Genomic DNA, 106,653 nt, shown 5'->3' with positions numbered 1-106,653 from the left:
GACCAGCCGCTCGCTGTTGGCGACGCTCGTCACGCTGCCACTTCTCACCTTCAAGGTCGTCGCGGCCATCCATTGGGAAGCGATCCGGCTTTGGCTGAAAAATGTTCCTTACGTTCCCCGTCCGAACCAACGCTGAATGTGAAGCCATGGACCTCGCAGCCACTCACCAGACTGCTCGCTTCGATGACGTTCCCTTGCTCGCGCGGCTCGCGCTGCGGCTTGCCTCGCGGCTCAAGCTCGGCACCGTGGATGTTCGCCTTCCCGACGGCAGAACGGTGGTGTTGCGGGGAACGCATCCGGGTCCGTCCGCGACCATCGAGCTCAACAGTTACGCCTTCGCGCGAAGCCTGGTCCTGGGCGGCGATATCGGCATGGCCGAGGCTTACGTTCGAGGCGATTGGAGCACACCGGATCTCTCCCAGCTGCTTTACGTGTTCTGTCTCAACGACGACCTGGTCGATAGCGCCTTCGCCGGCAATGCATTGGTCCGGCTTTGCCGGCGCGCGCTGCATCGGCTGCGCCGAAACACGCGACTGGGATCGCGGCTGAATATCCACGCCCATTATGATCTCGGCAACGAGTTCTTTGCGGCCTGGCTCGATCCGAGCATGACCTACTCGTCGGCATTGTTCTCGCCCGAGGCGACCGACCTGCTCGCGGCTCAACGGCACAAATATGCCCAGCTCGCGAAAGCTATCGAGCTCCGGCCCGGCCACACCCTGCTCGAGATCGGCTGCGGCTGGGGCGGCTTCGCCGAATATGCCGCCAAAACTTGCGGCGCCAAGGTCTTGGCGCTCACCATCAGCAAGGAGCAACACGCATTCGCCAGCCGGCGAATCCACGAAGCCGGGCTCAGCGAGAACGTCGAGGTCCGGTTGCAGGATTATCGCGATCAGGACGGGCAGTTCGACCGCATTGCCTCGATCGAGATGATCGAGGCTGTCGGCGAACCGTTCTGGCCGACATACTTCAATCAACTGCATCAACTGCTCAAGCCGGGCGGTCTTGCCGGCATCCAGGCGATCACCGTCCGTGACGAGCTCTTTGAAAGCTACCGGCGGCGCGTGGACTTCATCCAGAGATACATTTTTCCGGGCGGGATGCTGCCTTCGCCGAACGTCCTGCGCTCGCTCGGCGAACGCGTGCAGATGCCTCTGGTCCGCGAGCGGGTTTTTGGACAGGATTACGCCAAGACGATCGCGGTCTGGCGAACGAGCTTCGGCCATGCCTGGACGGACCTGACCTCGCTTGGGTTCGACGAGCCGTTCCGGCGGCTGTGGGAATATTATTTGTGCTATTGCGAGGCAGGTTTCAGGGCCGAAAAGATCGACGTCCGTCAGCTGGTATTCGCGCGGCGGAGCTGACGTCGCTGGCGTTTCCGGTGTGAACGAATCCTCAAGCCGCTTCCGACGTTGATCGCGCACGCTGCTCGAGCACGCCGATCGTCGAGACCAAATTGTCGCGTCGCGCGCGAAGATTAAGCGCAACCAGCGGGTATGTCGGCTGCAGCACGTCAAACACCCCTGCTCTCGCCTCTTCCTCGAGAATGTCTGTGTTCATGAGCCGAACGCGCCACCACAAATCGGCGACCAACGCATCGAGCCGGAGTTCGCCAGCAGCACCAGAACGGGACACTTCCTGCATCACTTGCCTCAACCTGAAACGGCCTCGCTACCAAGGCCAGACTTTGGTCCTGGCTGAGCAAGCAGAGTGCCAGCTATGGGCGGGCGCGATCTGGTTCCGGAACGGATTGCTGCGCGAGCCGGCTGGTCAAGGCTCGGCGCTCAAGGCTTGGCGCTGGGGAAGTGTTGCCCGTGGAGGGCGAAAATGGTGCCCAGGAGGGAATCATACGCACCCTCGACAGGACAAATTGCTGTTTGCCCTCAATATGGCGGTGTGAGTCCCCCGGCGCGGTGGCAGAGATTCGCTCCATCGCCAAATCCGCTACCGAGTTAATCCCGCGCTTGATTTGGATCAGAGGCTTGCTCTTTCATAAGCCGATACAAATGCCCGCGACTGATGCCGAGCAGCCCTGCTGCTTGGCGCTTGTTACCGCCGGATCTCTCCAACGCGGCCCGAATTTCCGCTGCGGTTTGGGACCGGATGCGTTCCTTCAACAATCCGGACACATTCTCCGCTTCCGGCTTTGGCAGAGCATGTGCGGTGAGCACCGGCAATTGACCGGTCACGATGAAGCGAGTGAGCACGTTTTCCAGCTCCCGCACATTTCCAGGCCACCCATGCGCGCCTAGGGACGCTAACTGTTTTCGCGATAGGTCCCTGGTCTCGCTGCCCAACCGCTCTCCAATCCGGGTGAGCAATTGTCGGGCGAGAAATTCGATATCGTCCCGGTCACGGAGCGACGGCACGTTGATCGGCAACACGCTCAGGCGGTAATAGAGATCCTGCCGAAAGCGGCCGACCTGGGCCAGTTCCGGAAGTGATTGATTGGTTGCGCAAACAATTCGGACATTGACCCCAACCGGAGTTGTGCCGCCTACCCGCACCATCTCATTCGTCTGAAGCACCCGCAGCAAACTGCCCTGCAGATGCAGCGGCATATCTCCGATTTCGTCCAACAACAGGGTGCCCCCGGAGGCAAGCTCGAACTTCCCCGGCTTTCCCCGGCTTCGGGCGCCCGTGAACGCGCCCCCTTCATAACCAAACAATTCAGCTTCAATCAGTTCGCCCGGGATTGAAGCACAATTAATCCAGACAAAGGGGCCCTCGGATCGGCTCGAATTCGTGTGAATCGCGTGGGCGGCCAGCTCCTTGCCGGAACCGGTCTCTCCCGAGATCAACACGGGAAGGTCGTGGCCGGCGACGACCTCGAGCGAGTGCCGGTACGCGTCCATGAGCCCGCCTTGGCCAACGATGTCGCGCATGCTGAAGCGGGAGCGCCATTGCTTGTTCGCCTGCGGCAGTGCCAGTTCGGCTTGCGCGACCCGGCGAAACGTCCTCTTCAAAGCACCGAGATTCGAGAACAGGGCCAGACCGACCGCGCCAATAATGCGGCCATCCTGAAGCACTGGGACCTGTCGCGTAATGAGTTGGTGTCCACGCACTTTCAGGGGATAACCGATATGGCTGCCTTCGCCGCGCGCCACGAGATGGAGCTTGGTTTGTGGACCAACGACATCGGTAATATGTCGCCCAATGAAGTCGTCCGCCTGGCCTTCTAGCAATCTGCAATACGGCTGGTTGATCAATACGATTGTGCCTGACGTATCAACCGCGACCAAGCAGTCCGAGACATGATCGAGGACAAGCTTCAGGAAGCTCGCTTCCTCGGACGACCCGGCGATCCACTGGGACAGAACCATTTACGGAAACCTCAGATCAGCAAACGTTACGGTTGCGCGACATACTGTCTCGCAAACGCGACACTAGCGTCACGTTCGGAAAGCGTCAAACCGTAAGGGCCGCTCCCCGCCGCACGCGTTTTGGCAACGAGAACAATTCATTAGCTGCCCCCGTGCAGCGGGGCGCGGACATGGCACGGCGCTTGCGATCTTACTGTGATGGAATCGACCTCGGGAGGGAGCGAAATGACGACCACAAGAACCATCGCAGTCGGCGATACCGTCGTGCAGGTGTCCGGAGCAGGAATGCCGATGGTGTTCGTGCACGGCTTTACGACAACAGCGGAATTCTGGCGTGAGCAGGTCGAGCCGTTCTCGACCGGTTACCAGATGATTCGCATCAACCTGCCCGGTCACGGTCGCTCACCACGCCCCGTAGATCGAAAATATACGATCGCCGCCTTTGTCGAGGACGTGCTCGGAGTGTACCGCGCATTGTCCATCGAGTCGGCCATTCTCGTCGGCCTTTCGATGGGCGGAACTGTGGCCCAGAGCCTCACGCTTGCCCACCCGAAGTACGTGCGGGCGTTGGTGCTGGTGGGAGCCACGCCTCATGGATTGGGCGCAGATGTCAATGTCGACAACGTACGCAAAGCCATTGACGAACTGGGTGCGGCGACGGCGAGCCAGAAGGTGATCGAACGATCCTTCGGCTCCGCCGCGAGCACCGAGCTCATCGACTTTGCCAGGAACGAGGTCACGCAGACGCCGGCCTTTGTCGCGCGCCAGGCGATTGCCTCGCTCAACGCCTCGGATAGCCGCGCGAAGCTTGGCGAGATCTGCGTGCCAACGCTGGTCCTCGTCGGCGAGGAGGACGTCATCACCCCACCGAGAGAATCGCAAACCTTGGCGGACGGCATTCCGAATAGTCGCCTTCACATCATACCATCGGCGGGCCATTTCCCGATGCTTGAGCAACCAGATACTTTCAATCGCTTGCTGAACGAATTTCTAGCGCAGCAGGACGTGCCGCCACGCCCGACCGAAGACGCGTCGTCTTACACACACCAAGCCGTTTGATGCTGGAGGATCGAATGTCCATTCAAGCTATCGAATCAGAAACCATCCTCGCGTCCAACGGCCTCGATCGCGATACCAAGCGCATTGTCTTCGCGGCCGCCCTGGGCACCGTTTTCGAGTGGTACGATTTTTTTGTCTACGGCTCGTTGGCAGCGTTTTTCAGCACGCTGTTTTTTCCGAAGGGAAATGACACCGCGGCATTGCTCGCAGCATTGGCGACCTTCGGCGCGGGCTTCGTTCTACGCCCACTCGGCGCCATCGTGTTCGGACGCCTCGGCGATCTCGTAGGCCGCAAAAAGACATTCCTCGTAACCATGCTGGTGATGGGCCTCGCTACCGCGGCGGTCGGCCTGCTGCCCTCATTCGAGACTTTCGGCTGGTGGGCGCCGACCATCTTGGTCGGATTGCGCCTGCTGCAAGGGCTCGCCGTTGGCGGCGAATTCGGGGGTGCGGTGACCTACGTTGCCGAGCACTCCGATCCGGACAAGCGAGGCTTCACGACAAGCTGGATCCAGATCACGGCGACGCTTGGGCTGTTTCTCTCGCTGGCAGTGATCATTCTTTGCCGTTCTTCGATGTCGGCGGAGAGCTTCTCGAGCTGGGGCTGGCGAATTCCATTCATCGGATCGATCGCGCTTCTGATCCTCTCTTTGTACATTCGGCTGAAGCTGCACGAGTCGCCGGTGTTCCAGCAGATGAAGGCCGAGGGCAAAGGCTCGAAAAATCCTATCGCTGACACATTTGGTGACAGGCGCAATCTGCGTTTGGTGCTCGTGGCCATCTTTGGAGTCGTAGCGGGGCAGGCGGTGATTTGGTACACGGGGCATTTCTACAGCCTCTATTTCATGACCACCGCACTGAAGATGAGCCAGGATCAGGCCAATTTCTACCTTCTGGTCGCGCTCATTCTCGGCACACCGTTCTTCCTGTTCTTCGGCTGGCTCTCCGACAAGGTGGGGCGCAAGTGGATCGTCGTCACGGGATGCGCGCTATCAGCCCTGCTGATCATGCCGTTATTCCAGAGTCTGGCAACTTACGGCAATCCTGCGCTTGCAGAATTCCGCGCCAAGACTTCGGTGGTCGTGCACGGCGACGATTGCAGCGAGGATCAGTCATGGATTGGCCAGCTATTCCGCCCGCAAGCGACGAAGGAATGTACGCGCGTGAAGGCATTCCTGACTGCGAATGCCGTTCCATACGTCGTGAAGGCCGATACTGCTTCCCTTAGCGTCCAGATCAACGACGATCCGGCGACCGCCTTCGATGGAGCCAAGCTTCTAAAGGAGCTGACCGAACGAGGCCTCCCATCGGCGAAGGCGCCGGCTCAACCCAACGGTCCGATGGTGATCGCCATCTTGTTCGCTTTGGTCTTCCTGGCGACCATGGTTTACGGGCCGCTTGGCGCTCTTCTGGTCGAGCTCTTTCCTGTCCATATCCGCTACAGCGGCGTGTCCGTCGCACTGCAGCTCGGTAACGGCTGGATCGGCGGTTTTGCTCCATTCGTCGCAACGACAGTCGTCATCGCGAGCGGCGACATCTTCGGCGGGCTTTGGTACACCATCGCGTTTGCCGGTTTGACCGCGATCATCGGAGCACTCTTTCTGCCGGAAACCCGTGGTCGCGATATCCGCGGGCAATAGCGCGATCGCATACCTGCGGCGTCGAGTTTCGCCGTCGCAGGTCTTCGTTGGGATGCGCCACTCGAGCGGCGCATCCCACTGCATCAGACATGCGACAGGCGTTGGAACAATCTGGCGGCAACAATGGCAACATCACAAAAAATTCCGGTCACCATCCTCACGGGCTTCCTCGGATCCGGCAAGACGACGCTGCTGAATCAATTGCTCGAAAGCGACTTGATGGCCGAGTCAGCGGTCATCGTGAATGAGTTCGGAGCCATCAGCATCGACGCCGAGCTGGTCGTCGGCGTTGACGAGGAGATTCTCCAGATCAACAACGGCTGCATCTGCTGTACGGTCCGCTCGGATCTTGTTTCGACGATCACCAATCTTCTCTCAGGAACAAGGCCCATCCGCCGCATCCTCATCGAGACCACAGGGTTGGCCGATCCAGCCCCCATTATTCAAAGCTTTATTGTCGACGAGGTGCTTTCTGAAGTCACGGCGCTCGATGCAGTCGTGACCGTGGTCGACGCCATCAATATAGACCGGTGGCTCGCCGATCAGGGCTCCGGCGAAAACGTCGCGGCCGAGCAGATCGCCTTCGCCGACGTCCTGGTGATAAGCAAGCTGGATCTTGTCGACCAAGACGCACGCGCCAGATGCGAGGCGACTATTCGGACCATAAATCCCATGGCTCCGATCGTCGGAGCGATCGACAGTCGGATAGACGTCGCCTCAATCGTCGACGTCAAGGCCTTCGATCTGAAAAACTGCTTGTCCATTGAACCGCTGCTGCTCTCTGAGCTCGAGCACGAGCATGATCCCTCAGTGGTCAGCGTCGAAGTACGCGCAGAACGCGCCCTCGACGGGCCTCGATTCTTCCGGTGGCTCAATGTGTTCGTCCTGGAGAATGGTGAGACCCTTCTACGCTGCAAGGGTGTCCTGTCGCTGGCGGGCGAGGCCCGGCGTTGGGTTTTCCATGGAGTCCATATGACGCTCGAAGGTCGACCAGGCAGGGCCTGGGCCTCGAATGAGCACCGCGCCAGCGCGATCGTCTTCATCGGAAGAGGGCTCGACGCAACGCGAATTCGAAATGAAATTTCGGATCTGACCTCGTCGGATACCAGCCTGGTCACGTGATCAAAGCCAGAAGAGGGGCGCTGTAACAATGAAGTTGCAACACTATCTAGGAGGCCTCGAAGGTCTCGATCCGATCTCGCTTGAAACGCGGGTGTTCGTGGAAGCTTGGGAGGAGAGGATCTTCGGCATCCACACGGCGATGATGGCACTGAGTTCGCAACTCGATCTCGAAGCAACACCGAGTACATTCAACACCGAATGGACCTGGGCCGACCTGCGCAAGGGCGCAGAGTCGATGAATCCGTTCGATTACTTCAAATTCCGCTACTATGAGAAGTGGCTGGGCGGAATCTCTGCGTATTTGGTCGCGAAGGGTTACATCACTCAGACGGAACTCGACGCGCGAACCGAAACCTTCTTGACGTCAGCCCCAGTCATGCCGAAAGGCGGAGACGCCGCTGTGGACGCTCGCGTGCGGAAATATCTGCTGATCGGCGACGATCCGAAACGGGAGCGCTCGACCCAACCACGCTTCGCGCCCGGCGAGGCGGTTTGCGTCGCCGATCCGAAATCGGTCGATCACACTCGCTTGCCAGGGCATCTTCGGAACAAGGCGGGCATTATCGATAGCGTGTATCCTGACGCTTACACCTATCTTTGCGAGATCGGGCCGGACGGGATCGGCAAAGCAATGCCCGTCTACTGCGTCAAATTCGATCCCGAAACTCTGTGGCCAGGAAATACCGAGCAGAATTTTACCTTTTACGCAGACCTGTTCGAGGCCTATCTCGAACCGGCCATCGCATCCTGAGGAGCCACATGATGCAACGTTTCGAGTATTCCACGGATCGAGAAACGGTGAACGCGGCGCGCGTCCGCGCGCTGGAGGCTCTGCTTATCGAGAAGGGAGTCATCACGCGCGAGACTGTCGACAAGATCATGGCAATCTTCGCGACTGAAATGGGCCCGTTCAATGGCGCCAAGCTTGTTGCGAAAGCGTGGGTCGATCCGGCATTCAAGAAGGTTCTGGCCGAAGACACCATGGCTGCTGTCGAACAGATGAAGTTTGTGACCGGGGGAGCCGGCGCCGAAGGCGAGCATATGCGAGCGGCGATCAACACGCCGGAGGTGCACAATCTCATCATCTGCACCCTCTGTTCCTGCTATCCTTGGCCGATTCTGGGCCTGCCGCCCTATTGGTACAAGGATCCTTCGTTCCGCGCGCGAGCTGCACGCGAGCCCCGCAAAGTGCTGAGCGAATTTGGACTGAACATTGGGCCGGAAAAGGAAATCAGGACCTGGGACAGCAGCGCCCAGATCCGCTGGTTCGTTGTCCCGGAACGACCGGCGGGCACCGACACCTTCAGCGAAGAGCAGTTGACAGCTCTTGTCACACCTGAGTCGATGATGGGCGTCGCGATCGTCAAGCCGCCGAGCACCTGAAGCGATGCAAACAAACTTCGAGCATTTCGCCCTGGGAAGCATGTTGGGGAAGACCGACATGCCACCCAAGGATAACGGAAGCCTTTGCTTCGGCGCGCCCTGGGAGCGTCAGGCATTCGGCCTGGCGCTTGCTCTCTCCAAACAAGGCTTGTTCGAATGGGAGGATTTCCGCTCGGAAATGATATCAAGCATCGCCGCTTGGGAGGCCACCCACGACAAGACCGACCCAACCTGGGACTACTACGAGATCTGGCTCACCGTAGTTGAGCAGATGGTGCAACGATCCGGCTTGATCGAGCAATCGGCCCGGTCGTCTTTCTAGGCGCCTCGATGTCGGGTCGATGCAGCGGGGCCCCAGAGCGCGGCGGGCTGGACTTGATCGTACGTACACTTAGCGAGCGCTAGGGAGATAGATCTGCGGGGACCTTCGCGCCGATCATCTGGTGAACGTAGCCGTACGAATCGTGCCCCAGCGCACAAAATCGTGGATTTGGTGCCCAGGGGCGGCGCCGTATTGCGGCGATATCACCTTGAAAGATAAAACGATTTTCAAAAATCGCCTGACGCCATACCAACGACCCTACCAACACCTTCGCGGAGGCTCGCGGAGTTTTGCCGGGGAAAACGGGAGAATTCCCGGCCCAAAGCCCTTCGGTCAATTGCGTCGCGCCCAGCAGTTGCAGCATGATCCAAACAAGTCTGGGGGATTGCAATCATGGCTGGCGCAGATTGGACAACGAGGCGCGTGAGCGTCGCGAGCCTTCATCTTGATCCGAAGAACCCCCGTTTGGGACGGGAGACGCTAGCGCAGGCGCCGCGTGAGATTATCCAGTACCTTTTTGAGCACGATAAAGCCCTAGAAGTTGCGGAAAGCATTGCGACCAGAGGCTTTTTTCCGAACGAGCCTCTCTTGGCTGTCAATGAGAACGACCGCCTTGTAGTCGTCGAAGGTAACCGTCGGCTGGCCGCGCTCAAGGCCTTGCGAGAACCCGGACTTCTCGATGGGGCACAGCAGCGTCAGATCGAAAAGCTCACCCGGAAAATCAGAGACCCGCAATCGCTGGCATCCGTACCCGTAACGATCGCGCCTAATCGCCGTGACACAGATCGGCAGATCGCTGGCCGGCACATCGGGACGCCGGTGCTCGCTTGGCAAGCTGAAAACAGAGCAAGCTTCATCCTCGAAAAGTTGGCCGAGGGCTACGACAACGACGAACTGCGCGATGAACTTGGGTTTTCGCTCGCCGATATCCAGAGCGCACGACAGACCAGAGCGATTGCCGACATGGCAAGATCGCTGCCGCTGCCGGAGGAAATTAAGGCCAAGCTCGACAGCCCGCGGGCGAAAATCTTTACAACGCTCGGCCGAGTGATCGACAGCTCCGTAGGCCGTCAGCATTTGCATGTGGAGAAGGACGCCGATCACGGCATTCGGATCACAACAGCGAAGCCGGAATTCGTCAAAGCCTTTAGCAAGCTTGTTTCGGATGTCGCGCTAGGCACGCAATCGTCCCGCACCCTGAACACAAGTGACGATATCGAAAACTACTTTAAGAGTTGGAAGCCAAGCGAAAGGCCGGCAAAGAAGAAGGCCACGTTCGTTCCCGCCGACATTATCGAAGGGAAGTCGGTCGCCTCGCCGGCCAAGGCGGCCCCGGCGCCCGCTGCAAGGAAAGCGAAATCGGTCACGACGACCATGTTGCCTCGCGACTTCAAGGTTCGGCATGGGTCAGAGCGTCTTGTGGACATACGATCCGAACTTGTACGCTTGAAGCGCAGCGAATTCCCCAACGCCGGCGCCGTGCTGATGCGCGTCTTCTTTGAGCTTGCCGTAACCAGCTTTCTCGAAAGAACGGGGCAGATGAAGCCGCTGATCGAAAAGCTCGGCGGCAAGGGCAAGCTGCCCTACGGCGTGCCGCAGATGAAGCAAATGGTTCCGGCGATCACCAAGATCGCGAAGGAAAAGCTGGACGCGTCGGACGCAAATAAGGTGGAGAAGGCCCTGCGCTACGACGCCGCCGCGCCGTTCTCCTTGAGCGAACTTCATGCGTTCATTCATCAGTCGGGGGACTTGCCTAGCGAACGCGACATCTGGCAATTCTGGCTGCGAACCGAACCACTTTTCCGGTTGATGTTAGAAGCCGATGACGAAGAAGACCTAGATAAATGAACCAAGCGAGCCCACTTCGATACCCCGGCGGCAAGGCGGCCATGGCCGGCCTTCTCGGCCAAATCCGCAAACTCAACGGTCTTGGTTCGTACTCAGTTGCAGAGCCTTTCGCCGGAGGTGCTGGCGCGTCTCTCTCGCTTCTTTTCCGAGAGGAAGCGTCCGAAATACACATCAATGACGCTGATGTGGCCATCCACGACTTTTGGTGGTCGCTGACGCACAGACCTGAACAGTTCTCGAAGCTGCTGAAGAAGACCCGCGTGAGCATGGCCGAATGGAGGCGCCAGCGCGATACCTATCGATCGAACGACGGTCGATTATCACGACTTACCCGCGGGTTTTCCGCCTTTTACCTAAATCGCTGCAACCGATCTGGCATCATCATGAACGGCGGCCCGATCGGCGGAGTAAACCAAACGGGCGACTGGTTGATCGACGCCCGGTTCAACAAGGAAGAACTTCACCGCCGCTGTCAAAAGATTGCAGAGTATCGCGACCGAATACACGTCACCGACAAAGACGGCATCGATTTCGTGAGGGACCAGGACGCTTCCAGCACATTTTATTTCATCGACCCACCCTATTTCGACAAGGGTAAGACGCTCTATCTCAACGCCCTGGACAAAGAATATCATAAGGGACTTGCGGAACAGCTTCGTTCAATGGCCAATGACGCCTGGGTTTTAACCTACGACGACTGTGGAGAGATCAGGCAACTTTATCGAGATTGGGCAACGATCAGACCCTTTGGTTTGCGTTATGCGGCCTCAGTGCGACGAAGCGGTCGCGAGATCATGATCACGCCTCGATGGATGCATCTGCCAAAAACTCAACACTCCGATGCCATCGCTTGGTAAAAGGAAGAGCCTCGATGGACCTCCAGAAAATTCTCGATCAGAAAATCAAAGACCTGCCTGTAGGGCCACATATAATCGGCCTAAAGGCGGTGATGGCGCATATTGATGCCGCCATCAAGCACTACAAGCGGGGACAAGCCGAGCCTGACCAAACACTATTCACCGACGTTGTCTTTCGCTGCAATCAAGCTTTTGAGGGTAGTATTAAGGAAGCTTACCGAGTGCTCGCTGGCAAGGACCCATCGCGTATCGCACCTCACAAAATCGAAGAGTTCCTCGGTGAGGCTGATCTACTTCGAAAGAAAGTGTTGGATCAATTCACGCGTTACCGGACCGAATGGCGCAACCCTTCCACGCACGACTACACTCTCGATTTCGACGAGGACGAAGGCCTGATGGCAATCGTATCTGTCACCGTCTTCGCGATCGTTCTTTGCGATCAGATCGACGGGAAACTTGCTTTTGACACTGCGGCGGACCCAAGAACCCTTGCCGCCACCCCAACGACCCGGCAGGGAACACCGCTGCTTGACTTAGTTACGAACGCCCTTCTCAGATTTGCTCAAGGACACACTGAAGACCCTCTGATTTCTCTCGATCACTTGAGGCAGCATTATCTTCGTACGATAGGCACTATCGCGGGCTATCTCGTTAGTGCGCTGCGCGGCGTGCCAGGTGTTAGCGTCAAACAGAGCCAAGTGTTCTCTGATAGAGAGGCTGATATTGTCGTCGAGCGATCAACGGGGGTAAGCTCTACGGAGAAGGTGATCGTTGAGTTGAAGATTTCCTCCTCAGGGAAACCGAAGTCCCTTCCGAGGCGCTTCCTTCAACGTAGTGCTGTCGAAAAAGCCTCTTTCTTCTTGCACCTGCCCGACGTGACTGGAGCCGTCGTATTTCTATATTCCGGCAGCGACAAAACCTATTCGATTGCCGATACGACGGAGGCGCCGATAGAGAAGATGCGAATAGTCGGCCCGGTTTCCGATACAAGGCTAGAGCGCCTAAGAGATTAGAAGTGCACCGTCTGTTTGGCATGGGCCTCGGGCTTCTCGTTGGCAAAAATGCGGCACTCTTCACGGCTATCCTTTTCTTGGAATGTCGGCTCGCGGCGGCGACGGCGGGCGAACGATCCGCCGAGACGCCGGAATGCAAGGAAATAACGGCACGCATCATCGAAAAAACAAACACGCATTTCGATCACTTCTCGCCATCTCGCGGCAGTGTCTTCTTCAAACGGCCAGACATGGTCTTGATCTGCGATCCGAAGTTCGTGACCTATGTTTCGCTGAACTGGGATGCGAGCGGCTTCCCTTCGAACGATTGGTTCGCGTTGGCCGCAACGGCTGGCAACGCCGTCACGGGTGTCGATGTGAAGAAATTAGAAGCGGCAGCGCACCGATGCCATCGGGCTGCACTCAAGGTCACAGATGAACAAGCTACCGTAGCTCTTCCTGGCGCGACGGTCGGCTGTCAGGCGTTTACGAGAGATGGTGGTGGCGTTGTAGTGAGTATTGCCAAGCCATCACCCAATTCGACCGATCTCTATTGAGAAGCACCGATCGCGATACTTTCGAGCTGACGAATGCGGCGCCAAATCGCGGCTATTTCCAATGAAAGGTCTTCGTCTAACTTTCTCGCCGCGGTTATCCAGCTTTCCTGATCCACATCCATCTGACTTCGCTTCGTCGGGTGTTCATCGTCCGGAATATCTTGTTCACCTTCCTCGTAGGCAAGCCCAGTCGTCTCCTGCCGCATGATGGTGACCAAATCGCTCAACCCACCTCGCAACTTCGCGAGAGACGCAATGGCCGCTAGACGAGAATATTGAGTGGGCGATGGATCGGGGTTACGTTCACTGAAGCGCCGCAACGAGCGCAGCGCCGCGTCGCAAGCCTTCATGAATTCAAAGGCCTCTTCCGGCCATGACGCGTAGATTTGATGCCAAGAGATAGCATCATATTCATACAAGAGCCGATCGACGCGCAGGTCATCGATAGCCTTTCTAATAATGTCTCGCTCCGCTTCCAAAGAAACTGCCGCTTTCACAATCATCGAAACGGCAGCCGCCGCCGATTGGCGGCGCTGCTCTGCAAGCTGGCGGTACACTGGCCGAGCAGCAAGGTACGCTGCGGCCAAGGCTAATAGAGCGGCGATGAGGGTCTGCCAGTTCTCCAACCCCTTCCACAAGTCGTCAGAAAAGATTGGACCTGCAACTCCGGTCCACCCGATTAGAGCACAGCTGAAGAGCAGTAATGAAAAGGCGATTAAGTCGGGCTGTGGTTTGCGCAAGCGGAGGCCCATAGGAAAATCTCGCCGCCGCTTGCACTTCTGCTACAGCGGACAGCCGACGGTATGGAAGGTCGAAAATGGTTAGGATCGGTTAAAGATGGGTTGTGTTGCTCACTAGTTCGGCGCCGAGGACATTTCCACACCCACGAGCGGCGAGGTCGGTGCACTCGCGCTCCCCTACACATCTGCACAATTTGCCAACGTGCAGAGCGCTCGGATTTAACGACAGAATGCCCCCGCCGCACACATCATCCATCCTTCTTGTGCCAGGCTGCCACCGCAAAACTATGGGAGCGACCTGAACAATCGCCGCCTTGTTGTCTGGGAAAGGTCCAGAGCCTGCCCGAATTGGTTAACGAGTTGTTAATCCACGTTCGGCAGGCTTGCGGTAAGCGCTGCCGATTAGCCCCCCAGCCACGGTAGCGCGAAGCGATGGCCGGCGGCAGCGATGCCCGCCGGCCATTTCGTTGGTGACCGCCGCTCGCAAACGCCGGGGCAGAGCCCTAAAGGCGAGGCGTGTGGACGCGCGGTCAGGAGGCCAACGCTTACTGCCCACGACCGCCACAATCCGTTCTGTCAAGCCGGAACGTCTGGAAAAGTCTTTCCAAAGAAGGGCAAGTCCTTTCCAACAAACAGGAACGGACTGCGGACGAAAGACGAACCTAAGTGATCAATCCAGTCCACCCTTCTGCCCGCGATCCTGAACGCTGGCGTTGCGCATGCTTGGATCAAAGATCGCGGCGTCGAATTCCGCCGGGTTTGATCAAGCTGTCCAATTTAGCGCTTGTCGAATGCCTTCGCACGCTGGAACAGAACGGTTTGAAGTCCGGTGATGATCAACTTGTTCAGTGTCTGGCAATCGCTGGGCGACAGATAAGGAAGCTGGCGCGAACTCTTCCACTGCTCAATGGCGGCAGTGACCGCGGCGCATAATTCGTCATCAGTCGGGCTGGTCATTTGTCGACCTCAATGCGATCGGATCGGCGCTACCTAATCCGCTGCGGATGTGACCTTGCCACCTTATAGTCGACAGCCGCCGCTCGATCACTCTAGTAACTGAGCAAAGATTTTCCCATTCTTCCTACTCGCTCGCCCGCGCTGTCTTTGAAAGCGCTGCAAGCGAGCGTAAACCGCTTGGCGGGTGCGCCCTAGCCGGCGGCCGACCTCCTGAGCTGTGGCGCCTTCGCCAAAGAGCGAAAGCAATTCCGCCTCTTCGTCCGGCAGCCACGGACGCGTCCTTGTGCGATTGTTCGTCATGCGCGACGCCCCCAACCCCTAAATACGCGGCGGCGCCGGGCGCCGCGCTGGGTCGGGAAACCGAGTTGGCAGCTCTGAGCGCGGCGGCGCTGGCAGGCGGCTGGGCTCTGGCATGCGATTACCGCGCGTCATCCACGCTGCCAAACGAGCGTAGCTTCGCCTGAGAGCCGGAACGAACCAAGCAGATGCGCCCTCGTGATCCATGCCGCAGAACAATATCCATGAACCATTTAGAAAAGATTGCCGATTGTTCCCGATCCGTAACTGATCGTAAACCATGCGATGGCAACAAACGGCCATGGAAGCCGAACACCCGCTTGAAGCGATAGGTCAAGACATCGGTCAGGAGCAAAGGCGCAGGCCCCTTTTCAATCAGCATCACCGGCAAATGCTCGATCCGCTTCGTGACCGCGATTGGGTGTCTTCTTCGAAGCTTACCGATCACCCCGGAACAAAGCTCGCCCTTCTACGAAACGGATGGATGGAGCGACGCTCAACCGGCAAGGGTGTCGAATATCGTTTGACGGAAGCCGGCCTGACAGAACTTAGCCGCCCGCGATAGGCGCCAACCGGTGGGAAACGACGATCGTGTCAGAGGCCATGGAATTGATCGTCGCTGGCTACGTCAAGGTGCGGGACCGTCGCGCGCTGACGGACTTGCTGGCGCATCGGCGCAAGGTGCTGGCTGAATTGCAGACTGTATCGGGCATCAACCCCGAAAACGCGGTCAGGGCGATCCAGGACGAACTGGCTGTGATCGAAGCCGGCCTCGAAGAACTCAAACCGCCGCCCGGCTCGCTGCCCGAAAACGAGTGGAGCTAGCGCGTGCGCGTTAACAAGATCAATTGGAACAAGATCGGCCGCATGACGGAGCCCGGCCGTTACAGATGCTTTTTCGGCTATCTAACCGTCACGGCGGACGACATCGAAGTGTGGACGAGATATCCCAACGCGACGTTCACCTTGATCACGCAAATGGCCGACGAGCAATCGGTGGGCGAAGAATATCGTCTAGGCGCATTCGACATCGGCGATCCTCAACAGTAGGACGAAGCTACCGAAGGTAACATCACTCATCATCTACCGCGGCCCGGTTTGTGATCTGGAATAGCCTCGGGGCCAATACGGATTGTCCAAGCACATGGCGGGAAGTCCCGCCGCTGCTGCCCGGCACTGATCCCAAGATGTAAACTTGCACTCGAAGTATGTGCTGCCACCCCAGACCCACCTTTGCAGGCAAACCGGGTATCTGGGATCGTAGGTCTGCGCCGTGGCGGACGCGACTGCGGACACTGTCGCACCGCCGAGCAATAGCCAACGTAGGGTCTTGCGCATGGGCCGCCTCATTTTTGTCGAACGATAAACGCACCGACCGGCAAGTGGGTCAAGTCGGCGAGCATTCCGCAGGGCCACGACCGGCGTCCGATCTTTTGAACCTTTGCGCCCCCAGACTTCCTAGACCGGATGCACGGGCATTGTTGGACGTTCTCAACGCACTGCGGTAGCGGTTCCAGAATTAACTCGCCGCGGCGACATCAAGCTTAACCCGCGGTTTCGATTGCGCCGGAGCTGCTGAGCGTTAGCCTCTCTGCATCGGACATTGCTCCCGTCCGGGCTCACCATGGCGACGCCGTCGCGCCATTATATTCGGCGCGGCGGCTTCGTTTATCGGCCACAACGGTATGAGCTTCATTTGGCGAATAGGCCCAACGATGACCGGTCCGATCTCGTTGAGATACGACGACAGATCACGAACTTGCGCTCGCAACACTCTGACAATCGTCTCGTCACATCGCGATTGAACCGCTTCCTCGTGAAGATTGCTTTTCTCTCAGAGCCAAAAGATGCGGCGCACGCCCGGCATCTTCGGTCTGAATTCGGTCGGGTGCTGCGAACTGTTGACGAAATCGTCTCACGAGGCCGATCCACGAAGCCGCGGCGCAAGTAACACTAACACACGAACGTTCTTGCACCGATCCGGCCCAGCCCAGATGCTGGATGCAGTCGCGAAGTCGTCATCGTTTCGCGTATCGGCGCATTCGCGGCGAGGGGTCGCCGTCCCCCCGGTCGGCGACCCCGCCCATGGGCGACCTAGTAAGCACGCCGCACTACTCGGGGCAGAGATGGCAGTCTCAGAGAAAACCGGTGGGCAAGCGCGAGCACCGCGGCTTCGTCGGTTTCGAGCGCGATCTTCTGGGCGAGCATCACATCGCCAGCTGCCAGCGCACGCTCGGGAACGAAACACCAGCCGGTCGCCGGCTGCCCTGATGCGTCGAGCTCTACAACATTGCTCAGGGTACCATATTGAACTCGATATCGTCTGCCGGTGTGAGAACCGGTGACTTCGAAATAGTTGTTGGCATCCAATTGCGCGCGCTGCTCTGGAGATAGCCAATCCCGTAGCAGACGCCGCGAACGCGCTTCCGGGCCATTTTGCTCGGTGAAGCTCCGATAAAGCTCACGGAGGGCACGTAAGCGTGTTCTGTTAGCGTCGCTGCGTCTGAACGGAAACATTGTCGCATCGCGATAGCTTAGCCGCCGACGAGACGCGGATAGAATAGTGTCTCATCCGCGGTGGGATCAAACGACCGTGTGACCTTCAGTTCACTGCCCGCCTTTCGCGTCGCGGCAGTAAATCCCTGATCAGTGAGCCGCTTAAATCGCCGTTCAGCCTCGCCGAGCCCCTTCGGATCAGTATGCTCAAAGAAATGTCTGCTGTCGCCTGTGTGGTCCATCACAATCTGGGTAGCCATGGAAGAGAACTCCGCAATGCTAGGCCTCTGATGAGGAAAGAAACCTCGCGGCACCAAAAAGTGTTCCTAAGTTCGGCATGACTGGCAGTTCTTCTGGCGACGCGCTCGAACTCGACAAATACCTGATCCGGCGCCCCCTAACGCCGGCCCGCGCCGGTGCGGTCGATCCGCCGCGACCCGACCCGCGCCAAGGCTTAAGGCGCCGATCCGGATCGCGTCCCTGCGTGAAGGCATCGAACTAGATACTTAGCGTTTCTTCCAAGATGCTCCCAAGTTTGCTGGCTGATGCGGCTTCGATATTTGGGTCTCGCCGTGTATACGGTATTCGCGGTCGAAAAACGCGCGCACGGCATGCGTGTACCGCCCTCCCATCAGGCCGTCGATTTTGGGGAAGCCGCGGCCTTCCAGCAGAGTAACGACAGCGCGCCAATGAGTGTACTGTCCATGTCCTAAGACGGCCTCGCTCAAGGATCGTTCGTCGGCGAACAATGGCAGTTGTTCAAGGCTGATAATCGGTCTGTGCGTTTCGCGCCTCGCTCGCCGCTGTTTCGGTTGCCCGCTTGCGGCCTGATCACGCATATCATCGTCAGGCTCAGGCTCGCTCACGACAGTCGGCGCTTTCGCCTAATCGGTTCCGAGGGGCCATAAACCATCTGAGCGATCGTCCGACGGACGCTGCCAGTTTCGGGATCATTTTTATCCAGCGAGGCAAGCCAAGCGTCCAGCCGGACGCGAAGGAAGCGATGCCCGCGCGTAGATTGCGTGAACTCGATGGCCTTCACCGGGCAGACGTCTTTGAACGTATCGACGGACAGTCCGCAGTAACTCGCGGCTTGATCCAGCCGCAGCGCTGCCGGCCAGTATGCAATATCGGCCTTCATGTCGTCGCTTCGACGCGCCCCGCCAAAGCGGACGTGCGATCATACCGAAGAAGCAACTCTTCCCAGGCGCCCGGTTTATACGACGTGCGCAGGACCTTCTCACTGGTCCATTCAACGTGCAGGACCATCTTACCGAGAAACCGGACGTCCAGCGTGGACGTCCGGTTTTGGTCCTCGCATCGCGAATACGTCAGTCGGAATTCGTTGTGACGGACTTCTGAGAGCCGGTGGCGGATGCCGGCGCGATCGATATTGTAACGCTCGCCGCACCGGCGGAGAATGCCCAGCGCGAGGTTGCTCAGGGTCTTCATCCGGTCGGTGCGGGCGGAGTTTGACATCTCAGTTTCTTCAGTCTGATTGCTAGCGTCGAGCTAAGTTCGCCACTTCCTGAACGAACCGCATCAGGTCTTCTGGCCGATAGTGAAGAAGGCCTTCGGCACCGCGGGCCAATAGAACCTGAGCTTGGATCGCGACGTCCGTCTCCGATGCTACGGGCGCGGCTAGGATCGCATCGGCAACGGCCTCCAAAGCGTCATACGCCGCGTCACAGGCAGCTTCGGCTGCGTCATGGTCGGTGTCGTCAGTTCGATCCGCCATAGCATAGATGCGCTGTTTTTCGGCGGCTGTTGCCTGAAACTGTTTCCAAAGCAGTTCGATCGCTGTCGGTTTCCTTAGGGAGTGCGCCCAAGGTCCGAGGATGATATTCGTCTGTCTAGCTTGCTGCATGATGTATCCGATCGTGCTGTGAGTTAGGACCGTCGGCAGCTCCAACTGCCGGCGGTCCGCTTAGGGCTAGCAGAGAACGTGACCGGGATGGAAGAGGGGAAGATTTGCAGCGCCAGCGCGGGAATATACCCGGTCAGTCACCGGTTCGCGTCCATTCTGATCAGCGATCTTCGTCAGCGATTTTACGCATCAACTGCCAACGGGACGGGCCGCGATGGCTGCTGCCCGCCCACATCCCTGAGGGAGCGAACGGCCGCGGTTTGGCCGCACTTCGGTTTGACAGATGATGGCTTCCTACAGGAGGCGTTCATGAAGATCATTTCTCAGGTGGCCGTCGCCGTCACACTGCTCATTCACACCGATGCGCTTGTCATGGTTCGCGATGCCTCAATCAATCATGATCTTGGTGGTGTAAGGGAGCAGTTCAAAGCAATGCTTCGATCGCACGAGGGGCAGGCCACAGATCGCGCGAATGCAGTTGCGGCCGTCCGCGACGCAGAGGTGCCTCGTTAAGCGCGTTGCCGCCTGCAGGAGGCTTGGCTGACCGCCGGGCGGCAGACTTGAAGGGAGTGAACGGGGCACCAGAGACCGTTGCTAGCTAGGTAACGCGGCCCTAAACTCCGGGCAGATGCATAGCATTTGGGATAATCGCCATGCGAGCAATCTCGATCGTCGCTGTCGCGCTGATTATACCGGCGTCCGTTCTTGCCCAGGAAAAGGAGAAACCGTCCGAACCGCCGCCATGCTCATACTCATTGATGACAGGTCAGTATGTTGAGGTGCCAGTTGGCTCAACTGTTTGCCGCCGCGCCCCAGCACCGTACCAAGATTTGTACGGGCTGCTGCAATGCATTCCTCCATTGAACGAGGTCGAACAAGTAAAGCGCGGCGATCCACGCTGTGAAAAATACGATGATCGGCCATAGCGGGAGCCTCGCGGTGATACTCGCAATTTTGGACTGGCGGGCTGCGACAGGTTACGCCATTCCATTTCCCGCCGCAGGCGGCAACGCCTAGGGCTCCGCCCATTGAAGCGCGTGGACGTATCACCCGAGGAGAGCGAACCAACGTCCCTGAGGGAGCAGACGACCCCATGCCCATCGGCATTCTGCCAAAAGGAAGAAACGCCAATCCGTGTTCCTCGCGCGGAACAGGAAAAAATGGCAAAAAATTATCGTACGTTATTTCCCACAGGCGCGATCCGGCGAAGCATCAGCTCCCTTCCAGTGGCGTTCTGGGGAGCTTCACATGTCAATCAAGAGCACGACTATTGCTGCGCGCGTCGAACTCCTCAGCGACCGGATCCGGCGCCTGGCCGTCAGATCGCACATTGAGGACCAATACGAGGAAGTCCTCCTTCTGAGAGAGACACTTCGGCTAGCCAACGCCAATGCGAGGAAGCTCCGGCCGGTGCGCGCGAAGGACGCGGCCGGTAGCCTTGCGTTACCTTAATCCCAGCTCGCACGTGCAGGTCGCCTGAGCACGGCAGCAGTATCGCGGCTCTTCCCAGTACCCCCGGAGCTGGGGCTCTTTTGTTCGGCTAGGACGACTTCCCGATTGTCACGTTTTCCCGTGCCCCTCCCCAAGGGGGCGGCTGCTTCGCCAGAGCAGCTCAACAGCCCCAGCTTCACCGCCCTGAAGCTGGGGTCCTTTTTTGCTGTCTGGATAACTGCAGACATCAGGAGAGGCGTTGACGCAAGGTAACGCTCGATCCTTCTTACCCAACGGTCATGGACCGCGCTGAAGCAGCGAGCAGCGCTTCAACACGCGGCTCGCCGGATGAGCGGCATCGCAGCCCACCTCGAGGCTTTGACGCGCGCAATCTCGAGGAGTCCAGCGGAGTACATTGAGTACTCCCCTCCCTTCCTGAGGGAGTGGACGGACCATGCGGGCTTGGTTCAAATGCTCTAGCCATGGAAGACGACTATTATTTTGTTTGGGTACTCGACCGATCGGGTAATGCCTGCCCCCAACTTTGGGCGGGAGATCAATTGATCGCCCGGACTGGCAACTCAGCCAAGTCATAAGCAAGCGCCTCCTGAACGCAGCCGAACGAGCGATGCCGCTGGACCGCTTAGCCTCGTTGTACCCCTTTGCCTGAAGGCAGCGAGCCGACATCCCTGAGGGAGCGCCGGGAAGTTGACAGCCGGAACAATAGCGTGACCATGCCTTCCTTATTGTGTTCACTTTTGAACATTAGCCGGGACAAACTCGCCCCTTGGTTTGTAGGTTCGGGCGGTTCAGCGACATTGGGGCGAAAATGGCAGAGCAACCACCACTTATTTTGGTCGTCGAGGACGAATACGCATTGCAGGCTGTAGTCGAGGAAGCGCTCATTGAGGGTGGTTTCGCGACTGACATTCTGTCCTCTGCCGAGGAAGCTCTGACACTCTTCAAGAGCGGAGTGAAAGCATATCGGGCGCTCGTTGCGGACGTGAACCTCATGGGCTCCCTGAGCGGCTGGGACTTGGCCCGACGTATCAGGGAAGGAGAGCCGACGTTTCCCGTGATTTACATGACCGGGGCGGCGTCGGACGAGTGGGCGTCGCAGGGCGTCCCAAACAGCATTCTGTTGCAGAAGCCATTTGCGCCGGCCCAGCTCGTTACCGCTGTCTCGCAACTCCTCAACCAGAACAGTGCCGCCTCATGATGAGACCCGCTTTTTGATGAGCCAAGAGAGCGCGAGGATCAACAGCGGAAACGCTCCATCGACGAGCCCCTGAGGAGTGGAGAAGTGCAACAACCGAGCCCGGCACTTACGGTGGCACTTCGCGATCGAGCCTATTAACATAGTTTAATTGATTTAATTGTATTTAAGGTATTTAATCTCTCCGCCAGCCCCTGGAGAGACCCCCCATGCCTAGTGAAGACGATGACCGCCGTGAATTTCTGAAAACCTGCGGAAAGTTCGCCGCCGTGACACCTCCAGCGATCACGCTACTGCTCTCAACCTCCCTCACGTCCAACGCAATTGCCAAGTCCGGCGCCGGAGCGGTTAACGGCAACAATGGCTGGGGCAATGGCGGCGGAGATGGCAGCCCCAACGGCAAGGACGACAGAGGCCGCTAACAGTCGAACCGGAACGGCAGCGGGAACGGCTCGCCGGTTACCAAGTTTTCCTAATGCCCATCCCCAACTGGGCAGTCGAGCCCCAGCTCTTCCCCATTGCCCCCCGGAGCTGGGGCTCATTTTGTGCATTTATGTTTCCTAGCCGTGATAGTCGCGCGACGAAGGATGGGGCCGGAGCGAAACCAACTGCTAGTCCTCGCTGTCGCGAGTGCTGGCTTAGTTTGCAGGCCCGCACGTGTGCGCCGATACCTGACCAGCGGCGTTGAACCTCAAAACCGCGCTGATCACGCCTTCCCGCACAACATAAGAGATAAGTGCTCCGTCGCCTGACTGCTGAAGGTTGTCGAGCCGCGACGCGGGATGTTTGATCAACCGATCGACCCAGTAAGCGCGACGACCTTCCCGCCCTGTGATGGTCTTCGTGCCGCCGCAGCCGCAGACGATGACGGCATCTTCAGCGTACATTCCTAATATCGCTTCGATATCGCCAGCGCGGTAGGCATCCAACCAATCGACCGCTGCGGCCATCGGGTCAAAGGACATAATAGCACCTCCATGCCAGAGTTGGAGATTTGGCCGGGGTACCAACTACATGTCGCCGCCAATCGATTTTGAATTCTTTACTGTTCTCGCTCGCCCAAGGGCCATATGCCAAAGGTCATAGGTCCGATACGTGTCCGCTGGCCTGAGGGGAGCGAGCCAACAGGCCTGAGGCAGTGCTTAGGCGCCGGGGGCCGATGCGTAAGTCATAATCCTGTCGGTTACCGCGGCGGCTTGCGCTGCCGTGAGGCTTCCACAGAGTTTGCGATGAGGTTGAGGTGAGAATTCATCGATTGCGGCGTGTAAAGATCATCGATCTGATCGCCGCTTCAGCGCCCAGCGATCTTCGCGCGAACCCGCGCTTCAATGCTGTCGGCCAGCCGTTGAAGATATTCTTCCGCAGCAAGTCGATGATGGTGACTGTGCGCCGGCAGGTTCACGCCTACTCTGATGCATCCAATGACTTCCGCGGCTAATCCGGGCTCAACGGCTTCCAGCAACGGAGCCATAATCTGCACCGCAACGGCCTCGACCGCGGCCAACCTAGCGGCTACACGGCCGATCTCTTCGACGATGTCTTCCGTTGCCGTGCTCACATCGGACCCCCGCCACTTGGTCCAAGATCGCGCCGCGGCGAGGGCGCCGAAGCATCCGGCGAGGAAAGACCCAGCGACCCCGGACCGCTCGAATTGATCGTCCCCGCAAGCTGGATCGCGGCTTCTGCACGTCGCGCAACGTCGATCAGGGATGAGCCCGCGTTGATTTCGAGAGTGAGTTTGCCGTCGCCGGAAACTTGCCCGGATACTTCGACGTGTCCTTTGTCGCCGCCGACGCCGGTTCCGTAAGTCATGGTCGGGGAGATTTCCGGGGCGATTGAGTTGTCCCCATAGCCCCATTCCCGGCGGTACAGGTCGCGCATCGATCCCCGGCGTTGCAGGGCTAGACGCTGGCCGCTGGTCAAGCCGCTGTAACCGGCATCTTCAACCGACTTATGCATGGCAAACAGCCCGCCGCCCACGGCAGCGGCGCCGGCGACCCACGGCGCGGCAGCGGCGCCCGCGGTCCAGATCGCGCTTCCAGCGCCCGCCGTGGCCGCTGTGGCGGCCGTGCCCTTGGCAGCGGCGCCAACGCCCGCGGCGGCGGATAGCTCCGCAGCGGCCGCGGTGAGCGCTGCGGCGGACCCGTCCAGCGCGACAGCAGATGTAGAAAGACCGAACCCGCCGAAAAGCGTCTGTGCGAACTTGATCCCGCCGTACAAGCCGCCGCCTGCCGCGGCGGCAGCGCCGGCACCGACCATCCAGGGCGGGCGCTCTGCCATCCATTGCGTGCCACGCCCGGCAAGATCGGCGGCCCAAGTTGCAGGCCCACCCTTGCCATCGCTGTCGAAGGCACGGCCGATCGACGTTTCGAGGTTCTTCATCGCGCCTTCAAGGCGCGACACCGCACCGTCGAAGCCGGCCATCCGTTCGCCGGCGATCTTCTCCGAGAAGCCTTCAGAGTGTTGTTCGATTTCGCCGATTATATGTTTCATCGTGTCGCTGTCGCCCAGAGCGGTCGCAATGCGGCTGCCCTGCTTCGATCCGAACAGCGCGTTCGCCAACGGCAGGTTGTTCGCCAGCTTCGGCATCAAGTCCTTTATCAAAGCGTTCGTGTCGACGTCGTTGACGGACTTGTCACGGTAGCGACCGGCGGCGCCGGCGATCGACTTCAGCGACTTCGCGTCGCTGCCCTGCAATTCATCCCGCAATAGCGCCGTAACCGCGGGGTTGAACTTGGCAGGGTCGGAAATCATTTCCTTGTCGGAAAACAGCTTGCCCAGACCGGCGCGCGTTTTGCCATTCAGCTTCACGCCGTAGCGCGCGGCGACGTCGTCCGCGAACGGATCGACCGCCAGACTAGCGGGCACATGCTGGTAGTTCTTATAGTTCAGGCCGTTTGCGAGAAGCGCAGTCTTCGCGCCCGCGGTCGGGGACTGTGCCGTCGCCATCAGCGCGCGGAAGGCGACGCCAGCTTCGTCGCCGCCGATGTTCGCCTTCTTTAACACGCCGCCGAAGCCGAGAAGCGACGCTTCGCTGATCTTACCCATCCGCGCCGGCGTCGCGCCGAATTTGTAAAGCTGGCGGATATCCTCCGGCGTCATGCCGGAAACCTTCGCCGCCTTGACCTGATAGTCGGCCGTCTGCTTCGCCGCAGCCTTGGCCGCTTCAAGCGTCGACGTGTCCTTCTTAAAACCGAAGATCGCGCCTTCCATCTGCTTCGCCGCGTCGGGCAGCGACAGGTCCATGGACATGCCCAGCTGCGCGGCCGGCTCCATCATGCCCATGACCTGATTTTTGTTCAGGCCGCGGGCAGCAAGTTCGCGCTGCGCTTCCAGAACCTGAATGTCGTTATATTTCGTCTTGGCGCCCATGTGGATCGCCTGCGACACAAGCGGCGCCTGTTCATCGTCCGACAGGCCCATGACGGCCTTGCCGTAGCGGCGTTCCTTGTCGAATTCCCGGTAAGTGCGGATCACTTCCCCGGCGCCGTGCTTGACCTGATGGGCGAGGATGCCTCCGGCAACGCCCGCCGCCATACCGACGGCTTCCCGCCGGCGCGCCGACCGCTCCGATCGCGCCGCCTGACGATCGAGCGCCGTATTGGTTCGTTCTACGGCAGCGCGCAGCTTATCTTGCGCGGCGACCGCCCGGTTAATCGGGATGCCAAATTCTTCAAGCCCGCGCTTCGCGTTCACGAAGGAATTGCGCTGTTTATCCAGCGCGGCCGACGTCCGACTGGCGGCTTGCTGCGCCTTCTCGTAGGAGCGGGCAAGCGCGGCGGCGTCGCCCTCGCCGCGCTTCATTGCCTTCGCGGCCGCTTCGACGCCGATCTGAGCGTCCCGGAATTTGTTCCGGGCGTCAGAGAAGCCGCCTTTAGCGGTCGCGAAGCGATCGATCGCGGCCATCTGTGATTGCGCGCGGGACAGCGACTTCGTCAGCGCGTCGACTTCCTTTGACGACTTCGCGGATTTGGCGATGCCTTCGATCTTTTTGGCGATCTTGTCGAAGACGGCGCCGGTTTTATCCTCCGCCGTGATGACAGCACGCGCCTCGATGATTTTAGCGATTTTAGCCTCCTGAGGATTTCGGCCGCGGGTGGAATTGTCCCATCACCCGCGGCCGTCGCGACACTCCGGCCGCCAAGACCGACGGAACGGCGGGAGCGACCTGAAAAATTTACGCGACGGTGTTCCGATCGGCTTGGTCGACGACAGCAGCCGGCGGCCATGGATCGATCGGGATCAGCTCAATCTGCGTCGGCCGTGGTTGCTTTCTCCGCGTCGCGATCGCAGCGGCGACGTCCAGATCGGCCACCGTTTCCAGTATCATCCGAGAGCCATCGAACAGGAAGCCGGGGCCGTCGAGACAGGGAAGGCGGATCAGCGAGAATAAGTGGCCGGGCCAGTCCACGGACGAACTCGGATGAAACTCAACTTCGCGGAAGCGGCGCTTCAAGCATTTCCAGCGCATCGAGCCACCGAAGACATGAACTTGACCGCGGACGCCATCTTCGGACACCACCGCGTCCTGATCGCCGATGACTTCGCCCGTCGTAGCAGCAACCCACAAGTCCTTCTCGCGCGAACGAAGATCCTTGCGAGGTTCGGCCCCGAAGTCGCGTGCGAGAATATCAGCGGCGGGGATCGGCGTTTCGCCCTCGGGAAGGGCCTCGTTCAGGACTTTTGCCGCTAGGGACTGGCGTGCGCAGTCCCGCGTCAGCTGCAAAAGCTCGGTCGTGATGCGCGCGCCATCCGTGCGGATGCGGTCGGCGAGGTCTGCGGCTACCTTTCGGGCTACTGCGATTTCATGGCGAGCGGCTGCATCGGCCTCAGCCCGGCGCGCCCGTTCCGCTTCGGTTTCGTGGACCTCAATCAGGCCTGAACGCCGGTCTACTTCAAGTGCAGCCGCGCTCCGGTCAGTGCTCCACTTAGCAAACGCGGCGCTGTCGGTTTGCGCGGCGGTTTTGCCGGCGTCGATCGCGGCCAGCCGGGCGCGGGCGGCGTCGAGGTCAGCGCGCAAGGCCGCGGTGTGCTTGTCGGCTTCGGACATTTTTTTGAACGGGTTTCGCATCTTGCCTCCTTACTTGATCCGCAAGCCGCGGGATTTGAGGGAAGCGCCCCAATCCGGGAGGCCCGCCGGATTTGGCGTATGGTGCGGCGAACTATTCGGGGCTGTTGCTTGCACCTTCATGCCGCGGGAAGTCAGGGCAGCGTCCCACATGTCGGTCACGTTCTGACGGGTCTGCTGTTGCTTGCCCTGATCGACCGACAGGCCGATGTCGGTGTCGCCGGCGCGCTCGCCAGCAACGGCGGCTGGGGCGGCGGCCAGCGCAACCTTGACCTGATCGGTCGACATGTCGGTCGTCGTCGCCAGCGTCACGGCGAGGCCCTCGCGACCCTTGGCCTCCGGAAGCGCGAGGATCGCGGCGAAGCGGTCGCGTTCGGCTTTGATAGTGCCAGCCATGGCAGGCACGTTGGCGGCGGCAGCCGGAGGCGCAGCGGCCAGCGATGCCCTCGCTTCATCCACTGACCTGCCGGTCGTCGTGGCGATGTCCAGCGCCAGCGCTTCCCGGCCGGCAGCTTCTGGCGTGCCCATGATCCTCGCGAGCCGTCGCCGTTCGTCAGCCACTGCTCGCGCGACCGCGGCCTGAATTGTGGACCGTTCTTCGTTCATTAATTGCCCTCCGTGACGCTGTCTCGATCGTCGTTATCGGGCGGCTAGGAAGCCGCCCGATAACGCCGGGTTTACGCCACGATCGTTTCGGGAGACCCGAGGACCTGAGCGGGCGTTTGCGTCACGGCGATGGTCGCGCCGCTCCCGCCTTCGTTGGCGACGCCGATCAGCGTCAGTCGGGAGCCAGTGCCCGATGACGCGGGTTCAACCTTCGCGATCTGAGCAAGTTGGACATAAATCGTCGCGCCGTCCGAGCGCGTCAGGGTTTTCCACGAAGCCATTGAGGCTCTCCAAGTTGTAGGCTGTACAACTCGGATGATCACTGCTTCGGCTCCCGTCGACAATCAAGGCGCCGCGCGTCTGCGCGCGTTTTAGTCTCTCAATCGCGCATCCGCGCGCGATTGAGCATATTGACACGGTGAAGCGCGCCGACGGGTAGGGTAACAATGAAGGGAGCGATCACCACCCACCAGCGCGCGCCGATTTTTCGGCCGTACCCGCCCGTATGGATGCCAAACACGTTCTGCTCGCATCGACGACGCATCTGTGCCTCGCTGATCGCGGCGATGTAAGCGGCGTCTTTCACCGGCATGCAACGCGTTACGCCCGGCGGCACGTCCGCCAGACGATCCGCGATTGTCCGCAGCGCTAACACAGTCGCTTCGACTTCCGCGGCATCCATCACCGGGAATGCTCCCGCCGATTGACCGTGTAGAGCAGCCGCCGTCCGCGCCGGCCGGCGATCTTCACCGCGCCATCGCGCTTCAGCCGGGCGATTGCCCGGCGGGTCGCCGATTTCTGGGAAGCATTCGCCCACCATCGTGCGCCCATCCGATGATTTCGCGGTGTCCGCTGCCAGTAGGCCCAATTCGCCAGTTCGATCGACGTCATGGGCCCGTGCCTCCGTAGCACGCGCGGGATCGCCGCGCGCAAGCCTAGCCTCGCTGCAACTTCGATCGCACCGATTGGAAGCCGGAAGCGGCTATTTGCAGGCATCTGCTGAACTCACCTCGACAAGGAAACCGGAAATCTCAAAACCCGGGACATGCTCAATAATCGGGGCGCTTCGTGCCGCACCATGCGCAGGCCACCCGTACGATCCTTTTTCATTTTTTCTGGAGGGGGTGTGCCCTCGACGGAAGGGCCGCGGCGGTGCGTTGGCTGACCGTTGCCCGCGTCCGAGTGCGGGCGCTGTGAGCACTCATCAGCAAGCCTGCCAACTGCCCTGCCGCGCTACTCCGGTTGTTCATCGTTCTGACCCTGATCAGTCGCGACGCTGTCGTTCGTCTTCTCCGACCTTGCCGTCGTCGGCCGCGGCTTGCCACGGAACGACGGCGCAATGGGCTTGATCTGCTCGAACTCCCCGGTGTGCCAATCGTCCTGATCAGTCTTCGTCATCTGCTTCTCTTTCAAGGGTCAGAAGGTCTTCAGGCAGGTCATCGTCCATATCGCCCGTATGACACGACCAGTCTTCGAGAGCCGGGCGCGCTTGGGCGCGCGCCGGCGTCGTGTCGGTATTCCGGTTATTTGCCCGGGATGGGTCCACGGCAATGACGCGCCAGACGTCACGCTTCACCGGATCGCGAACGACGGTGATGCCGGCATCACCAAGGGTGCCAACGAAGTAGGCGTCGCCGTCAGGTGTTTTTCGTTGATACAGTCGGAACAGCTCAACACCGTCACTCACGGGCGCCCCGGCTATCGGCAGATCGTCCGTCGCCGGCGCGCGCCATGCGCGCCCGGCGCTCACAGGCAATTCCGAAACTCAATCTCCGAGGCGGTGCACGCAGCTCAATAGTCGGCGGCAGCGCTATTGAATAGTAAGAATAGGTGCCGACGCGCTTTTGGTATCGATACTGTTTCGGCGTCCGCAGCCCGAAATCCGGGCTGCCGACACAAAAAAAGTATCGTGAAAGTATCGATACTTTTTCCTGTCCGCAGCCCGAAAACTGTTTCGATCGGGTCATCGGGCGTTCACGATCTTCGTGATCGTCGCGACCGGAATTCGGCCGGCGCGATCGACGACTTTCAAAAAGAAGCCGTGTTCGATCCCGTAGTCGATCGCCTTGTGAACGGCCGTCGTCAGCGCCTTGCCTTCCAAGTGCGCGAACGGGATTTGCCGGGTTCGTTTAAGTTCCTCGCAGATCGCGCTAACGGCGCAGCGCTCGCCGATACGCAGGATGGCGGCGATGGCATGCGCCCTGATTGCCGGCTTCGGCAGGTCTTCGTTTGGGTGAAGGGTTTCCATCCGTCGCTTCTCTTGCTTGGCCAGCTTGCCTTTCAACCGACGCCGGTCAGCCATGTCCGCGTCGGTAGCGCCGGCCGGACGAATGGTTGTGATCCGGCAGGCGTCGCGTTCTTCCCATGTCAGACCCAGCAAGTTGCCAAGTTCGGACTTGTCCCAGAATTTCCGCCGCTGGATTGCCTGTCGGATGACGGCTGGACGTTCGTCCGCGACGGTCCAAGGGCAGCACTCGGCAAGGAACGTCGTCGCTTGCTGAGAAGCGTCCACGGCGCCGGACTGGACGATATGGTCCAGAACGACGTCGCGAGCGCGCAACCCGACATCGTCAAATGGATAGGTTCTGCCATGGCGGCGTCGAAAGAGGCGCCGCAGTTCGGCGGGGCGAAGGCGGGCGACGTCATGCGTATCCCTCTTGGCGCCGAACGTGACATTCGACGGCGCGGTCCGGCGGGCGGTTGCAGCTGTCATGGCTGACCGTCCGGGGTCAGTATCTGCCGCCATAGTTCGGCCCGGACCCGCGCTTCAATCGACCGAACCTCGCGATCGGCCACGACCGGGTCGACGCCCATTTCGTCGAGGGTCCGACGGATCGCATTCAGGTTTCGCCTGACATGCTGTTCACCGCGTTCGGCGTCCATCGCCACGACGTAGGACACATGGCGCTGCACGTACGCGGCGTCGCGGAAGCGGCCGGGCAAAAGCATGACCTTAGCTTTTGGTTCGGCGATCCGGACATGAAGCCGGGTTTCTTCCAGACTAGCAGAAGCGTCCGGCGCCACTTCGTGTCGGGTGTCTCGCACCGCTCGAACCACTGTTGCTTTCTCCGTCATGCAACACTCCACGCCGGCCGATCTTGCAGAACGATCCGCCATGCGCAGCGGGCAAAGTCGCGGCAATGACGATCGATTTCGTCGTCGCCGATGCCGAGAGCCGACAAACGGGACGCTTCGATCCAAAGATGTTCAACCAGCTCTCGTTCGGCAGCATCCAGCGTCGATCGCTTGCGCATCTGCTCGACGATATGCGCCACGATTTTTCGATGTCTTGCCGGCGGGACGACGTAGACCTGTGCGACCGGCGCGCCTTTACTCCGGCGGCCGCGCCGCGGGGCGCGGCATCGATCAGGCTGGAATTTCAGAAGATCGCCCATGCTGAACCTCGTGTCGGGGAATGGCGGCGCGCTGCGCGAAAGGTCACAGCGCGCCGCCGGTGCGCCGCCGGTACGTCCGACGGTCGGCGCAAACGCCGGCGGGGTCGCGGTCCCGCGGGCGTAAACGGATGGATCAGGCAGCAGCCTGCTCGCCCCGAAGCAGTTGAAACAAATCTTCGACGGGAACGGTCGTGAGGCGACCGTTCTTGCGCAGGCGGATCGCGCCTTCCTTTGCAAGTTCGTAAAACCGGGTATGGCCGATGCCCGCCACTTCGCAAAAGCGGTTCACGGAAACGTTCGGCGGCAAGCTGTAGATTTTGATCATGTCGTGAAGCGTCATGTCGCCGGTCATCGAAAGTGATCTCCTAAATTTCGGATCGTCCATGACCGCAAGGGTTCGCCATGCCCCGCCCGTTCGTCAACGGGACAAGACGGGGACAAATTGGCGTAATGTCGCTGTCAATTTTTAATGGCGTCGCTGAAGCGGACGCTAATGCATTTAATCTACAACGGAATTCGCACCGCTCAGAAATGCTGATCATTGTTAAAAAAAATATGCATGTCCCGGCATGTCCCCCTGTTTGTCCCCCCATTTGTCCCTGATTTTCCGGGCGCTTTCCCGGAATTTGAACTCACTCGACAGAAATGATTGTGAGCAAGAACAGTCGCGCCGGCTTCGGCCGCGCGCGACTGAGGTATCCAGCATCTTCGGAAGGACGGAATTAGGAGGCGGAGGCGGCCCTAGATCGCCGGGCTTTGACGATCGACACGACGGCGCCGGACTTGCGCAGGTCGTCCAAATAGTCCGCGTACCATTGCAACATGCGAACGCGTTCGTCCCAATACTCCGCCGAATTGTAGGCCGCGCGAACTTCGTCGGCCTCCATGTGTGCCAACTGACGTTCGATCGCGTCGTGATGCCAGAGGCGGCTTTCGTTCAGCAGCGTCGAAGCTGTCGACCGGAAGCCGTGTGCCGTCATCTGGGTCTTGTCGTAACCAAGCCGGCGAAGGGCGGCGTTCAACGTGCCGTCTGAAATTGGACGGTGCCATGACCTGATTTGCGGAAACAAGTAAGACGACGTGCCGGTGACTTCGCGAAGGTCTTCGATGATCGCAATCGCCTGCCGCGACAACGGGACCATGTGCGGCCTCGGCATCTTCATTTTTTCCTTCGGGATGCTCCAGACAGCGCCTCGCAGATCGAACTCCTTCCATTCCGCGTGCCGAAGCTCACCGGGCCGAACGAAGGTAAGCGCGATCAGCTGCAACGCCGCGCGCGTCGTGATCTGACCGTCGATATCGTCGACGGCGCGCAGAAGCGCGCCGACGCGCTTCGGTTCGGTGATTGATGCGCGGTGCTGAACCTTCGGTGAAATCAGGGCGCCCGCAAGATCGCCGGACGGGTCACGTTCGGCGCGTCCCGTCGCGATCGCGTACCGGAAGACACGGCCGGCGAGGCTGCGCGCCCGCCGCGCGCTTTCGTAGCGGCCGCGGCGTTCAACCTTTCGAAGCGCGTCCAGCAATTCCGGCGCGGCTATTTCAGCGATCGGACGATCGCCTATGTCGCCGCTCAGGAGGCCGATCAGCCATTTCTTCTTTTCGATGGTGGCCGGGTCGTCGCCTTCGGCTTCGAACTTGGCGATCAGTTCGTCGGCGACGATCCGGAAGGTGTTGGTCCGGGCGATGCGGGCGGCACCGCGGTCCAGCTTCCGCTGTGCTGACGGATCGACGCCTTTCGCAAGAAGGGCCTTGTTCGTGTCCCGCGCAATCCGGGCTTCGGCGAGGCTGACAACTGGATAGGCGCCTAGCGCGATCAGCCGCTGTTTCCCGTCGAACCGGTATGCCTGACGCCAGAGCCGTGACCCGCTCGTCTCCACAAGCAGGTACAGACCCCCGGCGTCGCTCAATTTAAAGGGCTTCTCCGCGGATTTGGCGGAACGGCAGGCGGCATCTGAAAGCGGCATCGAAATGGTTCCCCTGCGGCGATCTACCAACACGCTTTTGGCGCGATACCAACGGCCCTACCACCAAAGTCACCGGATGGAGACGGAGGAGGCCGAATGTCAACGGACTAGAAAGCACTTGTTTTCAAGCACTTCTATCACGTTAGCGGATGCTGGCGGAAGTGGGCGAATGGGGAAATGGTGCCCAGGGGCGGAATCGAACCACCGACACTGCGATTTTCAGTCGCATGCTCTACCAACTGAGCTACCTGGGCGTGCTCCAAAGAGGGGCCAAAGCCCATCGAGCGGGCGGTTTATAGTGGGCTGAAGGCTGCCTGTCCACCCGGCTTCGCCAAGTGGCTTCGCTGGGCGCGGCCCGGCTGTGAACAAAACTGCCGCGGGAGCGCAAGTCGGGCAATTTCTTCAATTAACAAATTGATAAACCGCAATTATTCCTCTCCATCTGCCTCGTCATCCCGGCCGGGGATGACGTAGGAGCCTTTCAGCCAGCGGTTCAGATCGACGTCGCGGCAGCGCGGGGAGCAGAACGGGCGGGTGGCCTCGGACTGCGGCTTGCCGCAGATCGGGCAGGTTTTGAGGGGGCTTGCGGGCTTTTTCACCTGGTTGTCCATGAGGTGCTCAGCTTACACGAGGTGAGAGAGTTCAAGAGCCTGTCGCCAAAGGGGTTCCTCCGGCGGAAGCGCAGGTGTCCCGGCCAGGCCACGCGGAGCGGTTCTACTGTGCATGGGGTTGTTTTCGCGATTTTTGCAGGAGCGGCTTTTCGGCTCACACGGCGGTGGCGTTGAGCCAGCCGAAGCGGATCGGGAAACCTTCGCCGCCGAGCAGCGTCGTGGTCTCATAGAGCGGCAGGCCGACCACGTTGGTGTAGGACCCCACCATCTTGACCACGAACGACCCGGCGATGCCCTGCACGGCGTAGCCGCCGGCTTTGCCGCGCCATTCGCCGGAGCCGATATAGGCTTGGATGTCGTCCTCCGAGAGGCGCTTGAAGCGGACGCGGGTCTCGACCAGGCGCTGGCGGAAGGCCTCCCGCGGCGTCACCAGAGTGATCGCGGTGTAGACGCGGTGGTTACGGCCCGACAGCAGCCGCAGGCACTGCGCGGCCTCGTCGACGAGGTTGGCCTTGGGCAGAATGCGGCGGCCGACCGCCACCACCGTGTCGGCGGAAAGGATGAAGGCGCCGCGCAGCTCGTCGTCGAGCTGCACCGATTTGAGCGCCGCATCTGCCTTGGCCCGCGCGAGCCGGTTGGCGCAGGCGCGCGGCAGCTCGCCCCGCTTCGGCGTCTCGTCGACGTCGGCGGGCCGGAGCGCGTCCGGCTCGATGCCGGCCTGGTTGAGCAGCGACAGGCGCCGCGGCGAACCGGAGGCGAGAACGAATTTGGGGCGGCCGAGCATCAGGTGATTTGGGGAATGAAGCAGGGGGTGAATTGCGCGCGGAACCTATCGGACGGGGGCTGATTTCACAACCCGGGAACCCGGACTTTACTGATTCGACGGGTACAGGATGCGTGTGCCCGCAGTCTGTGACGCGGGTGTTACGGGCGCCGAATGCTACCCGTTCGCCGCGCCCACCTTCGAAAATCGTCGGCGGATGCGCAGCAGGAGCTGGTCGCAGACGTCGCGGTAAGCCGCTAACTTCTGATCGCGGCTGCCTTCCATGGTGGTGGGATCAAGCGTCGGCCAATACTCGACGTCGGCGGCGAGCGTGCGGGTGAGCTCCAGCGCTTTGTGGTGCGCCTCCGGCGAGAGCGTGATGATCAGGTCGAAGTTCAGCCCTTCCCAATCCTCCAGCTCTTCGAAGGTCTGCGGCTTGTGGGTGGAGATGTCCTGGCCGAGTTCGGCCATCACAGACACCGCGAACGGATCGAGCTCGCCGCGCCTGGCGCCGGCCGACTTCACGTAGAGGCCTTGCGGAAACATGTGCCGCAGCAGGCTCTCGGCCATCGGCGAGCGCACGCTGTTCATCGCGCAGGCGAACAGCACCGATTGCGGATCGCGTGCGCGTGGGGGCGCAGCCATCCGCGTTTAACCCTTCCAATGCAGGACAGTAATGAGCGTGAACAGCCGGCGCGAGGTCTCGAAATCGACCCGCACCTTGCCCTTCAGCCGCTCCTGCAGCGTGCGCGAGCCCTCGTCATGGATGCCGCGGCGGCCCATGTCGATGGCCTCGATCTTGTCCGGCGTCGCCGTGCGGATCGCCTGGTAATAGCTGTCGCAGATCATGAAATAGTCCTTCACGATCCGCCGGAACGGCGTCAAGGACAACAGATGCGCGACCACCGGCGTACCGTCCTCGCGGCGGATGTCGAACATCAGGCGGCTGCCGGTGATGCCGATATGCAGCGTGAACGGGCCCTTCCCGTCGGCGCCCTCCGGCGCGAACAGATTCTGCTCGATCAAATCGTAGATCGCGATCGCGCGCTCATGCTCGATGTCGGGCCCGGAACGGCCGATCGAGTCCTCGTCGAGCGTGACGCCGACGATGCGATTCTGGGAGTCGTCCTGTTCGGGCGGCTGGGTCATGACAAATTGAGGCGCAATCCAATCGAGCGCGAATGGGCATCTAGCCCCTCCGCCTTGCCGAGAATCATCGCGGCCGGACCCAGCGCACGCAGCTGGTCCGGGCCGCATTTCAGGATCGAGGTGCGCTTGAGGAAATCGTGCACCGAGAGGCCCGAAGAGAATCGTGCCGAGCGCGCCGTCGGCAGCACGTGGTTGGAGCCGCCGACATAGTCGCCGATCGCCTCCGGCGTGTGCGGCCCGAGGAACACGGCGCCGGCGTTGCGGATCCTTGCGGCCAGCGCGTCGGGATCTTGCGTCATGATCTCGAGATGCTCGGCGGCAATCGCATCCGCGAGCGGAATGGCGTCGTCGAGGTTCTTCACCATGATGACGGCGCCGAAATCGGCCCACGAGGCACTGGCGATCGCCGCGCGCGGCAGCGTCTTCAACTGTGCCTCGACCGCCTTTTCGACGTCGGCGGCAAGGCGCGCGGAATCGGTAATCAGGATCGACTGCGCGCTGGAATCGTGCTCGGCCTGGGCCAGCAGGTCGGCGGCAATCCAGTCGGCATTGCCGGTGTCATCGGCGATGACGAGCACCTCCGAGGGGCCGGCGATCATGTCGATACCGACCTTGCCGAACACCAGCCGCTTTGCCGCGGCGACATACGCGTTGCCGGGTCCCACGATCTTGGCGACCGGCGCGATCGTCGCGGTGCCATGTGCGAGCGCGGCAACCGCCTGCGCACCGCCGACGCGATAGATCTCGGTGACACCGCCAAGCTTTGCCGCCGCCAGCACCAGCGGGTTGAGCTTGCCGTCGGGCGAGGGCACCACCATGACGAGACGCGTCACGCCGGCGACCTTTGCCGGCACCGCATTCATCAGCACGGAGGACGGATAGGCCGCGGTGCCGCCGGGCACGTAGAGGCCGGCGGATTCGATCGCGGTGTAGCGCCAGCCAAGCTCGACGCCCAGGGAATCGGTGAAGCGCTCGTCCTTCGGCAGTTGGCGGCTGTGATAGGTCTCGATGCGATCGCGCGCGAGCTTGAGCGCATCCAGCGTCGCTGCATCGCAGGCTTTCACCGCGGCCTCGATCTCGGCGGCAGTGACGCGCAGGCCGGAGGCATCCAGCGTCAACCGGTCGAACTTTGCCGTGGCCTCGAGCAGGGCGGCATCGCCCCGCTTCGCCACGTCGTCGACGATGACACGCGCGGCCGCCTCGACGTCGGCCGAGGCCTCGCGCTTGGCGGCGAGGAAGGCCCCGAATCGCTGGTCAAAATCGGCGCTGCTGCGGTCGAGACGAACGGGCATCTTGGCTTCTAACTGGGTTTTGGGGGCGCGGCTTGGCTCACCAGGCCCCCTGCTCAATGGCGCGGCGGGGAAGCTGCGTCAACCCTTGGGCCGGGCCATTCCCCTCCGGCGTCGTCCTGGCGAAAGCGGAATGCGTGGCCTTGGCATGCCACCTCACCCCTCCCCTTCAGCCTCCAACCCCGTCCCCAGCTGATCCGCCCCCAGATCAGTCAGCTCGCATTCCAGGCATTCGACGTCGAGGCGTATGGCGCCGCCTTGAGCAAACAGGAGCAGCGCGCTCCCGCCGGGGGCGTCCTGGCCGTGGAATTCGATGCCGACGAGGTCCAGGACAGTGTCCGGGGCGTCGAGGTCGATGTCGCGCGACTTGCACGCGAGCACGCGGTCGAAACGGAGGGCGGCCACCAGCCTGCGCGGCTCGGCCTCGCCGTCCAGCGTCTGCTCCCAGTCCAACCGGCTCATGCCGACCACCAGCCGCTTTTCGCTTTGTAGCCAGATGATGTCCGAGGGCTGCACGCGGGCGTCCTGGACGTGGGCCGAGATCACGGAGAGGTCGTCGGCGTCGAGTGCGATCAGTTTGAGCTGGGGAGACATCGACGGCGCTTTCTGCTTCGGGCGGACGGGGCTCAACGCGCGCCGGCGGCGAAATTTCCCTAGAACTAACGCCCCACTGGACTAGAGGCCATTGATATCCTCCATCTCCAGCACCTTTCGCGGATAGCCCTCTCGCGCGACCCGGATCATGGCGCGGCCGATCTGCTCGGTCGAGGTGACGAGCTGCGGCGAGAGCCGGCGCAGCACCGGCCACAGTGGCCGGGTTGCTGCATACACGGCCTGCACCCACGCGGTCTTGGAGCGGGCACCATGGAGCGGCTGGATCGCTCCAGGCCGGAACATGTAGGCCGCCTTGAACGGCAACTTGAGCAGATCGTTCTCGGTCTTGCCCTTGATCCGCGCCCACATCCGCGAACCCTGCTCGGTGGAATCGGTGCCGGCACCTGTGACATAGACGAATGTCATCTGTGGATTGAGCCGTGCCAGCGCGGTCGCCGCTGCGAGCGTGAGGTCATAGGTGAGGTGACGGTAGCGCTCCTCGCTCATGCCGATCGAGGAGATGCCAAGGCAGAAGAAGCAGGCGTCGAAGCCGGTGAGCTGCGCTTCGATGGCCGAGTAGTCCGTGAAATCGCCGTGCGTGATCTCCGTGAGCTTGGCGTGGCGGACGCCGGTCGGGCTGCGGCCGACCACGAGCACGCGGCCGATGCCGGCATCGACCAGGCATTCGCGCAAGACGCCCTGCCCGACCATGCCGGTCGCGCCGAAGATGATGATCTGCATCGGGAGCTCCCCGACAGGCTCGCGGCTCATGCGGCGGCCGCGATCTCGTCGAAGGATATACCGGTCAAAGTCGCCGAGACATCCCACAGCATGGCTGCCGAGGCTAAATCCTTTGCCTGCGGCATGATCTTCGCAGACCGCGGCGGCCCTTTCAATTCGTAGAACCCGTTCGGACCGTAATAGCCGCCGGGCTGCGCCGCCGGCGAGGTCGCCGCCAACAAGGTCGGCAGCGCGCCTTCCGCGGCAGACTGGCTGATGAAAGGCTGCAGCCACCGGCTCACGCGCGACTGGAACGTGTTCGCGCCCGGCCCGTTCGCAATAAGGTCGGTCCGCGCGTAGCCGGGATGTGCGGCAAGGCTGGTCAGACCCCAGCCTGCGGCGAGGCTGCGGCGCTGCAATTCCAGCGAAAACATCAGCATCGCCAGCTTGGACTGGCAATAGGCCCGCCACGGACGATAGGAATGCTTAGCCTGCAAATCGTCGAAATTGATCGCCCCGGAACGGTGCGCAAGGCTCGAGACGTTGACGACTCGAGCCGCCTTCGCCCGGCGAAGCTGCGGCAACAGCTGCGCTGTGAGCGCGTAATGACCGAGATAATTGGTGCCGAGCTGCATCTCGAAACCATCCGCCGTCTGCTGCCGCTTCGGCAGCGCCATTACGCCGGCATTGTTGACGAGCAGGTCGAGCTGCTCGTTGCCGGCGGCAAAGCGCCTGGTAAAATCGGCAACGGAGGCGAGGCTAGCGAGGTCGAGATGCTCGTAGGCGATCAGCGCATTGGGAAAGCGCTCGCAAATGCCCTCGATCGCGCGCAGACCCTTTGCGTCGTTGCGCCCCGTGAGTATGACGATGGCACCGGCGCCTGCCAGCGCCATGGCTGTCTCGTAGCCGAGGCCGCCGGTCGCTCCGGTCACGACGGCAGTCTTGCCGCTGAGGGAGGGGATGTCTGCCGTGGTCCAGTCCGTCATGCCATAGCTCCGTCGGGGCTGGGAAAAGTCCCGCGACGGTTCTAAATGTGCACTGGGTGCAACTTTGCAAGTGGTGAAATGATTTGAAGCTTTCCAAGGTCGCCGGGAAATCAATCAACAAGCGCACCAAGCCATTGCCGGCAGGAGCAAAATCCGCCGATGGCCCCGGCCTGCGCCAGCGTAAATTGCAAGAGACCCGCGAGCGGTTGACCCGCGGGGCGATGGCACTATTCCTGGAGCGCGGCTTCGAGGCCACGACCATCGACGATATCGCGGCCGCGGCGGACGTGTCGCGACGCAGCTTCTTCCATTACTTCGCCTCGAAGGAGGACGTGGTCGCGGCCTGGCAGGAAGGCGCCGCCGCCGCGCTGGTCGCGGAGGTCGTGGCGCGGCCGGCGGGCGAAACCATGCTGACCGCGGCGGAGAACGCGATCGCGGCGGCGCTCAAGCGGATCGATCCGGCTGAGGCTGCGGCAATGTCGCGGCTCAAGCGCGACAATCCCGCGCTTCGGGCCCGCGATCAGCTCAAATACGAGAAGCTCGAGCGGGCGCTGGCCGAAGGGCTCGCCCAGCGCGCCAGAAACAAATCGGAGCAGTTGAAGGCGCGGCTCGTCGCCATGATCGCCACCGGCGCGATGCGCGTCGGCGGCGAGAGCTGGATCGGCGGAGGGGCGCGGGAGAAGCCAGAAGTTTTCGTCAAGCGCACCTTCGACGCGATCAGGGCGATATTGGCGTGATGCCGCTCACTCCTTGAAAAACGCCAGCAGGTCCGCGTTGATGGTCTCGGCGTGCGTCGTCGGCATGCCGTGCGGAAAACCCTTGTAGGTCTTCAGCGTGCCGTTCTTCAAAAGCTTGGCCGACAGTGGCGCGGAATCGGCGTAAGGCACGATCTGGTCGTCGTCGCCATGCATCACCAGCACCGGCACCGTGATCTTCTTCAAATCCTCGGTGAAGTCGGTTTGCGAGAACGCGACGATGCCGTCGTAATGGGCCTTCGCGCCGCCCATCATGCCCTGGCGCCACCAGTTCTGGATCACCGCTTCCGACGGCTTCGCGCCGGGGCGGTTGTAGCCATAGAAGGGGCCGGCCGCGATGTCGCGGTAGAAGCTGGCGCGGCCGGCAGCGAGCTGCACCTGGAAATCGTCGAACACGCTCTTCGGCAGGCCGCCGGGATTGGCCGCAGTCTGCAGCATCAGCGGCGGCACCGCGGAGAGGATCGCGGCCTTCGCCACCCGGCTCTCGCCATGGCGCGCGATGTAGTGCACCACTTCGCCGCCGCCGGTGGAGTGGCCGACATGGATCGCATTCTTGAGGTCGAGATGGGCCGTCACGGCCGCGAGATCATCGGCATAATGATCCATGTCGTGGCCGTCGGCGACCTGGCACGAACGGCCATGGCCGCGGCGGTCATGGGCGATGACGCGATAGCCGTGCGTGACGAAGAACATCATCTGCGCGTCCCAGTCGTCCGCCGACAGCGGCCAGCCATGGCTAAACACGATCGGCTGGCCACTTCCCCAATCCTTGTAGAAGATCTCGACGCCGTCCTTGGTGGTGATGATAGGCATTGTCAGGCTCCTTGAATGATCAGGCGAACGCCATCGGCTTGAAGCGGCGCCAGGCGCCGATGGTGAGCACCACGAAGAACACCAGCACGAGGCCCTGCACTACGGCGAACACGGGGCCTCCGGGCGGCGCCGGCGCCACGGCGGGTGCGAGCGCGGCGAGCGCCGGCACCTTCAGGAACGACTGGATCACCAGCACGAAGACGTTGAAATACAGCGAGATCATCGCGGTCACGATGTACACCGGGCGCCAAACACCAGCGAGCTTCATGCCGTAGAGCGCGAGGCAGGCGATCGCGAGCAGGACCAGCGAGATGATGGCGATGATATGCGAGGGCAGCAGCTCCTTGAACGGAAACAGGAAGCCGGTGGCGCTGGTGAGGATCGTGAACAGCAGGAAAATCGCGGTGAGGCCCGGCATCGACTTCGAGCCGAGCAGGCCGAACATCACGACGAGGCCGGCCGCGATGCCGATCAGGCTAATGATGACATGGACCAGCGTGAAGGCGGGCAAGCTCAACCCAAGAACCATGGCATCTCTCCTAATCTCCGCATTGAGATCGGGATTGATATTACGGTCCTCATCGGATTGCCACATGCGCTGGCGTCACACATGCGTGCGCAGCCATGCGTCGTCGTGCGAATCGACAAACGCATGGCTGAATTATTTGCACCGCTGTCACAAACGACGGCAATTTGTGGTGCGTAGCCCGGATGGAGCGATAGCGTAATCCGGGATTCTCGCATGCAAATGCAGCGGCCCCGGATTACGCTACGCTCCATCCGGGCTACACGGCATACGTCGAATCGCGGCTCACACTTCCTTGGTGTCGAAGATCAAGAGGTCGGCGCCGCCGCTGGCGAATTTCGGCACGTCAGCGCCGGTCGCCTTACCTTCCGGGCTAGCGAATGCCGCCTGGATGTCGGCCGTGCTGTCGAAGGTGAGAATGGCAACGAGATGGATTCCGGAAGGTCCAGCGGGGGAGCCGACCGGCCCCTTGCTGATGGCGTACTTCTTCAGGCCTGGAAGTTTCTTCGCGAGCGGAATGTGGGTCTCGGCATAATATTTGTCGAAGGCCGCAGCATCCGTGGGCGTTTTATACAGCACGACGATTTCAGCCATTTAGTCCTCCCGTTAAGCGTTTTCTTTGTCGATCCTCATGGTGAGGAGGCGCGCGAGCGCCCCTGCGGACGATGCTTGCGCATCGCCGCGCGAACCATGCAGGCCCGGCTGTTGCATCCGGGCCTTCATCCTTCGAGACGCGCGCAGTGCGCGCTCCTCAGGATGAGGAGATAGTCACGCATCACCCGGCAAGATGGCAAGCCTCATTCGACTTGCCATTTACTTGCCTTGTCCTTGACTAAAGCGCCGGTTTTGCGGCGTCGCCGAGATAGCCGTGCAGGGAGGCCACGACCTGCGCGCCTTCGCCGATGGCGCCGCCGACGCGCTTGACCGAGCCGGAGCGGACGTCGCCGACGGCGTAGACGCCGGGCACCGAGGTCTCCAGCGGCGCGACCAGCCGGCCCTGGTTCTGCTCGGACTGCGCGCCCGTGACGACGAAGCCGCCGCGATCGAGCGTCACGCCGCAGCCGTCGAGCCAGTTGGTGGCGGGATCCGCGCCAACGAACAGGAAGAGATTGCGGATGTCGGCAAAATCCTCGTCGCTCGAGAGCCGGCTCTTCCAGCGGATGCGCCGCAGCAGCGAGGCCTCGTCGCCTTCGAGCGCCGTGATCTCGGTGTTGAACATCAGTTCGATGTTCGGCGTGGCTTCGATGCGCTCGATGAGATAGCGCGACATGCTGGCGCCGAGGCCGCCGCCGCGGATGATCATCAGCACTTTCTTGGCGTGCCCCGAGAGGAAAACAGCGGCCTGCCCCGCGGAGTTGCCGGCGCCGACCAGCGCGACCTCCTCGCCGGCGCACAGCTTCGCCTCGACCGGCGAGGCCCAATACCAGACGCCGCGGCCTTCGAATTTATCGAGGTTCTCGATCTCGGGCCGGCGATAGCGCGCGCCGCTGGCGACCACCACCGCGCGCGAATGCAGCGGGTCGCAGCCGTCAAGCGCCACCGAAAACGCGCCATCCTTGCGCGTGCAGTCGAGCGACTTCACCGTGACCGGGATCATGATTTCCGCGCCGAACTTTTGCGCCTGGTTGAAGGCGCGCGCGGTCAGGGCCTGGCCGGAAATTCCGGTCGGAAAGCCCAGATAGTTTTCGATGCGCGCGCTGGCGCCGGCCTGGCCGCCGAAGGCGCGGGTGTCGAGCACGGCGACCGAGAGGCCTTCGGATGCGGCATACACGGCGGTGGCGAGCCCGGCCGGCCCGGAGCCGACGATCGCGACGTCGTAGATACGGTCGTTGCGCGGGCCGCCGATCATGCCGATCGCGCGTGCAAGCTCGGTTTCGCCGGGATTGCGCAGCACCGCACCATCGGGGGTGACGACCAGCGGCCAGTCGTCCGGCTTGGGCGAATAACGCGCGATGACGTCGGCTGCGTCGCGATCGCGCGCGGGGTCCAGCAGATGATGCGGCTGGCCGTTGCGGGTGAGGAAGCCCTGCAGCCGCACCACACCTGCCGAATGCGACGGGCCGATCAGCACCACGCCGCCGACGCCGCCCTGGAGCAGATTGACCCGGCGCAGGATCAGCGCGCGCATGATGCGCTCGCCGAGCTCGGCCTCGGCGACCAGCAGCGCGCGCAGCCGCTCCGGCGGCAACAGCAGCGTCTCGACTTCGCCTTCGGCGCGGCCGTCGACCAGCGCCGGCCGTCCCGAGAGCTGGCTGAGCTCGGCCAAAAATTGCCCCGGCCCCTGGTCGATCAATGGGGTGACATGGCCAAGGCCGTCGCGCTGGGTGATGGCGACGTGGCCCTTCAGCACGACGAACATGCCGGGCCCCGGCTTGCCGGTCTCGAACAGGAATTCCCCATCGGCATAGTTGCGGACCTCGCCGAAATGTCTCATCCGCTCGATCTCGGCCGATGTCAGCGTCGGAAAGGTCTGTTCAGGGCGGGTGAACCGCGACATCTGCGCGTCACCGTCGGGTCGTTGCGATTCGTCCTGCCCCATTGCCACGTCCATGCACTCCAAAAAATTCTAGTCGCCGGTCTTGCCGGCCATCTCGCCGGCGGTCCCCTCATTTAGGGAATCACCTTCGTTCTGCGAGGGGCCGCCACTTGCGGCCCGTTCGCGCGCCTGCATCTTTCGCCGTTTCAGGTTTTCGCGCAGCGCCGATTTGAGCCGGTCGTCGCGGGACGCCCTCGCCTGTCTCGACTCCTGTCGGTCGCCCTTGTCGTTCTCGTCTGCCATCGGGGTCCATTACAGCGATCGGCGATAACATGCCCGAGGAATAAGGCAGCTCAAGAGGCCCGCGCGATCCGATCGTGCGAAAATCGAAATGGATCGAATCCGGCGCATCCGGCAACTGGCCAGTTGGGTGGGGATATCGGAACCGAATCCGGGGAAAGTCGGCCGTTTCGAGCCAAAACAGGCATTTTGGCCTCGATATCGGCCCGATTTTATCGGTTTGGCGGAGCTAGCAAGCTTGCACAGGAGGGGGGCTTGTGGCAGATATCGGCCCGCTTGGTAGGCCCCTCGTGGCGGCCGATTCTTACCCCAGCACATGCTGCCGTAGCTCAGTGGTAGAGCACTCCATTGGTAATGGAGAGGTCGACAGTTCAATCCTGTCTGGCAGCACCATTCCCTCGCTCAAATCACGCATGAAGCAGCCCTCTCGCGGCATGGGATGCCCGAGTTTTGCTTTTCCGTAGCCCTCTTCTGTGAAGAGAGCGCAGGGAAGACCGGGTGCCGGCTGGCACCCGCGGTCCGCTGCGCGAAAGTGTAGCGCAAAGAGACCGCACAGCAGCATACACGTGACGCCGAACACTCGGCCTTCCCTGCGCAGTGGGTTGACGGCTTATGCCGCGCTCTCCCCGGCGACGAGTTCCTTTTTGTCACCGTCGCCTTGCGAATTGACGATGCATTGAGACCCGGTAGAGCCCCGATGCATCTCCGCAAGGCTTGACCGTAGCAACGACGGCCAGGACCACACGATTTTGCCGTACGCAGCGATCCGGCTTCGCCAAGAGGCTTCGCCGGACACGTCCTGCTTCGCCCAAAAGGGCTTCGCAGGGCGTTGGCGCCGGTCGTCCGCTCGCTAGACAAGACCTCACGAGGTTCATCTCGCCCTGGTCCCGCCTTCGCGTGCCCGACGCTGCCGCGTCCACCGCTCTCCGATCCACGTTCGTTACGACGGACGATCGCCCCTCTCCCTGGACCGGGATGGCGGATTGATACTGCGATTCCGAATTTCGGTATAGTGGAATATTTTTGTGAGGGAGGGTTGACGAGGATCTGTGGGAGGCGGGTGTGTTGCCCGACGGGTTAAAATCAGGTTTTAAATTCCCGCGTCAGACAGTTAACCCCACTTCCCGCCAGTCAGCTTCATTCCAAACATGGAGAGGGCTTCATCTACAAAAGCCTCAAGGGTTGCCGCCGTGCTAGCGACGCACGGCGGCTGGCCACTGACAGGAAGAATGAAGCCCCGCTGCCCCACAAGGAACGCGCGGGTCCACATCCGGCAGATCGCCGCGCCTGTCGAACGTTGGCAGACTCGATGACGAATAGTTCCTTCCTCACGCCATTCTTCAGGACAAGAAAATCAGCGTCAGTGATGCTTCTAGAAGCGAGCCATTCGGTGGGATCGAGCGTGGGATCAACAGATAGGGCAAATTTCAAAGCGGCGACCGCAGAATAAGCGACATCAAAATTGCCCGCAAATCCGATCGCAAGTTCGCCCGTCAGCATTTGTATTTTTAAGCTGTGAAATTCGCCGTTGACTGGGCCAAGATCGCCTTTGAGTGCAAAGTGCTCGTGGCTGAGGAGCGTATCTCCCACCATAAAGCAAATATCGGCTCCAGCATACGCAACCACCAGCGTCATTGTCGTTCCTCCCAATTAAGCGCTCGTCCGACAAGCGATCCCATCGAGACCTTGTTCGACGACGCAGCATGATAGGTTTCGCAAGGGCTCTGCCCATCCTACGCGAGCTGACCGGATCTACCGCCGACCACGGCGCCACGAGGCTCCGATCAGCCAAAACACGAACCTGACAAACAGGATCGCGGCCGTGATCTGGATCCAAAGGAAACCACCGAGTTCACGCAAGACAATTTCGGCCTGAGCGCCCCAATAGCCAGGAAGCGCATCGCCGACAGCTTCAATACCGTGCGTTCCGGTCCGCAGGGCCCATCGGACCCACTCAGGCTTGTAAAAGAGCGTCGCGCCGAGCAAAATCCAAGTCAGCAAAGCAGTGCTAAGTCTGAAGGAGTGCACCTTGGCGTGGTGCTTGAACGTCGCCAGTCTTCCATTTTCTCCGGCTTGAGCCATGTTATTTTCCTATTCGAAGCCTACGGTGCCGGGAAGTTCGTAGGATGGGTACGGCGAAGCGAAAACCCATGGAAGGCTTGCTCGATGACGAATGGTGACGGGTTTCGCAAGTGCTCTGCCCGTCCTACGCGAGCTTAAGACCAAGAAAAGGGGAGAGGCATGCTTGGGAACGCGAAGGTGGCAACCCGGCTTCCAGCCAAAGACCTGGATCGGGCGCGAGCGTTCTATTCGGAAAAACTCGGGCTCGAGCCGGTCGAACAGCGCGAGGGTGGACTCCGTTACGTCTGTGCGAATGGCGAGTTTGCGATATTCATCTCGGCCGGACTGCCATTCGGCACGCACACACAGATGGGCTGGGAAGTCGAGGATATCGAGGCAACGGTGCGCGAGCTTCGCGTGCGGGGCGTCGAGTTCGAGGAATATGACCTACCCGGCTTGAAGACCGTTGATGGAATTGCCGCGATTACCGGGAATTACCCCAGCAAGGGGATCGGTGAGCGGGGCGCGTGGTTCCGCGACAGCGAAGGTAACTTGCTGGGAATCGGGCAGCCGATTCGATCTTGACGAGCAGCTACGTCGCTCGTGTCGTCGACATGCGGACGGCCGCCGCCAATGGCCGTCACGCTCAGGCACGGTCATTTCAGCGCGACGGAGGACCACAAGCGCCCAAAAATGGGTAAAGCGAAGCGAAACCATCAAGGCCATGCACGGTGACGAAACATGATCGGGTTCGCAAGTGCTCTACCCATCCTTACGCATTATCACTTGATCACTTATCGTCACCCATCTTATGCCCCGCAAAGCGATCGTCCGAACGGCGAAGCCGTCGGCAAAGCTCGCGATTGATGTTCTGCAGGACGATCACATAGGCGTGGATATCGGCCTTGTAGCAGGCGTAGAGCTTTTGGGCGGTCAGCTCGTAGAGGACGGTCGGACTCTCCGCGACCACCGTGGCAGAACGATTCTGCATTTCGATCAGCGTCATCTCGCCGAAGAAATCGCCGGGCTCCAGAACGGAAATCGGGATGACGCTTCCCGAATTCGCCCGTTTGCTCACCGCCAGCCGACCGGATTTGACGATGAACAGCGAACGTCCGGGCTCGCCCTCCGTCACGACGGTTGCTCCGGTATCAAATCGGCACTCGACCAGCATCGACATCAGGAGGTCGAGACTTTGATCCGGGATACCGCCGAAGAACGGTGTGGCGAGCAGGAACGCTTTCAGGTCGGGGACACTGACGGCCATCCCGCGAGGATAATCTTCACCGCCATCCGCGGCAAGCAGACCGGACATCGGCGCTGACGATGCTCAACGCGTGTGAAAGGCGGCGTAGCCCGGATGGAGCGCAAGCGTAATCCGGGGCCGGTGGCTATGGATGCGGTCGTCCCGGATTTCGCTTTGCTCCATCGGGCTACGAACCCTAATCTGGCCATGTCACTGCCGCGCAGCAGTCTCGCCGCGCAACGTCCGCCTTCGCCAGAGGTCAGCCATCACCTTGACGGTCGCTGCAAGCACAGCTGCGCACAGCGCCGCCTTCGAGATCGTCTCCATCGTCCCCTCGATCAGCAGGCAATGGGCGACGCTGCCGGCGACGATGATGATCGCGAGGGGAATATGGACGATGCGCCAGGTGCGCAGCCGCAGTCCCAATCGCCGGCGGAGTGGCGCCAGAAGCGCGACGGTGAAGATGGCCCACATCGCGGTTACGCCGAAGGGGGAGAACGGCGTCGGTGAGGTATAGGTCAGGGCGTCGATCATATCGGGCGGGCTGGTGATCCAGAGGCCGGCGACGTGGATCACCACCGCCAGGGCAAGCGCGCCGCCGATCCAGTGATGGGCGCGCCGACCACGATAGGCCGACAGGCCCGGCAGATATCCGCCGATCAGCAGGGGCTGAACCAGCACGAGTCCGAGCGCGATGATCCCGGCAAAGCCGGCGAGGATGTAGACCGCGCCGCGCCATGCGAGCTGCTCGCTTCCGGCAGCGAGCGCGATCGGCACGCCGATGGCCAGGACAAGGGCGACCCAGATCAGCGGCGCCCGGGCCGATCTCCGCCCCTGCATCTCCAATGCGATCAGGCCGGCTGAAGGACGAAGTGCGCCTCCAGGCTGGTTTCCTTTGCGCTCCGCATCACCGGCCGCAGAAAGACCGTCTTGAACTCACCGCTGTCATAGGCGAGGTGGCCATGCGGCTGGCCGAAGATGGGAATGATCTGCGGCATCTCGAGCCGGAACTTGCCGTCCTTGTCGGTGAGCGTGGCGCCGTGACTCTGCGGCTCGTGCTCTTGGCCTTCGGTGGTGTGCGCCCAGATCTGGATGCGCTGCCCAGCCAGTGGAGCTCCGTCGCCGGCGCGGCGCACGGTGCCGCTCATCCAGAAGCCGCCCTTGCCGATCCGCTCCACGATCGCCGCGCCCTTGCGATAGTTATTCGCCCCGCCCGACATCGTTTCGGTCGGTGCAAGGCCGTCCGCGCGGGCAGGCAAAAGCAGGCCTGAGGTTCCGGCTGCCAGGATGGAACCGCCGGCGACGAGGAGGTTGCGGCGGCTGAGTACGACCGAGGTCATGTCAATTCCTCCTTGTGACCGTGCGATTTGGCGACCATGCGATTTGCTGCGGCAAGGATACAACAACCAGCGCGAGGCGCCCAGTGGAGGCAAGGCGCATGATCGGTCGCAATGACGGTGTTGTGAACGGGGTGCAGGCCGCCCGCACATGCATCAGTGATCGTCGTCTTCCTTGACCAGCGTCAACAAGCGAAGCGTCAGGAACGTGAATACCGCGACCGTCACCGCGACATCGTAAGCGCCGAGCCCGACGGAGACGCCGACGGCGCCGGTCGCCCAGAGGCTCGCGGCCGTCGCGGTGCCCTGCACCGAATTCCCCTGCTTGAGAATAGCGCCACCGCCGATGAAGCCGATGCCGGTGATGAGGCCCTCGATCACCTTTGCCATCCCGTCCGGCGAATGCACGAGCAGGCTTTCGCTGGCCTGCACGAAGCCGCAGCTTGCCATTGCGACCAGCGGAAAGGTGCGCAAGCCCGCGCTTCGCGCCCGCTTCTCGCGGTCCCACCCGATCGGAACGGCGAGCGCGAAGGCCGCAGCCAGCGCAACGACGTGAACGCCGATGTTGAATCTGTCCAAAGAAAGCCCCCGAAATGAAAATCGTCGCCATTGATCAAACAGGCCGGCAACGCCGCAATGCGGCCCGCGGTTTCAGTGCAGGCGGATTTGCCGCATGCATCAGCAGCAAGGACTTCGCCTCCGCGTAAGGGAGGCGGCGCAGCACAATGATCGTTTCGGCTGGTATTCCTGCGGCCGGCCCCTACATGTCGAGTCCACGTTCCCATCGCACGCTCCATCCGGACCCGCCCATGATCCCCTTCTCCGTGCTCGACCTCGCGCCGATCCGCCAAGGCGGCGATGCGTCGCAAGCGTTCCGCAATTCGCTCGATCTGGCGCAGCATGCGGAAGGCTGGGGCTACAAGCGGTTCTGGCTGGCCGAGCATCACAACATGACGGGCATTGCGAGCGCGGCGACGTCGGTTGTGATCGGGCATGTCGCGGGCGGGACAAAAACCATCCGCGTCGGGTCCGGCGGGATCATGCTGCCGAACCATTCGCCGCTGGTCATTGCCGAGCAGTTCGGCACGCTGGCCTCGCTCTATCCCGGGCGGATCGATCTCGGGCTCGGGCGGGCGCCGGGCACCGACCAGTTCACCGCGCGCGCGCTGCGGCGCGATCTCGCCACCAGTTCCGAGAATTTTCCGCAGGACGTGCTGGAGTTGCAGGCGCTGCTCGGCGACGTGCAGCCGAACCAGGCCATCCGCGCCGTGCCGGGCATGGGGACGAAGGTGCCGCTGTGGATCCTGGGATCCAGCACCTTTGGCGCGCAGCTCGCAGGCATGCTCGGCCTGCCGTTCGCGTTTGCCTCGCATTTCGCGCCGCAGATGATGATGCCGGCGCTGCGGGAGTATCGCGCGCGGTTCGAGCCGTCGGCGCAGCTCGACAAGCCCCATGCGATGGTCGGCGTCAACGTGTTCGCCGCCGACAGCGACGCGGACGCGCAGCGGATGTTCTCATCGCTCCAGCAGCAGTTCATCAATCTGCGCCGGGGCACGCCCGGCCCGCTGCCGCCGCCGGTCGACGACATGGACGCGCTGTGGTCGCCGGCCGAGAAGGCGATGGTCGGCCAGTCGCTGTCCTGCTCGGCGGTCGGCTCGCCTGCCGTGGTCGAGCAGAAGCTGAAAGCGCTGATCGCGGAGACCGGCGCGGACGAATTGATGACCACGGGCCAGATCTACGACCACGCCGCGCGCCTGCGCTCGTTCGAGATTGCGGCTGGGGTGCGCGACAGGCTGGCTTCACAGCCGGCCGCGTGAGCGCAGTGGGTGCAGTTCACGAGGTCGTCATGCCCGGGCTTGTCCCGGGCATCCACGTTCTTAGTGCCGCGTCGCGACGCGTGGATGGCCGGGACTAGCCCGGCCATGACGTTGTGGAAGCCTTGGTGCCCGCTCTCCCCTCAATCCGGAAAGCCGAACAGCTTTGCCGGATTGTGCACCAAGATCTTCTCCAGCTCCGCCTGGTCGGGCGCGTAGCGGTACATCAGCTCCAGCAGATCGGCGTCGTTGGGCGGCTGCTTGACCGAGACCGGATGCGGCCAGTCGCTGGCCCAGACGCAGCGGTCGACCGCCGCCTCGATATAGGCGCGCGCGATCGGGATGACGTCGTCGTAGGGTGGCCCGAGCTTCGAGGTCTTCTCACCGAGCGACAGCATCACCCAGAAATTGCCCTTGGCGAGCAGCTCCAGCATCTTGCGCAGGTTCGGATCGTTGCTGCCGGCTTGCGGATCGGGCCGCGCCATGTGGTCGATCAGCACGGGCACGTCGAGATTCTCGTATTTGGCGACGCTGGAGACGATGCCGTCCTTCTCGGGCTGGATCTTGACGTACCAGCCGAGCTCGCGGATGCGCGCAATGGCGCGGGCGAAATCGGCATCCGACAGCACGGCGCCGAGCTCCTGGCGGAAGCTGAAGCGCGCGCCACGGACGCCGGCGTCATGCAGTTTTGCGAGATAAGCGTCGTTCGCCTCGGCGAACACCAGCGCGTTGGCGCAGCCGCGATAGTTCGGGCCCATCGCGGCGAGGCCGTCGAGCACGACGGCGTGATCGGCGCCATAGGTGGTGGTCTGCACGATGATGCCGCGCTCAATGCCGAGCGTCTTGTGCACGCGCAGCGCCGCTTCCCAGGTCGCGGTCGGCATCCGATAGGCCGCACCCGGACGTTCCGGATATTTGTCCACGGGACCCAGCACGTGAAACTGGCTGTCGACGGTTTTGGGCGGCGGCGCCTTGACCGGGCGGCGCGGGTTCGGGTCGAACGGCAGATAGGTCGGCATGCGCGAAACTCCCTCAGTCGATTACGGCGGTGAAGTCGCACTGCACCAGCGCGCCGCCGTCCATGTTGTCCATCGGCAGCGCGTGGCGCGCCGGGCGCGCATGCTCGTCCGGAAACATTTTGAGCCATTCGACATTCACAGGTCCGCGCTGCGTACGGTCCTTCAGCCACACCGTCATCTTGATGATGTCGTCCGTCGAGCCGCCGGCGGCCTCCACCGTCGCCTTCATATGCGCGAACATGTTGGCGCATTGCGCGTCCAGGCTCTCGGGCATTGTGCCGGCCGCATCGCGGCCGAGGATGACGCCCGACATCACGAGATTGCCGATGCAGCAGGCGTTCGGAATCGGATTGGCGTGCTTGAAGCCGCCGATATGGATGCTCTTGCGCCGCGTGTGACCGGTCATGATGCGCTCCCTCTTGCTTACTGGTTCAGACGAACTGGCACGACACCGAGCCGAACGCGCCGTAGTCGGCATGAAAAGTGTCGCCGCGGCGGATGTCGACCGGACGCGTGAACGATCCGGCCAGCACGACCTCGCCGGCGGCCAGATGTTCGTCATGCGGCGCAAGGCGGTTGGCGAGCCAGGCGATGCCGTTGGCGGGATGATTGAGCACGCCGGCGGCAAGCCCGGTCTCCTCGACCTCGCCGTTGCGGAACAGCAGCGCGCCGATCCAGCGCATGTCCGCGTCCATCGGACGGAACGGCCGGCCGCCGAGCACCAGCGCGGCGTTCGCTGCGTTGTCCGAGATCGTGTCCATGACCTTTCGCGCCTTGCCCGTCTGGGGGTCGACGCGGTGCATGCGCGTCTCCAGAATCTCCAGCGCCGGGGTCACGTAGTCGGTGGCGTTGAGCACGTCGAAGATGGTGCAATCGGGCCCGCGCAGCGGCGCCTTGAGCACGAAGGCGAGCTCGACCTCGATTCGCGGCGCGTGGAAGCGGTCGAACGGAATCGGCGTGGCATCGGCATAGAACATGTCGGCGAACAGCACGCCGTAGTCGGGCTCGGAAATCCCGACCACGCTCTGCATCGCCTTCGAGGTCAGGCCGATCTTGTGGCCCTTGATGACCCGGCCGCGACCGAGCTGGAGCTTGGTCCAGGCGCGCTGAACGGCATAGGCATCCTCAATACTGAAATCGGGATAATCTTTCGTGAACATCGTGATCAGCGTCTTGGTGCGCTCGGCCTCGTCGAGGCGCGCGGCAAGGCGTTCGATCGTGGGAGTATCCAGCATGGCTTAACTCTCCGCGGCCACGGTATTGCGCAGCACGCCGATGCGGCTGGATTCGACCTCGACGACATCGCCGACCTTGAGCCAGCGCGGCGGGTCGAAGCGGGCGCCCGCCCCGGTCGGCGTGCCCGTCACGATCATGTCGCCGGGCTTGAGGGTTGCGAAGGTGGAGAGATAGGAGATCAGAAAATCGAACGGGAACATCAGCCGCTCGGTGGTGTCCTGCTGCCGCACCTCGCCGTTGACGCGCGTGACGATGTCGTGAGGCCCGCGCGGGTCGAGTTCGTCCGATGTGACGATCCAGGGACCGATGCTACCGGAGCGGTCGAAATTCTTGCCTTGCGTGACATTGAACTTGCCGTGGCGCAGCCAGTCGCGGATCGTGCCCTCGTTGCACAGCGTCATGCCGAAGATGTGCGCCCAGGCCTTTTCGCGCGGGATGTGGCGGCCGCCCTGGCCGATCACGATGACGAGCTCGCCTTCGTAGTCGAGCTGATCGGATACCTCAGGCTTCTCCAGCGGCTGACCGGAGCCTGTCATCGAGGACATGCTGCGCACGAACAGGCTGGGATATTTGGGCAGGTCGGAGCTGTCTTTATACTCCGCATTGCGCTCAGCATAATTGACGCCGATGCACCAGAGCTTTTCCGGAGTCAGCACCGGCGGAAGCAGCACGAGATCGTCGAGTGCGTAGTCCGGCTTTTGTCCGGCGACGGCTTCCTGCGCGTCGGCCAGCGCATTGGCCGCGATCAGCGCCCTCAAATCGGAGAAGTCGCGGCCGATCCGCCGGGTCAGGTCGACGACGCCGCCGTCGATGGCGGCACCGTAGCGCGGCTCTCCGTCTACCAGATAACTCAGGAGTCGCATGGTCGTTCTCCAATGGTCTTGGGGCGCTCGCAGGGGCAGCGCGCTCAGTCTTTCGATTTGGGAGTCTGGAACACGCCGCGCAGCGTCACGATCTCGCCGAGCCGGGCGTAACGCGGGCCGCCGATGCGCGCGATCGGATCGAGCGCCGCGGTCTCGACCTTGCCGTCGTTCACGAGGCCGTCGCGGAGGTGGAACATCACGACTTCGCCAACGATCAGCCGGCTGCGGGCGTCGCCGAATTCGAGGCACTGTCGGAAGCGGCATTCCATCGCAACGGGCGCAATGCTGAGCCGCGGCACCTTGATGCGCTCGCTCGCGATCGTCTCCAGCCCAAGTTCCGCGACCTCGCTGATCTCGGGCGGATGCTCGACCGATGAGTCGTGCACGGCCTGCATCAGCGGGGTGTCGGCGATGTGGATGACGTATTCCTCGGTGTCCAGAATATTATGCGCGGTGTCCTTGTAGTCCGCGCCCTTGCGGCCGACGCTGATGGCCAGCATCGGCGGCTTCTGCGAGACGAAGGTGAAGGCGCTGAACGGCGCGAGGTTGAGCACGCCTGCGCGCGACAGGCTCGTCACCCAGGCGATCGGACGCGGCACCACGATGCCGGTCATCAGCCGGTAGATGCGTTCGGCGCCGAGCTCGGTGGGGTCGATCCGCATCGATCAATCCGCCTTGATGTTAGCCTTGCGCACGATCGGAATCCATTTGGCGTCCTCGCGTTCGAGATAGGCCTTGAATTCGTCGGGGGTCATCGCGACGGCTTCGCCGCCGAGCTTCTCGAACTTGTCGACCACGGCCGGGTCCTTCAAAATCGCGGTCAGCGCCTCGTGCAGCTTGTCGACCACGGGCGCCGGCGTGCCTGCCGGTGCGAACAGGCCGGTGAAGGTCTGGCCGTCAAAGTCCTTGTAGCCGAGCTCGGCGAAGGTCGGCACGTCGGGCAGCGACTTCAGGCGATGCGGACTGGTGACGGCCAGCGCCCGGAACAGGCCGGCCTTGATGTGCTGCAGGCTGACCGTGAGCTGGTCGAACGCGAACTGCACCTGCCCACCCAGGAGGTCGTTGACCGCTGGCGCATTGCCGCGATAGTGCGCGGTGACCCATTGCAGATCGAGGCTGGACTGCATCAGCTCGCTGAGCAGATGGTTGGTGGTGCCGGGACCGGGCGAGGCCATCGTCAGCTTGCCGGGCTCGCGCTTGGCGAGGTCGATGAATTCCTTGAAATTCGTCGCCTGCACGGAAGGATGAACCTCGAGCACCAGCGGCGTCATCGAGATCGTCGTGATCGGCAGGAAATCCTTCTTCCAGCTATAGACGTCGCGCTTATTGATTTCGGTCGCGAACAGCACCGGGCCGTTCGCGCCGACGAACAGCGTGTAGCCGTCGGGCGCGGACTTCGCGAAGGTCTCGCCCGCGATCATGCCGCCGGCACCCGCCTTGTTCTCGATGATGAAGGGCTGGCCGAGCTTTTCCTGGAGCTTGTCGGCGATAATGCGCGCGGCGCTGTCGACATTGCCGCCGGCCGGATAGGGCACGATCAGCTTGACGTTGCGCGACGGCCATTGCTGGCCCCACGCCGGTCCCGTCAACATCGCCGCTGCGGCAGCTATGGCAATCCAGATTAATCTCATGTTAACCTCCCGGCGGCGCTTCCAATTTTACGTCGATTTGCCTGAATTCGTACACGGCATCTCGATTCGGGGCGCAATCTCCAGATGCGCGCTTTACCTGTCGAGCGAATTGTGGCGTTCTTGTCCATATTATGGACAAGACCACTTCCGCGAAATCCGCCCGCCGCATGACGGAGCCGCGACAGGGGGCGCAGGCGATCCGGCGCGCGCTCGCGGTGCTGCGCATTCTTGCCGCGGGCCGCGAAGACGGCGTGCCGCTGGTCGAGGTGGTGCAGGCGACCGGCCTCATCCGCCCGACCGTGCACCGCATCGTGCACGTGCTGATCGAGGAAGGCATCGTCGAACGGCACGACAAAACCGGGCGCTACGCGATCGGCAACCAGGTGCCGGAGCTCGCGCTCGCCCGGGCCCGGCCGTCGCGGCTGCTGATCGCCGCAAATCCGTCGCTGCAACGCGCCTCCACCGAGATCGGCGACACGCTGTTCCTGACGGTGCGGACCGGCAACGACACGCTGTGCGTCGATCGCAGGATCGGCGTCTATCCGATCCAGGTGCTGTCGATCGAAGTCGGCGCGCGCCGGCCGCTCGGCGTCTCCAGCGCAGGCGTCGCCATTCTCGCCGCGATGCCGGCTCAGGACGCGCGCAAAATCGTCGCAGCCAATGAGAAGCGATTCGAGGCCTACCGGACCGACGCTGCGATGGTGCTGGGCCAGGTCACAGCCGCGAGGCGGCTGGGGTACGGTATGAGGGAAATTGGTCTCGTGCAGGGCACGAAGTCGATCTCCACCTGGATCAAGACCCCGGACGGCCGCCCCGCTGCCGCGATGACCGTCTCCGCCGTTCGCACGAGGCTCGGCCCACGCCGCGAACAAGAGGTCGCGGAGATCCTGCTGCGAGAGGCGCGGATCATCGAGCAGGCGATCCGGGGTTAGACAACGCTGTCAATGGGCTGACTTCGCGCGCCGTTTTGTGGCACAAGAGCCGCCTCCGCCGACCGAGCAACGAGGCCCCGCATGCCCGCGCCAAAACCGCCCGCCTTCGAGACCCTGAGCCTGCATGCGGGCCAGCATCCGGATCCCGCGACCGGCGCCCGCGCCGTGCCGATCTACCAGACCACGTCCTACGTGTTCCAGGATTCCGATCACGCCGCCGCGCTGTTCAACCTCGAGCGCGCCGGCCACATCTATACGCGCATCTCCAATCCGACCACGGGCGTGCTCGAGGAACGGCTGGCGGCGCTGGAGGGCGGCGTCGGCGCGATCTGCACCGCGAGCGGCATGGCCGCGCTGCATCTGGCCATCGCGACGCTTCTGAACGCCGGCGACCATATCGTCGCGTCGAGCTCGCTCTATGGCGGCACCATCAACCTGCTGGCGCACACGCTGCCGCGCTTCGGCATCACCACCAGCTTCGTCAAGCCGCGCGATCTCGACGCGTTTCGCGCGGCGATCAGGCCGAACACGAAGCTGGTGATCGGCGAGACCATCGGCAATCCCGGGCTCGAGGTGCTTGATATTCCAAAGGTCGCGGCGATCGCGCATGATGCGAAAATTCCGCTGCTGATCGACAACACGTTTGCCACCCCCTATCTCAGCCGCCCGATCGAGCTCGGCGCCGACATCGTCATGCACTCGGCGACCAAATGGATCGGCGGCCACGGCATCGCGATCGGCGGCGCCATCGTCGACGGCGGCCGGTTTGATTGGCGTTCATCCGGAAAATTCGGCGTACTGACCGAGCCCTATGGCGGCTATCACGGCATAGTCTTCGACGAACAGTTCGGCACCGCGGCCTTCATCATGCGCGCGCGGACCGAAGGCCTGCGCGATTTCGGCGCTTGTCTATCGCCGACCAATGCGTTCCAGTTGTTGCAGGGCGTGGAGACGCTCGGCGTGCGCATGGACCGCCACATCCAGAACACGCACCTCGTGCTGGAAGCGCTGAAAGCCAACAAGGCCGTGGATTGGGTGCTGCATCCCTCGCTCGAGGACCACGCGGACTACCAGCTGGCAAAGACACTGCTGCCGCGCGGCGCCGGCTCGATCGTCTCCTTCGGCATCAAGGGTGGCCGGCCTGCTGGCCGCAAGTTCATCGAATCGCTGCGCATGATCAGCCATCTCGCCAATGTCGGCGACGCCAAGACGCTGGTGATCCACCCGGCGTCAACCACGCACCAGCAGATGGACGCCGAGCAGCTCAAGGCCTCCGGCATCGGCGAGGAGCTGGTGCGGCTGTCGGTCGGCATCGAGACCGCAAGCGACATCATCGACGATCTCGCGCAGGCGCTGCGCATCTCGCAAAAGGTCTGACACCATGAAGCTCTCCGTCAACGGCGCCGAGGTGCTGGTCGCAACCGGCGGCCGCGACTTCGACAGATCCCTGCCGGCGGTCGTCTTCCTCCATGGCGCCGGCTTCGATCATTCGACCTGGGCGCTGCACACCCGCTGGTTCGCACATCACGGCTTTGGCGTGCTGGCGCCTGATCTGCCCGGCCACGGCCGTTCGCCCGGACCTTCGCTCGGCAGCATCGCCGAGATGGCCGACTGGACGGCGGCCCTGCTCGATGCGGCCGGAGCGACGAAGGCGCATCTGATCGGCCATTCCATGGGCTCGCTAATCTCGCTGGAGACGGCCGCACGTCACCCCGACAAGGTGTCCGCGCTCAGCCTGATCGGCACGGCCGCGACCATGACGGTCGGCCCGGATCTGCTGAAGGCGGCCGAAGCCAATTCGCAGGATGCAAACGACATGGTCTCGATCTGGGGCCTCGGCTTCAACGCCGAGCTCGGCGGCAGCCTCGCACCGGGCCTGTGGATGCATGGCGGAGCGCAGGCTGTGTTGAAACACTGCGAGCCGGGCGTGCTGTTCAGGGATTTGTCGGCCTGCAATGCTTACGCGAATGCGCTTCAAGCAGCCGCGAGCGTGAAGGTGCCTACGACGCTGATCCTCGGCGAGCGGGACATGATGACGCCGGTGAAGGCCGGCAAGGCACTCGCGGCGGCGATCCCGCATGCGAAGACCGTCGTGGTACCCGGCGCCGGTCACATGATCATGGCCGAGCGCCCGGATGAACTGCTGGTGGCGCTCAGGAACTGAAAGGATCAATCGTCCATCTTGCGCGTTGCGGTCAGATATCCCTGTGAAGATCCAGAGGGAACAGGACCCATGCCAAGACAGGAAGTCATTCGCAAAGCCAGGCAAGACAAGCGTGCCGGTAAATCGGCAACCACGCAGGCCGGCGAATTCGTCAAGGACCAGATCGACAAGATCCGCAAGGGCAAGCATGGCGCGCGCTCGACGAAACAGGCCATCGCCATCGGTCTGTCCGAAGCGCGCCGCGCCGGCGTCGATCTCCCGCCGCCGCGAAAAGGGCGCGTCAAGAAGGCGACGCGACGCAGCGCCAAATATGCCTATGAGGTCGGTCAGGGCAAGCGCACGCCGAAACGCCGGCCGCGCGTGTCGCGAGCCGTCGAAAAGGTTTTGAAGAAGGAGCCGCGCTCGACCGCGTCGCGCAGTGCACTATCGAAACAGGGCAAGCGTGCTGCGAGCCAGCGATCCGCCGCCTCGCGTTCGGCCACCGCGCGCAAGGCAAGCCGTACCAAAGGCGCCAAGGCCCGCTCCACCGCCGCGAAGAAGGCGGCACGCACCAGGGCGCGCCGCCGGAGCTGATCAGTTCGCGCGCCGGCTCGTTCGGAGAGCACGTTCTCCCTTCTCCCCTTGCGGGAGAAGGTGGCGCGAAGCGCCGGATGAGGGGTTTTGTCCAAGCATAACGTTTTCCGTGAGGACAGAGACCCCTCACCCGTCTCGCTGCTACGCGGCGAGCCACCCTCTCCCGCAGGGAGAGAGGGGAAGAACGAACTCACCACATCGTCGCGGCCGCACGCTCGGGCCAGATGCGATCGTACTCCGCGCCGCCGACCCTGTTCTCGCTCATCTCGGCGAGGATCTGGCCGGGCGTCGGCAGCGTCTTGGGGTCGATGCGCTTGTCGGGATTCCAGAGGTCGGAACGGACGATGGCGCGGGCGCACTGGAAGTAGATTTCGTCGACCGTCATCACCATGACGCTGCGCGGCGCCTTGCCGCCAACCTTGAAAGAGGCGAGCAGCTCGGGATCGATGGAGAGATGCGCCCGACCATTGGCGCGGACCGCATTGCCGGAGCCGGGGATCAGGAACATCAGCGACACCCGTGGGTCGCGCACGATGTTGCGCAAGGAATCGACCCGGTTGTTGCCGCGGCGATCCGGCAGCATCAGCGTCTTCGGATCGTGAATGCGGACGAAGCCGGAGAGATCGCCGCGCGGCGAGCAGTCGATCCCCTCGGGTCCGATGGTGGCGAGTGCGGCGAACGGCGCCTTTTCGATGAAGACGCGATAGAGCGGGGTGACGTGGTCGGCGACTTTCACGGTCGAGGCGTCGTTGGTGACGCCGTAGATGGCCTCCAGCTGCTCGACCGTTTCGATCACCGACATTCCAGTCTCCTTGCTGTGCCGGCTATTCGAGCCAGCCTTGATTCCTGATCACGCGCAGAAGCTGACGGCCATGATACTCCGCGCTGCCCGCGTTGAGTATGGTGACATCGGCCTGCGCCGATGCGTCGTCGACGCTGCGCGTCAGCCGTTCCGCGATATTGCCGTCACTGTGCCGGGCGCGGGCGGCAAGCCGCTGCGCCAGCACATCCGGCGGCGCAGTGACCGCGACTACCACGACGCTTGCATAGGTCTGGCGCAGCGCGCCGATCACCGTGCGCGAAACATTGGCGACGACGGCGCGTCCGGCACGAATGTCGTCGTTGAGGTCGAGCGGCAGCGCGTAGCAATGCCCATGCGCCTCCCAATGCACGGCGAATTCGCCATGCTCGTGCGCGCGACGGAATTCGTCAGGGCTCACCGCAATATTGTCTTCGTCGGCCGAGGATTCGCGCGTCACGAGACGGCGCGGGAAGACGATGTCGTGATCCTCGATGCACGCCGCCCGCGCCAGCCGCAGCAGCGTATCCTTGCCGGCACCGCTCGGACCGACCACGAGCACGAGCCGCCCGGGCCCGATCGCACCCGTCGTCTTTCCCGCCACGGTGACGGTATCGCTCATGCGACGCGGCTCCCTTCGCGCCAGACACTGCGGACCGCGGGGACGTGGCCTGCGACGTGCACGCGAATCAGATCGGCACGCTTGCCGACGGAAATCTCACCGCGGTCGGACAGGCCGACCGCCTCGGCGGGCGCCTTCGTCACGGTGCGGATCGCCGCCGCAAGGCTGATCGCGGGCACGTGCTCGGGCAAATGCAGCGCAGCCATCAGAAGGCTCGAGGGAATGTAGTCCGACGACAGGATGTCGAGCAGGCCCTCGCGGGCGAGATCGACCGCGGCGATGTTGCCGGAATGCGAGCCGCCGCGCACGACGTTCGGCGCACCCATCAGGATGTCGATCCCGGCCTCGTGCAGGCCGCGCGCGGCCTCCAACGTGGTCGGGAATTCCGCCACCGAAACGCCATCGCGCACGGCGTCGACGACGTTCTCCTCGGTGGTATCGTCATGGCTCGCCAGCGGGATCTTGTACTTATGTGCCAGCGCCACGATCTCGCGCATGTTGGTCGCGGCATAGGCCTTCTGATACTCGAAACGCTTCGCGAACAGTTCGTCGAGCTGGGCGTCGGTCTTGCCGCCGCCCTTGCCGCGGTAATAGTCGCGCAGCTTGCCTTCGTCGCGGAACTGGCGCTGGCCGGGGGTGTGGTCCATTAGCGACATCAGCCGCACGTCGGGACGATCGATCAGCTTCCTGGCCTCCTCGACCACGCTCGGCATCGGGATTTCGCAGCGCAGATGCAGGAAGTGATCGGCGCGCAGCAGGTCGGCATCGCGCGCGGTCGTGATCGCCGCGGCAAGCACGCCGGCGCGCCCGTCGACTTCCTCGGCGCCGTCCTCGCGCCAGACCCGGAGCGAGTCGAACACCGTGGTAATGCCGGAGGTCGCGAGCTGGCCGTCATAGGAGACGACGGCAGCGATCGGATTCCAGAACACTTTTGGCCGCGGCACGTAATGCGCTTCGAGATGGTCGGTGTGGAGCTCGATCAATCCCGGCATGATCAAATCGCCGCCGGCATCCTCTGAGCCCGCAGGCGCCCTGCCCTCACCGATCTCGGCGATGCGTCCATCGGCGAGGGCAAGCCAGCCCTGTTCGATCACGCGTTCCGCCAGCACGATCCTGGCGTTGGCGATCACGATGTCCTTCTTGGCGTTCATATCCATTTCCTTCAGGCCGCGGCGGCGAAGCTGGTGACGTCGACGATGCGGTCGGCAATCTGATGACGGATTTCGTCGTCATGGACAATGGCGACCATGGCGACGCCCTGGCGCTTCTTCTCGGCGACCAGTCCGACCACGACAGCGCGGTTGGCGGCGTCGAGCGAGGCGGTGGGCTCGTCGAGCAGCAGGATCGGCAGATCCGAGATGAAGCCGCGCGCGATGTTGACGCGCTGCTGCTCGCCGCCGGAGAAGGTCGCGGGCGGAAGCTGCCAGAGCCGCTCGGGGATATTGAGCCGATGCAGCAATTCGCCAGCACGGGCTTGCGCCTCAGCGCGCGCCAGACCGTTGACGATCAGGGGCTCGGCGACCACGTCGATGGTGGCAACCCGCGGCACCGCGCGCAGGAACTGGCTGACATAGCCGATGGTGGCGCGGCGGATGTTGAGGACCTCCCGCGGCTCGGCGGTGGCGAGATCGATCACCTCGCCGCGATGGCGAATGCCGATGCGGCCGGAGTCGCAGCGATAATTGCCGAAGATCATCTTCAGGATCGATGATTTTCCGGCGCCTGATGGCCCCGACAGCACGACGCATTCGCCCGGGTTGACGTGGAAGGTCACGCCGCTGACAACAGGCAGTTCGATGCCGCCCTGCAGGTGCATCGTAAAGCTCTTGTTGGCATCAGTGATGTCGATCATGGCGGTCATTGGAAAACTCTTCCTGGAAGGCTCATGGCGGCAGAATCGAGGAGACGAGGAGTTGGGTGTAGGGCTCGCGGGGATCGTCGAGCACCTGATCGGTGAGGCCCGTCTCGATGACGCGGCCGCCCTTCATCACCATCACGCGGTGCGACAGCAGGCGCGCGACCGCGAGATCATGGGTGACGATGATGACCGCGAGATGCAGCTCGGCGACCAGGCTGCGCACGAGGTCGAGCAGGCGGGCCTGCACGGAAACATCGAGGCCGCCGGTCGGCTCGTCCATGAACACCAGCCGCGGCTCGGTGACCAAGTTGCGGGCGATCTGGAGACGCTGGCGCATGCCGCCGGAATAGGTCCGCGGCGCATCGTCGATGCGTGCGATGTCGATCTCGACGCGGGTCAGCCAGTCCGACGCGGTATCGCGGATGCGACCGTAGTGATTCCAGCCCACCGCCATCAGCCGCTCGCCGACATTGGCGCCGGCCGAGACCGCCATGCGCAGCCCCTGCGCGGGGTCCTGGTGGACGAAGCCCCAATCGGTGCGGAACAGGAAGCGTCGTTCGGCCTCGCCCAGCGTGGCGAGATCGCGGGCGACGCCGTCGCGCATCCGATAGGACACCTGGCCGCCGCTGGCCGCGAGCTGGCCCGACAGGAGCTGCAGCAGGGTCGATTTGCCCGAGCCGGATTCGCCGACGATTGCCAGCACTTCGCCGGGATAGAGCGAGAACGAGACATCGCGGCACGCGGCGATGCGGCCATAAGATTTGCTGAGCGACTCGGCAACGAGCAGTGGCTCGTCATTCTCGAGCATGTCTTGATTAGCCATTCGATGCCTCCTGCGCCTTGTCCTTGTACGGCGCGGCGCTGAGGCTGCCGTGATGGCCGGCGGCCTGGCGGCCCTCGCAATAATCGGTGTCGGAGCAGACGAACATGCGCCCGCCCTTGTTGTCGGTGACGATCTCGTCGAGATAGGAATTTTCCGCGGCGCACAGCGCGCAGGGCGCATTGAAGCGATAGGGCTCGAAGGGATGGTCCTCGAAGTCGAGCGACACGACTTGCGTATAGGGCGGGATCGCATAGATCCGCTTCTCGCGGCCGGCGCCGAACAGTTGCAGCGCCGGGCAATTGTCCATCTTGGGATTGTCGAATTTCGGCGTCGGCGACGGGTCCATGACATAGCGCGCATTGACCTTCACCGGATAGGCGTAAGCCGTCGCGATGTGGCCGAAGCGGGCGATGTCCTCGTAGAGCTTCACATGCATCAGGCCGTATTCGGCGAGCGCATGCATGCGCCGCGTCTCGGTCTCGCGCGGCTCGAGGAAACGTAAGGGCTCCGGGATCGGCACCTGATAGACCAGTACCTGATTCTCGTGCAGCGACGTCTCCGGAATGCGGTGGCGGGTCTGGATCACGGTCGCATCTTCTGTGGCCGTCGTCGTGGCGACGCCGGCGGTCTTGGCAAAGAACTTTCGGATCGAGATCGCGTTGGTGGTGTCGTCGGAGCCCTGGTCGATCACCTTCAGCACGTCCTGCGGCCCGAGGATCGCAGCGGTGACCTGGACGCCGCCGGTGCCCCAGCCATAGGGCATCGGCATCTCGCGGCTGGCGAACGGCACCTGATAGCCGGGGATCGCGATCGCCTTGAGGATCGCACGACGGATCATCCGCTTGGTCTGTTCGTCGAGATAGGCGAAATTGTAGGCGGGCGCGTTCATTCCGCGGCCTCCTTCATGGCGTCGGGCGCATTGGCATCAGTGAATTCCTTGCGCAGCTTGCGCAACAGGCCGAGCTCGGACTGGAAGTCGACATAATGTGGCAGCTTCAGATGCTCGACGAAGCCGGTCGCCTGGACGTTGTCCGAATGCGACATCACGAATTCCTCGTCTTGCGCCGGTGCGAGCGCCTCCTCGCCGAGCTCGCGGGCACGCAGCGCGCGATCGACCAGCGCCATCGACATCGTCTTGCGCTCGCTCTGGCCGAAGGCAAGGCCATAACCGCGCGTGAAGCACGGCGCTTCGGTCGCGGAGCCCTTGAACTGGTTGACCATCTGACACTCGGTGAGCTCGATCGAGCCGAGCGGCACGGCGAAACCGACGTCTTCCGCCGAAAATTCCACCTCGACCTCACCGAAGCGAATCTCGCCGGCGAAGGGATGGTTGCGGCCGTAGCCGCGCTGGGTGGAATAGCCCATCGCCAGCAAGAACCCTTCGTCGCCACGCGCGAGATTTTGCAGGCGCAGGTCACGATCCGCCGGAAAGTTCAGCGGCTCGCGGGTGAGGTCGCCGACGCTGGCGCCCTCTTCCGCTTGCGGCGAGGATTCGATCAGCCCGTCGCGGCCGAGAATGTCAGTCACGCGCGGCGTCGGCGCCGTGGATGCTTCGGCCGTCGCCGGCGCTTCCGGCACAAAGCCGTCGGCGAGCGAGGGATCGAGCAGGCGGTGGGTATAATCGAAAGTCGGGCCGAGGATCTGGCCCCCGGGAATGTCCTTGAAGGTCGATGACACCCGCCGCCGCACCCGCATCGCGCCGGTCTCGACCGGCTCGCTGGCGCCGAAGCGCGGCAGGGTGGCGCGGAAGGCGCGGACCAGAAAGATCGCCTCGATCAGATCGCCGCGCGCCTGCTTGATGGCGAGCGCCGCAAGCTCGCGGTCGTAGAGCGAGCCTTCGCTCATGACGCGGTCCACGGCGAGGCCGAGCTGCTCCGAAATCTGGTCGAGGGAGATTTCCGGCACGCTTTGATCGCCGCGCCGCGCACTGGCGAGCAGGCGATGGGCGTTCTCGATGGCGCGCTCGCCGCCTTTGACTGCGACATACATGCTTAGCTTCCCTTGCTCACGACGCGCGTGGTGCGCGGGATCGCAACCACGGCGCTATCGGCGACCAGCACCACATCAACGCCGCGCGGAAACAGCGCTTCGTTGACGCGCAGGCGCTCGAACAGGTCGAACGGCTTGATCGACGCCTGAAGCGTCGCGACACCGTCGATGCCGGGGCCGCGCAGCGCGAAGCCGCGCCCCGAATCCAGGCTCTCGACCTGAAGAATCAGCGTGGTCGACCGATCCGGATATTCGCTGGTGCCCAGCGCGAAGCGCTCGAGCGAAGGCAGCGCCCCGCCGTCGCTGATCAGCGCGAAGCTTGCGATCGAGGAATCCTGCACCACCGGCGCGCCGGTATGGAATTTCAGCCATTTAACGAGGTCGGTGCTTTCCGACATGCGCGCATCGAGCCAGAGCGGCGTGTCGTGATCGAACAGCGTCAGCGCGATCGCGGCCGTGCCGCGCATCATCGTCTGAGGCGCTCCTGATGTCGGCACGATGCGCTGCACCGAGCCCGGCCGCGCCATCGCGTCCATGACCGAACGAAAGGTCGATTGCGCCGACAGCACCTTGTCGACGAACCCTGGCGGCAGTTCCGCAATCGTGGTCATGATCTCACCCTTCACCGCGCACCATGGTGTAGAAATCAACCTTCGTCGCGGCGGTCTCGGCCGCCACCTGCTTGCGCCTGATCATCAGCTGCTCACGCAACGGCGCGATGATCTCCCGCTCCACCGCGCCGCCGAAATCGCTGGACTGCACCAGCGCATCGCACAGCGCGATCAGCCGCGCCTTCTCACCGTCGCGACCGAGCGTGTAACCGAAGCCGACCTCGCCGCTCGCAAGCCGCACCGCGGCGCGCGACACCGTCGCTTCGCCGAGATTGAACGGCGCACCGTCGCCACCGACGCGGCCGCGCAGCATGACGAGGCCGTTTTCCGGCGCGCGCAGATCCTGATGCGCCGGCAGGGCGAAGGCGCGGAGGCGAGCGGCGATCTCGCCCGCCTCCGCGTGCGCCAGCACGGCCATTGCGGCCTGGCGCTGGGCTTGCTGATTGTTGTGCTGGGTCACCAGATCCACCGAACTTTTCTGCAAAACTTGCCGAATCCAAGTTGTCTATGATACTAGACAACTTGATACCGGAGCGCCATGACTGTTTCGTGACAAAGGCGTGATTTCTGGAGTAGCTTGCCGGCCACATGAGCATGCAGGACACAGCTTCCTCCGGCGTCGCGTTGTGGCGCCTCGTTGCCGACGGCATCGAGCGCGGCATCGCCGACGGCCGCTTTGCGGCCGGCGACAAGCTGCCGGGCGAGGTGGAGATCGCCGAAACCTATCGCGTGAACCGCCACACCGTGCGGCGCGCGCTGGCAGCGCTTGCCGAGCGCGGCATCGTGCGGGCCGAACGCGGCAGCGGAACCTATGTCGAGGCGCAGAAGCTCGCCTATCCACTGCGCTCGCGGACCCGTTTCTCCGAGATCGTCGGCGCCGACGGCCGCGAACCGCATGGCCGGTTGATCGAGGCGTCGGATGATGTCGCGACCCGCGAACTCGCGCGCGAACTTGGATTGAAGGCCGGCGCACCGTTGGTGCGGATCGAGGCGATGCGCCTCGCCGACCGCACGCCGATCTGCGTCTCCACGACGTGGCTGTCGGCGCAGCTGTTCCCGGGTGCGGGCGAGATCTTTGCCGCGACCCGCTCCATGACGAAATTGCTCGAGCATTACGGCGTCCGCGACTATCGCCGCGGCGCGACCCGGATCACCGCCGGCATTGTCGATGCAACCGACGCCGCACGGCTCGATCTGGCGCTGGGACGGCCGATCCTGGTGGTCGACGCCACCGACCAAGATCTCGACGGTAAGCCGCTGGTGACCAAGCATTCGCGCTTTGCCGCGGAGCGGGTGGAGTTTCTGGTGGAGAACGGGTGAGAATGGTAGGGTGGGCAAAGGCGCGCTTGCGCCGTGCCCACCATCTATCCAACGCTGCGATTAAAGTGGTGGGCACGCTTCGCTTTGCCCACCCTACGAGATCGATGATCAGGCCACCGCCCTTCGGCCGATGATCGCAAAGCGGAGTTTGCCCGAGACGAAATCGATCGCGGCGACCGCGACCAGGATCATCAGGATCAGAAACGACACCTTCTGCCATTCCAGCACGCGAATCTGCTCGGCGAGCTGGAGGCCGATGCCGCCGGCGCCGACGATGCCGATGATGGTGGCCGAGCGCGTGTTGGATTCGATGAAATAGAGCACCTGCCCGGCGATCACAGGCAGGACCTGCGGCAGCAGGCCGAAGCGAATCTCGTGCAGCGCGCTGCCGCCGGAGGCGCGGATGCCCTCGACCTGCTTCTGGTCGGCGCCCTCGATCGCCTCCGAAAACAGCTTTCCGAAGGCACCGAAATCGGACACGGCGATGGCGAGCACGCCGGCAAACGGGCCGAGCCCGACCACGTTGATCCACACCAGCGCCCAGATCAGCGTATCGACGCCGCGGATCGAATCCAGGAAACGTCGAATCGGGAAGCGCAAAATGCTCGACGGCACGACGTTACGCGCGGCAAGAAGACTGACTGGCAGCGCGAACACCGCCGCCAGTGTCGTGCCGAGCAGCGCGATCGACAACGTCTCGCCCAACGCCTTCAGATAGATCGGCAGCGACGAGCCGGGATCCGGCGGGATCATCATCAGGCTGATCCAGCCGAGCTGGCTGAGCCCGGCGACGAAGCGCGAGGGCGAAAAATCGAGATCGATGAGGCCATAAACCAGGATCGCGAGCGCCGCGACGATCATCGCCGGCATGGCGAGCCGCGCCGAGGCCGGCCGGTCGAACACATCAGGGTAGCGCGCGCGAAGCTCTCGCGTGTCGATCTCCTGCGGCCCCGTCACGTCCGCGCCTCCTTGCCGAACAGGCGGCCGCGCAGCCAGCCGGTGCTGATGTCGATGATGAAGACCGTGACGATGATGGTGAGCAGGATCGCGCTGACGTCCGAGTAATAGAACTTGCGGATGGCGACGACGAGCTCCTGGCCGATGCCACCGGCACCGACGAAGCCCATCACGGAGGCCTCGCGGACATTGATCTCGAAACGCAGCAGCGCGTAGCTGGCATAGCCTGCCGTGACCTGCGGCAGGATGGCGAAGCGCATGCAGGAGAGCCAGCTCGCGCCGGTCGAGCGGACGCCTTCGACCGGTTTCATGTCGGCGTTCTCGACGATCTCCGAGAACAGCTTTCCGAGCGCGCCGGTGGAGTGAATCGCGATTGCCAGCACGCCCGCCATCGGTCCGAGGCCGAACGCGATCACGAAGATCAGCGCAAACACGATGCCGGGCACCGTGCGCGCGAATTCGAGCAGACGCCGCACCACGAAACGCACCCAGGGCGCGGGCGAGGTGTTTTCAGCCGCGAAGAAGTTCAGGCAAAAAGCAAAAGTCGCGCCGATCAGCGTGCCGACATGGGAGATCAGCAGGGTCTCGCCCAGCATCTTCAACCATTTGCGCCAGCCCCAGAGCCATTCGCCGACATCGGTCCAGACCCGCTGGCCGGTGTCGAGTGTGAGGATGCGGTCGAAATAGCTGATGAAATTGCCGTAATGGGCGAACAGCGTGCGCAGATTCACTTCCGCGCCGATCGCCGCGAGACACAGTGCTGCGGCGAAGATCATGGCTCCAAACAGGAGTCGGAGCCGCTTGCGCGCGACCGCCTGACGATAGGCGGCGTTGAGCACGGCGAGCTGCTGCTCGGGAAGGATCGAAACCGCGACGGTCATCTGGTCAAGGTGAATGTTCACTCAAAAAGAGAAAGAGCCGGGTCCATCGACCCGGCTCCAGTGCGTCGTCCCGAAACTCAGGACGCCTTCTTCTTACGCAGCGCATCGACGAACTTGATCAGTTCGATCGTGCCATCCCAATCCTTGGTGGTCGCGGGATGAAAACCCTTCTTCTGGCCGTCCTGGAGGCGATCGAACGCAGCCTTGTCCTTGGCCGGCGCGTCGAAGAACGCCTTGGCGATCGCGGCCTTGGCCTCTTCCGGCAGATCGGAATTGTAGGCATAGGGGCCGTTGATGATCGGCGCCGACTTGTGGATGATGCGGAAATCGTCCTTCTTCATCGCCGAGCCGTCGGCATTCTTCAGCATGCCCTTAGTCAGCATCTGCGCCAGCGTCGAATCGTCGTCGCTGGTCCACTGGTTGGCGGCAACGTCGACCGTGCCCTGCGCCAGCGCCAGGATCGCGTTCTCATGGCTGCCGGTGAAGACGACCTTGCTGAAATAGGTGTCGGCGTCCGCGATGCCCAACTTGTCGAGCTCGAAGCGCGGCACGTTGTTACCGGAGGTCGAGTTCGGGTCGACGAGGCCGAGGTTCTTGCCCTTGAGCTGGTCGATGCTCTTGTAGGGGCTGCTCGCCTTGACGAAGAACGCCGAGTAATAACCAGTGGAGCCGTCGGCGTTGATGTCGTTGGCGAAGGCGTCGGTCTTGACGCCGGTGAGGCGGGCTCGGGCGAACGACGCCGAGCCGTAGCTCGCGATGTGGATGTTGCCGGCGCGCTGGCCTTCGATCACGGCCGCGTAGTCGTTGGCGATGCGCAGCGTGACCTTCACGCCCAGTTCCTTGGACAGGTAGCTCATGAACGGCGCCCAGCGCTCGGTCACGCCCGAGGCGTTTTCCGCCGGAATGACCGCGAAGGTCAGCTCGGGATATTTGGCCTTCCAGTCCTCGGCGGAGGCTGAAGTCGTGAACGCGAGCGCGGCGGCGCCGGCAAGAATCAATCTGCGAGTGATCATGATACCCTCTTCATCGGTTGGGGTCGGTTGACGCAAAACTGGTGACTATTGATGCGGCGCGGCTCAGGCGGCGGCCGCCGTTCCAAGCGCCGGAATGCCCTCTCGCACCGGCGCAGGCATGCCGCCCATGACATCGGCGGCTTCGAGATCGTAGAGCTCGCGCGCAACGTGCTCGGTCAACTCCGCCGGCGCGCCGTCGAACACCACGCGACCCTGCGCCATGCCGATCAGGCGGTCGCAATAGCTGCGCGCCAGGTCGAGCGAATGCAGATTGCAGAGCACGGTGATGCCGAAGTGCTTGTTGATCCGCAGCAGGGCATCCATCACGATCTTGGTGTTGCGCGGATCGAGCGAGGCAATCGGCTCGTCGGCGAGGATGATGTCGGGCTGCTGCACCAGCGCCCGGGCGATCGCGACGCGCTGCTGCTGGCCGCCGGAGAGCTGATCGGCGCGCTGGGCCGCGAGCGGGGCGATATCGAACTGTTCGAGCGCGGACATCGCCAGCGCCTTGTCCTGCTCGGGCCAGGTCTGCGACAGCGAGCGCCAGGCCGGCATCGTCGCAAGCCGACCCATCAGGACGTTGGTGAGGACATCGAGCCGGCCGACCAGATTGAACTGCTGAAAGATCATCGCCGAGCGCGCCCGCCACTGCCGCAGCTCCTTGCCGCGCAGCGCCGTGACGTCGAGGCCGTCGAACAGGATGCGACCCTGCGAAGGGGTCGCGAGACGGTTGATGGTCCGCAGCAGGGTCGACTTGCCGGCGCCGGACCGTCCGATCACGCCGACGAAACCGCCGGGAGAAACTTGAAACGAGGCATCGTCCACCGCGGCTTTCACGCCGAAGCGACACGTCAGACCTTCAACCACCAGCATGCAGGGCTCCAGAGTAGCTGGGACCCACCGCTAACGCCGGCGCTTGACACTTGTGTGACACGGACATTGCGGTGCGGCGATCCTACACACCTCATCCACACCTCATCCCCTGTCATCGCGTCGTCATGACATTGTCATCAAGCCGCTCGAAGAGAAACGCCCGCCCTCTCGTTCGGATAGCAACATGGCCGCCAAAGCTCTTTCGGTCCAGCCGACCATCGATCCCTCGGCGACGCTGCACGACACCAGGCTTGGGGCCTACACCGAGGTCGGCGCGCGCACGATGCTTCACGAGGTGACGATGGGCGATTACTCCTATGTCGTGAACGACGCCCAGATCACCTACACCACCATCGGAAAATTCTGCTCGATCGCGGCGATGACGCGAATCAATCCGGGCAATCACCCGATGCACCGCGCCACGCAGGCGCACTTCACCTATCGTTCGAGCGCCTATTTCGAAGGCGAGAGCGACGACACGGACTTCTTCGACTGGCGGCGCCAGCACCACGTCCATATCGGCCATGACGTCTGGATCGGCCATGGCGCGATCGTGCTGCCGGGCCGCAACATCGGCACCGGCGCGGTGATCGCGGCCGGCGCCATCGTCACCAGGGACGTTCCGGCCTACACCATCGTTGCCGGCAATCCGGCGCGCATCGTTCGCCGGCGGTTCTCGGAAGACGTCGCCGGACGGCTCGCCAGCCTCGCCTGGTGGGATTGGGATCACAACAAATTGCGTGCAGCATTGCCCGATTTCCGCAAGCTCGGCATTGAAGATTTCCTCACGACGTATGAAGCACGAGCGAATTCTCTCAAGGGTCCTCTTGGCAGCAAATCAAGCGCGGTCGCGTGACAGACATTTTTCTTGAGGGGGGCCGGACCCTGATCGGCTCCGAGCTGGTGGAGACGTCGCTTGCGTTGTCCGGACAGGACATCGCCGAGATCGATGCGTCTCGCGGGCGGGCCCGGCTTGCGATCGACGCGCGCGATCTGCTGGTCCTGCCGGGCATCGTCGATCTGCATGGCGATGCCTTCGAGCGGCAGATGATGCCGCGCGCCGGGGTCGACTTTCCGATCGACGTGGCGCTCGCCGACAGCGACCGCCAGGCGATCAGCAACGGCATCACCACGGTGTTTCACGCCACGACCTGTTCGTGGGAGCCGGGCCTGCGCAGCGCCGACAATGCGCGCGGCCTGATGGAGGCGATCGAACGGCAGCGCCCGCAATTCGCCGCCGACACCCGCTTTCATCTGCGCCACGAGACCTACAATCTCGACGCCGAAACCGAGATCAGCCAGTGGCTCAGCGAGGGCCGCGTCGACCTGTTCGCCTTCAACGACCATATGGACGGCACGGTCGGGGACATGGCCAAGCCCCGCAAGCGCAATCGCATGGTGGAGCGCACCGGACTGTCGAGCGAGGAGTTCGACCGCCTCGTCGGGCGTGTGCTCTCCCGCGCCAGTGAAGTGCCGGCTTCCGTGTCACGGTTGGCCGCGGCGGCACGCGCCGCCGACGTGCGGATGCTCTCGCATGACGATGCGACGCCGGTGATGCGCCAGGGCTTTCGCGCCATGGGCGTGGCGATCGCAGAGTTTCCGATCAACGAGGAGACGGCGCGGGAGGCGGCAAGCCACGGCGACGCCATCGTCTACGGCGCGCCGAACGTCGTGCGCGGCGGCAGCCACACCGGCTGGACCAAGGCATCCGACATGATTGCCAAAGGGCTCTGCTCAGTGCTGGCCTCGGACTATTACTATCCCGCGCAGCTGCTCGCTGCGTTCCGCCTCGCCGCCGATGGCGTGCTGCCGCTGACCAAGGCCTGGAACCTAGTCTCCGCCGCGCCCGCGCGCGCGGCCGGCCTTGCCGATCGCGGCGTGCTCGCGGAAGGCCGACGCGCGGACATCCTGCTGGTCGACGACAGCGTGCCGCTGCGGCCGCGGCTGATCGCCGTGATATCAGGCGGCAAGCTCGTGCATCTCACCGACGCGACGCGGTTGCTCGGCATGGCAGCTACCCCGCGCGAAGCTGTCGTCGCGGCATAAACCCGCTATGCTCGGACGATGACAAGTTTCCCCCGCTACGCGATCTATTTTGCCGCAGGCGTCGACAGCGCCCTCACCCGCTTCGGCGCGGAGTTGCTCGGCTACGATGCCTATACCGGCAACGAGCTGCCCTTTCCCGCTGACGCATCGCGTCCCGCGCCGGACTGGCGCGACATCACCGCCGATCCCCGCAAGTACGGTTTTCACGGCACGCTGAAGGCGCCGATGGCGCTCGCGCCGGACAGGACAGAGGCGGAGCTCTTGGCGGCCTGCGCGGCCTTCGCCGGCAAGGCGCGGACGATCCCGGTGATTCGCCCTATCGTCGATTCCATCAGTGGTTTTATTGCGGTCATTCCGGCTGATCCGGTCGGTGCGCTCCAAGAGCTCGCCGCCGATTGCGTCCGCGCGTTCGACGGCTTTCGCACCGCCCTGACGGCGGAGGATCGCGCGCGTCGCAAACCCGAGAAGCTCAGCGAGCGGCAGCGCGACTATCTCGACCGCTGGGGCTACCCCTACGTGATGGAGGAATTCCGTTTCCACATGACGCTGACGGGGCGGCTCGACGCGGAGCGCCGCGGCCCGATTCTGGACACGCTGCGGGGAAGGTTTGCTGCTCTCGGTCTCAAGACGCTTGCGATCGATCGCGTCGCGCTGTTCAAGCAGGATGACGCCAAAGCTCGCTTCCGCATCATCGGCGAGTGGGCCTTGACGCAGTAAGCGTCAGTGCCAGCTCGCGAGATTGAAGCCGAGCGCCACAACGCCAACCAGAATGAGGCTGGTCGACCAGATTACATCCAGATTGAACCAGCTTCGCGAGACGAACCTCAATCCCAGATGGCGGTAGACCAGCCATGCCAGGCATCCGCCGGCGCTGACCATGGCGGCAACGTGCACCAAAGACACCAGCACCGCCATCCCGAGACTCGCCTTCATCAGCGCGCCGGCGGCCTCATGGCCGGCATCGAGTTCGAAGGCCTGGCAGAGCCCGAGATAGATCGGCACGAGCATCAAGGCGGCGCCATGAGCAATGGCAACGGCAAATGACCAGAGCGCCAATTGCGTCGGCGGAATTCGTGCCAGCGCGCGCGGATGGCGCCGCTCGACCAGCCGATAGACGCCGAAGCCGATGAGGAGAAGGCTCGCGCCGAGCTGGATCGAGCGCTGCCACTCGGCCAGCACGAGCAGGAGCGCGAATGGCAGCAGTACGAGAAGTGTTGCCAGGAGATGTCCGGCCGCCAGAGCCCACAACGCACGAAAGAGCGCGCGCGGGCTCTTGTCCATGAGCCCGGCCGAAACGGCGAGCGGCCAGCCCATTCCCGGATTGACCCCGTGATAGAGACCGCTCGCAACAAGAGCGAGCCACAGCCAGCCCTGGCTCGCGTGTGCCCAATCTAGGCCGACGGGTAGCAAAAGGAGTCCGTCGAACAATCGCCGCCCTCCAGCCTAATCTGGTGCGCACGATATCCGTCGGGGAAGCTCACGAAGTAGTTCTTGTCGAGCTCGAGGCCACCATTGTGACCGACATTGGCCATGACTTCCACACCCGGAACGCCATCGGGATAGAACTGGTCATCCCAGGTGGAATAGAGCGAATTGGTCCAGTACACCCGCCTGCCGTCCCGGCTGATCTCGACCATCTGCGGACCGGCCGCAAATGCCTTGCCGTTCGGATGGGGGGTGCGGCGCGCGATGCCGCCGATGTGAACCGAGCCCGCAAGCTTCGGCTTTCGCGGATCACTCACGTCGTACTGGCGCATTTCACCCGTGCCCCAGCACGAGACATAGAGAAAACGATCATCCATCGACAGATCGATGTCGGTCACCAGCGGCGGCACGGCGCCAAAGCCCTGAAGCAGCGGCGGGAGCTTCTCCTTTGGCGCAGGCTCGGGAGGGATCGTCGCCGTCTTCTCCGCATGGAATTTTCCGCCTTCGCGCCACCAAGTCCAGATCGATGCTTCGAGATTCGTGGTGTCGACCACAACGCCTACGAAGCCGTATTCGCGAACCGGATCGTGCGCCGGCCGTACCTCCAGCGCCATCTGATGATTGGCGCCGAGGTCGATAGTCTGCACGTTGCGACGGGCGCGAAGATCCCAGAAGTGGAGACGATGGCCATATTTGTTCGCCAGCAGATCTTCCGCGACGATCCCGTTCTCGAACTGCGGCGGCAACGCCCATTCACTCGTCACCATGTAGTCGCGCGGCAGGTTCCACCAGAAATCATAGTGCAGCGTCTGCGGACCGCGGTCGATCTCCCATCGTCCAAGGACCTCGAACGTCTCGCAATCCATGATGAAGACGCCTGGAGGCCCGTTGGTGCCGTCCTTGCCGCCGCCGCCGAGCGTGCTCACATAGACGCCGTCCGGCCCGCAATGGATGGTGTGCGGCCGCGAATAGCCGGTCTTTTTGAAGACTTCCTCGGGCTCGATGATCTTGTGGATTTTGGCTTTGGTCGGATCGGGCTTGGTATCGATGATGTAAATCCGCGACGAGCGCAGCCCGGGGATGATGAGATAGCGCCGCTCGATGAAGGCATGCCCAGTGAGCGGCGACAAGGCGGAGGAGCAGGCATTCCAGCCGAAGTGATGAAACTCATCGCCCTTGTTGGGCATCGTCACGGTGTGGACGATCTGGCTGTAGGTCGGCGATCCCGGCTTGACGTCGATGACCGCGAGAGCATCCGGTTTTGAAAAATCCGGACTGAGCAGCAACGTGTAGGCAAAGTTCTCGGCAGCTGCTTCCATCGCAAGCTTGGGCGATGCGTGAAAGGTGGGATCCGGCCTCATCGTCATGGCACTGCCTCCCTGTTTCGTTGGTTCGCACCAACCTGCTTCGGAATAGCGGCATAATGAAGAGTTGTTGCGCGATGTCTCGATATGCTCCGCGGGCCTGGTTGGCGAGCGTACAATATGTCATCGCCGGGCTGCGCGAAACCGCCCGAACCGCGTTAATTCGACGCTTTCAGCCGGATGGAAGCTGGCGGGATCAGGCCAGGGCGCGCACCTCACACCGTGCATCACACTCAGTGTCGTCCCGGCCTAGTGCGCAATCGCGCACGGGAGGCGGGACACATAACCTTCGGGCGCGCTTGTCCAGGACGCCGGCAGAGGCTACTTCCCCCACCTCAACGCCAGCGCATCGCGCTCCTTGGCCAGCTCCAGCAGCCCTGCCCGCGTCGCCGGATGCAGCGGTTGCAACGGATGCCGCACCGTGTCCGACTTGATCACGCCGCCGGCCTGCATCATCGCCTTGCAGGCGATCAGGCCGCACTGGCGGTTTTCGTAGTTGATCAGCGGCAGCCAGCGTTCGTAGGCGGCTTTCGCCTCTTGGCGTTTGCCGGCGAAATAGGGATCGACGATCTGGCGGATGCCGTCGGGGTAGCCGCCGCCGGTCATCGCGCCGGTGGCGCCGGCATCGAGATCGGCGAGCAGCGTGATCGCTTCCTCGCCGTCCCAGGGACCCTCAATATCGCTGCCGCCGGCCTCGATCAGGCTGCGCAGCTTTGACGCGGCGCCCGGCACCTCGATCTTGAAATAGCGGATGTTGGAGAAGTCGCGCGCCAGCCGCGCGAGCAACTCGACCGACAGCGGCGTACCGGCGACAGGCGCATCCTGGATCATGATCGGAATATTGATCGCGCCCGACAGCACCTTGAAGAATTCGACGACGCCTTTCTCGGGCACGCGGAAGGTTGCGCCGTGATAGGGCGGCATGACCATCACCATGGCGGCACCGGCCGCCTCGGCCTGCTGGCTGCGCGCGGCGCAGACGGCCGAGCTGAAATGCGTGGTGGTGACGATCACGGGAACGCGGCCCGCGACATGCTCCAGCACCGCATGCATCACGGTCTCGCGCTCGGCATCCGTGAGCACGAACTGCTCGGAAAAATTGGCGAGAATGCACAGACCGTTCGAGCCTGCGTCGATCATGAAATCGATGCAGCGGCGCTGTCCGTCGAGGTCGAGCTCGCCGCGCGCGTCGAAGATGGTGGGTGCGACCGGGAACACGCCGCGATAGGGGCGCTGGGCCTTGTGTTGGGGCGTGACCGGCATCGAACTCTCCATCCCTGATATCTCTTACATGTGCCGCAACGCTCGCGCAGCATCACAGATGTAGCCGCCGCGTGCATCGGCGGCAATGCCGATCGCGCGACGGTGGGACGGAAGATTGTCGAAGTTATGCGGTCCTCACCGCGCCCAAAAAGCCCTCGACCGCTACGCGGAGACGATCGGCGTCGGCGGACATTTTCGTCACGGATACCGACAGGACCGAACCGGCATTGCCCGTCTCCTGGTTGAGCCTGGCGACGCTGCCGATGGTGTCGGTGACCTCGCGGGTTCCCTGCGCGGCCTGCTGGAAGTTGCGGGAGATCTCGGTGGTGGCCGCGCGCTGCTGCTCGACGGCGGCGGCGATCGCCGTCATCTTCTCGTCGATGCCGCTGATCGCGCCGCCGATCGCGCGGATGGCAGTGACCGCCTGGCCGGTCGCGCCCTGGATCTCCGCGACCTGGCGGGAGATCTCTTCGGTCGCCGTCGCCGTCTGCGAGGCGAGGCTCTTGACCTCGCCGGCGACCACGGCGAAGCCGCGACCGGCCTCGCCCGCGCGCGCGGCTTCGATGGTGGCGTTCAGCGCCAGGAGATTGGTCTGCCCTGCGATGGCGTTGATCATCTTCACGACCTCGCCGATGCGGCCAGCGGTCTGATCGAGGATCTCGACCGTCGCATTGGTCTGCGCTGCCTGCGACACGGCTTCGCGGGCCTCGCGGGCACTGGCCTGCACCTGCGCCGAGATCTCGCCGACCGAAGCGGAGAGTTCCTCAGTCGCGGCCGCGATGGTCTCGAGATTGTTGGTGGCCTGTTCGGCGGAGGACGAGACCGCCGCGGTCTGGCTGCTCGATTCCGAAACCAGCGAGCGCACGTCGGTCGCGGTGGCATCCAGCTCCTTCGTCGACGCGGCAACGCTGTGAATGACGGCTTGCACGGTGTCGTCGAAACTGCGGCAAGCCGCATCGACGGTGCCGGAGCGGGCGAGCTGCAGCGCCTGCTGCGCTTCGCGTTCCCGGCCCAGGCGTTCCGCGGTCGCGGCACTCTCGCGCAGGCTTTCGAGCGCGGCCGCCATGGTGCCGAACTCGTCGGGATACCTGGATTGCGGGACGGGCGTCGCGTAGTCGCGGGCGCTGATCTTGGCGATCGCATCCAGGATGGCGCGCACGGGGCGCATGAGGCGATTGCGGACCACGTAGACGCCGGTCAGGGTCACGGCCAGCGCGAGCAGGAACGCGAGCGACTGCACGACGAGATTGGTGAGCGCCTTGGCCTGAACCGTTTCCGCCCGGACGATCGACTGGTCGAGCGCCTTGTTCGCGACCGCGACGATGGACGCGAAGGGTGACTGACACAGCGTATTCCATTCCGCGGCGGGCATCGCGGGCTTGCCGCTGCCGTCGAAATTCTTCGTGAGGTCCCCGATCTGCTTGAGGGCACCGTCGGTCTTGGCCTTCGCGTCCGTCGCGGCCGTCACCAGCTCCGCCGCCACGCCGGGCGCAGCCAGCAACTCGGCCATGCCCGCCCAGCCGGAGGTGATCGTGCCATCCCATTGCGCGACTGATCGCTTTTGAGCGTCGTCGAGCGGCTTGCTGCTGTTGACGTTGGAGCGAAGGGACGAACAATGGATTCCATAACGATCGCGCACCTGCCAGGCGAAGCGCCGGACCTGGATCATGCGGGCGATGAAGGGGTCGTCCATCCAGGCACGGTTCGACACCGCGGTGGAGGCGAGGTTGGCCGTTTCGATCACCTTGGTGACGGCATCGTACCAGGAATTGGTCCGCTCGATCTTGCGTTCGGCGCGCGGGCGCTTGGCTTCATCGTAGAACAGCTGGAATTGCGGGGAGGCGGCGCTCCAGCCTTGCTTCAATGTGCCAGAGAGTTCGTCGCGGCGGGCGAAGTCGACGGTGGCAAGCGCGGCGCCGATCGCGTCATAGCCGCCCTGCTCGGCCTTCTCCGCCGCCTCGAGTTTGGCACGCGGATCATCCTCGCCGAGGATCGCGCTCTGGGCATCGCCGCGATTGTTGCGCAGCGCCAGCACGCCATGGAAGATCGCCTTGTCGGCGGCGGCAAGCCGCGCGGTCTCGAGGCTGTCGCTGTAGCGGCCGAACGCTCCGACCATCTGGATCGCCGTAGACGCCAGCGCACCCGCGGCCAGCAGGGCCATCAAGGTCAGCAGGAGCGAACTTACCGATTTCTTAAACATTGCCATGGTGTCGGGGCCTACGCTTTCTAGCGTCACCTTGCCCGCGACATGCCAATGTTCCGTTAAGGTTTTAATCGAACTGGCGTGAGTTTCCGACCCGACAAGCCTTCCTGCAGCCCCGGATCTCACGCAACCTTGGTGAAATCCGGCGGACGGCGTTCCGCAAACGCCGTGAAGGCCTCGCGCGCCTCGGCGGTGCGCAGGCGCAGTCCGAACTGCTCGCCTTCGGCATTCATCTGCGCGACCAGCGCCTCGCCATTGCGCATCAGCTTCTTGGTGGCGGTGAGCGCGCCGGCCGGCTGACGGGCAAGACGCTGCGCCAGCGCGAGCGCTTCGGTATCGAGTTTGTCGAGCGGCACCACGCGGTTGGCGAGCCCCCATTCCAGCGCGGACTTGGCCGGCACGGTCTCGCCGAGCGCGAACATCTCGTAGGCCCGTGCGTAACCGATGCGCGCGGGCATCAGCAGGCTGGAGGCGGCTTCCGGCACCAGCGCTAGGCTGACGAAGGGCGTCGACAATTGCGCGTTGTCGGCAAGCACGACGAGATCGCAATGCAGCAGCATCGTGGTGCCGACGCCGACGGCGCGGCCCTGCACCGCCGCAACCAAGGGACGGGTGCAGCGCGCCAGCGACTGGATGAAGCGCACGACGTTGCGGCTTCCTTCCGACTTGCCCGCTGCGACCGCGGCGAATTCGCCGACGTCGTTGCCGGCAGTGAACATGTCGCCTTCGCCACGGATCAGGATCACGCGGGCCGACGTATCGGACTCGGCGGATTCGATGGCATCGGCGAGCTTGCCGTACATCGCATCCGTCAGCGCGTTCTTCTTGTCGGGGCGCGCCAACGTGAGCGTGAGAATTCCGCCGTCGTTCTGGATCCGGACGTGCTCGGTCATGGGTCTCTCCTCTATTCCTCTGGATCTCGCGAAAGTTCTCTTAGCTCTCTTGGAAATTTGTCCTGAATGCTGGTCAGCCAGCGCGCGACGATATCGATCTCCGCACTGGTGAATCCGTCCGTCAACGCGGCGTTGACCTGTGCCGCGTTGGCTTTTGCCTGTGCGAGCGCTGCACGGCCCTTCGGCGTCAGCCAGACGCGCCAGGCGCGCCCGTCCTCCCGATCGGCCCGCCGCTCGATCAGCTTTGCAGCTGCCGTGCGGTCGACGAGGCCGGAGATGCCGGCCGGCCCCAGATCGAGCGCCGTGCCCGCCTCGCCCATGAGCACGCCGTCTTGCTTGCCGAGAATGAACAGAAGTCCTGCCTGCGCCGGCGTGACCTCGCTCGAAGGCTGCGCCGCCATCCAGCGCTGCAAGCGCCGCTGCGCAACGCTGAGCAGGTAGATCAGCCGATGATGCCCCGCGCCGGCCTCCTTATTTCGCATGCGAAATAGATAATCGAAGCGGCTCGGAATGTCAAAGCACGGCAGGCGGATCGATGTGCCGCGGCAGTCGTCGAGCAACAGGCCGCACCGGCGCACCAGGACCTCACCCACCAATCGCAATTAGGTGCCGCCGCAACGCTTGACGGTCGCTTCTTTTTGTGTTCCCTATTCGTTCTATTCAATCATAGATTGTTCCGGAGACCTTCGTGATGAACAGTATGCGTGGCCCGAACCAGCCGACCCAGCTCGTAATTCATAATGACGATGATACGCCGGACCAATTCGTGATGGATCTGCTTCGGCAGGTTTTTGGCAAATCAGACCGTGAAGCGACCGCGCTGATCACCCAGATCGAGCAGAAGGAAAGGGCGGTTTGCGGACCTTACCCCCAATCCGTCGCCGAAGCCCTTTTCAAATCTGCGCAACAATCCATCGGCCTGGCCGGCCATCAACTGCAGGTCACGCTTGAGGCGGTCACGCTCCTTGCGAACTCTGCGGCAAGCCGGGGGGACAGATGGACGTGCGTATCGGCAGCCGCACGGTCTGGCTGTGCAGCGACTGCATGCGTGCGGCGGATGAGCCCTCGAACGAACAAGAGGAAGATTTCGACTTTGCTTGCGACGTTCTCGATTGGCACCTTGCCAGCACCGCGCGCAGCAAGCTCGTGACCACGATCCGCCAATTTCCCGGCCACATGCGGGTCGATCTCCAGGCCGCGGTCGACCGGCTCTTCGGCAACGCCATCCGGCTGGTGGGATTGAACGAGGAGCAGCGCTACGAAACGCTGTCGATTCCACGACTGCTCAAGGAGGGCCGCTATGCGATCGCGATTGCCCCACTGCAATATTCCGACGTCGACGTAGGCGAGAAGAGCCCGGTCAAGTGTCTGGATAACGGATTGTGGCTGTGTGAGCAGGATCATCTCCGCTATGCGGTTTTGCTCTGCGCACACCGCGAATACAGTCGCGAGCCCGGAATTCGGATCGAGATTCTCGTGCCCGCAGGTTCCGCAGGCGCGGCTCTGGTCCAGCAATGCTTCAGTGAATTGGAAGAAGCCGTACAGGCTGCGCGGACCTATCGCGGCAAGATCCTGTCGCTCGATGCCGACTCCGACTATCGCGGTCGCTCGCGCGGCATCACGGTGCATCGCTTGCCGCAGGTCGCGCGCGACGAGGTGATCCTGCCGGAGCAGACCCTGCGGCTGCTCGATCGCAACGTTCTGACCTTCGTCAACACCCGAGACCAACTGCGCCGGCTGGGTCAATCGACACGCAAAGGCATCTTGCTGTACGGGCCGCCGGGCACCGGCAAGACCCACACGATCCGTTATCTCGCAACGCATTTGCCCGGGCATACGACGCTGATCATCACGGCCGAACAAATCGGTCTACTCGGCGCCTATATGAGCCTGGCACGGCTGCTCCAGCCGTCGATGGTGGTGATCGAGGATGTCGATCTCATCGCCCGTGACCGCGATGACATGGGGCCGTGTGAGGAATCCATGCTGAACAAGCTGCTCAACGAGATGGACGGCCTGAAAGAAGACGCCGACATCCTGTTCGTCCTGACCACCAACCGGCCGGAGGACCTCGAGGGAGCTCTCGCGGGTCGCCCCGGCCGCATCGATCAAGCTATCGAAGTGCCGCTGCCCGACGAGACTGGCCGCGGCAAGCTGGTCCGGCTCTACGGCAAAGGACTGCCAATCGAGGACGCGGTCATCGCCGAAGCGGCCCGTCGCAGCGAAGGCACGAGTTGCGCCTTCATCGAGGAGCTGATGCGGCGGCTGGCGCAAGGAAGCATCGCGCGGGACGGCGGCAACACCGTGATCTCCGCCGATATCGACGAGGCGCTTGACGACATGCTGTTCTCCGGCGGCCGGCTCAATGCGCAGCTGCTCGGCGGCGCCCAGGCGATGGCGGCGGGGTGACGCACCGAAGTGGCGCGCCTGCTAGGGCGCGCAGGTGAAGCTCGCCGCCTCTGTCACCGGGCCGCTCTTGTAGTGCGGCCACGCCGGCCAGCGGCACAGCGGCAGCGCGCGAAGCGTCGCAAAGGACGGCGCTTCGACCTTCTGCTCGGTGACTTCCAAATCGCCGGGCGCCTTGCCCTTTTCGACCCAATCGACCAGCACGCTCAGCATGTCGACATTGGCCGGCGCGCCGGAGCCGACGTGGTCGACCCCGGGCGCGGTGTAGAGCCGCGCGAACTCCGCCGTCTCGGCCTTGCCGAGCTTGCGTTCGACGTTCTCGAAATAGCGGATGCCGGCATAGGGACTCTGCGCGTAGTCCGCCATGTGTTCGAGCATGATCAACCGGCCGCCGCGGGCGCGGAAGCGGCTGAGATCGGGGTCGGTAGAATCCATCAGGCTGGAGACCTCGAGCAACCGCGCCTTGTGCTGTTCGGGCTTATACGTCGTCACGTCGAGCTTGGGATCGCGCGCGAACACATATTGAATTCCGCCGGCGCCGTAGATCCAGGCGATGCCGTTGTTGGGCGCAGGCGGTTGCGCGGGAGGCGCCGTGCCGAGCCACCACGCGACCCAGCCGCCGGTCGGGCCAACCGCCGGCGTGTCTTCACCCGACACGCCCCAGCCCGGATAATCATCGAGACCGTTGGCGAGCGGGAACGGGAATTTGTAGGTCGCATGCAACGTGTCGATCGCCTTGATCTGTGCGTCGGTGAGGCACTGATCGCCCGACTTGCCGCTGGCGCAACGCAGCGTCTCCGCCTTGAACGCCGCCTTGCAGGACACGGGATCTTGCACCAGCGCGTCATCGGAGCCATCGGCCTTGTCGCAAGCGGCCCGCACGGCATCGCCCACGAGCTTCACCTGCGCCGGATTGATCCAGCCCTCACCCATGGTCGCGAGACCCGAGCGGGTGCCGGCATGCTGCAGGCCGACCCAGTTGATGACGGGCACGCGGGCAAAGATGCCGTCGAAATCATCAGGGTAGCGCTGCGCCATCGTCAGGCCTTCGCGGCCGCCTTCAGACGACCCCATGAAGTACATCTTCTCAGGTCTCTTGCCGTAAGCGCGCTGCATCAGCGCGACCGCGGCATCGCGCACCTTCTTGTAGGCGCGATGGGCGAAATTCTCGAAGGCTTCGTCGTTGAGCGCGAACAGCTGCGGCGGCTCGCCCGGCTTGGACTCATGACCGGAATCCGTGCCGTAGGTGACGAAGCCGCGCGCGAGCGGCGACGGCTTGTCGAAGGGATAGGCCGGCGGCAGCGCCAGGCCCGTGATCAGCACGCCATTGAATCCGCCGCCGCCATATTGCAGCGAGCGGCCGTTCCATTCGACGGGCAAATTGACCTGAAACTTGATCGGGGGCGCCTTGGGATCGGCGGGATCGATATGGCCGAGCAGCTTGCAGAAGCCGGGGTTGGCGGGCGTGACGCGCCCCGACGGCGTCGGGCCGCGTTCGGCCACGGCCAGTTGCGACGGCGCCAGCAACGTCGCCGAATCCACCTTTACGGCGTCAATGCTGCCGACGAGAACCTTGCAGACGGTGTCCGCATCCTGGGCCAGCGTCGCCGCCGAGGCGGAGCTCGCGCCCAGCGCGGCCGCTGCACCCACTAGCAATGCGCACAGCTTCACATGGATTTGCGCCATCGTTTCCCCCTGATTTTCTGTTCGTTCTGCCAGGAGGCCGCATTCAAGGCGACCTGCGACCGCCCGTCAATGACGCTAGTGCTCGAACACCAGCCGCGCGCCGACGGTGCCCTCGAGACTGCGGATCTGCTGCAGCAGCGCGCCTGAATCCTGGCCGCCGAGGTCGGCGTCGAGCACGACGTAACCGAGGTCGCCGGAGGTCTCCAGATATTGCGCGGCGATATTGATGTCGCGCTGGAGGAAGACCTCGTTCAGTCGGCGCAGCATGCCGGGCACGTTGCGATGGACGTGGCTGAAGCGCGCGCCGGAGGGACGCAGATGCAACTGCACCTCCGGAAAATTCACCGCCCCCGTGGTCGAGCCGGTGATGAAAAAGTCGACCAGCTTGCGCGCCACCTCGCCGCCGATGCGCTCCTGCGCCTCCTCGGTCGAGCCGCCGATATGCGGGGTGAGAATGACGTTGCCGAGGCCCTGGACCGGGCTCTTGAAGCGGTCCGAATTCGAGGAAGGCTCGACCGGAAACACGTCGATGGCGGCACCCGCGAGATGGCCGTCGCGCAGAGCTCCCGCCAGTGCATCGAGATCGACGACGGTGCCGCGGCTGTTGTTGATCAGGAGGGAGCCGGGCTTCATCGCCCGCAGCTCTTTCTCGCCGATCATCCCGGATGTCTCCGGCGTCTCCGGCACGTGCAGGCTGACGACGTCGCTCTGCGCCAGCAGCTCTTCCAGCTTCTCGACCGGCTCGGTGTTGCCGTGGCGGAGCTTGTCGGTGCGGTCGAAATAGATCACGCGCATGCCGATCGCCTCGGCCAGCGTCGAGAGCTGCGAGCCGATATTGCCGTAGCCGATGATGCCGAGGGTGCGGCCGCGCACCTCGCGACTGCCGGTCGCCGACTTGTCCCAGCCGCCCTCATGGGCCGACACCGAGCGCGGAAAGATGCGCCGCAGCAGCATCACGATCTCGCCGATCACGAGCTCGGCGACGCTGCGCGTGTTGGAGAACGGCGCGTTGAACACCGGAATGCCGCGCTTACGCGCCGCCAGCAGATCGACCTGGTTGGTGCCGACGCTGAAGCAGCCAACGGAGAGAAGCTGGTCGGCCGCCTCCAGCACCTCATCGGTAATCTGGGTGCGCGAGCGGATGCCGAGCAATGACACGCCCTTGAGCGCCCGCCGCAAATCCTCGCCGTCCAGCGCCTTGGTCAGGCGCTCGACATTGGTGAAACCCGCGGTTCTGAACAGGTCCACGGCGCTGTCGTTGACGCCTTCGAGCAGCAGCGCCTTCGCGTTCCGCTCAGGGCTTTGGCCTGGGGCTGGCATGAAATCTCCGTGGGTCACAGCTTCGCCGCAGCTCATAGACCGCGGGGGATGCGCAGCACAATAGGGTTCGGATACGGGGAGAAGATGGCGGGGCGGTCGTCAGATCACGTAAAACCCGTGCGTTCCGTCCAGACGCAATTGGTCGACCAAGCCGTATTCCCAGTCGAGATAGGCCTGCATCGCGCGCTCGTCGACGCCGGTGCCTTCATAGGGGCGACGGTAGCGGTGGGCGGGGTTGGGCCTGGGCAGGACGTGCGGCGGGCCGACTTCGAGCGCGCCGTCATAGCCGCCTTCCCGCACATAGACCTCCCAACCCATCTGCGCGAGCCAGGACGCCGTCATGTCGGCGCGGACGCCCTTGTCGTCGGTCAGCACGATGCGCGCGCCACGCACCGGTGCGGCCATGTCGGTTTCCTGCACGAGCTGGCCGCCGGGATAGTGGCGGAAGCCCGGGAGATGGCCGGCGGCATATTCCTCGGCGTCACGCACATCGAAGCGATAGAGCGTGCGATCGGTCTGCGCGACAAGCGCAGCCATCTCGCTCGCGCCGATGTGGCGCACACCGGCGCGATAGGCGACGTCGCGGGCATTGGCCGGGCCGCCCTCGAACGACCCGATCGCACCACGCCGGTCGGCACCATGGTCGAGCGTATGCCGCGCCAGCGTCCAGCCGATGGTGCCGTTGCGCAGCGCCCGGACCTTGTTCGGCACGCCGGCATTGATCAGCGATTGGGTGCCGATGATCGAGCGGGTGCGGCCGGCGCAATTGACGATGATGGTGGTGTCGGCGTGGGGCGCCGCCTGCCCTGCCCGCAGCACCAGCTCCGCGCCGGGCACGCTGACCGAGCCCGGAATGTTCATGGTGGCGTATTCGTCGAAGCGGCGGACATCGAGGATGGCGATGTTGGCCTTGTCCGCGATGAGTTGTACCACCTCGTCGGCACTGAACGAGGGCGTGTGCCGGCGCGACTCGACCAGCTCGCCAAAGGCTTTTGAGTAGGAGTTGACGTCCTCGAAGATTTGATAGCCCGCGTCGCGCCAGGCCTTCAGCCCGCCGTCGAGCGCGCAGATGTTCGTGTAGCCCAGAGCCGCGAGGCGCTCGGCGCCGGCAGTGACCAGTTCTTCGCCATCGTCATAGAGCGCGATCGGCACATCTTTGCGCTGCAGCCTGACCTCGGCTTCGATCGCAATCCGATCGGCGGCCAAATTGGCGGCGAACAGCGGATGTCCCGTCGCGAAGCCAGCCTCGTGCCTGAGATCGAGCAGCGCGATCTCCTCGCGCAACAGCAACGCGCGGCGGATATCGGCGGGGGTGACGGTCGGAAGCTTCATGGCATGAACTCTGGGAAGTGACCATGAGCTTTTGAACCATTGTTGCGGCATTGGCTAGCCATGCCGCGTACATTCCAATTCGGTAGCCCTTGTCAGACACATCTTGTTCGAGGAGGAAGATCCTACCCGCGAACGCCTCTCGACCCGGTCGCGAGTTCATCGCGTCGGCGTCACCTCAATCACATTCGTATGTAGCGACCACTTTCGCGAAGTCGAGCCGATCGAGAGCATCGCGGTCGATCCAGAAATGAAGCGTGCATCCGATGTTGGCGTGCCAGTCAAGAAACGCGAGATCACCTTGCATCTGGAGCAATAATATATCCTCTAAGTGCTGCTCCGTCGCATCTTGCGGGCCGCTGCCATATCCCAGCATCTGATGCAGGGCGGTGTTGAAATGGCGATATTGGCCATCTCTTAGGGTCGGGGCCTTCCAATGATTTCGACGCGCGAAATTCTTCAAATAGCTGAGAGGAACTTCGTCGAGAGCTTCGACGTTCTGCTCCGCCATGCATCGGATCGTATGATTGATGGCATTGCCGAGGTCCGACGCGATTGTGGACGAATACGTATAGACGTATTGTCGGATACTCTCGTAGGTGAGCACGACGTCGGTCCACCAAGCCCGAAAGATCGCTCTTGTGTCCGCATCCACGTTATCCATCGGCGTCAGCGCCCGACAGCGCTCGAGCCATCCGATTGCGCCAGCCCGAAGGCGCTTCAATTCCGCGACTCCGTCGTCGTTGAGCGGCTTGTAGGCGTATTTGGGTGTCAGGTCGCGAACGACGTGCGACAGCACAGACCGAACCACATGATTGATCAGGAGCCAGTTGAAAGGCCAATGATCGTCCTTCTCGTATTCGGACGCCATTCTGAATTGCAGAAAATCAGGTCCTCGCGGCTCACCGGGACCCAATGCCTTGCATAATTCCGCGATCATGAGTTCGCCTCCGACGGCGTCCTCGTGGAAATAGAAGTCCCGGAACACCTGGAAAGAAAGTGGATATTTGAATTCGACCTTGGAATGAAAATCGAGCGCCGGATCGAGCCATTTGACCTGGGCGTCACCACCGGTCCCCGCCAGCGGCATTAGATCGGACGGTGGCGCGCGGTCAGGATATGCGTCACCCGCAGCAGTACCGTAGAGAATGCGGCAAGGCGGACGTCCTTCGCCCACGAACACGGAGCTGCAGAAGAAATAGAGCGTGCCTCGTTTCGGCAGCGGCGACCAACCGGAGCCCGGGACTTCGGCCAGGTCGATCTGAGCGACGAAGGTGAGCGCGACGGTCTCCAAGGTTTGGTTCGCTCTGACCTCCGCCGTCGGCCACTCGAACTGCGGAGGCAGCCTGGGAAGCCCGCCGAAGAAACTTCGCGCTGGGTACGCGAGCGGCACCGGCAGGTCACTGCGTCTCACCAGTACGGCAGGCAGCGCGGTCTCTTCGATCTCGTCGCGTTCGGACAACGCCATCAGATAACCACCACTTTAGGATGCACCTCGCCAATCGAACCATTTTACGAAGGCTCCGACAAGTGCTTCTTGTCCGCAGCGCCAACGCGATTCGTTGTCACTGTTATTCGGCGATCGCCGAACGGCAGTCGACGCGATCACTCGCCCGGCATGAGCCGGCCGAGCGGTGGCTGCGCCGGCCGCCGCAGCTTGCGGCGCGACACGTAAAGCAGGACGCCGGTGACCGCGAACAGCGGCATGAGCGCCGCGGCCACCATGAACGCGAGCTTGCCGGGCCAACCCAGAATCGCGCCGCGGTGGATGTCGAGCACGTTCGCGATGATCTTCTCGCCGAACGTCTTGTCGGCGTAGCGTTCCGCGGAGACCAGCTGACCGGTGACGGCGTCGATGCGGAATTCGTCGCGCGTGGTATCGAGCGTGGAGTCTTTCCCCCATGAGCGGATCCGTATCACCGTGCCCGGACCGGCGGGCAGCGTCAGCAACGCCTTGGAGAAGCGGCTGCCCTCTTCGTGCAGGAAGGCGGTCCACGCGCGATCAAAGCCGATCGGCTGTGCCGTCTCGCTCGCGCCGGCGGCACGCGACGCCTTTGCAGGCATCTTGGGCTGCATCTTAGCGGCGGCGACTTGCGGCCGCGACAGCAGCCAGACGACTCCGTCCTTGTACCAGTCGAACGAGTACCAGAGCCCGGTGAGCGTCATCACCAGATAGACCGGCAGGACCCAGGTGCCGATCACCGCATGCAGCGAGCGATGCAACCCGCGCCCGCTGAGCCCGAGATTTGGCTTCAGCCACATCTTCACGCTGCCTGCACGCCGCGGCCAGCGCAGCACGAGACCCGAAACCAGCATCACGATGAGGCCGAGCGCCGCGATGCCCGTGATCTGCCGTCCCCAGCCCTTGGCGTCGCCGGGAATCAACAGCCAGCGATGCAGCTTGCGCACGGTCGCGAAAAACTCTTCGCCGCGCGGCGCGCCCAGCACGCGCGCGTCGTAGGGATCAACATAGAGCGAGGACGGCCGCGCGCCCTGTTCGTCGCGGGCGAAGCGCACATGCGCCGCGGCGGACGGGTCGCTCGCCAGCGTGACGGCGGAAACCTTGCCGACATTCTGCCCCGCGGTCAGGCGCGCAACCAGCTCGTCCGGCATCAGCGCCGCTGCCTGGCGCGGCGCAACCTGCATGATGCCGCTGTTCAGATAGTCGCCGATCTCGTCCTCGAAACTCATGATCATACCGGACAGCGCGATCACAGCGAGCAGCAAAGCGAGCACGAGGCCCGCGATGGAATGGACCTGAAGCAGGGTCGCCTTGATCGCGCGCCAGGGGTCACGCATTGGCACGGGCCTTCCCGCTCGGCGCGGTCATCAGGCGGGCGTCCCTGCGCGACATGCCCATCGCTAAAACTTCACCGTCGCCGACAGCGACACCCGCCGCGCGTCGCCGATGGCGACGTTCAAATTATTGACGGCGGAGGGATAGTAGACGGTGTCGAACAGGTTCTTGACGTTGAACTGGTAGATCACCGGCGTGTTCTGGTGTTTTGTCTCATACGTCGCGAAAATATCGGCGACCACATAGGACGGCAGGAAGAAGGAGTTGATCGAATCGCCGGGGCGGTCCCCAACATAGCGCGCGCCGCCGCCGAGACGGAGTTGGCCCGGCAAGGCCGCACCGAAATCATAGACCAGATAGAGCGAGGCGGTGTTCAAGGCGACGTTTTGCAGCTTCTTGCCGAGCAACGTCAAATCCTCGGATGCCGTCACGCGGGCGTCGGTGTAGCCATAACTGCCGATCAAGGCCCAGCTGTCGGTGAGCCTGCCGGTGACATCCAACTCGACGCCGCGCGAGTGGGCACGGCCAACAGTGTGGAGTTCCACTACGTTCGCGCTGTTCGTCTTCGTCGTCTGCACGTTCTTCTTGTCGAGATCGTAGAGCGCCAGCGTTCCGGAGATACGCTTGTTTAAATCGAACTTCACTCCGGTCTCGTATGACACGCCTTCTTCCGGGGCGACATTGGAGCCGATCATGACGCCGATCGGCGCAATGGTCGAATTCGGCTTCAGCGATTCGGTGTAGCTCGCATAGAGAGAGATCTGGTCGGTCAGCTTGAAAATGGCGCCGCCGAGCGGGAGCACCTTGTCCTGGGACACATTGGTGTTGGTGACGAACGGCTTCCCGCGCCCGGCGATCTGGTCGTAATCCATGTACCGCACGCCGCCGACCAACGCGAACCGCTCTGTCAGATGCAGCGTGTCCTGGACGAACATCGACCACTGGCCAAGCTTGTCGGTCTGCGCACTGTCTGGATTGGACACCGTCGTTCCCGGTCCGATCAGACCGTAAACGGGATTGTAGACATTGAAGGCGGGAGTTACCTGCCGGATCAGATTGTCCCGGTAGATGGTGCGGTACTGGCCGTCGCCGCCGAACACCACATCATTGCGCATGTTGCCGAGCCAGAAGCCGCCGGAAATGTAGGACGTTCCGTAGCTGGCGTTGCTGAGCGAGCCCTGCGTGCCGTCGTTGCTGCGGGTCTCGGCGCCCTTCGTGAAGTTGAGCGTGGAGATGCGGAGCTGGTTGGCGCTGAAGGTTTCGGTGTTGTAGCTGTAGCCAGCGTAGAGCTTCCAGTCCTGATTGAAGCGGTGCTCGACCGACGCCTGGATCAGGTCCGACGTACCCCATGTGTTATTGAATGGCTCGTCGAGCCGGCGCGTCGTGGGCACCGCCAGCGGCGCCTTCGTCACCGGATTGAACGCCGTGCCGCGATCGAACGGATAGATGAACTCGCGATGCTCGTAGTTGAGCTGCACCGTGGTGTCCTGACCGTACCAGGCCAGCGACGGCGCAACCAGCATCTCGCGATGACGGCCGAAATTGCGCCAGTAATCCTCGCTGACGCCGTAGCCGATGAAGCGATAGGCGAGGCCCTGGTCACCAATCGGACCGGTGATGTCGAGCAAGCCGTCAGCGCCGGTTCTCGAGGCATTGAAGGCCGAGCCGAGCAGCGTGACCGAGCCATGCTGGTACAGCTCCGGCCGCTTGCTGATAGTGTTGACGATGCCCCCGGGGTCCATGATGCCGTAGAGCAGCGAGGCCGGTCCTTTCAGCACTTCGACGCTCTCGACTGCGGGATTGAAGCTGCGCCCCTGCACCAGCGGCATGCCGTTGCGCATGATCGAGCCGTCGCGGTTGTCGCCGAAGCCGCGGCGGATCACTGCGTCCTGGCTGCCGGCGAGCGTGTTGGTCTGGGTGATGCCGCTGACGTTGATCAGCGCGTCGTCGATGTTGCGCGGGAGCTGGTCCTTCAGCACCTGCGCGGGTACGACGTTGACGGCCTGCGACGTGTCGAGCGGCGAGGCGCCGCTGCGCAACGTGGTCGCGCTCGGTATCGCCCGGTAGCCGAGCTTGGCGGCCTGTTGCGCGGCGGCTTCCGCGGCGGCGCGTTCCGAGAGCGTCGGCGCTGCGGGGGCTGGATTGCGATTGCGCTGGCGCGCTGCGGCTTGCGTACGGCGTGGAGACTGCTCCGATGCACGCGCCGCTTTCGGCCGCGGTGCCGGCGCCTCCACCGTCACCGGCGGCAGTGCGGATTGGGCCTGCGCGGTCGCCGAGCTGGAGAGAAATTCGGCGAGCAGCACGGCCGCGCCGATGAGAAGACCCGCGCGGCTATCGCCGGCAAGCGTTCGACGGCCGCTGACGCGCTGGCCGTCCAGATAGACACGCACTTTCGATTCACTTCCAGGTCAGACGCAGAAGCTGGCGCGTCTAACAGCCGCTGTACGTGAAGAGAACCGCAAGCGTCCTTGAATCGCTCTAGTGTTGAATGGTTCTAGATTCCGATCGCGCTATTCGGCAATCCTCGATTGATTGCGCAGCGAGCGCGACACGCAACGCGCGAATTCACAGCACCTGTCGCGGTTTTGCGCAATCTCACGCGATGGCGGGAGCCATCAGTTCGTCGAGCTTCCGCTTCAGCGCGGTGCCGTCGGACAAGGCCCGGAGCGGCGGCCGCACGCGCAGCCAGCTCGCATCGCCCGTCTGTGCCGCGAGGATGGCTTTCAGCGTCGTGAGGAAGGATGGCGATTTCACCACGATGTCCACGGCAGCCTGCATTCGTGCTTCGACATCCTTGCCGTCGATCATTGCCTTGACCAGCTCCGGCGCGATGTTGGCCATGCCGCAGATGGTGCCGGCACCGCCGGCGGCGATCGCGCGGGTGATGTCAACCTCGTTGCCGACAGTGATGGCGAGCTCGGGCGCGGCGGCGCGGAACGCCTGGAACTGCTTGAAGTCGCCGCTGGAGTCTTTCAGGCCCGCGACCAGCTTGCCGTAGCGCTTGCGCAAATTCGCGGCGACGCTCGCCGGGATCGCGACACCCGAGATCTGCGGGATATGATAGAGGTAGGCACGCAGGCGATCGTCGGCGACGCCGTCGAGGATCGCCGCAAACGCATCCTCGATGCCTTCAGGGGTGACGCTGCGGTCGAAGTAAGGCGGCAGATACAGCACGTGTCGCAGGCCGAGGCCGAGCACGGCACGCGTCAATGCGATGCTGTCGCTGATCGCGGGGAAGCCGCCGCCGATTCCAATTCGGTCCGGCGCAACGCCGGCCTCGAGCACGGCCTCGATGGTCGCGACGCGTTCGGTGACATTGAAGGAGGTGCCCTCGCCGGTGGTGCCGAACAGCACGACACCGTCGACGCCCTTGCCGAAGAGTTGCTTGGCGTGGGCCGCGAGCTTGGCGGAGTCCACGCTACCGTCGGCGGCAAGCGGCGTCGCCGACGCCACCCAGAACCCGCGAATCGCCTCCGTCATCACACCATCCGTTGCTGTGGCTTCGGACCAAGCCCCTGATCTCGGACGATCTGAGGAGGGCTTCCCGAGGCGTTGTTTTCGCTTTACATTTCGCGTTGTACCTTACATACAACAAAGGCGCAAATCCTTTCCGTCGTCATGGCGCGCATGACACGCAGCCAGATTCCGAGGAGGTCTCGCATGAACATGGTGACCCCCATTGAACGGCCGACCCAGTTGCTTGGCGCCTTGCGCGACAAGCTCGGCGCGGCAGCCGTGCTTGTTGGCACCGACGTGCCCGCACGCAATTGCAACGACTGGAGCGCGAGCCTGCCGCAAACGCCGCTCGCGGTGATCCGCCCGGTCGACGCGCAAGGCGTGGCAGACGCGATTCTGACCTGCCGGCAGGCGCAGCTGCCGTTCGTGCCGCAGGGCGGATTGACCGGGCTGTGCCGCGGCGCATCACCTGAAGCAGGCTGGGTCGCGATCTCGCTGGAGCGCTTGAGCGGCATCGAGGAGATCGATCACGCCTCGATGACGATGACGGTGAAAGCAGGCACGCCGCTTCAGACGATCCAGCAGGCGGCCGACGAAGCCGGATTCTTCTTCCCGCTCGATCTCGGCTCGCGCGGATCCTGCGCGATCGGCGGCAACCTCTCGACCAATGCCGGCGGCAACCGCGTGATCCGCTACGGCATGACGCGCGAGCTGGTGCTCGGGATCGAAGTGGTGCTGCCCGACGGCACCATCATCACCAGCCTCAACAAGCTGATGAAGAACAATGCCGGCTATGATCTGAAGCATCTGTTCATCGGCTCGGAAGGCACGCTCGGCATCATCACCCGCGTGGTGCTGCGGCTGTTTCCAAAACCGCGCTCGACCATGGCCGCGCTTTGCGCGCTCGAGGACTATGCCGCGGTGATTGCGCTGCTCGGCGCCGCGCGAAGCGGGCTCGGCCCGCTGCTGTCGGCGTTCGAGGTGATGTGGCCGGATTACTGGGACGTGATCACGACTCGCGCCGGCGTCAAGCCGCCGGTCGCCGCAGGCCACGGCCTCTACGTGCTGGTCGAAGCGCAGGGCACCGACGAGAGCCTCGACGCGCCGCGCTTCCAAAGCTGGCTCGAAGAGCTGATGGAGCGCGGGCTGCTCGCCGACGCCGCCGTGGCGCAATCGCTGGCGCAGACGCAGGCGTTCTGGCGCGTGCGCGACATCTGCGCCGAGTTCGGCCAGGTGCTGGGGCCGCACATCTCCTACGACATCGGCTTGGCCGTGGCGCGGATGGACGAGTTCGTCACGCACTGCAAGTCCGCGCTGGCTGATGGCATCGAGGGCTGCGAGAGCGTCTATTACGGCCATATCGGCGACGGCAATCTGCATCTCGTCTCCTGGGTGACCGGCCTTGCCGTCGAGCTGCAGCCGAAGGAAGAGATGGATGCGATCATCTACGGCCTCGTGCGCGAGATGTGCGGCAGCGTCTCCGCCGAGCACGGCATCGGCACGCTGAAGAAGAAGTGGCTAGGTCATGCCCGCAGCGAGGCCGAGATCGCGCTGATGCGGACGCTGAAGGCCGCGCTCGATCCCGATCATCTGCTCAACCCCGGCAAGGTGATCTGAGAGAGCCGATGCGATCGCTGAAGCTCGATGCACCGAAATCGCTGTCGCAGCGGGTGATGCAGCGGCTGCGCCAGGCCATCATCGACGGCGAGTTCGCGCTCGGCGCCGCGATCTCCGAGGAGATGGTGGCAAACTCCTTCGGCGTCAGCCGCACCCCGGTGCGCGAGGCGATGGGCCAGCTGCAGGCGCAGGGCCTCGTTGTGATCCGGCCGCAGGTCGGCAGTTTTGTCTTTACGCCAAGCGCGGACGACATCACCGCGCTCTGCACGTTCAGGATCGCGCTCGAACCCAAGGCTGCCGAACTCGCCTTCCATCATGATCGCGCCGGTGCGATCACGACGATGAGCGAGGCGATCGCGGCGATGGAGCCGGCGATCGCGGCCAGGGACAACATCGCCTATGGCCGCGCCGATGCCGCGTTCCACGAGGCGCTGTTCGCCCATTGCGGCAACCGCTATCTCGCCGAATCCTATCAGCTCGCATCCAGTCGCGTCGCAGCACTCCGTACCAATTTGACTTCGCCGATCGACGTGCGCACCCGCACGTCCTTCGACGAGCATCGCAAGCTGCTCGATCTGTTCGCGCGCGGCGAGTTCGCCGGCTTCGCGACGCTGATGACCACGCACATCACCAATTCTGGCGTGGTCTACGCCAAAGCGCTGAAGGTGGATTGAGCGCTGCTACCGCGCGCCTTTCGTGCCGGGCCTGTCCAGAAAATCCAGCGCGGTGTTGATCTGTTCGAGCTGGTGCTCGATCCTGTCGCGGTCCTCGACCGTGGGCGCCTTCTCGAGCTGCTCGACGAGCTTCTGCTTTCGGAGCAGCAAGTTCTCTATGACTGTACTCACGGCTCCCCCATCCGCCCGAGGCGAATATCGAGGCAATATCAGGCCGGACGCGCACGCGCCAGCCGGGTCCGGCGCTAACCCTGCATCAGAATGTTCGCGAGGGCAGTTGGTTCCTGCGTGTGACGCGAGAACGTGGATCAGCTGGCGCGCCTAATGGGTCGAGCCTACGCGCGCGAGTTGCACCGGTGCGACGTGGGTACGGGTGACCGAGACCGAGAACAGCGCCAGCAGCGCGCACAGCATGCACAGCCTCATCCGCACCGTCCTGCGATCGGTGATCGGCAGGAACAGGAAAAACATCATCGCCAGGATCAGCAGCATGTCGACCACAAACATCGATCTCTCCCTTGAAACGAGGCAGAGCATGACGCGGGATAGGCTGGGCGGTATGTGGACGGCCTCACACAGCTGATGGCGGCGCTCGCGAACGGTTAACGTGTCCGCACGCCCGGGCTGCCGCCCACGGAACCGGATCTTTCACGTGCCCGTCGGTTGTATTCGCCGTCCCGGAGTCCTATGCGTATGCGCCATGGACATCCAGATCATCGCCGCCGAAAAACCCCTGATGGCGCAGGCGCGCCCGCGCAAGCCGGCGCCGTTCCTCCCGATGAGCCGGGCCGAGATGGATGCGCTCGGCTGGGACGCCTGCGACATCGTGCTGGTGACGGGCGATGCCTATGTCGACCATCCCAGCTTTGGCATGGCCATCATCGGCCGCCTGCTGGAGGCGCAGGGCTTTCGCGTCGGCATCATCTCGCAGCCGGACTGGCATTCGGCCGAGCCGTTCAAGGCACTGGGCAAGCCAAAAGTCTTCTTCGGCGTCACCGGCGGCAACATGGACTCGATGGTGAACCGCTACACCGCGGACCGCCGTATACGCAGCGACGATGCCTATACCGCGGGCGGCGAAGGCGGCAAGCGGCCGGACCGCTGCACCGTCGTCTACGCCCAGCGTTGCCGCGAGGCGTTCAAGGGCGTCCCGGTCGTGCTCGGCGGCATCGAGGCGTCGCTGCGCCGGATCGCGCATTACGATTACTGGTCCGACAAGGTGCGCCGCTCGGTGCTGGCCGACGCCAAGGCGGACCTCTTGCTTTACGGCAATGCCGAGCGCGCCGTCGTCGAAGTGGCGAACCGTCTTGCCGCCGGCGAGGCACCGCGCGAGCTCGACGACATCAGGGGCGTCGCGCTGTTCCGCCGCGTGCCTGAGGACTATGTCGAGCTGCACGCCGACGATATCGACTCCGCCGACGAGGGCGCTTCGCGGACGAAAGGCTTGACCGTGATCCGGCTGCCGGCGCTGGAGCAGGTCGAGCAGGACAAGGAAGCCTATGCGCGCGCGTCACGCGTGCTGCATCGTGAGAGCAATCCCGGCAATGCGCGGCCGCTGGTGCAGCGCCACGGCGATCGCGATCTCTGGCTCAACCCGCCGCCGATCCCGCTGACCAGCGAGGAGATGGACGCGGTCTACGATCTTCCCTACGCGCGCGCCCCGCATCCGTCCTACGGGGACGCGAAGATCCCGGCGTGGGACATGATCAAATTCTCGGTGACGATCATGCGCGGCTGTTTCGGCGGCTGCACCTTCTGCTCGATCACCGAGCACGAGGGCCGCATCATCCAGAACCGCTCCGAGGGCTCGATCCTGCGCGAGATCGAGAAGATCCGCGACAAGACGCCCGGCTTCACCGGCGTCATCTCCGACATCGGCGGCCCCACCGCCAACATGTACCGGATGGCGTGCAAGGACCCGAAGGTCGAGGCGGCGTGCCGGCGACCGTCCTGCGTTTTCCCCGAGATCTGCCCGAACCTCAATACCTCGCATGACGATCTGATCCGGCTCTATCGCAAGGTGCGCGAGACCAAGGGCATCAAGAAGGTGATGGTGGCCTCCGGCGTACGCTACGACCTCGCGGTCGAGAGCCCCGAATACATCAAGGAGCTCGTCACCCATCACGTCGGCGGCTATCTGAAGATCGCGCCCGAACATACCGAGCGCGGGCCGCTCGACAAGATGATGAAGCCCGGCATCGGCGCCTACAACCAGTTCAAGCGGATGTTCGATGCCGCGGCCGAACAGGCCGGCAAGAAATACTACCTGATCCCGTATTTCATCGCGGCACATCCGGGCACGACCGACGAGGACATGATGAACCTCGCGCTGTGGCTGAAGAAGAACCGCTATCGCGCGGATCAGGTGCAGACCTTCCTGCCCTCGCCGATGGCGACCGCGACGGCGATGTACCACACCGGCGTCAACCCGCTGCGCGGCGTGCGGCGCGGCGGCAGCGACAAGGTCGAGGCGATCAAGGGCCTGCGCCAGCGCCGCCTGCACAAGGCGTTCCTGCGCTACCACGACCCCGACAATTGGCCGGTGCTGCGTGAAGCGCTGAAGGAGATGGGCCGCGCCGATCTGATCGGCCCGCGCCCCGACCAGTTGGTCCCCGCGCACCAGCCGCCCGGCACCGGCAAGGCCGCCGGCACGCGGCGACCGGTTCGTCCCGGCGACAAGACGCAGCGGTTCACGACCAAGGGCCTGCGGGTGATGAGGTAGCGGACGAGCCCGGATCAGGTCCGGTTCAGCCTGCGGCTTTCGAGCTGCCCAAAACAAAAAACCTCGAAAACAACCCCATGCACAGTAGCCGGCATGAGCGGGATCAATGGCTTAGGTGCTTTGCGAATCCGTTGAATCTGCCGGGGGAGATAACGGAAAAACGCAAATTAGGTTTTTACGAAATATTGACTCGTCGGGCAAAACAGGCGCAAGATGCCATTGTCGCGGCACGCGTGACAGGGCGAGCCCCAACCGCTACTCCGTATCGATATCCTCGAGATCGATATCCTCGAGCTCCACACCGCGTCCCGCGCGCAGGCTCGAAGCGACCCGTCCCCGACTGAATCCATTCAACACAGCAGGCATCGGTACGCGCCCTGATGCGCTGGGGAGCGTAGTCGTAAACCCGATCGCGGGGCAGGCGGTGTCCGCTCTGTCCGCGAAACCGGACATGGCCAGTCCGGCTTTGTGAGTCAGCTACGGGCCACAAGCGGTCCTCCTCCGTCTGCGCGCGGCAGGTCAGCTGCGGGCCAATGGCGGAAGTGACTCGACGCCAATGACCGCGTCGACGACGATGATGGTTGCGAGCTATCGGCCCGTATTTATGGGTCAATGGACTCTGTGACGTGCTTGATCGATCAGCGCCTCGGCCTTCGGCAATATGCGCGCAACAACGGCTTCGGTCCCCGCCGCGTTTGGCTTGAAGTCGCCGATCTCTCTAAGCGAAGGATCGCTTACAAACGCGCCATCAAATGCAGGGTAGAATAGCACATCGTACTCGCTGGCAAGGCCGGAGAACATTGTTGCAAAGGCACTCTTGTGTTCGTCATCCAGGTCGGTGTGAGGCGCTGCTCCGCAAAGAAGCACGGCGATCCGCCACGCTTTTAGGTTTTCAATGATTGCCGCCAGGGACTTGCGCGTGATGATTGGCTCGACGGCAAAGAGCATATCAATCGCACCGAGTTCCAAGATCACCGCATCGGCATCCTCGGGAACCGCGTGACTCAATCTGGCAAGGCCCCTTGCTGCTGTGTCATTGCCCTTGCTTGCATCAACAACCGTGACCGACTGACCTTTGGCCTTCAATGCAAATTCAAGTCTGTCGGAGAACCTGCGCCCAACGGGCAGATAGTAGCCGGAAGCCAGAACATCGCCGAGTACGACGATTTTGATTACCCGTTCTTCGGAATGCAGGGCTGTTGGTGGGACCCAAGTGGCAGCAGCCACTCCGGCCAAGATGATGAACTCGCGCCGTCCCATTGCCGACCCTCTGGTCAGACACGCATTCTATTCGCATGGACAGATTGGTGGAAGAGGCTGATGTCGTATTCGGGTCACAAGCGGTCCTTCACCGGCTGCGCGCGGCAGGTCAGCTACGGGCCAGGAGCAGGCATTTGGGCCAAAGCCACTCCCGAAAAGGGCGGACGATGAAGGAGGCATCGTTTGCAGCGCGCCGAAGGTGAAGCGCTTCATACGGCCCCCCTAATCCTGATAGATTGCTAACAAGAGTTTTTCAGCCGCGTTAGATAACAAGGGTGGAGGCTTTACCGATGAAATTCAATTCTCTGTCCCTGGCCCTTGATGAATTCGCCAAAAAGAGAGCTGATGCCCTGATCTTGGTTGGTCGCATTCTACTTGCGTGGGTATTCGTTGGTAGCGCGTACGGAGCAATAACCAACTTCAGTGGCTCTGTCGGCTATTCTAAGTCGCTGAACCTTCCAGCACCTGAGCTGTTCACTCTGACGAATATCGCATTGGAGACATTGATATCCATTGGTTTGATATTGGGCGTCGGTACGCGCTACTGCGCGGTGCTGACCTTTGTCTTCGTGCTGGTCGCAACTGCTATTGCCCACCGCTACTGGGAGTATCCGGCCGGTGCGCAGCAAATTGGCCAGTACAATCATTTCTTGAAGAATATCTCCATCATGGGAGGCGCGATGCTAATCTTCGTCACCGGAGCAGGCCGGTTTAGTTTCTGTCGGAAACTGTAGGCCCGACATCACTTCACCTTCACCTTGAAAGATTCATCGCGCAGTCGGCGCATGCGCTTGAATAGCGGTTCTAGCGCCGTCCTGAGGATGACGAAGAGAAGCATCAGCCACGTCGCGAGCGCGGCAAACCACAGCAGGATTTCCAATGTCTCAGGCATGATGATCTCAAATGTCTCAGGCATGATGGCCTCAAAAAATATTTTGGCGGGCATCAGTTGGCGGCAGACCGCCAAACTGCCGCCGACGTTGAATTCAACTGGTCGACTTCAGGCCGCGGTATTGGCCGTTTGTCTTCAATTGCCCGGCGGGGAGTACTCCCCCCGGAGCTGGCTTGCAGTTTGACGGACCTTGGCAATTTCGTCCTGTGTCCAAAGCCTGATGAGGCTTACGTTATGAATGGCGCCGGATGCCACGACGGTGCCAGAAATTGCCGGTGCTGCAGTGGGGTCAGGCACATCGAAGATTACCAAGACGCCCGGGCCTTCGGCAGCGGTGCTATACATTGATATCAATTTTCCGCCGGCGGCTTCGATGAGGTTCTTGGCCGCTTCGTACCGATTGGTCTTGGGATTTTCCATGATGCTGTTGAGAGATTTTGGTGTGTATTGCCCTGTCATACAAAAATGCATGATGACTTCCTCCTCTCGAGGAATGTTCGAAAATTAAGGGTTTGCTTCGGGCTCAACAAAAACGGGCGGCTAAAGCCGCGTTGAGCGAAAGACCATAGACCCTGCCGTGGGCAAATACCGCTCAGAATGGACAGGCGTTCGGCACCACCCGCTGGCGGCTGGATGTTTAGCCTATATCAATTATTGCTCGTGCGGAAGAGATTCTGATGGTCATCAATTAGCGCGACCACCCGATGGGCCAGGAAGCGACATATGCAGCGCAACAAATCACATCTACATTGAGAAGCTTAGGACCTACTTCGTCGCAACGATTCTTATGCCGCCTAGTTTGCGCTGTTGAACGAGTTCGACAAATCTAATGTACGATTCATGAAATGTGTCGTGTTCAAGCGGTGTTCCGGCCTGTCGCGCTTCTTCGTGCAAGCGTTGATACATCGCGAGGTGATCCTTGAGGATTGGGCCCCATTCGTCGGTCAAGTCTGTGACCGAAAGCACCTTGAGGCCAGTGCCCTCGACCAGGCGACAATAGTCAGGAATCGAGCGGAGCGGCTGAATTGCCATCGCGTCCCACATCAGTTGCGCATCTGCGGCTGAAAGCGGTTGGTTGGCGACCCAATCGGTAAAGGCCAATCGACCGACGCCTTGAGAATACGGCTGGCTTCCATCACGGTCCTTTTCACATCAGGGACGTGACAGAATGATTCTTGGCTGACGACGGCGTCGACGCTCGCGTCACCAGTGGAACGTTCATCACGTTGCCCGATGATTCGCGCCACGTCCTGAAGGCCGACGCGCCTGGTCAGATCCTGCGCGCCTGCGACGCGCGCAGGCGTGAATTCGATACCAGTGACATTGGCTCCGTACTTATAGGCAAGATAACGCACGGTAACGCCAAGACCGGCGCAAAAGTCGGCAACGAGCGTTCCTGAGCCGATCTGAGCTGGCTGCGCCAGTTCGCCCGACAGGAATTTGGATCGAAGGAGACTGAAGCTTGGCTCTGATGCAATGGTGGAGGTCTGCAACGGGCCAAAAGCACCGGTTTGGCGCGGATGCAAACTTCTGATCTAACCCTGCAAAGCCGATATTCAGCACGATTTGAAGCAAGCGTTTAAGTGACCCAAAAGAGCGCTTCGCCTAATGGTTGTCCTCGTGGCGCGGCGGAATGCATGCAAACAGCGCGACGACGGATGAGACACTGTCATGAGATGGCCACTGGCGTATCCCAGGCGCGGTGTTTTCACCAGCCAGGGTCACAAGCGGTCATGGATCGGCTGCGCGGGCAGGTCAGCTATGGGCCATAAGCCGCGTTCTCAGAGAAGCTGACAGCGACGCTCGGCATCGCAGCCATCAGCGACGAGCCGGCAAATCTTGACTATGCGCGCTGGCCAATGGCGACGTTCTCGACATCATAATCGAACAGCCATCTGCGGAATGCGGCGGAGTTTGCAACTTCGCGATCGCGTTGTTCGAGGTCTTCATATTTAGAATCGAAACGCAGTCCGTTTTTTCGTGCCTCCGCCTGAATGACGTCAGTCCGGACACGGCGCATTTTTTCGTACTGCGGCAAGATGGCCGGCACCTCGACCGGATCTCGTCCCTCAAGAAGGACAGCCAGAGCGATGCCGTCTTCAATCGCCTGATTGCCGCCCTGCCCTAGATGCGGAAGCATGGCGTGGGCAGCGTCACCCAATAGCGCGAGCCGCCCATTGGTCCACGATTGCAGTGGCTTGCGGTCATACAAACCCCACCAAAAGCAGCTCTCCACCGCTTCCAGCAGTCTCACGACAGGTGCATCCCATCCGATGAAGGACGACGCAAGCTCGTCGCGGTCTCCGATGGCGGACCAGGATTCGGCCTTGGGGTCGGAGGTGGGGACGAACCCGACATAGTTCAGCAGCCGGCCAGCGCGCACTGGAAATACAATGAAGTGCTTTCCGTCCCCCATCCAAACCTGATGGGCCGCCTCCCGCCATCCCGGAAGTTTGTCGCTGGCAATCAAACCGCGATAGGAGCGGACGCCGGAATATTCCGGTAGTGTCGGCTCGACCACATACTTCTGTAAGGCAGAATGTATGCCGTCTGCAGCGATCACGACGTCGGCTTCGACGGTTTCCCCATTTGCGAATTTCAATCGCGCTGCGGCCGCGCTCTGCTCGAAGCCGATGCAGCGATAGCCGGTGCGGACGGCTTCTGCCGGAATGCTTGCCGCGAGCACATTCAGCAGATCGGCTCTGTGCATGCCGTACATGCCATTCCAGCCGCTGGAGTCGGTCGTGACGACAGAGCCGACCTTGGTACCGTCGGAGCGGCAGTATTGTGATGCATCGCCGATCTTGGCGCCGACCTTTGCCAGAGCCGGTCCCAGCCCCATTCGCTCGAGTTGCCGCAGCGCGTTCGGAAAGATCGACAGGCCGGCACCGATCTCGCCCAGCGCATCGGATTGCTCGAAAACCATGACGTCGATGCCCCTTCGACGCAGGGCGCATGCCGCGGAAAGACCGCCTATTCCTCCACCGACGATGGCGGCCCGAACCTTCATTTGAACCTCCGCGTTCCCGAGGCCGCACTACCTTGCGACATTTTTCAAATCGACGATGCGGCTGATCTGCTCGATGCGCTCTCGCTGCCGTTCGATGGCCGCGGAAAACTCATGAGACGTGCCGCCGAGCACTTGCGCGCCACTTGCTTCGATTCGAGAGCGGACCAAGGGATCGGCGGCCACCGCCTGCACGTCCGCAGAAATCCTGTCGCGCAAGGCCGGCGGCATGTCACGCCAGCCGAACAGACCTGCAAGACCCTCGATTTCCATTTCAGCAAAGCCGGATTCAGCGACGGTCGGCACGTCGGGCAAGCTTGGTTGGCGTTCAGGACTGGTGACGGCCAGTATCCGCGCGTTGCCGGCAAGGACAGGAGCTCTCACCGACAGCAGGGCGTGGGAAAGAATTTGGACCCGTCCCTCGCCAAAATCCGCCTGCTGGGCCGAGGCATCCCGATAAGGGATGTAGACCTGCTTGAGCCCGTGCCTCGCCAGCATTGCCGCGAAAACGAAGTGTGGCAGGCTCGGGCCCGAACTCCACGACAATTCACCCGGCTTCGCTCGGGCCAGTTCTGCCAGCTCCTGCAGCGAGCGCACCGCAAGGCGGTCGTGAACCGCGATGACCAGGATGGAACTAGCCGTCGAGGCGATCGGTAGCATGTCAAGGGACGGATCGTAGGGAAGCGAGTCCTGCAATAGCGGGCTCACGGTGACCATCGAGGCGGTCCCATAGAGAAGAGTGTGATCGTCCCTGGCGTTTGCAAACGCGCCGCCACCGACGACGGCATCGGCGCCGGGCCGGTTCTCGACCACGACGGGCTTGCCCCAGCGCCTGGTCAATCCGTCGGCATAGAAACGCGCGCTTACATCGTTCGCGGAGCCTGCGGCAAACGGTACAATGATTTTCACAGTGCGCACTGGCCAGGCGTCGTCTCCACGACAGGTGGACACAGTCGCCGAGGTGGCTCCGGCAAGAAGCATCGTGAGGCCGACGACGTTTCGAAGGTTTCGCAACCCCATTGGCTTCTCCTGACCGAGCCGTGAAGGAGAATTTCGAAAAGTGTCTTGAAAGGCCATGTTGCCACCATATGGATGGCACCGCGTTCGGAACTAGGCCGCTCCCACTAAACCATGGCCAGGGATCGCTGTCCTGAAATTATGATGAGGTTAGCCTGAAACTTCCGCTCCCCACGGAGCGGCTTGCGGTAAGATTAGATGTGAAGCTGATTTTCGGCCCTTGGATGCGGTCCCAAGATTGGGGGCGTGCTCCTACCCATCTGACGTCTCGCGAAACCCTGAAGCGAGGCTGTTGGCCAACGGCACCATCGTCCGCGTCGTGGCCCCGACGAAGCTGAGTGCCGCGCCGGGCCCTGGACGTTCTCGCCAATTCTGAAAGCTTGGCGGCTGGAAAGATCGGGAGGGCGCGCCCCTGACAAGCAGAAACTCAGGATTTGACCAGTGTACCTTGTGCAATGCTTCACCGCCTGGGGTTCTCGCGGCGAGTGCCTGCTTGCAGGAATAGCGGGTGAGCACGAGGTATGTTGATCGAAATCATTGATTGGTCCGAAGATCGGGTCACTTGCCCCCTAGTTCGGCGCACCCTCTGACAGCAGACATTCTCAAAGGTCGTCGGCAGGTCTGCAAAGGGCCAAAACCGGACTCACGGTGTCAGACACATGTATCGCGCGTAGTCTATTGCTGCGATCTGCTTTCAAGCAGCCGGTCGCGGACGTCCTCCGATACAAAACGCTCCGCCCGCTGCCATGCCTCGTCGTTGTCGCCGCGGAACTGGAAGTATTTCCTAAACACGATGCGCTGAGATTTTGCATCGATAGCAACAGTCTGCGCAAACTGCACCAGCGTGCTCATCTTATGGAAGCCGCCGATGATCAGGATCTGCGCGCCGGCCTGTGACGCAGCGCGCAGCCGATCGCGCAACATTGGTCCATCGGTCGGGCAATTTGAAGCGCAGGAGGACGGCACAAGTTTAAAACGGTGGTCCGCCGTGACATCGTCCCGCAGCGCGGTCATGAATGCCCGCAATCGCTTTTCATGTACGGCCGTCTGATCGGTGGGCTCGTTCGACGTGTCTCTATACTTGAAATCGTCGACGGAGACAGCCAAAGCGTGGCTGGCGGTCTCGGCGGATGCATCTGCGATGAGGCTGGTTCCCAGGAGCAGACCGGCTGTGGTAACAGCGTGCAGGATTGAGCTGTGGCGCATCGTGATGACTCGATCTCCTCGGCTAAGCCCATCTTAGAAGATCGATTCTTTCCGTCTCCTGTCGAAGAAATTAATCCTTGGTAACGCTACGCGGCCGCCCATCGCAGCGCGCGCTAACGTCTGCAGTGAGTCACAAGCGGTCCTCAGCCGCATGCACACGGCGGGTCGGCTGAGGGCCAAAAGGCGATCATGCGGGATATTACTCTATCAAGAGCAGCCCCCGCTTCTCGTCGCCGTCGAAGGTATTAACAGCGTCGAACAGCCGCTTCCGCTCGACGAGCCAGGGCTGGAAATCGAGATTGACATCGAGAACGAAAACGAGGTCCTCGGCTTCCAAATAGCCCCCGATTGGCGAATGGTGGCCACTCCCAGCACCGAAAATTTGAGCGCGATCGAAATTCACGATGTAGCGTCGCCCTGGATCGTTGGAGCGACGGAGATGCTCCAGAAACAGGGTCTCACTGAGTTCACGCAAGACTGTAACTTTCCGGCTGGTGTGGGACTGGGCGACTTTGGCCAGCTCGTCGAGCGTGAGACCCATGATGCATACGCCTGTCCAGCAGCTCCACGTGCGGGCCAATACCTTGCCCTCCGTCCTCGCCGCCTCGCCAAGAGACCGGTACGTATTCGCAACAGCGGCAGGTCCGCAGCGAGAGCCATTTGATTGCCAATCAACATGTCTTTGGAATGTGGCTGCCACGGGCAGGTGCCACGCACGCTCTATGAGTTCAGGCGTACGTGTTACCGATGAAGCTATGGCTTCTGATGGAACGTGCGATCGGCTGACCACCAGGGCCCCGGCCCACACCAGACCCACGGCGAGAACCATGCTGCTGATGCTGACGCGGTGCCATCGCTTCATCGGTCAGAACCTGCGGCAACGACGACATCGGCCGGCAAAATGATATTCAGTAGCCTACCGGCAGGAAGAAATTTCATGTGCGCGTCCGTTCGGGCTGAAAATGCGACCGCATCTCGACGGGGCGACCAAGCCTTCAGGAAAAGCGACAGCCAATCGGACCCTTTTCCGCGACATCGCCGACACGTTTCAGCGTCGCGATCCAGATGCTAGATTTCGGACCCTACCCCGAATAGGAGGACGACATGCCCGATAGCGTCTACAAGGTCATTGAGCTGGTCGGCACCAGCACCGACTCGTGGGAGAAGGCGGCTGCCAATGCGGTCGAGCAAGCCGCTAAATCCCTCCGGGATCTTCGCATTGCAGAGGTGGTCAAGCTCGATATGCAACTGGACGACAAGGGAAAAGTCGAGGCCTATCGCACCAAGCTCAACGTCTCGTTCAAGTTCGAAGGCACCTGAGCCTCA

At 62.7% G+C, this 106,653-nt stretch carries 124 protein-coding genes and 2 tRNA genes (1 of these 126 only partly in view); 36 read left to right on the top strand and 90 right to left on the bottom strand.

From position 1 onward, the window contains the following. Together ABIC03_RS28065 and ABIC03_RS28060 are read left to right on the top strand one after the other, a co-directional pair. Positions 1–136, top strand: the 3' portion of a protein-coding gene (locus ABIC03_RS28065; RefSeq protein ID WP_354062878.1) for a DUF1365 domain-containing protein. The gene continues 647 nt to the left of window position 1, outside the view; only the last 136 of its 783 coding nucleotides appear in the window; its start codon lies beyond the left edge, outside the window; it ends in the stop codon at positions 134–136. 10 nt (positions 137–146) lie between these two features. Then, on the top strand, positions 147–1,364 hold the full coding sequence (locus tag ABIC03_RS28060; protein ID WP_354062876.1) for a class I SAM-dependent methyltransferase: 1,218 nt from the start codon (positions 147–149) through the stop codon (positions 1,362–1,364). Positions 1,365–1,395: 31 nt separating this feature from the next. On the opposite strand, the gene ABIC03_RS28055 is transcribed toward ABIC03_RS28060, so the two are convergent. Both ABIC03_RS28055 and ABIC03_RS28050 read right to left on the bottom strand, forming a co-directional pair. Continuing rightward, positions 1,396–1,644 (bottom strand): hypothetical protein, encoded by a 249-nt coding sequence (locus ABIC03_RS28055; protein ID WP_354062874.1) that lies wholly within the window; start codon positions 1,642–1,644, stop codon positions 1,396–1,398. 308 nt (positions 1,645–1,952) lie between these two features. Then, positions 1,953–3,323 (bottom strand): sigma-54 interaction domain-containing protein, encoded by a 1,371-nt coding sequence (locus ABIC03_RS28050; RefSeq protein ID WP_354062872.1) that lies wholly within the window; start codon positions 3,321–3,323, stop codon positions 1,953–1,955. A gap of 225 nt (positions 3,324–3,548) precedes the next feature. On the opposite strand from ABIC03_RS28050, the gene ABIC03_RS28045 reads away from it, so the two are divergent. From ABIC03_RS28045 to ABIC03_RS28020, 6 genes are all read left to right on the top strand, one after another. Beyond that, positions 3,549–4,382, top strand: coding sequence for an alpha/beta fold hydrolase (locus tag ABIC03_RS28045; RefSeq protein ID WP_354062870.1), 834 nt, complete (start codon positions 3,549–3,551; stop codon positions 4,380–4,382). Positions 4,383–4,396: 14 nt separating this feature from the next. Continuing rightward, positions 4,397–6,022, top strand: coding sequence for an MFS transporter (locus tag ABIC03_RS28040; protein ID WP_354063203.1), 1,626 nt, complete (start codon positions 4,397–4,399; stop codon positions 6,020–6,022). A gap of 123 nt (positions 6,023–6,145) precedes the next feature. Further along, positions 6,146–7,144, top strand: coding sequence for a CobW family GTP-binding protein (locus tag ABIC03_RS28035; RefSeq protein WP_354062868.1), 999 nt, complete (start codon positions 6,146–6,148; stop codon positions 7,142–7,144). Positions 7,145–7,172: 28 nt separating this feature from the next. Next, on the top strand, positions 7,173–7,895 hold the full coding sequence (gene nthB / locus ABIC03_RS28030) for a nitrile hydratase subunit beta (protein WP_354062866.1): 723 nt from the start codon (positions 7,173–7,175) through the stop codon (positions 7,893–7,895). A gap of 8 nt (positions 7,896–7,903) precedes the next feature. Then, positions 7,904–8,527 (top strand): nitrile hydratase subunit alpha, encoded by a 624-nt coding sequence (gene nthA, locus ABIC03_RS28025; RefSeq protein ID WP_354062864.1) that lies wholly within the window; start codon positions 7,904–7,906, stop codon positions 8,525–8,527. A gap of 4 nt (positions 8,528–8,531) precedes the next feature. Then, complete coding sequence (locus tag ABIC03_RS28020; protein WP_354062862.1) at positions 8,532–8,849, top strand: nitrile hydratase accessory protein; 318 nt, start codon at positions 8,532–8,534, stop codon at positions 8,847–8,849. 79 nt (positions 8,850–8,928) lie between these two features. Here the strand turns inward: ABIC03_RS28020 and ABIC03_RS28015 are convergent, their stop codons facing one another. Then, positions 8,929–9,213, bottom strand: a complete 285-nt coding sequence (locus tag ABIC03_RS28015) for a hypothetical protein (protein WP_354062860.1) — start codon at positions 9,211–9,213, stop codon at positions 8,929–8,931. Between the two features lie 29 nt (positions 9,214–9,242). Between ABIC03_RS28015 and ABIC03_RS28010 the strand changes: the two genes are divergently transcribed. The 4 genes from ABIC03_RS28010 to ABIC03_RS27995 are packed head-to-tail and all read left to right on the top strand — an operon-like array spanning position 9,243 to position 13,103. Beyond that, the gene (locus ABIC03_RS28010) at positions 9,243–10,697 is read left to right on the top strand and encodes a ParB/RepB/Spo0J family partition protein (RefSeq protein ID WP_354062858.1); all 1,455 of its coding nucleotides are present in this window, start codon (positions 9,243–9,245) and stop codon (positions 10,695–10,697) included. Then, positions 10,694–11,554: a DNA adenine methylase gene (locus tag ABIC03_RS28005; protein ID WP_354062856.1), complete on the top strand. Its 861-nt coding sequence runs from the start codon at positions 10,694–10,696 to the stop codon at positions 11,552–11,554. The genes ABIC03_RS28010 and ABIC03_RS28005 overlap by 4 nt, the downstream gene beginning before the upstream one ends. Before the next feature lie 14 nt (positions 11,555–11,568). After that, positions 11,569–12,567, top strand: coding sequence for a hypothetical protein (locus tag ABIC03_RS28000; RefSeq protein WP_354062854.1), 999 nt, complete (start codon positions 11,569–11,571; stop codon positions 12,565–12,567). Between the two features lie 2 nt (positions 12,568–12,569). Further along, positions 12,570–13,103, top strand: coding sequence for a hypothetical protein (locus ABIC03_RS27995; protein WP_354062852.1), 534 nt, complete (start codon positions 12,570–12,572; stop codon positions 13,101–13,103). Here ABIC03_RS27995 and ABIC03_RS27990 read toward each other — a convergent pair. The 3 genes from ABIC03_RS27990 to ABIC03_RS27975 all read right to left on the bottom strand — a co-directional run bounded on the left by ABIC03_RS27990 (position 13,097) and on the right by ABIC03_RS27975 (position 15,488). Then, positions 13,097–13,729: a hypothetical protein gene (locus ABIC03_RS27990; protein WP_354062850.1), complete on the bottom strand. Its 633-nt coding sequence runs from the start codon at positions 13,727–13,729 to the stop codon at positions 13,097–13,099. The genes ABIC03_RS27995 and ABIC03_RS27990 overlap by 7 nt on opposite strands. Before the next feature lie 891 nt (positions 13,730–14,620). Further along, the gene (locus ABIC03_RS27985) at positions 14,621–14,800 is read right to left on the bottom strand and encodes a hypothetical protein (protein WP_275174255.1); all 180 of its coding nucleotides are present in this window, start codon (positions 14,798–14,800) and stop codon (positions 14,621–14,623) included. A 418-nt stretch (positions 14,801–15,218) separates the two neighbouring features. After that, positions 15,219–15,488 (bottom strand): hypothetical protein, encoded by a 270-nt coding sequence (locus ABIC03_RS27975; RefSeq protein WP_354062846.1) that lies wholly within the window; start codon positions 15,486–15,488, stop codon positions 15,219–15,221. Positions 15,489–15,700: 212 nt separating this feature from the next. Between ABIC03_RS27975 and ABIC03_RS27970 the strand changes: the two genes are divergently transcribed. Further along, on the top strand, positions 15,701–15,922 hold the full coding sequence (locus tag ABIC03_RS27970) for a hypothetical protein (RefSeq protein ID WP_354062844.1): 222 nt from the start codon (positions 15,701–15,703) through the stop codon (positions 15,920–15,922). Positions 15,923–15,925: 3 nt separating this feature from the next. Further along, a complete protein-coding gene (locus ABIC03_RS27965; RefSeq protein WP_354062842.1) occupies positions 15,926–16,147 on the top strand; it encodes a hypothetical protein in 222 nt (73 codons plus the stop codon). 33 nt (positions 16,148–16,180) lie between these two features. Here ABIC03_RS27965 and ABIC03_RS27960 read toward each other — a convergent pair whose 3' ends face one another. The 6 genes from ABIC03_RS27960 to ABIC03_RS27935 all read right to left on the bottom strand — a co-directional run bounded on the left by ABIC03_RS27960 (position 16,181) and on the right by ABIC03_RS27935 (position 19,460). Then, complete coding sequence (locus tag ABIC03_RS27960) at positions 16,181–16,435, bottom strand: DUF3551 domain-containing protein (protein ID WP_247395067.1); 255 nt, start codon at positions 16,433–16,435, stop codon at positions 16,181–16,183. A 756-nt stretch (positions 16,436–17,191) separates the two neighbouring features. Continuing rightward, positions 17,192–17,614 (bottom strand): hypothetical protein, encoded by a 423-nt coding sequence (locus tag ABIC03_RS27955; protein ID WP_354062839.1) that lies wholly within the window; start codon positions 17,612–17,614, stop codon positions 17,192–17,194. Positions 17,615–17,631: 17 nt separating this feature from the next. Beyond that, positions 17,632–17,853: a hypothetical protein gene (locus ABIC03_RS27950; protein ID WP_354062837.1), complete on the bottom strand. Its 222-nt coding sequence runs from the start codon at positions 17,851–17,853 to the stop codon at positions 17,632–17,634. A 602-nt stretch (positions 17,854–18,455) separates the two neighbouring features. After that, positions 18,456–18,734, bottom strand: a complete 279-nt coding sequence (locus ABIC03_RS27945; protein WP_354062835.1) for a hypothetical protein — start codon at positions 18,732–18,734, stop codon at positions 18,456–18,458. Then, positions 18,731–19,072: a hypothetical protein gene (locus tag ABIC03_RS27940; RefSeq protein ID WP_354062833.1), complete on the bottom strand. Its 342-nt coding sequence runs from the start codon at positions 19,070–19,072 to the stop codon at positions 18,731–18,733. Before ABIC03_RS27940 ends, ABIC03_RS27945 begins: the two co-directional genes overlap by 4 nt. Positions 19,073–19,094: 22 nt before the next feature. Then, positions 19,095–19,460 carry a hypothetical protein gene (locus ABIC03_RS27935; protein ID WP_354062831.1) on the bottom strand — a complete coding sequence of 122 codons (366 nt, stop codon included), beginning with the start codon at positions 19,458–19,460 and terminating at the stop codon, positions 19,095–19,097. Positions 19,461–19,769: 309 nt separating this feature from the next. Between ABIC03_RS27935 and ABIC03_RS27930 the strand changes: the two genes are divergently transcribed. The 3 genes from ABIC03_RS27930 (at position 19,770) to ABIC03_RS27920 (ending at position 22,529) form a co-directional block, all read left to right on the top strand. Continuing rightward, positions 19,770–19,973 carry a hypothetical protein gene (locus ABIC03_RS27930; RefSeq protein ID WP_354054558.1) on the top strand — a complete coding sequence of 68 codons (204 nt, stop codon included), beginning with the start codon at positions 19,770–19,772 and terminating at the stop codon, positions 19,971–19,973. A 1,747-nt stretch (positions 19,974–21,720) separates the two neighbouring features. Next, positions 21,721–22,110 carry a response regulator gene (locus tag ABIC03_RS27925; RefSeq protein ID WP_354062829.1) on the top strand — a complete coding sequence of 130 codons (390 nt, stop codon included), beginning with the start codon at positions 21,721–21,723 and terminating at the stop codon, positions 22,108–22,110. Between the two features lie 206 nt (positions 22,111–22,316). After that, positions 22,317–22,529 carry a hypothetical protein gene (locus tag ABIC03_RS27920; protein ID WP_354062827.1) on the top strand — a complete coding sequence of 71 codons (213 nt, stop codon included), beginning with the start codon at positions 22,317–22,319 and terminating at the stop codon, positions 22,527–22,529. A gap of 216 nt (positions 22,530–22,745) precedes the next feature. Here ABIC03_RS27920 and ABIC03_RS27915 read toward each other — a convergent pair whose 3' ends face one another. The 24 genes from ABIC03_RS27915 to ABIC03_RS27800 form a co-directional block, all read right to left on the bottom strand. After that, positions 22,746–23,072: a nuclear transport factor 2 family protein gene (locus ABIC03_RS27915; protein ID WP_354062825.1), complete on the bottom strand. Its 327-nt coding sequence runs from the start codon at positions 23,070–23,072 to the stop codon at positions 22,746–22,748. Between the two features lie 326 nt (positions 23,073–23,398). Beyond that, positions 23,399–23,665, bottom strand: coding sequence for a hypothetical protein (locus tag ABIC03_RS27910; RefSeq protein WP_354062823.1), 267 nt, complete (start codon positions 23,663–23,665; stop codon positions 23,399–23,401). After that, positions 23,662–26,013 (bottom strand): phage tail tape measure protein, encoded by a 2,352-nt coding sequence (locus ABIC03_RS27905; protein ID WP_354062821.1) that lies wholly within the window; start codon positions 26,011–26,013, stop codon positions 23,662–23,664. Before ABIC03_RS27905 ends, ABIC03_RS27910 begins: the two co-directional genes overlap by 4 nt. 271 nt (positions 26,014–26,284) lie before the next feature. Then, on the bottom strand, positions 26,285–27,178 hold the full coding sequence (locus ABIC03_RS27900) for a hypothetical protein (protein ID WP_354062819.1): 894 nt from the start codon (positions 27,176–27,178) through the stop codon (positions 26,285–26,287). Between the two features lie 9 nt (positions 27,179–27,187). Continuing rightward, positions 27,188–27,781 carry a hypothetical protein gene (locus tag ABIC03_RS27895; protein ID WP_354062817.1) on the bottom strand — a complete coding sequence of 198 codons (594 nt, stop codon included), beginning with the start codon at positions 27,779–27,781 and terminating at the stop codon, positions 27,188–27,190. A 71-nt stretch (positions 27,782–27,852) separates the two neighbouring features. Then, entirely contained in the window at positions 27,853–28,062 is a 210-nt protein-coding gene (locus ABIC03_RS27890; protein WP_354062815.1) for a hypothetical protein, read from the bottom strand. A 98-nt stretch (positions 28,063–28,160) separates the two neighbouring features. Continuing rightward, positions 28,161–28,466 carry a hypothetical protein gene (locus ABIC03_RS27885; protein WP_354062813.1) on the bottom strand — a complete coding sequence of 102 codons (306 nt, stop codon included), beginning with the start codon at positions 28,464–28,466 and terminating at the stop codon, positions 28,161–28,163. Further along, a complete protein-coding gene (locus tag ABIC03_RS27880; protein ID WP_354062811.1) occupies positions 28,463–28,672 on the bottom strand; it encodes a hypothetical protein in 210 nt (69 codons plus the stop codon). Before ABIC03_RS27880 ends, ABIC03_RS27885 begins: the two co-directional genes overlap by 4 nt. A 342-nt stretch (positions 28,673–29,014) precedes the next feature. Next, positions 29,015–29,179 (bottom strand): hypothetical protein, encoded by a 165-nt coding sequence (locus ABIC03_RS27875; protein WP_354062809.1) that lies wholly within the window; start codon positions 29,177–29,179, stop codon positions 29,015–29,017. Beyond that, positions 29,166–29,468 (bottom strand): hypothetical protein, encoded by a 303-nt coding sequence (locus ABIC03_RS27870; protein WP_354062807.1) that lies wholly within the window; start codon positions 29,466–29,468, stop codon positions 29,166–29,168. The genes ABIC03_RS27875 and ABIC03_RS27870 overlap by 14 nt, the downstream gene beginning before the upstream one ends. A gap of 276 nt (positions 29,469–29,744) precedes the next feature. Next, on the bottom strand, positions 29,745–30,494 hold the full coding sequence (locus ABIC03_RS27865) for a hypothetical protein (protein ID WP_354062805.1): 750 nt from the start codon (positions 30,492–30,494) through the stop codon (positions 29,745–29,747). Then, positions 30,491–30,856: a DUF6074 family protein gene (locus ABIC03_RS27860; RefSeq protein ID WP_354062803.1), complete on the bottom strand. Its 366-nt coding sequence runs from the start codon at positions 30,854–30,856 to the stop codon at positions 30,491–30,493. Before ABIC03_RS27860 ends, ABIC03_RS27865 begins: the two co-directional genes overlap by 4 nt. Next, entirely contained in the window at positions 30,853–31,176 is a 324-nt protein-coding gene (locus ABIC03_RS27855; protein ID WP_354062801.1) for a hypothetical protein, read from the bottom strand. The genes ABIC03_RS27860 and ABIC03_RS27855 overlap by 4 nt, the downstream gene beginning before the upstream one ends. Positions 31,177–31,309: 133 nt before the next feature. Continuing rightward, a complete protein-coding gene (locus ABIC03_RS27850; protein WP_354062799.1) occupies positions 31,310–31,528 on the bottom strand; it encodes a hypothetical protein in 219 nt (72 codons plus the stop codon). Positions 31,529–31,898: 370 nt separating this feature from the next. Continuing rightward, positions 31,899–33,140 carry a tyrosine-type recombinase/integrase gene (locus tag ABIC03_RS27845; protein ID WP_354062797.1) on the bottom strand — a complete coding sequence of 414 codons (1,242 nt, stop codon included), beginning with the start codon at positions 33,138–33,140 and terminating at the stop codon, positions 31,899–31,901. Positions 33,141–33,318: 178 nt separating this feature from the next. Next, positions 33,319–33,394 (bottom strand) — tRNA-Phe (locus ABIC03_RS27840). Positions 33,395–33,568: 174 nt separating this feature from the next. Then, positions 33,569–33,751, bottom strand: coding sequence for a DNA gyrase inhibitor YacG (gene yacG / locus ABIC03_RS27835; protein WP_354062795.1), 183 nt, complete (start codon positions 33,749–33,751; stop codon positions 33,569–33,571). 154 nt (positions 33,752–33,905) lie between these two features. Continuing rightward, positions 33,906–34,535 carry a Maf-like protein gene (locus tag ABIC03_RS27830; protein ID WP_007597557.1) on the bottom strand — a complete coding sequence of 210 codons (630 nt, stop codon included), beginning with the start codon at positions 34,533–34,535 and terminating at the stop codon, positions 33,906–33,908. A 156-nt stretch (positions 34,536–34,691) separates the two neighbouring features. After that, positions 34,692–35,159, bottom strand: a complete 468-nt coding sequence (locus tag ABIC03_RS27825) for an arsenate-mycothiol transferase ArsC (protein WP_275172364.1) — start codon at positions 35,157–35,159, stop codon at positions 34,692–34,694. A 6-nt stretch (positions 35,160–35,165) separates the two neighbouring features. After that, on the bottom strand, positions 35,166–35,663 hold the full coding sequence (locus ABIC03_RS27820) for a UPF0262 family protein (protein WP_007615473.1): 498 nt from the start codon (positions 35,661–35,663) through the stop codon (positions 35,166–35,168). After that, the gene (hisD, locus tag ABIC03_RS27815; protein WP_354062792.1) at positions 35,660–36,955 is read right to left on the bottom strand and encodes a histidinol dehydrogenase; all 1,296 of its coding nucleotides are present in this window, start codon (positions 36,953–36,955) and stop codon (positions 35,660–35,662) included. The genes ABIC03_RS27820 and hisD overlap by 4 nt, the downstream gene beginning before the upstream one ends. A gap of 153 nt (positions 36,956–37,108) precedes the next feature. After that, positions 37,109–37,546, bottom strand: coding sequence for a DUF2948 family protein (locus ABIC03_RS27810; RefSeq protein ID WP_354062790.1), 438 nt, complete (start codon positions 37,544–37,546; stop codon positions 37,109–37,111). 81 nt (positions 37,547–37,627) lie between these two features. Then, positions 37,628–38,287 carry an NAD(P)H-binding protein gene (locus ABIC03_RS27805; protein WP_354062788.1) on the bottom strand — a complete coding sequence of 220 codons (660 nt, stop codon included), beginning with the start codon at positions 38,285–38,287 and terminating at the stop codon, positions 37,628–37,630. Between the two features lie 26 nt (positions 38,288–38,313). Next, a complete protein-coding gene (locus ABIC03_RS27800) occupies positions 38,314–39,252 on the bottom strand; it encodes an SDR family oxidoreductase (RefSeq protein ID WP_354062786.1) in 939 nt (312 codons plus the stop codon). 83 nt (positions 39,253–39,335) lie between these two features. Between ABIC03_RS27800 and ABIC03_RS27795 the strand changes: the two genes are divergently transcribed. Beyond that, positions 39,336–39,989 (top strand): TetR/AcrR family transcriptional regulator, encoded by a 654-nt coding sequence (locus ABIC03_RS27795; RefSeq protein ID WP_354062784.1) that lies wholly within the window; start codon positions 39,336–39,338, stop codon positions 39,987–39,989. Positions 39,990–39,995: 6 nt separating this feature from the next. On the opposite strand, the gene ABIC03_RS27790 is transcribed toward ABIC03_RS27795, so the two are convergent. The 5 genes from ABIC03_RS27790 to ABIC03_RS27770 all read right to left on the bottom strand — a co-directional run bounded on the left by ABIC03_RS27790 (position 39,996) and on the right by ABIC03_RS27770 (position 44,125). Further along, positions 39,996–40,820 carry an alpha/beta fold hydrolase gene (locus ABIC03_RS27790; RefSeq protein WP_354062782.1) on the bottom strand — a complete coding sequence of 275 codons (825 nt, stop codon included), beginning with the start codon at positions 40,818–40,820 and terminating at the stop codon, positions 39,996–39,998. A 19-nt stretch (positions 40,821–40,839) separates the two neighbouring features. Then, on the bottom strand, positions 40,840–41,349 hold the full coding sequence (locus tag ABIC03_RS27785) for a hypothetical protein (RefSeq protein WP_354062780.1): 510 nt from the start codon (positions 41,347–41,349) through the stop codon (positions 40,840–40,842). Between the two features lie 282 nt (positions 41,350–41,631). After that, a complete protein-coding gene (locus ABIC03_RS27780) occupies positions 41,632–41,940 on the bottom strand; it encodes an EthD family reductase (protein ID WP_007615494.1) in 309 nt (102 codons plus the stop codon). Between the two features lie 238 nt (positions 41,941–42,178). Continuing rightward, positions 42,179–43,885 carry an FAD-dependent oxidoreductase gene (locus tag ABIC03_RS27775; protein WP_354062778.1) on the bottom strand — a complete coding sequence of 569 codons (1,707 nt, stop codon included), beginning with the start codon at positions 43,883–43,885 and terminating at the stop codon, positions 42,179–42,181. 27 nt (positions 43,886–43,912) lie between these two features. Continuing rightward, positions 43,913–44,125: a hypothetical protein gene (locus ABIC03_RS27770; RefSeq protein WP_354062776.1), complete on the bottom strand. Its 213-nt coding sequence runs from the start codon at positions 44,123–44,125 to the stop codon at positions 43,913–43,915. Between the two features lie 315 nt (positions 44,126–44,440). Here ABIC03_RS27770 and ABIC03_RS27765 point away from each other — a divergent pair. Beyond that, positions 44,441–44,515: transfer RNA gene (locus tag ABIC03_RS27765), tRNA-Thr, on the top strand. Positions 44,516–45,286: 771 nt separating this feature from the next. Here the strand turns inward: ABIC03_RS27765 and ABIC03_RS27760 are convergent. Further along, positions 45,287–45,757, bottom strand: a complete 471-nt coding sequence (locus ABIC03_RS27760; protein WP_354062774.1) for a hypothetical protein — start codon at positions 45,755–45,757, stop codon at positions 45,287–45,289. A gap of 117 nt (positions 45,758–45,874) precedes the next feature. Then, positions 45,875–46,204, bottom strand: a complete 330-nt coding sequence (locus ABIC03_RS27755; protein WP_275173992.1) for a hypothetical protein — start codon at positions 46,202–46,204, stop codon at positions 45,875–45,877. 159 nt (positions 46,205–46,363) lie between these two features. Between ABIC03_RS27755 and ABIC03_RS27750 the strand changes: the two genes are divergently transcribed. Next, positions 46,364–46,768, top strand: a complete 405-nt coding sequence (locus ABIC03_RS27750) for a VOC family protein (RefSeq protein ID WP_275173994.1) — start codon at positions 46,364–46,366, stop codon at positions 46,766–46,768. 205 nt (positions 46,769–46,973) lie between these two features. On the opposite strand, the gene ABIC03_RS27745 is transcribed toward ABIC03_RS27750, so the two are convergent. The 4 genes from ABIC03_RS27745 to ABIC03_RS27730 form a co-directional block, all read right to left on the bottom strand. Next, positions 46,974–47,450, bottom strand: a complete 477-nt coding sequence (locus tag ABIC03_RS27745; RefSeq protein ID WP_354062772.1) for a Crp/Fnr family transcriptional regulator — start codon at positions 47,448–47,450, stop codon at positions 46,974–46,976. A 189-nt stretch (positions 47,451–47,639) separates the two neighbouring features. Further along, positions 47,640–48,269, bottom strand: coding sequence for a ferric reductase-like transmembrane domain-containing protein (locus ABIC03_RS27740; RefSeq protein WP_354062770.1), 630 nt, complete (start codon positions 48,267–48,269; stop codon positions 47,640–47,642). An 11-nt stretch (positions 48,270–48,280) separates the two neighbouring features. Beyond that, entirely contained in the window at positions 48,281–48,769 is a 489-nt protein-coding gene (locus ABIC03_RS27735; RefSeq protein ID WP_354062768.1) for a peptidase associated/transthyretin-like domain-containing protein, read from the bottom strand. Positions 48,770–48,922: 153 nt separating this feature from the next. Then, positions 48,923–49,345, bottom strand: a complete 423-nt coding sequence (locus tag ABIC03_RS27730) for an MgtC/SapB family protein (RefSeq protein ID WP_354062766.1) — start codon at positions 49,343–49,345, stop codon at positions 48,923–48,925. Positions 49,346–49,575: 230 nt separating this feature from the next. Here ABIC03_RS27730 and ABIC03_RS27725 point away from each other — a divergent pair, with 230 nt between their 5' ends. Further along, on the top strand, positions 49,576–50,583 hold the full coding sequence (locus tag ABIC03_RS27725; RefSeq protein WP_354062764.1) for an LLM class flavin-dependent oxidoreductase: 1,008 nt from the start codon (positions 49,576–49,578) through the stop codon (positions 50,581–50,583). 140 nt (positions 50,584–50,723) lie between these two features. Here ABIC03_RS27725 and ABIC03_RS27720 read toward each other — a convergent pair whose 3' ends face one another. The 6 genes from ABIC03_RS27720 to ABIC03_RS27695 are packed head-to-tail and all read right to left on the bottom strand — an operon-like array spanning position 50,724 to position 55,329. Continuing rightward, positions 50,724–51,599, bottom strand: coding sequence for an amidohydrolase family protein (locus ABIC03_RS27720; RefSeq protein ID WP_354062762.1), 876 nt, complete (start codon positions 51,597–51,599; stop codon positions 50,724–50,726). Positions 51,600–51,612: 13 nt separating this feature from the next. Beyond that, the gene (locus ABIC03_RS27715; RefSeq protein ID WP_354062760.1) at positions 51,613–52,005 is read right to left on the bottom strand and encodes a RidA family protein; all 393 of its coding nucleotides are present in this window, start codon (positions 52,003–52,005) and stop codon (positions 51,613–51,615) included. A gap of 25 nt (positions 52,006–52,030) precedes the next feature. Further along, positions 52,031–52,834, bottom strand: coding sequence for a 2-oxo-hept-4-ene-1,7-dioate hydratase (hpaH, locus tag ABIC03_RS27710; protein WP_275174009.1), 804 nt, complete (start codon positions 52,832–52,834; stop codon positions 52,031–52,033). Positions 52,835–52,837: 3 nt separating this feature from the next. Further along, positions 52,838–53,698, bottom strand: coding sequence for a fumarylacetoacetate hydrolase family protein (locus ABIC03_RS27705; RefSeq protein ID WP_354062757.1), 861 nt, complete (start codon positions 53,696–53,698; stop codon positions 52,838–52,840). A gap of 44 nt (positions 53,699–53,742) precedes the next feature. Continuing rightward, on the bottom strand, positions 53,743–54,360 hold the full coding sequence (locus tag ABIC03_RS27700) for a flavin reductase family protein (RefSeq protein WP_354062755.1): 618 nt from the start codon (positions 54,358–54,360) through the stop codon (positions 53,743–53,745). A 3-nt stretch (positions 54,361–54,363) separates the two neighbouring features. Then, positions 54,364–55,329, bottom strand: a complete 966-nt coding sequence (locus ABIC03_RS27695; protein WP_354062753.1) for a Bug family tripartite tricarboxylate transporter substrate binding protein — start codon at positions 55,327–55,329, stop codon at positions 54,364–54,366. A 131-nt stretch (positions 55,330–55,460) separates the two neighbouring features. Between ABIC03_RS27695 and ABIC03_RS27690 the strand changes: the two genes are divergently transcribed. The 4 genes from ABIC03_RS27690 to ABIC03_RS27675 all read left to right on the top strand — a co-directional run bounded on the left by ABIC03_RS27690 (position 55,461) and on the right by ABIC03_RS27675 (position 58,998). After that, positions 55,461–56,261 carry an IclR family transcriptional regulator gene (locus ABIC03_RS27690; protein WP_354062751.1) on the top strand — a complete coding sequence of 267 codons (801 nt, stop codon included), beginning with the start codon at positions 55,461–55,463 and terminating at the stop codon, positions 56,259–56,261. Between the two features lie 81 nt (positions 56,262–56,342). Beyond that, a complete protein-coding gene (locus tag ABIC03_RS27685) occupies positions 56,343–57,638 on the top strand; it encodes an O-acetylhomoserine aminocarboxypropyltransferase (protein ID WP_275174017.1) in 1,296 nt (431 codons plus the stop codon). A 4-nt stretch (positions 57,639–57,642) separates the two neighbouring features. After that, positions 57,643–58,425 carry an alpha/beta fold hydrolase gene (locus ABIC03_RS27680; protein WP_354062748.1) on the top strand — a complete coding sequence of 261 codons (783 nt, stop codon included), beginning with the start codon at positions 57,643–57,645 and terminating at the stop codon, positions 58,423–58,425. A gap of 69 nt (positions 58,426–58,494) precedes the next feature. After that, positions 58,495–58,998: a DUF6496 domain-containing protein gene (locus ABIC03_RS27675; RefSeq protein ID WP_275174019.1), complete on the top strand. Its 504-nt coding sequence runs from the start codon at positions 58,495–58,497 to the stop codon at positions 58,996–58,998. Between the two features lie 190 nt (positions 58,999–59,188). Here ABIC03_RS27675 and ABIC03_RS27670 read toward each other — a convergent pair whose 3' ends face one another. From ABIC03_RS27670 to phnG, 9 genes are read right to left on the bottom strand one after another with little or no spacing between them, the layout of a single operon-like run. Further along, positions 59,189–59,800 carry a pyridoxamine 5'-phosphate oxidase family protein gene (locus tag ABIC03_RS27670; RefSeq protein WP_354062746.1) on the bottom strand — a complete coding sequence of 204 codons (612 nt, stop codon included), beginning with the start codon at positions 59,798–59,800 and terminating at the stop codon, positions 59,189–59,191. A 22-nt stretch (positions 59,801–59,822) separates the two neighbouring features. Further along, positions 59,823–60,419: a phosphonate metabolism protein/1,5-bisphosphokinase (PRPP-forming) PhnN gene (gene phnN, locus ABIC03_RS27665; RefSeq protein WP_354062744.1), complete on the bottom strand. Its 597-nt coding sequence runs from the start codon at positions 60,417–60,419 to the stop codon at positions 59,823–59,825. Beyond that, the gene (locus ABIC03_RS27660) at positions 60,416–61,570 is read right to left on the bottom strand and encodes an alpha-D-ribose 1-methylphosphonate 5-triphosphate diphosphatase (protein ID WP_354062742.1); all 1,155 of its coding nucleotides are present in this window, start codon (positions 61,568–61,570) and stop codon (positions 60,416–60,418) included. Before ABIC03_RS27660 ends, phnN begins: the two co-directional genes overlap by 4 nt. 11 nt (positions 61,571–61,581) lie before the next feature. Next, positions 61,582–62,280 carry a phosphonate C-P lyase system protein PhnL gene (phnL, locus tag ABIC03_RS27655; RefSeq protein ID WP_354062740.1) on the bottom strand — a complete coding sequence of 233 codons (699 nt, stop codon included), beginning with the start codon at positions 62,278–62,280 and terminating at the stop codon, positions 61,582–61,584. Positions 62,281–62,302: 22 nt separating this feature from the next. After that, entirely contained in the window at positions 62,303–63,100 is a 798-nt protein-coding gene (phnK, locus tag ABIC03_RS27650; RefSeq protein WP_354062738.1) for a phosphonate C-P lyase system protein PhnK, read from the bottom strand. Beyond that, entirely contained in the window at positions 63,093–63,989 is an 897-nt protein-coding gene (locus tag ABIC03_RS27645) for an alpha-D-ribose 1-methylphosphonate 5-phosphate C-P-lyase PhnJ (protein ID WP_354062736.1), read from the bottom strand. The genes phnK and ABIC03_RS27645 overlap by 8 nt, the downstream gene beginning before the upstream one ends. Continuing rightward, positions 63,986–65,089, bottom strand: a complete 1,104-nt coding sequence (locus ABIC03_RS27640; RefSeq protein ID WP_354062733.1) for a carbon-phosphorus lyase complex subunit — start codon at positions 65,087–65,089, stop codon at positions 63,986–63,988. The genes ABIC03_RS27645 and ABIC03_RS27640 overlap by 4 nt, the downstream gene beginning before the upstream one ends. A gap of 2 nt (positions 65,090–65,091) precedes the next feature. Next, on the bottom strand, positions 65,092–65,700 hold the full coding sequence (gene phnH / locus ABIC03_RS27635; RefSeq protein WP_354062732.1) for a phosphonate C-P lyase system protein PhnH: 609 nt from the start codon (positions 65,698–65,700) through the stop codon (positions 65,092–65,094). Between the two features lie 4 nt (positions 65,701–65,704). After that, positions 65,705–66,169, bottom strand: coding sequence for a phosphonate C-P lyase system protein PhnG (gene phnG / locus ABIC03_RS27630; RefSeq protein ID WP_354062731.1), 465 nt, complete (start codon positions 66,167–66,169; stop codon positions 65,705–65,707). Between the two features lie 119 nt (positions 66,170–66,288). Between phnG and phnF the strand changes: the two genes are divergently transcribed. Further along, positions 66,289–67,020, top strand: coding sequence for a phosphonate metabolism transcriptional regulator PhnF (gene phnF / locus ABIC03_RS27625; RefSeq protein WP_354062729.1), 732 nt, complete (start codon positions 66,289–66,291; stop codon positions 67,018–67,020). A gap of 108 nt (positions 67,021–67,128) precedes the next feature. Here the strand turns inward: phnF and phnE (ABIC03_RS27620) are convergent, their stop codons facing one another. From phnE (ABIC03_RS27620) to phnC, 4 genes are all read right to left on the bottom strand, one after another. Further along, positions 67,129–67,977 (bottom strand): phosphonate ABC transporter, permease protein PhnE, encoded by an 849-nt coding sequence (phnE, locus tag ABIC03_RS27620; RefSeq protein WP_354062727.1) that lies wholly within the window; start codon positions 67,975–67,977, stop codon positions 67,129–67,131. Beyond that, positions 67,974–68,858, bottom strand: a complete 885-nt coding sequence (gene phnE, locus ABIC03_RS27615) for a phosphonate ABC transporter, permease protein PhnE (RefSeq protein ID WP_354062725.1) — start codon at positions 68,856–68,858, stop codon at positions 67,974–67,976. The genes phnE (ABIC03_RS27620) and phnE (ABIC03_RS27615) overlap by 4 nt, the downstream gene beginning before the upstream one ends. A gap of 77 nt (positions 68,859–68,935) precedes the next feature. Next, the gene (phnD, locus tag ABIC03_RS27610) at positions 68,936–69,871 is read right to left on the bottom strand and encodes a phosphonate ABC transporter substrate-binding protein (RefSeq protein WP_275174042.1); all 936 of its coding nucleotides are present in this window, start codon (positions 69,869–69,871) and stop codon (positions 68,936–68,938) included. A 63-nt stretch (positions 69,872–69,934) separates the two neighbouring features. After that, positions 69,935–70,744: a phosphonate ABC transporter ATP-binding protein gene (gene phnC / locus ABIC03_RS27605; protein WP_354062722.1), complete on the bottom strand. Its 810-nt coding sequence runs from the start codon at positions 70,742–70,744 to the stop codon at positions 69,935–69,937. Between the two features lie 184 nt (positions 70,745–70,928). Between phnC and ABIC03_RS27600 the strand changes: the two genes are divergently transcribed. The 3 genes from ABIC03_RS27600 to ABIC03_RS27590 are packed head-to-tail and all read left to right on the top strand — an operon-like array spanning position 70,929 to position 73,507. After that, positions 70,929–71,600, top strand: coding sequence for a transferase hexapeptide repeat family protein (locus ABIC03_RS27600; RefSeq protein WP_354062720.1), 672 nt, complete (start codon positions 70,929–70,931; stop codon positions 71,598–71,600). Beyond that, positions 71,597–72,790: an alpha-D-ribose 1-methylphosphonate 5-triphosphate diphosphatase gene (locus ABIC03_RS27595; RefSeq protein ID WP_354062718.1), complete on the top strand. Its 1,194-nt coding sequence runs from the start codon at positions 71,597–71,599 to the stop codon at positions 72,788–72,790. Before ABIC03_RS27600 ends, ABIC03_RS27595 begins: the two co-directional genes overlap by 4 nt. Positions 72,791–72,808: 18 nt before the next feature. Continuing rightward, positions 72,809–73,507 carry a DUF1045 domain-containing protein gene (locus ABIC03_RS27590; RefSeq protein WP_354062716.1) on the top strand — a complete coding sequence of 233 codons (699 nt, stop codon included), beginning with the start codon at positions 72,809–72,811 and terminating at the stop codon, positions 73,505–73,507. 3 nt (positions 73,508–73,510) lie between these two features. On the opposite strand, the gene ABIC03_RS27585 is transcribed toward ABIC03_RS27590, so the two are convergent. From ABIC03_RS27585 to ABIC03_RS27560, 6 genes are all read right to left on the bottom strand, one after another. Beyond that, positions 73,511–74,104 (bottom strand): hypothetical protein, encoded by a 594-nt coding sequence (locus ABIC03_RS27585; RefSeq protein ID WP_275174094.1) that lies wholly within the window; start codon positions 74,102–74,104, stop codon positions 73,511–73,513. 77 nt (positions 74,105–74,181) lie between these two features. Continuing rightward, entirely contained in the window at positions 74,182–75,582 is a 1,401-nt protein-coding gene (locus ABIC03_RS27580; RefSeq protein ID WP_354062714.1) for a selenium-binding protein SBP56-related protein, read from the bottom strand. A 318-nt stretch (positions 75,583–75,900) separates the two neighbouring features. Further along, entirely contained in the window at positions 75,901–76,842 is a 942-nt protein-coding gene (locus tag ABIC03_RS27575) for a dihydrodipicolinate synthase family protein (RefSeq protein ID WP_354062712.1), read from the bottom strand. 124 nt (positions 76,843–76,966) lie between these two features. Continuing rightward, a complete protein-coding gene (locus tag ABIC03_RS27570; protein ID WP_354062710.1) occupies positions 76,967–79,048 on the bottom strand; it encodes a methyl-accepting chemotaxis protein in 2,082 nt (693 codons plus the stop codon). Between the two features lie 119 nt (positions 79,049–79,167). Further along, a complete protein-coding gene (locus ABIC03_RS27565) occupies positions 79,168–79,938 on the bottom strand; it encodes an enoyl-CoA hydratase (protein WP_354062708.1) in 771 nt (256 codons plus the stop codon). A gap of 11 nt (positions 79,939–79,949) precedes the next feature. Then, on the bottom strand, positions 79,950–80,420 hold the full coding sequence (locus ABIC03_RS27560; RefSeq protein ID WP_354063201.1) for a MarR family winged helix-turn-helix transcriptional regulator: 471 nt from the start codon (positions 80,418–80,420) through the stop codon (positions 79,950–79,952). A 209-nt stretch (positions 80,421–80,629) separates the two neighbouring features. Here ABIC03_RS27560 and ABIC03_RS27555 point away from each other — a divergent pair, with 209 nt between their 5' ends. Both ABIC03_RS27555 and ABIC03_RS27550 read left to right on the top strand, forming a co-directional pair. After that, positions 80,630–81,088, top strand: coding sequence for an ATP-dependent Clp protease adaptor ClpS (locus ABIC03_RS27555; protein WP_354063199.1), 459 nt, complete (start codon positions 80,630–80,632; stop codon positions 81,086–81,088). Beyond that, complete coding sequence (locus ABIC03_RS27550; RefSeq protein ID WP_354062706.1) at positions 81,085–82,347, top strand: AAA family ATPase; 1,263 nt, start codon at positions 81,085–81,087, stop codon at positions 82,345–82,347. The genes ABIC03_RS27555 and ABIC03_RS27550 overlap by 4 nt, the downstream gene beginning before the upstream one ends. Before the next feature lie 21 nt (positions 82,348–82,368). Here ABIC03_RS27550 and ABIC03_RS27545 read toward each other — a convergent pair whose 3' ends face one another. The 7 genes from ABIC03_RS27545 to ABIC03_RS27515 all read right to left on the bottom strand — a co-directional run bounded on the left by ABIC03_RS27545 (position 82,369) and on the right by ABIC03_RS27515 (position 92,956). Then, positions 82,369–84,030, bottom strand: coding sequence for a tannase/feruloyl esterase family alpha/beta hydrolase (locus ABIC03_RS27545; RefSeq protein ID WP_354062704.1), 1,662 nt, complete (start codon positions 84,028–84,030; stop codon positions 82,369–82,371). A gap of 75 nt (positions 84,031–84,105) precedes the next feature. Then, the gene (gene serA, locus ABIC03_RS27540) at positions 84,106–85,350 is read right to left on the bottom strand and encodes a phosphoglycerate dehydrogenase (protein WP_354062702.1); all 1,245 of its coding nucleotides are present in this window, start codon (positions 85,348–85,350) and stop codon (positions 84,106–84,108) included. A 99-nt stretch (positions 85,351–85,449) separates the two neighbouring features. Continuing rightward, positions 85,450–86,682: a rhodanese-like domain-containing protein gene (locus tag ABIC03_RS27535; protein ID WP_354062700.1), complete on the bottom strand. Its 1,233-nt coding sequence runs from the start codon at positions 86,680–86,682 to the stop codon at positions 85,450–85,452. 175 nt (positions 86,683–86,857) lie between these two features. Beyond that, the gene (locus ABIC03_RS27530; protein ID WP_354062698.1) at positions 86,858–88,147 is read right to left on the bottom strand and encodes a DUF1963 domain-containing protein; all 1,290 of its coding nucleotides are present in this window, start codon (positions 88,145–88,147) and stop codon (positions 86,858–86,860) included. Positions 88,148–88,284: 137 nt separating this feature from the next. Next, positions 88,285–89,478 (bottom strand): PepSY-associated TM helix domain-containing protein, encoded by a 1,194-nt coding sequence (locus ABIC03_RS27525; protein WP_354062696.1) that lies wholly within the window; start codon positions 89,476–89,478, stop codon positions 88,285–88,287. Between the two features lie 63 nt (positions 89,479–89,541). After that, a complete protein-coding gene (locus ABIC03_RS27520; protein WP_354062694.1) occupies positions 89,542–91,866 on the bottom strand; it encodes a TonB-dependent siderophore receptor in 2,325 nt (774 codons plus the stop codon). 205 nt (positions 91,867–92,071) lie between these two features. Continuing rightward, complete coding sequence (locus tag ABIC03_RS27515; protein WP_354062692.1) at positions 92,072–92,956, bottom strand: dihydrodipicolinate synthase family protein; 885 nt, start codon at positions 92,954–92,956, stop codon at positions 92,072–92,074. A gap of 180 nt (positions 92,957–93,136) precedes the next feature. Here ABIC03_RS27515 and ABIC03_RS27510 point away from each other — a divergent pair, with 180 nt between their 5' ends. Together ABIC03_RS27510 and ABIC03_RS27505 are read left to right on the top strand one after the other, a co-directional pair. Continuing rightward, entirely contained in the window at positions 93,137–94,549 is a 1,413-nt protein-coding gene (locus ABIC03_RS27510) for an FAD-binding oxidoreductase (RefSeq protein ID WP_354062690.1), read from the top strand. Positions 94,550–94,557: 8 nt separating this feature from the next. Then, complete coding sequence (locus ABIC03_RS27505; RefSeq protein ID WP_354062688.1) at positions 94,558–95,223, top strand: GntR family transcriptional regulator; 666 nt, start codon at positions 94,558–94,560, stop codon at positions 95,221–95,223. Positions 95,224–95,229: 6 nt separating this feature from the next. Here the strand turns inward: ABIC03_RS27505 and ABIC03_RS27500 are convergent, their stop codons facing one another. Both ABIC03_RS27500 and ABIC03_RS27495 read right to left on the bottom strand, forming a co-directional pair. Then, positions 95,230–95,394, bottom strand: a complete 165-nt coding sequence (locus ABIC03_RS27500; protein ID WP_275174072.1) for a hypothetical protein — start codon at positions 95,392–95,394, stop codon at positions 95,230–95,232. Positions 95,395–95,544: 150 nt separating this feature from the next. Beyond that, entirely contained in the window at positions 95,545–95,730 is a 186-nt protein-coding gene (locus ABIC03_RS27495; RefSeq protein ID WP_275174073.1) for a hypothetical protein, read from the bottom strand. Positions 95,731–95,923: 193 nt separating this feature from the next. Here ABIC03_RS27495 and ABIC03_RS27490 point away from each other — a divergent pair, with 193 nt between their 5' ends. Next, on the top strand, positions 95,924–97,945 hold the full coding sequence (locus ABIC03_RS27490) for a YgiQ family radical SAM protein (protein ID WP_354062685.1): 2,022 nt from the start codon (positions 95,924–95,926) through the stop codon (positions 97,943–97,945). A 609-nt stretch (positions 97,946–98,554) separates the two neighbouring features. Here the strand turns inward: ABIC03_RS27490 and ABIC03_RS27485 are convergent. Then, positions 98,555–99,205, bottom strand: coding sequence for a GDSL-type esterase/lipase family protein (locus ABIC03_RS27485; RefSeq protein WP_354062683.1), 651 nt, complete (start codon positions 99,203–99,205; stop codon positions 98,555–98,557). A 290-nt stretch (positions 99,206–99,495) separates the two neighbouring features. Between ABIC03_RS27485 and ABIC03_RS27480 the strand changes: the two genes are divergently transcribed. Then, positions 99,496–99,939, top strand: a complete 444-nt coding sequence (locus ABIC03_RS27480; RefSeq protein WP_275174078.1) for a DoxX family protein — start codon at positions 99,496–99,498, stop codon at positions 99,937–99,939. An 8-nt stretch (positions 99,940–99,947) separates the two neighbouring features. Here the strand turns inward: ABIC03_RS27480 and ABIC03_RS27475 are convergent, their stop codons facing one another. The 8 genes from ABIC03_RS27475 to ABIC03_RS27440 all read right to left on the bottom strand — a co-directional run bounded on the left by ABIC03_RS27475 (position 99,948) and on the right by ABIC03_RS27440 (position 106,189). Beyond that, the gene (locus tag ABIC03_RS27475) at positions 99,948–100,121 is read right to left on the bottom strand and encodes a hypothetical protein (protein WP_275174080.1); all 174 of its coding nucleotides are present in this window, start codon (positions 100,119–100,121) and stop codon (positions 99,948–99,950) included. A 111-nt stretch (positions 100,122–100,232) separates the two neighbouring features. Continuing rightward, complete coding sequence (locus ABIC03_RS27470) at positions 100,233–100,568, bottom strand: GYD domain-containing protein (protein WP_354062681.1); 336 nt, start codon at positions 100,566–100,568, stop codon at positions 100,233–100,235. 294 nt (positions 100,569–100,862) lie between these two features. After that, a complete protein-coding gene (locus ABIC03_RS27465) occupies positions 100,863–101,141 on the bottom strand; it encodes a hypothetical protein (RefSeq protein WP_354062679.1) in 279 nt (92 codons plus the stop codon). Further along, positions 101,141–101,623, bottom strand: coding sequence for an SAM-dependent methyltransferase (locus ABIC03_RS27460; protein ID WP_275174085.1), 483 nt, complete (start codon positions 101,621–101,623; stop codon positions 101,141–101,143). Before ABIC03_RS27460 ends, ABIC03_RS27465 begins: the two co-directional genes overlap by 1 nt. Positions 101,624–101,940: 317 nt before the next feature. Beyond that, positions 101,941–103,107 (bottom strand): FAD-dependent monooxygenase, encoded by a 1,167-nt coding sequence (locus ABIC03_RS27455; protein ID WP_354062676.1) that lies wholly within the window; start codon positions 103,105–103,107, stop codon positions 101,941–101,943. A 27-nt stretch (positions 103,108–103,134) separates the two neighbouring features. Continuing rightward, entirely contained in the window at positions 103,135–104,181 is a 1,047-nt protein-coding gene (locus ABIC03_RS27450) for a Bug family tripartite tricarboxylate transporter substrate binding protein (RefSeq protein WP_354062674.1), read from the bottom strand. Between the two features lie 615 nt (positions 104,182–104,796). Beyond that, entirely contained in the window at positions 104,797–105,327 is a 531-nt protein-coding gene (locus ABIC03_RS27445) for a DUF2380 domain-containing protein (protein WP_275174089.1), read from the bottom strand. A gap of 199 nt (positions 105,328–105,526) precedes the next feature. Beyond that, positions 105,527–106,189 (bottom strand): phytochelatin synthase family protein, encoded by a 663-nt coding sequence (locus ABIC03_RS27440; protein ID WP_009859446.1) that lies wholly within the window; start codon positions 106,187–106,189, stop codon positions 105,527–105,529. Positions 106,190–106,431: 242 nt separating this feature from the next. Here ABIC03_RS27440 and ABIC03_RS27435 point away from each other — a divergent pair, with 242 nt between their 5' ends. Next, positions 106,432–106,647, top strand: a complete 216-nt coding sequence (locus ABIC03_RS27435) for a dodecin family protein (RefSeq protein WP_009859447.1) — start codon at positions 106,432–106,434, stop codon at positions 106,645–106,647. Positions 106,648–106,653: the final 6 nt, after the last annotated feature.

It is taken from the genome of Bradyrhizobium sp. RT6a, assembly GCF_040547675.1.
Classification (GTDB): domain Bacteria; phylum Pseudomonadota; class Alphaproteobacteria; order Rhizobiales; family Xanthobacteraceae; genus Bradyrhizobium.
This window is presented reverse-complemented; position numbering and strand designations above follow the sequence as displayed.

Excerpts from the sequence above, each read along its gene's own strand:
- ABIC03_RS28060 (WP_354062876.1), top strand. The coding sequence starts at position 147 with ATGGACCTCGCAGCCACTCACCAGACTGCTCGCTTCGATGACGTTCCC.
- ABIC03_RS28055 (WP_354062874.1), bottom strand. The coding sequence starts at position 1,644 with ATGCAGGAAGTGTCCCGTTCTGGTGCTGCTGGCGAACTCCGGCTCGAT.
- ABIC03_RS28050 (WP_354062872.1), bottom strand. The coding sequence starts at position 3,323 with ATGGTTCTGTCCCAGTGGATCGCCGGGTCGTCCGAGGAAGCGAGCTTC.
- ABIC03_RS28045 (WP_354062870.1), top strand. The coding sequence starts at position 3,549 with ATGACGACCACAAGAACCATCGCAGTCGGCGATACCGTCGTGCAGGTG.
- ABIC03_RS28040 (WP_354063203.1), top strand. The coding sequence starts at position 4,397 with ATGTCCATTCAAGCTATCGAATCAGAAACCATCCTCGCGTCCAACGGC.
- ABIC03_RS28035 (WP_354062868.1), top strand. The coding sequence starts at position 6,146 with ATGGCAACATCACAAAAAATTCCGGTCACCATCCTCACGGGCTTCCTC.
- nthB (WP_354062866.1), top strand. The coding sequence starts at position 7,173 with ATGAAGTTGCAACACTATCTAGGAGGCCTCGAAGGTCTCGATCCGATC.
- nthA (WP_354062864.1), top strand. The coding sequence starts at position 7,904 with ATGATGCAACGTTTCGAGTATTCCACGGATCGAGAAACGGTGAACGCG.
- ABIC03_RS28020 (WP_354062862.1), top strand. The coding sequence starts at position 8,532 with ATGCAAACAAACTTCGAGCATTTCGCCCTGGGAAGCATGTTGGGGAAG.
- ABIC03_RS28015 (WP_354062860.1), bottom strand. The coding sequence starts at position 9,213 with ATGCTGCAACTGCTGGGCGCGACGCAATTGACCGAAGGGCTTTGGGCC.
- ABIC03_RS28010 (WP_354062858.1), top strand. The coding sequence starts at position 9,243 with ATGGCTGGCGCAGATTGGACAACGAGGCGCGTGAGCGTCGCGAGCCTT.
- ABIC03_RS28005 (WP_354062856.1), top strand. The coding sequence starts at position 10,694 with ATGAACCAAGCGAGCCCACTTCGATACCCCGGCGGCAAGGCGGCCATG.
- ABIC03_RS28000 (WP_354062854.1), top strand. The coding sequence starts at position 11,569 with ATGGACCTCCAGAAAATTCTCGATCAGAAAATCAAAGACCTGCCTGTA.
- ABIC03_RS27985 (WP_275174255.1), bottom strand. The coding sequence starts at position 14,800 with ATGACCAGCCCGACTGATGACGAATTATGCGCCGCGGTCACTGCCGCC.
- ABIC03_RS27970 (WP_354062844.1), top strand. The coding sequence starts at position 15,701 with ATGGAATTGATCGTCGCTGGCTACGTCAAGGTGCGGGACCGTCGCGCG.
- ABIC03_RS27960 (WP_247395067.1), bottom strand. The coding sequence starts at position 16,435 with ATGCGCAAGACCCTACGTTGGCTATTGCTCGGCGGTGCGACAGTGTCC.
- ABIC03_RS27955 (WP_354062839.1), bottom strand. The coding sequence starts at position 17,614 with ATGTTTCCGTTCAGACGCAGCGACGCTAACAGAACACGCTTACGTGCC.
- ABIC03_RS27950 (WP_354062837.1), bottom strand. The coding sequence starts at position 17,853 with ATGGCTACCCAGATTGTGATGGACCACACAGGCGACAGCAGACATTTC.
- ABIC03_RS27945 (WP_354062835.1), bottom strand. The coding sequence starts at position 18,734 with ATGAAGGCCGATATTGCATACTGGCCGGCAGCGCTGCGGCTGGATCAA.
- ABIC03_RS27940 (WP_354062833.1), bottom strand. The coding sequence starts at position 19,072 with ATGTCAAACTCCGCCCGCACCGACCGGATGAAGACCCTGAGCAACCTC.
- ABIC03_RS27935 (WP_354062831.1), bottom strand. The coding sequence starts at position 19,460 with ATGCAGCAAGCTAGACAGACGAATATCATCCTCGGACCTTGGGCGCAC.
- ABIC03_RS27930 (WP_354054558.1), top strand. The coding sequence starts at position 19,770 with ATGAAGATCATTTCTCAGGTGGCCGTCGCCGTCACACTGCTCATTCAC.
- ABIC03_RS27925 (WP_354062829.1), top strand. The coding sequence starts at position 21,721 with ATGGCAGAGCAACCACCACTTATTTTGGTCGTCGAGGACGAATACGCA.
- ABIC03_RS27920 (WP_354062827.1), top strand. The coding sequence starts at position 22,317 with ATGCCTAGTGAAGACGATGACCGCCGTGAATTTCTGAAAACCTGCGGA.
- ABIC03_RS27915 (WP_354062825.1), bottom strand. The coding sequence starts at position 23,072 with ATGTCCTTTGACCCGATGGCCGCAGCGGTCGATTGGTTGGATGCCTAC.
- ABIC03_RS27905 (WP_354062821.1), bottom strand. The coding sequence starts at position 26,013 with ATGGCCGCGATCGATCGCTTCGCGACCGCTAAAGGCGGCTTCTCTGAC.
- ABIC03_RS27900 (WP_354062819.1), bottom strand. The coding sequence starts at position 27,178 with ATGCGAAACCCGTTCAAAAAAATGTCCGAAGCCGACAAGCACACCGCG.
- ABIC03_RS27895 (WP_354062817.1), bottom strand. The coding sequence starts at position 27,781 with ATGAACGAAGAACGGTCCACAATTCAGGCCGCGGTCGCGCGAGCAGTG.
- ABIC03_RS27890 (WP_354062815.1), bottom strand. The coding sequence starts at position 28,062 with ATGGCTTCGTGGAAAACCCTGACGCGCTCGGACGGCGCGACGATTTAT.
- ABIC03_RS27880 (WP_354062811.1), bottom strand. The coding sequence starts at position 28,672 with ATGACGTCGATCGAACTGGCGAATTGGGCCTACTGGCAGCGGACACCG.
- ABIC03_RS27875 (WP_354062809.1), bottom strand. The coding sequence starts at position 29,179 with ATGACGAAGACTGATCAGGACGATTGGCACACCGGGGAGTTCGAGCAG.
- ABIC03_RS27865 (WP_354062805.1), bottom strand. The coding sequence starts at position 30,494 with ATGACAGCTGCAACCGCCCGCCGGACCGCGCCGTCGAATGTCACGTTC.
- ABIC03_RS27860 (WP_354062803.1), bottom strand. The coding sequence starts at position 30,856 with ATGACGGAGAAAGCAACAGTGGTTCGAGCGGTGCGAGACACCCGACAC.
- ABIC03_RS27855 (WP_354062801.1), bottom strand. The coding sequence starts at position 31,176 with ATGGGCGATCTTCTGAAATTCCAGCCTGATCGATGCCGCGCCCCGCGG.
- ABIC03_RS27850 (WP_354062799.1), bottom strand. The coding sequence starts at position 31,528 with ATGACCGGCGACATGACGCTTCACGACATGATCAAAATCTACAGCTTG.
- ABIC03_RS27845 (WP_354062797.1), bottom strand. The coding sequence starts at position 33,140 with ATGCCGCTTTCAGATGCCGCCTGCCGTTCCGCCAAATCCGCGGAGAAG.
- yacG (WP_354062795.1), bottom strand. The coding sequence starts at position 33,751 with ATGGACAACCAGGTGAAAAAGCCCGCAAGCCCCCTCAAAACCTGCCCG.
- ABIC03_RS27830 (WP_007597557.1), bottom strand. The coding sequence starts at position 34,535 with ATGCTCGGCCGCCCCAAATTCGTTCTCGCCTCCGGTTCGCCGCGGCGC.
- ABIC03_RS27825 (WP_275172364.1), bottom strand. The coding sequence starts at position 35,159 with ATGGCTGCGCCCCCACGCGCACGCGATCCGCAATCGGTGCTGTTCGCC.
- ABIC03_RS27820 (WP_007615473.1), bottom strand. The coding sequence starts at position 35,663 with ATGACCCAGCCGCCCGAACAGGACGACTCCCAGAATCGCATCGTCGGC.
- hisD (WP_354062792.1), bottom strand. The coding sequence starts at position 36,955 with ATGCCCGTTCGTCTCGACCGCAGCAGCGCCGATTTTGACCAGCGATTC.
- ABIC03_RS27810 (WP_354062790.1), bottom strand. The coding sequence starts at position 37,546 with ATGTCTCCCCAGCTCAAACTGATCGCACTCGACGCCGACGACCTCTCC.
- ABIC03_RS27805 (WP_354062788.1), bottom strand. The coding sequence starts at position 38,287 with ATGCAGATCATCATCTTCGGCGCGACCGGCATGGTCGGGCAGGGCGTC.
- ABIC03_RS27800 (WP_354062786.1), bottom strand. The coding sequence starts at position 39,252 with ATGACGGACTGGACCACGGCAGACATCCCCTCCCTCAGCGGCAAGACT.
- ABIC03_RS27790 (WP_354062782.1), bottom strand. The coding sequence starts at position 40,820 with ATGCCTATCATCACCACCAAGGACGGCGTCGAGATCTTCTACAAGGAT.
- ABIC03_RS27785 (WP_354062780.1), bottom strand. The coding sequence starts at position 41,349 with ATGGTTCTTGGGTTGAGCTTGCCCGCCTTCACGCTGGTCCATGTCATC.
- ABIC03_RS27780 (WP_007615494.1), bottom strand. The coding sequence starts at position 41,940 with ATGGCTGAAATCGTCGTGCTGTATAAAACGCCCACGGATGCTGCGGCC.
- ABIC03_RS27775 (WP_354062778.1), bottom strand. The coding sequence starts at position 43,885 with ATGGGGCAGGACGAATCGCAACGACCCGACGGTGACGCGCAGATGTCG.
- ABIC03_RS27770 (WP_354062776.1), bottom strand. The coding sequence starts at position 44,125 with ATGGCAGACGAGAACGACAAGGGCGACCGACAGGAGTCGAGACAGGCG.
- ABIC03_RS27760 (WP_354062774.1), bottom strand. The coding sequence starts at position 45,757 with ATGACGCTGGTGGTTGCGTATGCTGGAGCCGATATTTGCTTTATGGTG.
- ABIC03_RS27755 (WP_275173992.1), bottom strand. The coding sequence starts at position 46,204 with ATGGCTCAAGCCGGAGAAAATGGAAGACTGGCGACGTTCAAGCACCAC.
- ABIC03_RS27750 (WP_275173994.1), top strand. The coding sequence starts at position 46,364 with ATGCTTGGGAACGCGAAGGTGGCAACCCGGCTTCCAGCCAAAGACCTG.
- ABIC03_RS27745 (WP_354062772.1), bottom strand. The coding sequence starts at position 47,450 with ATGGCCGTCAGTGTCCCCGACCTGAAAGCGTTCCTGCTCGCCACACCG.
- ABIC03_RS27740 (WP_354062770.1), bottom strand. The coding sequence starts at position 48,269 with ATGCAGGGGCGGAGATCGGCCCGGGCGCCGCTGATCTGGGTCGCCCTT.
- ABIC03_RS27735 (WP_354062768.1), bottom strand. The coding sequence starts at position 48,769 with ATGACCTCGGTCGTACTCAGCCGCCGCAACCTCCTCGTCGCCGGCGGT.
- ABIC03_RS27725 (WP_354062764.1), top strand. The coding sequence starts at position 49,576 with ATGATCCCCTTCTCCGTGCTCGACCTCGCGCCGATCCGCCAAGGCGGC.
- ABIC03_RS27720 (WP_354062762.1), bottom strand. The coding sequence starts at position 51,599 with ATGCCGACCTATCTGCCGTTCGACCCGAACCCGCGCCGCCCGGTCAAG.
- ABIC03_RS27715 (WP_354062760.1), bottom strand. The coding sequence starts at position 52,005 with ATGACCGGTCACACGCGGCGCAAGAGCATCCATATCGGCGGCTTCAAG.
- hpaH (WP_275174009.1), bottom strand. The coding sequence starts at position 52,834 with ATGCTGGATACTCCCACGATCGAACGCCTTGCCGCGCGCCTCGACGAG.
- ABIC03_RS27705 (WP_354062757.1), bottom strand. The coding sequence starts at position 53,698 with ATGCGACTCCTGAGTTATCTGGTAGACGGAGAGCCGCGCTACGGTGCC.
- ABIC03_RS27700 (WP_354062755.1), bottom strand. The coding sequence starts at position 54,360 with ATGCGGATCGACCCCACCGAGCTCGGCGCCGAACGCATCTACCGGCTG.
- ABIC03_RS27695 (WP_354062753.1), bottom strand. The coding sequence starts at position 55,329 with ATGAGATTAATCTGGATTGCCATAGCTGCCGCAGCGGCGATGTTGACG.
- ABIC03_RS27690 (WP_354062751.1), top strand. The coding sequence starts at position 55,461 with ATGGACAAGACCACTTCCGCGAAATCCGCCCGCCGCATGACGGAGCCG.
- ABIC03_RS27685 (WP_275174017.1), top strand. The coding sequence starts at position 56,343 with ATGCCCGCGCCAAAACCGCCCGCCTTCGAGACCCTGAGCCTGCATGCG.
- ABIC03_RS27680 (WP_354062748.1), top strand. The coding sequence starts at position 57,643 with ATGAAGCTCTCCGTCAACGGCGCCGAGGTGCTGGTCGCAACCGGCGGC.
- ABIC03_RS27675 (WP_275174019.1), top strand. The coding sequence starts at position 58,495 with ATGCCAAGACAGGAAGTCATTCGCAAAGCCAGGCAAGACAAGCGTGCC.
- ABIC03_RS27670 (WP_354062746.1), bottom strand. The coding sequence starts at position 59,800 with ATGTCGGTGATCGAAACGGTCGAGCAGCTGGAGGCCATCTACGGCGTC.
- phnN (WP_354062744.1), bottom strand. The coding sequence starts at position 60,419 with ATGAGCGATACCGTCACCGTGGCGGGAAAGACGACGGGTGCGATCGGG.
- ABIC03_RS27660 (WP_354062742.1), bottom strand. The coding sequence starts at position 61,570 with ATGAACGCCAAGAAGGACATCGTGATCGCCAACGCCAGGATCGTGCTG.
- phnL (WP_354062740.1), bottom strand. The coding sequence starts at position 62,280 with ATGACCGCCATGATCGACATCACTGATGCCAACAAGAGCTTTACGATG.
- phnK (WP_354062738.1), bottom strand. The coding sequence starts at position 63,100 with ATGGCTAATCAAGACATGCTCGAGAATGACGAGCCACTGCTCGTTGCC.
- ABIC03_RS27645 (WP_354062736.1), bottom strand. The coding sequence starts at position 63,989 with ATGAACGCGCCCGCCTACAATTTCGCCTATCTCGACGAACAGACCAAG.
- ABIC03_RS27640 (WP_354062733.1), bottom strand. The coding sequence starts at position 65,089 with ATGTATGTCGCAGTCAAAGGCGGCGAGCGCGCCATCGAGAACGCCCAT.
- phnH (WP_354062732.1), bottom strand. The coding sequence starts at position 65,700 with ATGACCACGATTGCGGAACTGCCGCCAGGGTTCGTCGACAAGGTGCTG.
- phnF (WP_354062729.1), top strand. The coding sequence starts at position 66,289 with ATGAGCATGCAGGACACAGCTTCCTCCGGCGTCGCGTTGTGGCGCCTC.
- phnE (WP_354062725.1), bottom strand. The coding sequence starts at position 68,858 with ATGACCGTCGCGGTTTCGATCCTTCCCGAGCAGCAGCTCGCCGTGCTC.
- phnD (WP_275174042.1), bottom strand. The coding sequence starts at position 69,871 with ATGATCACTCGCAGATTGATTCTTGCCGGCGCCGCCGCGCTCGCGTTC.
- phnC (WP_354062722.1), bottom strand. The coding sequence starts at position 70,744 with ATGCTGGTGGTTGAAGGTCTGACGTGTCGCTTCGGCGTGAAAGCCGCG.
- ABIC03_RS27600 (WP_354062720.1), top strand. The coding sequence starts at position 70,929 with ATGGCCGCCAAAGCTCTTTCGGTCCAGCCGACCATCGATCCCTCGGCG.
- ABIC03_RS27590 (WP_354062716.1), top strand. The coding sequence starts at position 72,809 with ATGACAAGTTTCCCCCGCTACGCGATCTATTTTGCCGCAGGCGTCGAC.
- ABIC03_RS27585 (WP_275174094.1), bottom strand. The coding sequence starts at position 74,104 with ATGGGCTGGCCGCTCGCCGTTTCGGCCGGGCTCATGGACAAGAGCCCG.
- ABIC03_RS27580 (WP_354062714.1), bottom strand. The coding sequence starts at position 75,582 with ATGACGATGAGGCCGGATCCCACCTTTCACGCATCGCCCAAGCTTGCG.
- ABIC03_RS27575 (WP_354062712.1), bottom strand. The coding sequence starts at position 76,842 with ATGCCGGTCACGCCCCAACACAAGGCCCAGCGCCCCTATCGCGGCGTG.
- ABIC03_RS27570 (WP_354062710.1), bottom strand. The coding sequence starts at position 79,048 with ATGGCAATGTTTAAGAAATCGGTAAGTTCGCTCCTGCTGACCTTGATG.
- ABIC03_RS27565 (WP_354062708.1), bottom strand. The coding sequence starts at position 79,938 with ATGACCGAGCACGTCCGGATCCAGAACGACGGCGGAATTCTCACGCTC.
- ABIC03_RS27560 (WP_354063201.1), bottom strand. The coding sequence starts at position 80,420 with ATGCGAAATAAGGAGGCCGGCGCGGGGCATCATCGGCTGATCTACCTG.
- ABIC03_RS27555 (WP_354063199.1), top strand. The coding sequence starts at position 80,630 with ATGAACAGTATGCGTGGCCCGAACCAGCCGACCCAGCTCGTAATTCAT.
- ABIC03_RS27545 (WP_354062704.1), bottom strand. The coding sequence starts at position 84,030 with ATGGCGCAAATCCATGTGAAGCTGTGCGCATTGCTAGTGGGTGCAGCG.
- serA (WP_354062702.1), bottom strand. The coding sequence starts at position 85,350 with ATGCCAGCCCCAGGCCAAAGCCCTGAGCGGAACGCGAAGGCGCTGCTG.
- ABIC03_RS27535 (WP_354062700.1), bottom strand. The coding sequence starts at position 86,682 with ATGAAGCTTCCGACCGTCACCCCCGCCGATATCCGCCGCGCGTTGCTG.
- ABIC03_RS27530 (WP_354062698.1), bottom strand. The coding sequence starts at position 88,147 with ATGGCGTTGTCCGAACGCGACGAGATCGAAGAGACCGCGCTGCCTGCC.
- ABIC03_RS27525 (WP_354062696.1), bottom strand. The coding sequence starts at position 89,478 with ATGCGTGACCCCTGGCGCGCGATCAAGGCGACCCTGCTTCAGGTCCAT.
- ABIC03_RS27515 (WP_354062692.1), bottom strand. The coding sequence starts at position 92,956 with ATGACGGAGGCGATTCGCGGGTTCTGGGTGGCGTCGGCGACGCCGCTT.
- ABIC03_RS27510 (WP_354062690.1), top strand. The coding sequence starts at position 93,137 with ATGAACATGGTGACCCCCATTGAACGGCCGACCCAGTTGCTTGGCGCC.
- ABIC03_RS27505 (WP_354062688.1), top strand. The coding sequence starts at position 94,558 with ATGCGATCGCTGAAGCTCGATGCACCGAAATCGCTGTCGCAGCGGGTG.
- ABIC03_RS27495 (WP_275174073.1), bottom strand. The coding sequence starts at position 95,730 with ATGTTTGTGGTCGACATGCTGCTGATCCTGGCGATGATGTTTTTCCTG.
- ABIC03_RS27490 (WP_354062685.1), top strand. The coding sequence starts at position 95,924 with ATGGACATCCAGATCATCGCCGCCGAAAAACCCCTGATGGCGCAGGCG.
- ABIC03_RS27485 (WP_354062683.1), bottom strand. The coding sequence starts at position 99,205 with ATGGGACGGCGCGAGTTCATCATCTTGGCCGGAGTGGCTGCTGCCACT.
- ABIC03_RS27480 (WP_275174078.1), top strand. The coding sequence starts at position 99,496 with ATGAAATTCAATTCTCTGTCCCTGGCCCTTGATGAATTCGCCAAAAAG.
- ABIC03_RS27475 (WP_275174080.1), bottom strand. The coding sequence starts at position 100,121 with ATGCCTGAGACATTTGAGATCATCATGCCTGAGACATTGGAAATCCTG.
- ABIC03_RS27470 (WP_354062681.1), bottom strand. The coding sequence starts at position 100,568 with ATGCATTTTTGTATGACAGGGCAATACACACCAAAATCTCTCAACAGC.
- ABIC03_RS27465 (WP_354062679.1), bottom strand. The coding sequence starts at position 101,141 with ATGTGGGACGCGATGGCAATTCAGCCGCTCCGCTCGATTCCTGACTAT.
- ABIC03_RS27455 (WP_354062676.1), bottom strand. The coding sequence starts at position 103,107 with ATGAAGGTTCGGGCCGCCATCGTCGGTGGAGGAATAGGCGGTCTTTCC.
- ABIC03_RS27450 (WP_354062674.1), bottom strand. The coding sequence starts at position 104,181 with ATGGCCTTTCAAGACACTTTTCGAAATTCTCCTTCACGGCTCGGTCAG.
- ABIC03_RS27445 (WP_275174089.1), bottom strand. The coding sequence starts at position 105,327 with ATGCGCCACAGCTCAATCCTGCACGCTGTTACCACAGCCGGTCTGCTC.
- ABIC03_RS27440 (WP_009859446.1), bottom strand. The coding sequence starts at position 106,189 with ATGAAGCGATGGCACCGCGTCAGCATCAGCAGCATGGTTCTCGCCGTG.
- ABIC03_RS27435 (WP_009859447.1), top strand. The coding sequence starts at position 106,432 with ATGCCCGATAGCGTCTACAAGGTCATTGAGCTGGTCGGCACCAGCACC.